98 protein-coding genes and 1 tRNA gene (2 of these 99 cut by a window edge) are annotated in these 115,343 nt (G+C 62.7%); 57 read left to right on the top strand and 42 right to left on the bottom strand.

The features are described 5' to 3' along the window. The 6 genes from GJ699_RS10935 to GJ699_RS10960 all read left to right on the top strand — a co-directional run. Positions 1 to 335, top strand: the end of a protein-coding gene (locus tag GJ699_RS10935; RefSeq protein WP_154376033.1) for an SMP-30/gluconolactonase/LRE family protein. It extends 541 nt beyond the left edge of the window; only the last 335 of its 876 coding nucleotides appear in the window; its start codon lies beyond the left edge, outside the window; it ends in the stop codon at positions 333 to 335. An 8-nt stretch (positions 336 to 343) separates the two neighbouring features. Continuing rightward, positions 344 to 2,119 carry an IlvD/Edd family dehydratase gene (locus GJ699_RS10940; RefSeq protein WP_154376036.1) on the top strand — a complete coding sequence of 592 codons (1,776 nt, stop codon included), beginning with the start codon at positions 344 to 346 and terminating at the stop codon, positions 2,117 to 2,119. Positions 2,120 to 2,275: 156 nt separating this feature from the next. Beyond that, positions 2,276 to 3,244, top strand: a complete 969-nt coding sequence (gene xylF / locus GJ699_RS10945; protein WP_371867546.1) for a D-xylose ABC transporter substrate-binding protein — start codon at positions 2,276 to 2,278, stop codon at positions 3,242 to 3,244. A 9-nt stretch (positions 3,245 to 3,253) separates the two neighbouring features. Further along, positions 3,254 to 4,780: a D-xylose ABC transporter ATP-binding protein gene (gene xylG / locus GJ699_RS10950; RefSeq protein WP_154376039.1), complete on the top strand. Its 1,527-nt coding sequence runs from the start codon at positions 3,254 to 3,256 to the stop codon at positions 4,778 to 4,780. A 14-nt stretch (positions 4,781 to 4,794) separates the two neighbouring features. Beyond that, complete coding sequence (locus GJ699_RS10955; protein WP_154376041.1) at positions 4,795 to 5,937, top strand: sugar ABC transporter permease; 1,143 nt, start codon at positions 4,795 to 4,797, stop codon at positions 5,935 to 5,937. 33 nt (positions 5,938 to 5,970) lie between these two features. Then, positions 5,971 to 8,349, top strand: a complete 2,379-nt coding sequence (locus GJ699_RS10960; RefSeq protein WP_154376043.1) for a glycoside hydrolase family 3 N-terminal domain-containing protein — start codon at positions 5,971 to 5,973, stop codon at positions 8,347 to 8,349. Positions 8,350 to 8,353: 4 nt separating this feature from the next. Here the strand turns inward: GJ699_RS10960 and GJ699_RS10965 are convergent, their stop codons facing one another. After that, on the bottom strand, positions 8,354 to 9,514 hold the full coding sequence (locus tag GJ699_RS10965; protein WP_154376045.1) for a GGDEF domain-containing protein: 1,161 nt from the start codon (positions 9,512 to 9,514) through the stop codon (positions 8,354 to 8,356). 73 nt (positions 9,515 to 9,587) lie between these two features. On the opposite strand from GJ699_RS10965, the gene GJ699_RS10970 reads away from it, so the two are divergent. Beyond that, positions 9,588 to 10,064, top strand: a complete 477-nt coding sequence (locus GJ699_RS10970) for a VOC family protein (RefSeq protein WP_154376047.1) — start codon at positions 9,588 to 9,590, stop codon at positions 10,062 to 10,064. Here GJ699_RS10970 and GJ699_RS10975 read toward each other — a convergent pair. Next, a complete protein-coding gene (locus GJ699_RS10975) occupies positions 10,061 to 10,657 on the bottom strand; it encodes a hypothetical protein (protein ID WP_154376049.1) in 597 nt (198 codons plus the stop codon). The two genes, GJ699_RS10970 and GJ699_RS10975, sit on opposite strands and share 4 nt — an antisense overlap. A gap of 124 nt (positions 10,658 to 10,781) precedes the next feature. Between GJ699_RS10975 and GJ699_RS10980 the strand changes: the two genes are divergently transcribed. After that, positions 10,782 to 11,219: a TetR/AcrR family transcriptional regulator gene (locus tag GJ699_RS10980; RefSeq protein ID WP_195763518.1), complete on the top strand. Its 438-nt coding sequence runs from the start codon at positions 10,782 to 10,784 to the stop codon at positions 11,217 to 11,219. Here GJ699_RS10980 and GJ699_RS10985 read toward each other — a convergent pair. Then, the gene (locus tag GJ699_RS10985) at positions 11,167 to 11,550 is read right to left on the bottom strand and encodes a VOC family protein (RefSeq protein ID WP_154376053.1); all 384 of its coding nucleotides are present in this window, start codon (positions 11,548 to 11,550) and stop codon (positions 11,167 to 11,169) included. The two genes, GJ699_RS10980 and GJ699_RS10985, sit on opposite strands and share 53 nt — an antisense overlap. Positions 11,551 to 11,667: 117 nt before the next feature. Between GJ699_RS10985 and GJ699_RS10990 the strand changes: the two genes are divergently transcribed. Further along, positions 11,668 to 12,036: a response regulator gene (locus tag GJ699_RS10990; protein ID WP_154376055.1), complete on the top strand. Its 369-nt coding sequence runs from the start codon at positions 11,668 to 11,670 to the stop codon at positions 12,034 to 12,036. Between the two features lie 3 nt (positions 12,037 to 12,039). Here GJ699_RS10990 and GJ699_RS10995 read toward each other — a convergent pair whose 3' ends face one another. The 3 genes from GJ699_RS10995 to GJ699_RS11005 form a co-directional block, all read right to left on the bottom strand. Next, the gene (locus GJ699_RS10995) at positions 12,040 to 13,695 is read right to left on the bottom strand and encodes an alkaline phosphatase family protein (RefSeq protein ID WP_229262062.1); all 1,656 of its coding nucleotides are present in this window, start codon (positions 13,693 to 13,695) and stop codon (positions 12,040 to 12,042) included. Between the two features lie 114 nt (positions 13,696 to 13,809). After that, positions 13,810 to 17,364 (bottom strand): pectinesterase family protein, encoded by a 3,555-nt coding sequence (locus tag GJ699_RS11000; RefSeq protein WP_154376059.1) that lies wholly within the window; start codon positions 17,362 to 17,364, stop codon positions 13,810 to 13,812. A 29-nt stretch (positions 17,365 to 17,393) separates the two neighbouring features. Next, positions 17,394 to 17,960 carry a PEP-CTERM sorting domain-containing protein gene (locus GJ699_RS11005; protein WP_154376061.1) on the bottom strand — a complete coding sequence of 189 codons (567 nt, stop codon included), beginning with the start codon at positions 17,958 to 17,960 and terminating at the stop codon, positions 17,394 to 17,396. Between the two features lie 393 nt (positions 17,961 to 18,353). Between GJ699_RS11005 and GJ699_RS11010 the strand changes: the two genes are divergently transcribed. The 6 genes from GJ699_RS11010 to GJ699_RS11035 all read left to right on the top strand — a co-directional run bounded on the left by GJ699_RS11010 (position 18,354) and on the right by GJ699_RS11035 (position 26,426). After that, complete coding sequence (locus GJ699_RS11010) at positions 18,354 to 19,013, top strand: hypothetical protein (protein ID WP_154376063.1); 660 nt, start codon at positions 18,354 to 18,356, stop codon at positions 19,011 to 19,013. A 162-nt stretch (positions 19,014 to 19,175) separates the two neighbouring features. Further along, positions 19,176 to 20,684: an efflux transporter outer membrane subunit gene (locus GJ699_RS11015; RefSeq protein WP_371867530.1), complete on the top strand. Its 1,509-nt coding sequence runs from the start codon at positions 19,176 to 19,178 to the stop codon at positions 20,682 to 20,684. 21 nt (positions 20,685 to 20,705) lie between these two features. After that, positions 20,706 to 21,869 carry an efflux RND transporter periplasmic adaptor subunit gene (locus tag GJ699_RS11020; RefSeq protein ID WP_154376067.1) on the top strand — a complete coding sequence of 388 codons (1,164 nt, stop codon included), beginning with the start codon at positions 20,706 to 20,708 and terminating at the stop codon, positions 21,867 to 21,869. A gap of 12 nt (positions 21,870 to 21,881) precedes the next feature. Beyond that, positions 21,882 to 24,956 carry an efflux RND transporter permease subunit gene (locus tag GJ699_RS11025; protein ID WP_154376069.1) on the top strand — a complete coding sequence of 1,025 codons (3,075 nt, stop codon included), beginning with the start codon at positions 21,882 to 21,884 and terminating at the stop codon, positions 24,954 to 24,956. A gap of 10 nt (positions 24,957 to 24,966) precedes the next feature. After that, positions 24,967 to 26,007, top strand: a complete 1,041-nt coding sequence (locus GJ699_RS11030; protein ID WP_154376072.1) for a GGDEF domain-containing protein — start codon at positions 24,967 to 24,969, stop codon at positions 26,005 to 26,007. Then, entirely contained in the window at positions 26,004 to 26,426 is a 423-nt protein-coding gene (locus GJ699_RS11035; RefSeq protein ID WP_154376074.1) for a hypothetical protein, read from the top strand. The genes GJ699_RS11030 and GJ699_RS11035 overlap by 4 nt, the downstream gene beginning before the upstream one ends. Here GJ699_RS11035 and GJ699_RS11040 read toward each other — a convergent pair. The 9 genes from GJ699_RS11040 to GJ699_RS11080 form a co-directional block, all read right to left on the bottom strand. After that, the gene (locus GJ699_RS11040) at positions 26,423 to 26,998 is read right to left on the bottom strand and encodes an NnrU family protein (protein WP_154376076.1); all 576 of its coding nucleotides are present in this window, start codon (positions 26,996 to 26,998) and stop codon (positions 26,423 to 26,425) included. The genes GJ699_RS11035 and GJ699_RS11040 overlap by 4 nt on opposite strands. 26 nt (positions 26,999 to 27,024) lie before the next feature. Beyond that, positions 27,025 to 27,909: a MaoC/PaaZ C-terminal domain-containing protein gene (locus GJ699_RS11045; RefSeq protein WP_154376078.1), complete on the bottom strand. Its 885-nt coding sequence runs from the start codon at positions 27,907 to 27,909 to the stop codon at positions 27,025 to 27,027. Beyond that, positions 27,906 to 29,291: a serine hydrolase domain-containing protein gene (locus GJ699_RS11050; protein WP_154376080.1), complete on the bottom strand. Its 1,386-nt coding sequence runs from the start codon at positions 29,289 to 29,291 to the stop codon at positions 27,906 to 27,908. Before GJ699_RS11050 ends, GJ699_RS11045 begins: the two co-directional genes overlap by 4 nt. Next, positions 29,292 to 31,685, bottom strand: coding sequence for a TonB-dependent receptor (locus tag GJ699_RS11055; RefSeq protein WP_154376082.1), 2,394 nt, complete (start codon positions 31,683 to 31,685; stop codon positions 29,292 to 29,294). An 86-nt stretch (positions 31,686 to 31,771) separates the two neighbouring features. Beyond that, positions 31,772 to 32,284, bottom strand: coding sequence for a rhombosortase (rrtA, locus tag GJ699_RS11060; protein ID WP_154376084.1), 513 nt, complete (start codon positions 32,282 to 32,284; stop codon positions 31,772 to 31,774). Further along, positions 32,262 to 33,092 carry a rhombotarget lipoprotein gene (rhlP, locus tag GJ699_RS11065; protein WP_154376086.1) on the bottom strand — a complete coding sequence of 277 codons (831 nt, stop codon included), beginning with the start codon at positions 33,090 to 33,092 and terminating at the stop codon, positions 32,262 to 32,264. The genes rrtA and rhlP overlap by 23 nt, the downstream gene beginning before the upstream one ends. 118 nt (positions 33,093 to 33,210) lie before the next feature. Further along, entirely contained in the window at positions 33,211 to 35,352 is a 2,142-nt protein-coding gene (locus GJ699_RS11070; protein WP_154376088.1) for a TonB-dependent receptor, read from the bottom strand. A 66-nt stretch (positions 35,353 to 35,418) separates the two neighbouring features. After that, complete coding sequence (locus tag GJ699_RS11075; RefSeq protein WP_229262063.1) at positions 35,419 to 35,754, bottom strand: hypothetical protein; 336 nt, start codon at positions 35,752 to 35,754, stop codon at positions 35,419 to 35,421. A gap of 27 nt (positions 35,755 to 35,781) precedes the next feature. After that, positions 35,782 to 36,435: a LuxR C-terminal-related transcriptional regulator gene (locus GJ699_RS11080; RefSeq protein ID WP_154376090.1), complete on the bottom strand. Its 654-nt coding sequence runs from the start codon at positions 36,433 to 36,435 to the stop codon at positions 35,782 to 35,784. Positions 36,436 to 36,611: 176 nt separating this feature from the next. Here GJ699_RS11080 and GJ699_RS11085 point away from each other — a divergent pair, with 176 nt between their 5' ends. Next, complete coding sequence (locus GJ699_RS11085; protein WP_154376092.1) at positions 36,612 to 37,250, top strand: response regulator; 639 nt, start codon at positions 36,612 to 36,614, stop codon at positions 37,248 to 37,250. On the opposite strand, the gene GJ699_RS11090 is transcribed toward GJ699_RS11085, so the two are convergent. After that, positions 37,251 to 40,247 carry a sensor histidine kinase gene (locus GJ699_RS11090; protein WP_154376094.1) on the bottom strand — a complete coding sequence of 999 codons (2,997 nt, stop codon included), beginning with the start codon at positions 40,245 to 40,247 and terminating at the stop codon, positions 37,251 to 37,253. 162 nt (positions 40,248 to 40,409) lie between these two features. Between GJ699_RS11090 and GJ699_RS11095 the strand changes: the two genes are divergently transcribed. From GJ699_RS11095 to GJ699_RS11110, 4 genes are read left to right on the top strand one after another with little or no spacing between them, the layout of a single operon-like run. Beyond that, entirely contained in the window at positions 40,410 to 40,676 is a 267-nt protein-coding gene (locus tag GJ699_RS11095) for a XapX domain-containing protein (protein WP_154376096.1), read from the top strand. Next, positions 40,676 to 42,595: an amidohydrolase gene (locus GJ699_RS11100; protein ID WP_154376098.1), complete on the top strand. Its 1,920-nt coding sequence runs from the start codon at positions 40,676 to 40,678 to the stop codon at positions 42,593 to 42,595. Before GJ699_RS11095 ends, GJ699_RS11100 begins: the two co-directional genes overlap by 1 nt. Continuing rightward, positions 42,595 to 43,020 (top strand): DoxX family protein, encoded by a 426-nt coding sequence (locus GJ699_RS11105; RefSeq protein ID WP_154376100.1) that lies wholly within the window; start codon positions 42,595 to 42,597, stop codon positions 43,018 to 43,020. Before GJ699_RS11100 ends, GJ699_RS11105 begins: the two co-directional genes overlap by 1 nt. After that, a complete protein-coding gene (locus GJ699_RS11110) occupies positions 43,007 to 43,663 on the top strand; it encodes a YoaK family protein (RefSeq protein ID WP_154376102.1) in 657 nt (218 codons plus the stop codon). The genes GJ699_RS11105 and GJ699_RS11110 overlap by 14 nt, the downstream gene beginning before the upstream one ends. On the opposite strand, the gene GJ699_RS11115 is transcribed toward GJ699_RS11110, so the two are convergent. Then, positions 43,660 to 44,292, bottom strand: a complete 633-nt coding sequence (locus tag GJ699_RS11115; protein WP_154376104.1) for a response regulator — start codon at positions 44,290 to 44,292, stop codon at positions 43,660 to 43,662. The two genes, GJ699_RS11110 and GJ699_RS11115, sit on opposite strands and share 4 nt — an antisense overlap. 13 nt (positions 44,293 to 44,305) lie before the next feature. Continuing rightward, entirely contained in the window at positions 44,306 to 45,256 is a 951-nt protein-coding gene (locus GJ699_RS11120) for an MBL fold metallo-hydrolase (protein WP_154376106.1), read from the bottom strand. Between the two features lie 123 nt (positions 45,257 to 45,379). Here GJ699_RS11120 and GJ699_RS11125 point away from each other — a divergent pair, with 123 nt between their 5' ends. Further along, positions 45,380 to 46,351, top strand: coding sequence for a LysR family transcriptional regulator (locus GJ699_RS11125; RefSeq protein WP_154376108.1), 972 nt, complete (start codon positions 45,380 to 45,382; stop codon positions 46,349 to 46,351). A 22-nt stretch (positions 46,352 to 46,373) separates the two neighbouring features. Here GJ699_RS11125 and GJ699_RS11130 read toward each other — a convergent pair whose 3' ends face one another. Both GJ699_RS11130 and GJ699_RS11135 read right to left on the bottom strand, forming a co-directional pair. Beyond that, positions 46,374 to 47,309, bottom strand: a complete 936-nt coding sequence (locus GJ699_RS11130) for a tetratricopeptide repeat protein (protein ID WP_154376110.1) — start codon at positions 47,307 to 47,309, stop codon at positions 46,374 to 46,376. A gap of 74 nt (positions 47,310 to 47,383) precedes the next feature. After that, a complete protein-coding gene (locus tag GJ699_RS11135) occupies positions 47,384 to 48,283 on the bottom strand; it encodes a PEP-CTERM sorting domain-containing protein (RefSeq protein WP_195763519.1) in 900 nt (299 codons plus the stop codon). Positions 48,284 to 48,423: 140 nt separating this feature from the next. Here GJ699_RS11135 and GJ699_RS11140 point away from each other — a divergent pair, with 140 nt between their 5' ends. Next, positions 48,424 to 49,344, top strand: a complete 921-nt coding sequence (locus GJ699_RS11140; RefSeq protein ID WP_154376114.1) for a PEP-CTERM sorting domain-containing protein — start codon at positions 48,424 to 48,426, stop codon at positions 49,342 to 49,344. On the opposite strand, the gene GJ699_RS11145 is transcribed toward GJ699_RS11140, so the two are convergent. The 3 genes from GJ699_RS11145 to GJ699_RS11155 form a co-directional block, all read right to left on the bottom strand. Beyond that, positions 49,341 to 50,600, bottom strand: coding sequence for a D-amino acid dehydrogenase (locus tag GJ699_RS11145; RefSeq protein ID WP_154376116.1), 1,260 nt, complete (start codon positions 50,598 to 50,600; stop codon positions 49,341 to 49,343). The genes GJ699_RS11140 and GJ699_RS11145 overlap by 4 nt on opposite strands. A 47-nt stretch (positions 50,601 to 50,647) precedes the next feature. Continuing rightward, positions 50,648 to 52,507, bottom strand: coding sequence for a DUF885 domain-containing protein (locus GJ699_RS11150; protein ID WP_154376118.1), 1,860 nt, complete (start codon positions 52,505 to 52,507; stop codon positions 50,648 to 50,650). Between the two features lie 73 nt (positions 52,508 to 52,580). Beyond that, on the bottom strand, positions 52,581 to 54,098 hold the full coding sequence (locus GJ699_RS11155; protein WP_154376120.1) for an FAD-dependent monooxygenase: 1,518 nt from the start codon (positions 54,096 to 54,098) through the stop codon (positions 52,581 to 52,583). Positions 54,099 to 54,218: 120 nt separating this feature from the next. Between GJ699_RS11155 and bla the strand changes: the two genes are divergently transcribed. Genes bla through GJ699_RS11185 form a run of 6 tightly spaced genes read left to right on the top strand, consistent with a single transcriptional unit; the run spans position 54,219 to position 57,168 of the window. Further along, positions 54,219 to 55,100 (top strand): class A beta-lactamase, encoded by an 882-nt coding sequence (gene bla / locus GJ699_RS11160; RefSeq protein WP_154376122.1) that lies wholly within the window; start codon positions 54,219 to 54,221, stop codon positions 55,098 to 55,100. Then, positions 55,097 to 55,315: a DUF7661 family protein gene (locus GJ699_RS11165; RefSeq protein WP_154376124.1), complete on the top strand. Its 219-nt coding sequence runs from the start codon at positions 55,097 to 55,099 to the stop codon at positions 55,313 to 55,315. The genes bla and GJ699_RS11165 overlap by 4 nt, the downstream gene beginning before the upstream one ends. Beyond that, a complete protein-coding gene (locus tag GJ699_RS11170) occupies positions 55,312 to 56,049 on the top strand; it encodes a hypothetical protein (protein ID WP_154376126.1) in 738 nt (245 codons plus the stop codon). Before GJ699_RS11165 ends, GJ699_RS11170 begins: the two co-directional genes overlap by 4 nt. Beyond that, the gene (locus GJ699_RS11175; RefSeq protein WP_154376128.1) at positions 56,046 to 56,534 is read left to right on the top strand and encodes a GNAT family N-acetyltransferase; all 489 of its coding nucleotides are present in this window, start codon (positions 56,046 to 56,048) and stop codon (positions 56,532 to 56,534) included. The genes GJ699_RS11170 and GJ699_RS11175 overlap by 4 nt, the downstream gene beginning before the upstream one ends. Before the next feature lie 41 nt (positions 56,535 to 56,575). Continuing rightward, complete coding sequence (locus GJ699_RS11180; RefSeq protein WP_154376130.1) at positions 56,576 to 56,827, top strand: AbrB/MazE/SpoVT family DNA-binding domain-containing protein; 252 nt, start codon at positions 56,576 to 56,578, stop codon at positions 56,825 to 56,827. Next, positions 56,821 to 57,168, top strand: coding sequence for a type II toxin-antitoxin system ChpB family toxin (locus tag GJ699_RS11185; protein ID WP_154376132.1), 348 nt, complete (start codon positions 56,821 to 56,823; stop codon positions 57,166 to 57,168). The genes GJ699_RS11180 and GJ699_RS11185 overlap by 7 nt, the downstream gene beginning before the upstream one ends. 5 nt (positions 57,169 to 57,173) lie before the next feature. On the opposite strand, the gene GJ699_RS11190 is transcribed toward GJ699_RS11185, so the two are convergent. The 4 genes from GJ699_RS11190 to GJ699_RS11205 form a co-directional block, all read right to left on the bottom strand. Further along, complete coding sequence (locus GJ699_RS11190) at positions 57,174 to 57,758, bottom strand: YdeI/OmpD-associated family protein (RefSeq protein ID WP_229262064.1); 585 nt, start codon at positions 57,756 to 57,758, stop codon at positions 57,174 to 57,176. Next, positions 57,755 to 58,480, bottom strand: coding sequence for a polysaccharide deacetylase family protein (locus GJ699_RS11195; protein ID WP_195763520.1), 726 nt, complete (start codon positions 58,478 to 58,480; stop codon positions 57,755 to 57,757). Before GJ699_RS11195 ends, GJ699_RS11190 begins: the two co-directional genes overlap by 4 nt. After that, entirely contained in the window at positions 58,477 to 58,986 is a 510-nt protein-coding gene (locus tag GJ699_RS11200) for a 4'-phosphopantetheinyl transferase family protein (protein ID WP_371867531.1), read from the bottom strand. Before GJ699_RS11200 ends, GJ699_RS11195 begins: the two co-directional genes overlap by 4 nt. Before the next feature lie 110 nt (positions 58,987 to 59,096). After that, complete coding sequence (locus GJ699_RS11205; protein ID WP_154376140.1) at positions 59,097 to 63,152, bottom strand: Pls/PosA family non-ribosomal peptide synthetase; 4,056 nt, start codon at positions 63,150 to 63,152, stop codon at positions 59,097 to 59,099. 126 nt (positions 63,153 to 63,278) lie between these two features. Here GJ699_RS11205 and GJ699_RS11210 point away from each other — a divergent pair, with 126 nt between their 5' ends. The 20 genes from GJ699_RS11210 (at position 63,279) to GJ699_RS11305 (ending at position 91,804) form a co-directional block, all read left to right on the top strand. Beyond that, positions 63,279 to 64,784: an AMP nucleosidase gene (locus GJ699_RS11210; protein ID WP_154376142.1), complete on the top strand. Its 1,506-nt coding sequence runs from the start codon at positions 63,279 to 63,281 to the stop codon at positions 64,782 to 64,784. Between the two features lie 193 nt (positions 64,785 to 64,977). Then, a complete protein-coding gene (locus tag GJ699_RS11215; protein ID WP_154376144.1) occupies positions 64,978 to 67,617 on the top strand; it encodes a TonB-dependent receptor in 2,640 nt (879 codons plus the stop codon). 70 nt (positions 67,618 to 67,687) lie between these two features. Next, complete coding sequence (locus GJ699_RS11220) at positions 67,688 to 69,040, top strand: MFS transporter (protein WP_154376146.1); 1,353 nt, start codon at positions 67,688 to 67,690, stop codon at positions 69,038 to 69,040. Between the two features lie 19 nt (positions 69,041 to 69,059). Then, positions 69,060 to 70,010 carry a glycoside hydrolase family 43 protein gene (locus tag GJ699_RS11225; RefSeq protein ID WP_154376148.1) on the top strand — a complete coding sequence of 317 codons (951 nt, stop codon included), beginning with the start codon at positions 69,060 to 69,062 and terminating at the stop codon, positions 70,008 to 70,010. Between the two features lie 71 nt (positions 70,011 to 70,081). Beyond that, complete coding sequence (locus GJ699_RS11230) at positions 70,082 to 71,140, top strand: aldose epimerase family protein (RefSeq protein ID WP_154376150.1); 1,059 nt, start codon at positions 70,082 to 70,084, stop codon at positions 71,138 to 71,140. A 131-nt stretch (positions 71,141 to 71,271) separates the two neighbouring features. Next, a complete protein-coding gene (locus tag GJ699_RS11235; protein WP_154376151.1) occupies positions 71,272 to 73,014 on the top strand; it encodes an IlvD/Edd family dehydratase in 1,743 nt (580 codons plus the stop codon). Positions 73,015 to 73,065: 51 nt separating this feature from the next. Continuing rightward, the gene (gene araD1, locus GJ699_RS11240; protein ID WP_154376153.1) at positions 73,066 to 74,058 is read left to right on the top strand and encodes an AraD1 family protein; all 993 of its coding nucleotides are present in this window, start codon (positions 73,066 to 73,068) and stop codon (positions 74,056 to 74,058) included. Beyond that, positions 74,055 to 75,623, top strand: a complete 1,569-nt coding sequence (locus tag GJ699_RS11245) for an aldehyde dehydrogenase (NADP(+)) (protein ID WP_154376156.1) — start codon at positions 74,055 to 74,057, stop codon at positions 75,621 to 75,623. Before araD1 ends, GJ699_RS11245 begins: the two co-directional genes overlap by 4 nt. A 75-nt stretch (positions 75,624 to 75,698) precedes the next feature. Then, positions 75,699 to 76,466 carry an SDR family NAD(P)-dependent oxidoreductase gene (locus GJ699_RS11250; protein ID WP_154376158.1) on the top strand — a complete coding sequence of 256 codons (768 nt, stop codon included), beginning with the start codon at positions 75,699 to 75,701 and terminating at the stop codon, positions 76,464 to 76,466. A gap of 85 nt (positions 76,467 to 76,551) precedes the next feature. Next, positions 76,552 to 78,471 (top strand): glycoside hydrolase family 97 protein, encoded by a 1,920-nt coding sequence (locus GJ699_RS11255; RefSeq protein ID WP_154376160.1) that lies wholly within the window; start codon positions 76,552 to 76,554, stop codon positions 78,469 to 78,471. A 15-nt stretch (positions 78,472 to 78,486) separates the two neighbouring features. After that, a complete protein-coding gene (locus GJ699_RS11260; protein ID WP_154376162.1) occupies positions 78,487 to 80,037 on the top strand; it encodes an alpha-N-arabinofuranosidase in 1,551 nt (516 codons plus the stop codon). Between the two features lie 3 nt (positions 80,038 to 80,040). Continuing rightward, a complete protein-coding gene (locus GJ699_RS11265; protein WP_154376164.1) occupies positions 80,041 to 81,597 on the top strand; it encodes a glycoside hydrolase family 43 protein in 1,557 nt (518 codons plus the stop codon). A gap of 15 nt (positions 81,598 to 81,612) precedes the next feature. Beyond that, positions 81,613 to 82,626, top strand: coding sequence for an arabinan endo-1,5-alpha-L-arabinosidase (locus GJ699_RS11270; protein ID WP_154376166.1), 1,014 nt, complete (start codon positions 81,613 to 81,615; stop codon positions 82,624 to 82,626). Further along, positions 82,626 to 85,109, top strand: a complete 2,484-nt coding sequence (locus GJ699_RS11275; protein WP_308495513.1) for a beta-L-arabinofuranosidase domain-containing protein — start codon at positions 82,626 to 82,628, stop codon at positions 85,107 to 85,109. Before GJ699_RS11270 ends, GJ699_RS11275 begins: the two co-directional genes overlap by 1 nt. A gap of 110 nt (positions 85,110 to 85,219) precedes the next feature. After that, the gene (locus GJ699_RS11280; protein WP_154376168.1) at positions 85,220 to 86,185 is read left to right on the top strand and encodes an ABC transporter substrate-binding protein; all 966 of its coding nucleotides are present in this window, start codon (positions 85,220 to 85,222) and stop codon (positions 86,183 to 86,185) included. Positions 86,186 to 86,193: 8 nt separating this feature from the next. Next, a complete protein-coding gene (locus GJ699_RS11285) occupies positions 86,194 to 87,753 on the top strand; it encodes a sugar ABC transporter ATP-binding protein (protein ID WP_154376660.1) in 1,560 nt (519 codons plus the stop codon). Further along, positions 87,746 to 88,822: an ABC transporter permease gene (locus GJ699_RS11290; RefSeq protein ID WP_154376170.1), complete on the top strand. Its 1,077-nt coding sequence runs from the start codon at positions 87,746 to 87,748 to the stop codon at positions 88,820 to 88,822. Before GJ699_RS11285 ends, GJ699_RS11290 begins: the two co-directional genes overlap by 8 nt. Before the next feature lie 5 nt (positions 88,823 to 88,827). Further along, positions 88,828 to 89,826, top strand: coding sequence for a galactofuranose ABC transporter, permease protein YjfF (yjfF, locus tag GJ699_RS11295; RefSeq protein ID WP_371867532.1), 999 nt, complete (start codon positions 88,828 to 88,830; stop codon positions 89,824 to 89,826). Between the two features lie 23 nt (positions 89,827 to 89,849). Continuing rightward, entirely contained in the window at positions 89,850 to 90,809 is a 960-nt protein-coding gene (locus GJ699_RS11300; protein ID WP_154376172.1) for a glycoside hydrolase family 43 protein, read from the top strand. A gap of 56 nt (positions 90,810 to 90,865) precedes the next feature. Continuing rightward, entirely contained in the window at positions 90,866 to 91,804 is a 939-nt protein-coding gene (locus GJ699_RS11305; protein ID WP_154376174.1) for a LysR family transcriptional regulator, read from the top strand. Between the two features lie 3 nt (positions 91,805 to 91,807). On the opposite strand, the gene GJ699_RS11310 is transcribed toward GJ699_RS11305, so the two are convergent. Both GJ699_RS11310 and GJ699_RS11315 read right to left on the bottom strand, forming a co-directional pair. After that, a complete protein-coding gene (locus tag GJ699_RS11310) occupies positions 91,808 to 92,227 on the bottom strand; it encodes a response regulator (RefSeq protein ID WP_154376176.1) in 420 nt (139 codons plus the stop codon). Next, on the bottom strand, positions 92,220 to 92,723 hold the full coding sequence (locus tag GJ699_RS11315) for a GAF domain-containing protein (protein WP_154376179.1): 504 nt from the start codon (positions 92,721 to 92,723) through the stop codon (positions 92,220 to 92,222). Before GJ699_RS11315 ends, GJ699_RS11310 begins: the two co-directional genes overlap by 8 nt. Positions 92,724 to 92,878: 155 nt before the next feature. Here GJ699_RS11315 and GJ699_RS11320 point away from each other — a divergent pair, with 155 nt between their 5' ends. Then, positions 92,879 to 93,817 carry a bifunctional helix-turn-helix transcriptional regulator/GNAT family N-acetyltransferase gene (locus GJ699_RS11320; protein ID WP_154376181.1) on the top strand — a complete coding sequence of 313 codons (939 nt, stop codon included), beginning with the start codon at positions 92,879 to 92,881 and terminating at the stop codon, positions 93,815 to 93,817. A 65-nt stretch (positions 93,818 to 93,882) separates the two neighbouring features. Then, positions 93,883 to 96,300: a penicillin acylase family protein gene (locus GJ699_RS11325; protein ID WP_195763521.1), complete on the top strand. Its 2,418-nt coding sequence runs from the start codon at positions 93,883 to 93,885 to the stop codon at positions 96,298 to 96,300. Here the strand turns inward: GJ699_RS11325 and GJ699_RS11330 are convergent. The 6 genes from GJ699_RS11330 to GJ699_RS11355 form a co-directional block, all read right to left on the bottom strand. After that, positions 96,236 to 97,435 (bottom strand): acyltransferase family protein, encoded by a 1,200-nt coding sequence (locus tag GJ699_RS11330; protein ID WP_154376184.1) that lies wholly within the window; start codon positions 97,433 to 97,435, stop codon positions 96,236 to 96,238. The genes GJ699_RS11325 and GJ699_RS11330 overlap by 65 nt on opposite strands. A gap of 97 nt (positions 97,436 to 97,532) precedes the next feature. Beyond that, complete coding sequence (locus GJ699_RS11335) at positions 97,533 to 98,315, bottom strand: 3-hydroxybutyrate dehydrogenase (RefSeq protein ID WP_154376186.1); 783 nt, start codon at positions 98,313 to 98,315, stop codon at positions 97,533 to 97,535. A gap of 24 nt (positions 98,316 to 98,339) precedes the next feature. Continuing rightward, positions 98,340 to 98,906, bottom strand: a complete 567-nt coding sequence (locus tag GJ699_RS11340) for a carboxymuconolactone decarboxylase family protein (RefSeq protein ID WP_154376188.1) — start codon at positions 98,904 to 98,906, stop codon at positions 98,340 to 98,342. Between the two features lie 314 nt (positions 98,907 to 99,220). After that, positions 99,221 to 99,928: a LytR/AlgR family response regulator transcription factor gene (locus GJ699_RS11345; protein ID WP_154376190.1), complete on the bottom strand. Its 708-nt coding sequence runs from the start codon at positions 99,926 to 99,928 to the stop codon at positions 99,221 to 99,223. Then, positions 99,916 to 100,986, bottom strand: a complete 1,071-nt coding sequence (locus GJ699_RS11350) for a sensor histidine kinase (RefSeq protein ID WP_154376192.1) — start codon at positions 100,984 to 100,986, stop codon at positions 99,916 to 99,918. Before GJ699_RS11350 ends, GJ699_RS11345 begins: the two co-directional genes overlap by 13 nt. A gap of 3 nt (positions 100,987 to 100,989) precedes the next feature. Then, complete coding sequence (locus GJ699_RS11355) at positions 100,990 to 102,624, bottom strand: Na+/H+ antiporter (RefSeq protein WP_154376194.1); 1,635 nt, start codon at positions 102,622 to 102,624, stop codon at positions 100,990 to 100,992. Between the two features lie 111 nt (positions 102,625 to 102,735). Between GJ699_RS11355 and GJ699_RS11360 the strand changes: the two genes are divergently transcribed. Together GJ699_RS11360 and GJ699_RS11365 are read left to right on the top strand one after the other, a co-directional pair. Then, positions 102,736 to 102,811 (top strand) — tRNA-Gly (locus GJ699_RS11360). Between the two features lie 147 nt (positions 102,812 to 102,958). Beyond that, positions 102,959 to 103,927: a chemotaxis protein gene (locus GJ699_RS11365; RefSeq protein WP_154376196.1), complete on the top strand. Its 969-nt coding sequence runs from the start codon at positions 102,959 to 102,961 to the stop codon at positions 103,925 to 103,927. 55 nt (positions 103,928 to 103,982) lie between these two features. Here the strand turns inward: GJ699_RS11365 and GJ699_RS11370 are convergent, their stop codons facing one another. Next, positions 103,983 to 105,014, bottom strand: coding sequence for a DUF4351 domain-containing protein (locus GJ699_RS11370; RefSeq protein WP_154376198.1), 1,032 nt, complete (start codon positions 105,012 to 105,014; stop codon positions 103,983 to 103,985). A gap of 69 nt (positions 105,015 to 105,083) precedes the next feature. On the opposite strand from GJ699_RS11370, the gene GJ699_RS11375 reads away from it, so the two are divergent. Then, a complete protein-coding gene (locus GJ699_RS11375; protein ID WP_371867533.1) occupies positions 105,084 to 105,665 on the top strand; it encodes a DJ-1/PfpI family protein in 582 nt (193 codons plus the stop codon). Here the strand turns inward: GJ699_RS11375 and fghA are convergent. Next, the gene (gene fghA / locus GJ699_RS11380; protein ID WP_154376200.1) at positions 105,655 to 106,497 is read right to left on the bottom strand and encodes an S-formylglutathione hydrolase; all 843 of its coding nucleotides are present in this window, start codon (positions 106,495 to 106,497) and stop codon (positions 105,655 to 105,657) included. The two genes, GJ699_RS11375 and fghA, sit on opposite strands and share 11 nt — an antisense overlap. 86 nt (positions 106,498 to 106,583) lie before the next feature. On the opposite strand from fghA, the gene GJ699_RS11385 reads away from it, so the two are divergent. From GJ699_RS11385 to GJ699_RS11395, 3 genes are all read left to right on the top strand, one after another. Continuing rightward, positions 106,584 to 107,768 carry a cation:proton antiporter gene (locus tag GJ699_RS11385; protein WP_154376202.1) on the top strand — a complete coding sequence of 395 codons (1,185 nt, stop codon included), beginning with the start codon at positions 106,584 to 106,586 and terminating at the stop codon, positions 107,766 to 107,768. Next, positions 107,768 to 108,886 (top strand): YbdK family carboxylate-amine ligase, encoded by a 1,119-nt coding sequence (locus GJ699_RS11390; RefSeq protein WP_154376204.1) that lies wholly within the window; start codon positions 107,768 to 107,770, stop codon positions 108,884 to 108,886. Before GJ699_RS11385 ends, GJ699_RS11390 begins: the two co-directional genes overlap by 1 nt. A 299-nt stretch (positions 108,887 to 109,185) precedes the next feature. Then, positions 109,186 to 109,716, top strand: coding sequence for a tetratricopeptide repeat protein (locus tag GJ699_RS11395; RefSeq protein WP_154376206.1), 531 nt, complete (start codon positions 109,186 to 109,188; stop codon positions 109,714 to 109,716). Here the strand turns inward: GJ699_RS11395 and GJ699_RS11400 are convergent. From GJ699_RS11400 to GJ699_RS11410, 3 genes are all read right to left on the bottom strand, one after another. After that, positions 109,709 to 110,437, bottom strand: coding sequence for a transporter substrate-binding domain-containing protein (locus GJ699_RS11400; RefSeq protein ID WP_154376208.1), 729 nt, complete (start codon positions 110,435 to 110,437; stop codon positions 109,709 to 109,711). The genes GJ699_RS11395 and GJ699_RS11400 overlap by 8 nt on opposite strands. Positions 110,438 to 110,525: 88 nt before the next feature. After that, positions 110,526 to 111,527, bottom strand: a complete 1,002-nt coding sequence (locus GJ699_RS11405) for a gamma-glutamyl-gamma-aminobutyrate hydrolase family protein (protein ID WP_154376210.1) — start codon at positions 111,525 to 111,527, stop codon at positions 110,526 to 110,528. An 87-nt stretch (positions 111,528 to 111,614) separates the two neighbouring features. Then, positions 111,615 to 112,505 (bottom strand): LysR family transcriptional regulator, encoded by an 891-nt coding sequence (locus GJ699_RS11410; protein ID WP_154376212.1) that lies wholly within the window; start codon positions 112,503 to 112,505, stop codon positions 111,615 to 111,617. Between the two features lie 279 nt (positions 112,506 to 112,784). Here GJ699_RS11410 and GJ699_RS11415 point away from each other — a divergent pair, with 279 nt between their 5' ends. Continuing rightward, positions 112,785 to 113,543 (top strand): substrate-binding periplasmic protein, encoded by a 759-nt coding sequence (locus tag GJ699_RS11415; RefSeq protein WP_154376214.1) that lies wholly within the window; start codon positions 112,785 to 112,787, stop codon positions 113,541 to 113,543. Here GJ699_RS11415 and GJ699_RS11420 read toward each other — a convergent pair. After that, positions 113,494 to 115,026: a class I adenylate-forming enzyme family protein gene (locus GJ699_RS11420; protein WP_154376216.1), complete on the bottom strand. Its 1,533-nt coding sequence runs from the start codon at positions 115,024 to 115,026 to the stop codon at positions 113,494 to 113,496. The genes GJ699_RS11415 and GJ699_RS11420 overlap by 50 nt on opposite strands. 34 nt (positions 115,027 to 115,060) lie before the next feature. Further along, positions 115,061 to 115,343, bottom strand: the 3' portion of a protein-coding gene (locus GJ699_RS11425; protein WP_154376218.1) for a flagellar basal body rod C-terminal domain-containing protein. The gene runs 44 nt beyond the window's last position; 283 of the gene's 327 nt are visible here — the last part of the coding sequence; its start codon lies beyond the right edge, outside the window; its stop codon occupies positions 115,061 to 115,063.

A 115,343-nucleotide genomic window follows, 5' to 3' on the forward strand; every position in this document is an offset into this window, starting at 1 on the left:
TGTCCAACAAACGCGTGTTCGTCAAGATCGAAGGCAGTGGCTACCCGGACGGCACGGCGGTCGACGCCGACGGCGCGCTGTGGGTTGGCCTGTTTGCCGGCGGCCGCATCGAGCGCTACGCCGCCTCGGGCCAACTGCTGGACACCGTCAACATGCCATGCTCAAACATCACCAAGGTGACGTTTGGCGGCGAAGACCTGCGCACCGTGTTCGTGACCACCGCCCGCAAGGGCTTGTCCGAAGAGGAATTGAGCCGGGAGCCGCTGGCGGGAGGCATCTTCAGCTTCCGCGTCGCCTCGCCGGGACAACTGCAACACCTGTACTTACCAGAATAGGCATCTCTATGAGCACCCAATCGCGTCGCTACCGTTCGCAGGACTGGTTCGATAATCCAGACCACATCGATATGACCGCGCTCTATCTTGAGCGCTTTATGAACTACGGCATTACGCCGGAAGAGCTGCGTTCCGGCCGCCCGATCATCGGCATCGCGCAGTCGGGCAGCGATATCAGCCCGTGCAACCGCATACACCTGGAGCTGGCCAAGCGCGTGCGCGACGGCATCCGCGACGCGGGCGGCATTGCGATGGAATTCCCGCTGCATCCGATTTTTGAAAACTGCCGCCGTCCCACCGCCGCCATCGACCGTAATCTGGCGTATATGGGCCTGGTCGAAATCCTGCACGGCTATCCTATCGACGCGGTGGTGCTGACCACCGGCTGCGACAAGACCACGCCGTCGCAGCTGATGGCTGCGGCCACGGTCGACATCCCGGCCATCGTGCTGTCCGGCGGTCCGATGCTGGACGGTTGGCTGGATGGTGAGCTGGTCGGCTCCGGATCGGCGATCTGGAAAGGCCGCAAGCAACTGGCCGCCGGCAAAATCGACAACGAAAAGTTCCTGGAAATCGCCGCCGCCTCGGCGCCATCTGCGGGCCACTGCAACACCATGGGTACCGCGTCGACCATGAACGCGATTGCCGAAGCGCTGGGCATGTCGCTGACCGGCTGCTCGGCGATTCCGGCGCCATATCGCGAGCGTGGCCAGATGGCTTACGAAACCGGCAAGCGCATCGTCGAAATGGCGAAGCAGGACATCCGTCCATCGCAGATCCTGAACCGCGAAGCCTTCCTGGACGCGATTGTGGTCAACGCCGCGATAGGCGGCTCCACCAACGCCCAGCAGCACATCGTCGCCATGGCGCGTCACGCCGGCGTCGATCTGCGCTCGTCCGACTGGATGGAGTATGGCCACAAGGTGCCGCTGCTGCTGAACATGCAGCCGTCCGGTAAATTCCTCGGTGAGCGCTTCCACCGCGCCGGCGGCGTGCCGGCCGTGATGTGGGAGCTGGAGCAGAAGGGCAAGCTGCGCTCCAACCGTCTCACCGTCACCGGCAAGACCATGGCCGACAATCTGCAGGGCCGCGAGACCAACGACCGCGAAGTGATCTACCCGTTCGACGCGCCGTTGAAAGAGGATGCGGGCTTCTTCGTCTTGAAGGGCAATCTGTTTGACTTCGCGATCATGAAGACCAGCGTGATCTCGCCGGAATTCCGCCAGCGTTATCTGAGCACGCCGGGCAAGGAAAACACCTTCGAATCGCGTGCCATCGTGTTTGATGGCTCAGGCGATTACCACGATCGCATCAACGATCCGGCATTGAACATCGACGAGAACTGCATGCTGGTGATTCGTGGCGCCGGTCCTATCGGCTGGCCAGGATCGGCGGAAGTCGTCAACATGCAACCGCCGGATGCGCTGATCAAACGTGGCGTCAACTGGCTGCCGACGCTGGGTGATGGTCGCCAGTCCGGCACCTCGGACAGCCCATCGATCCTGAACGCCTCGCCGGAAAGCGCGGTGGGTGGCGGCCTGGCCTACATCCGCACCGGCGACACCGTGCGTGTGGACCTGAACGAAGGCAGCTGCAATATGCTGATCAGCGACGAAGAACTGGCCAAGCGCAAAGCCGAAGGCATCCCGCCGGTACCGGCCAGCCAGACGCCGTGGCAGCAGATCTACCGCTCCACCACCGGCCAGATGGAAACCGGCGCCTGCATGGAACTCGCGCTTGAATACAAAGGAGTAGGCCACACCCTGGCGCGCCACAACCACTAGACCCGTCATTCCGGCGAAGGCCGGAATCCATAGAACGTGCGGTACGACGCACACTCAGCATGGATTCCGGCGTGCGCCGGAATGACGGCGGAGAAGAATCTAACATACGGAGACAAAATCATGAAGAAGACTGTAGTCAGCGCTATTATCGGCACCATGTTGGCACTCAGCGGCGGCGCGGCGATGGCCGATGCGAAGAATCCCAAGATCGGCTTTTCGATCGATGACTTGCGCCTGGAACGCTGGGCGCGCGATCGCGATTACTTCACCGCCGAGGCGGAGAAGCTGGGCGCCAAGGTCTACGTGCAATCGGCCGACGCCAGCGAGCAGCGCCAGATTTCGCAGATCGAGAATCTGATTTCGCGCGGCGTGGATGTACTGGTCATCGTTCCCTACAACGCCACGGTGCTGAATAACGCGGTGCGCGAGGCGAAGAAGGCCAAGATCAAGGTAGTGTCCTATGACCGCTTGATCCTCAACGCCGATATCGATGCCTACATCTCCTTCGATAACGCCAAGGTCGGTGAGCTGCAAGCCAGTACGCTGGTGGGCCTGAAACCGAAGGGTAATTACTACCTGCTCGGCGGCGCGCCGACCGACAACAACGCCAAGATCCTGCGCGAAGGTCAGTTGAAAGTGCTGCAACCGCTGATCGACAAGGGTGATATCAAGGTCGTCGGCAAGCAGTGGACCAAGGACTGGAGCGCGTCGGAAGCTCTGTCCATCGTCGAAAACGCGCTAACCGCCAATGGCAACAAGATCGATGCGGTGGTCGCTTCCAACGATGCCACCGCCGGCGGTGCGATTCAGGCGCTGGCTGCGCAAAAGCTGGCTGGCAAAGTGCCGGTGTCGGGGCAGGACGCCGACCTGGCCGCCGTCAAGCGCGTGATCGCTGGCACCCAGGCGATGACGGTTTACAAGCCGCTGAAGGTGATCGCCACCGAAGCGGCACGGCTGTCGGTCAAGCTGGTGCGCAATGAGGCGCCGCAGTATAACGCCAGCTACAACAACGGCATGAAGAATGTCAGCACGCTGCTGCTGGCGCCGATCGCGCTGACCAAGTCGAATGTCGATATTCTGGCCACCGACGGCTTCTACACCAAGGCCCAGCTGACGGCCAATTAAGGAAAGCGCATGTCCGAATATCTTCTGGAAATGCGCAACATCGTCAAGGATTTTGGCGGTGTGCGTGCCCTGAACGGCATCGACATCAAGCTCAAGGCCGGCGAGTGCGCCGGTCTGTGTGGCGAGAACGGCGCCGGCAAATCGACCTTGATGAAAGTGCTGTCCGCCGTCTACCCGCATGGCACCTGGGACGGTGAGATTGTGTGGGATGGCAAGCCGCTGCAGGCGCAGTCGATCCGCGAAACCGAGGCGGCCGGCATCGTCATCATTCACCAGGAGTTGATGCTGGTGCCTGAGTTGTCGGTGGCGGAGAATATCTTCCTCGGCAACGAGATCACGCTGCCGGGCGGCCGCATGGATTACGCGGCCATGAATCGTCGCGCCGAGCAGCTGCTGCGCGAGCTGAATATCAATGACGTCAACGTGGTGCTGCCGGTGAAGCAGTACGGTGGCGGCCACCAGCAGTTGATCGAGATCGCCAAGGCGCTGAACAAGAACGCGCGCCTGCTGATTCTGGACGAGCCTTCGTCGTCACTGACGGCGAACGAGATCAAGGTGCTGCTGGATATTATCCATTCACTGAAAGCCAAGGGCGTCACCTGCGTCTACATCTCGCACAAGCTGGACGAGGTGGCGGCGATTTGCGACACCATCGTCACCATTCGCGACGGCCAGCATATCGCCACCACGCCGATGTCGGAGATGAATATCGACCGCATCATCGCGCAGATGGTGGGCCGCGAGATGACGCAGCTGTATCCGCAGCGCGAGCACACGCCGGGCCAGGTGGTGTTCGAAGCCCGTAACGTCACCTGCTACGACGCCGATAATCCGGAGCGCAAGCGCGTCGACAATATCTCTTTCCAGCTGCGCCAGGGCGAGATCCTCGGCATCGCGGGGTTGGTGGGAGCGGGGCGCACCGAGCTGGTATCGGCCATCTTTGGCGCTTATCCGGGCGCCAGCGAGGCCGAGGTCTATCTCAACGGCCAGAAGCTGGATACCAGCACGCCGCTGAAGGCCATCCGCAATGGTCTGGCGATGGTGCCGGAAGACCGTAAGCATCACGGCATCGTGCCGGATCTCGGCGTTGGTCACAACATGACGTTGTCGGTGCTGAACGATTTTGTGCGCGCTACCCGCGTCGACCAGGACGCCGAGCTGGCGACCATTCGTCAGGAGATCAAGGCGGTCAAGCTGAAAACGTCCAGCCCCTTCCTGCCGATTACCGGTCTGTCGGGCGGCAACCAGCAGAAGGCGGTGCTGTCCAAGATGCTGCTGACGAAACCGAAGATCCTGATCCTCGACGAACCGACGCGCGGCGTTGACGTTGGCGCCAAATTCGAAATCTATCAGCTGATGTTCGATCTGGCCAAGCAGGGCATGTCCATCATCATGGTGTCGTCCGAGCTGGCGGAAGTACTGGGCATTTCGGACCGTGTGCTGGTGATCGGCGAGGGCAAGCTGCGCGGCGATTTCGTCAACCATAACCTCAGCCAGGAAACCGTGCTGGCGGCGGCGCTGGATCAGGCGCATTGAATTTAGGATGACTTATGAAGAGTAACAACATCAAACAACTGTTCACGCAGTACAAGATGCTGGCGCTGCTGATCGCGGTGGCCATCATCTGGGGCTTCTTCAGCTATCACACCGAGGGCGGCTTCGTCACGCCGCGTAACTTGTCCAATCTGATGCGCCAGATGGCGATCACCGGCATCGTCGCCTGCGGCATGTCGCTGGTGATTATCGCCGGCGAGATCGATCTGTCGGTTGGCTCGCTGCTTGGCCTGTTGGGCGGTATCGCGGCGGTGCTGGATGTGACGCATCACCTGCCGCTGTCGGCCACGCTGGCCATTGTGCTGGTGGTCGGCCTGGTGATTGGCCTGTTCAACGGCTTCCTGACCGCCTATCTGGGCATCCCGTCGTTCATCGTTGGCCTGGGCGGCATGCTGGCCTATCGCGGCATCGTGCTGGGCGTGACCGGCGGTACCACCATCGCGCCGGTGTCGGACGATATGGTCTACATCGGCCAGGCGTATCTGTCACCGACGCTGGGCATCGCACTGGGTGTGGTGCTGTTTGTGGTGGCGGTCTACCTGATCTTCCAGCAGCGCCGCAGCCGTGCCACCCACGCGCTGGACGTGGCGCCGGTGTGGCGCGACGCGCTGAAGCTGGCGATCCTCGGCGCTGTGCTGGCGGGCTTTGTGGTGACCTTCAATTCGTATGAGGGCATTCCGCTGCCGGTGCTGCTGCTTCTGGCGCTGCTGGGCATCTTCAGCTACGTCACCACGCAGACCGTGTTTGGCCGCCGCGTGTACTCGGTGGGCTCGAACATGGAGGCGACCCGGCTGTCCGGCATCAACGTCAAGTCGATCAAGCTGTGGATTTTCGGGATCATGGGTTTGATGTGCGCGCTGGCGGGGCTGGTGAACACGGCGCGTCTGGCGGCGGGTTCACCATCGGCCGGCACCTCGGGCGAGCTGGATGCGATTGCGGCCTGCTTCATCGGCGGCACCTCGATGCGCGGCGGCTCCGGCACCGTGCACGGCGCGTTGATCGGCGCGCTGGTAATGGCGTCGCTGGACAACGGCATGTCGATGCTGGACGTGGATACGTATTGGCAGATGATCGTCAAAGGCGCGATTCTGACGCTGGCGGTCTGGGTGGATGTCAGCACCCGCGCAGGTAAGCGGTAAGTAACACTCTCATAAAAATACAGGAGACAACGCATGACTAACAACCGTAGGCAGTTCCTCACTTCCATGACCGGCCTGGCCGGGCTCTCGGCCTTGCCGTCGGTGGCGCTGGCCGCCGCGTCGGCGCCGTACAAGGATGCCGCGCTGCCGGTGGAAAAGCGGGTGGACGATCTGCTCGGCCGCATGACGCTGGAAGAGAAGATCGCACAGATGCAGTGCACCTGGCAGGCCAAGACCGAAATCCAGGACGCCAAGGGCGAGTTCTCGGCGGCCAAGGCGCAGAAGGCGTATCCGCATGGTTTGGGCATGATCGCCCGTCCTTCGGACCGCCAACTGGGCCAGGCCGCCGGCGCCGGCGATACCGGCGGCGTCTCCAACCGCAATGCGCTGGAGACCGCTGTCTATACCAACGCGGTGCAGAAGTGGGCGGTGGAGCAAACCCGTTTGGGCATTCCGCTGTTTATGCACGAAGAGGCGCTGCACGGTTACGTGGCGCGCGATGCGACCAGCTTCCCGCAGGCGATCGGCATCGCTTCGTCCTTCGATACCGATCTGACCACGAAGATTTTCAGCGTGGCGGCGCGCGAGATGCGTGTGCGTGGTGCCAATCTGGCGTTGGCGCCGGTGGTGGACGTGGCGCGTGAGCCGCGCTGGGGCCGCATCGAGGAAACCTATGGTGAAGATCCATACGTCTGCGGCGAGATCGGCAAGGCGGCGATTCTCGGCTTTGCAGGTTCGGATCCCAAGCTGGCCAAGGACAAGGTGTTCGTCACGCTGAAGCACATGACCGGTCACGGCCAGCCGGAGAGCGGCACCAATATCGGCCCGGCGGAAGTCAGCGAGCGCACCTTGCGTGAAGAGTTCTTCCCGCCGTTCGAAAAGGCGATCAAGGAAGCCAACGTCGGCTGCGTCATGCCGTCGTATAACGAGATCGGCGGCGTGCCGTCGCACGCCAATCACTGGCTGCTGCATAAGGTGCTGCGCGAGGAGTGGGGCTTCAAGGGCATCACCGTGTCCGACTACTTCGGCATCAATGAGCTGATTACGCGCCACAAGCTGGTGGCCACACCTAAAGAGGCCGCACTGCGCGCCATCAAGGCCGGCGTGGATGTCGAAACGCCGGACGGCCTGGCCTACAAGGAGTTGGGCGCGCTGGTGAACGAAAAGCGCGTTTCGGAGGAAGAAATCAACGTCGTGGTGCGTCGCATCCTGACCATGAAATTTCAATCCGGCCTGTTCGAGCAGCCTTACGTCGACGCCAAGGTGGCCGACAGCCTGACCGCTACGCAGGACGCGGTGGCGCTGGCCCGCCTGGCCGCGACCCGCACGCCGGTGCTGCTGAAGAATGACAAGGGTGTGCTGCCGCTGGATGGCAAGAAGGTCGGCAAGCTGCTGCTGATCGGCACCCACGCCAAGGACACGCCGATCGGTGGTTACTCGGACATTCCGCGTCATGTGGTGTCCATTTACGATGGCTTGCAGGCGGAGGCCAAGGCACAGGGCTTCTCGCTGGCGTATTCGGAAGGCGTGCGTATCACCGAGCAGCGCATCTGGGGCGCGGACGAGATCAAGTTCACGTCGCCGGAAGTGAATGCGAAGTTGATCGCGGCGGCGGTGGAAGCCGCCAAGTCGGCCGATACCATCGTCCTGGTGCTGGGCGATAACGAGCAAACCAGCCGCGAGGCGTGGGCTGACAATCACCTGGGCGATCGCGAGTCGCTGGACCTGATGGGCCAGCAGAACGATCTGGCGCGCGCCATTTTCGCGCTGGGCAAACCGACTGTGGTGTTCCTGCTGAACGGCCGTCCGCTGTCGATCAACCTGCTGGCCGAGAAGGCCGACGCGATCATCGAGGGCTGGTACATGGGGCAGGAGACCGGCTATGCGGCGGCGGATCTGCTGTTCGGCCGCGCCAATCCAGGCGGCAAACTGCCGGTGTCGGTTGCGCGCAGCGTTGGCCAACTGCCGATCTTCTACAACCACAAGCCATCGGCCCGCCGTGGTTATATCGATGGTTCGACCAAGCCGTTGTATCCGTTCGGCTTTGGCTTGAGCTACACCACGTTTGCGATTTCCGAACCGCGCCTGGCCAAGGCGAATATCGCGGTGGGCGAGTCGACGCGAGTGGAGGTGGACGTGACCAACACCGGCAAGCGCGCTGGCGATGAGGTGGTGCAGATTTACATTCGCGACGATGTCAGCTCGGTCACGCGGCCGGTACTGGAACTGAAAGCGTTCAAGCGCGTCACGCTGCAGCCGGGCGAGAAGCGTACGCTGAGCTTTGACATCAAGCCGTCCGACCTGTGGTTCTACAACACCGAGATGCAGCGGGTGGTGGAACCGGGCAGCTTCACCATACACGCTGGGCCGAACAGCGTGGATCTGAAGTCGGTCAAGCTGATGGTCGGCTAAAGGCTTACATGGCTCGGATTACCGAGCCATTCCGGCCATTGTCCTTGGCCTGATAGAGTGCCGCATCGGCCAGTTGGAGGACGTTCTCGAACTTCTGGCCCTGATGCGGCATCAGCGTGACCATGCCCACGCTCAGGCTCACGATGCCGGCCGCTTCCGATTGCGCATGCGGTATCGCCAGCGCCTGGATGCCGGCATGGATCTCTTCTATGATCCGGGCTGCCGCTTCCGGCGCCAGGTCATGCCAGACGCCGATGAATTCCTCGCCGCCGTAGCGCGCCGCCAGGTCCATCGGGCGGCGCGTGTGCTGGCGGATCACGCTGGCGACGCTTTTCAGTACTTCATCGCCAGCGACATGGCCGTAGCTGTCGTTATAGCGCTTGAAGAAATCCACATCGATCATCGCGATGGCCAGCATTTGCTGGCTGCGGCAGGACTGTCGCCACAGGATCTCGACCTTGTCGCTGAAGGCACGGCGGTTCAACAGATTGGTCAGGAAGTCGCGGCTGGCCATTTCATGCAACTGATGGCTTAGCGCGTAGCTTTGGCGCGCCGCATATTCCATGAAGTAGGCGCCGGCGGTGCCAATGACGTTGGCGGTGGCCAGGAAAATCGTCCGCATCAACAGCACCTTGGGAGGCATGCCGGCCACCATCTCCGCCAGCGGATAGCAGATGCAGACGAACCAGCCACATGCCGCCGCCATATACATTCTCAAGGCGCCGGTGCAGTAGAAATAGAACACGGTCAGGATGATGCCCTCGTAGGAAAGCGGCGTGTTGTTGATACTGCCGACGAACAGTATGCCGATCACGCACAGGCCGTTGAGTGCCGCGACGAGGGTGGCTATCGTTTGCATGTACGGGCGCGCGGCACGGATGAAGGACACCGCAAGGCCGAGTGCCAGCGCGAGGATGATGGCCAGGCGCAGCAGCAGCACTTCGCGGCGAATCAGGTCCGGGATCATGAAATGATCCAGCACGGCGTAGGCCAGCATGACCATGATCGCCACGCCGAATGCCCAGCGGATGCGCGGCAGCAGGATGACCTCATAGTACTTCTTGAACTGGCTCTCCAATTGCGGCGCAAAACGTAGCGTCAGCCTTCGTATTCTATAGACGGCGCGCTCTTCATCGCTGAGGAGTTGTTTTTTTAGAAAACTCAATTGAATTCCTTGCCACTGCGTCGTGTTAGTGTGTGCGCTAATATACCTGTTCCTGAAATGGAGGAGACGAGTGATGGCCAACAAAAATACGATTTGTCTTTGGTACGACAAAGACGCGGAAGAGGCGGCGAATTTTTATGCCGGCGTGTTCCCGGATAGCGCGGTCACCGCGGTGCACAAAGCGCCCGGCGATTTCCCCGGCGGGACGGCGGGGCAGGTGCTGACCGTCGAGTTCACGGTGTGCGGCGTGCCGTGTCTGGGGCTGAACGGTGGTCCCACCTTCAAGCAAAGCGAGGCGTTTTCGTTCCAGATCGCCACCGACGACCAGGCCGAGACGGACCGCTACTGGAACGCCATCGTCGGCAACGGCGGCGCCGAAAGCGCCTGCGGCTGGTGCAAGGACAAGTGGGGATTGTCGTGGCAGATCACGCCACGGGTGCTGACCGACGCCATGGCGCAAGGCGGCGCCGTCGCCCAGCGCGCCTTCCAGGCCATGATGACGATGCGGAAGATCGACGTCGCTCAGATTGAAGCCGCCGCGCGGGGCTAGCGCCGCAAGAGTAACCATGCGGCTGAGAGATACCACACCGCCTGAATGGTGAAGATCGCCATCAGGCTGTGAGGTGTCAGCCGCAGGTCGCTGAACAATAGCGCTGCTGCTGGCAGGGATGACGCCAGCATGCCGACGCAGGCGAACCACGCCGCGCTGCGGCGGGACGCGTAGGCCCAGCCAAGCATCGCCGCACAATGCGCCAGCAAGCCGGCTTTGCTGAATACCTGTATCGCCAACCCCATTGCTTGCAGCATGGGCAGGCTGTCCGGAATGCCCGCCACATTTGGCACGATAAAACCATCGAATAGCATGGCGACGCCTAGCAGCACTGATCCGAGTGCGTGTGCGGCGAGGCCTGTGGCGCTTGCCGGCTGCAATGATCGCAACGCGCGGGTGAGCATGGCCAGCATGACGATCAGAACACCGTGTACCAGGCGATCCTTGTGCGCCAGTTGCGCGATCTGTGCCGGCAGCAGCGCAGCATCGCCCTGCGTGCCGGCGACCGGGTGGTGAAACAGTGCCACCAGCACGATCAGCGCCGTGGCGGCGATCGTGTATGCGGCGATGTGTTGATGGTTGGGGACTTGCATATCACTCCTTTACATGGTCTTGGGAGTGACATTAATATCAGTAGCTGGGTGGCGGTTGGCGGCCGTATGCGGCGGTCTGGCCGTTAGCAGACAATGGCTGAAAAATGTCCGGAAAGGTCGACGAATGGCGGTGGTGGAAGACAGAAGGCAAAAGCGAACCAAAGCTGCGCTGCAAGGCGCTTTTCGCGAACTGCTACTCGATCAGGGCTATGAGGCGCTGACCGTAGGCGCGGTGGCGGAACAGGCGAATATCGGCCGCTCGACGTTTTATGAGCATTATCGGACCAAGGAAGAGCTGCTGCGCGCCAGTATCAGCAGGCCATTCGGCGTGCTGGCCGGCCTGGTGGATGGTGCGAGCGGCGCCGACGTTCTGCTTTCGCTACTCCAGCATTTTCGTGAAAACCAGCAGGTAGCGCGACTGCTGCTGGGATGGCAGACCAGGACCGGCTTTGTCCGCCGGCAGTGCCGCGCTGGCGCAAATGCTCGCCGTCAGCCCGCGTTGAACGGGTTTATTGCGGTGGCGGCTCCCACAGCTCGACCTTGTTGCCTTCCGGGTCGATGACCCAGCCGAATTTACCGTACTCGGAATCGTCGGCGTTATCGAGCACGTTGCAGCCCTCGTCGCGCAGCGCTTGCAGCAGCGCCGCCAGGTCGTCCACGCGATAGTTGACCATGAAGGAAGCGCCCCCAGGCGCAAAGTGGCCACTGTCCGCCGCGCTGATGCACCACGCGGTAGTGCCGCCGACCGGTTTACCCTCGTCGTCAGCCCAATCGAAAGCCGCGCCACCCCAGGGCTGCACATCGATGCCCAGATGCCGCCGATACCATTCCCGCAGTGCCGCAGGATCTTTCGCATAAAAGAAAATACCGCCAACCCCGGTCACGCGTTTCATGTCGCCCTCCAGTCTGAGTGCGGATAACTCTATCACAACACCGTTCGATAGCGAACATACGATGCGCATGGCGCTTGTTACGATGACTCATCCGTTGATAACAACAAGAGGCTCATCATGGCAAGCGCTAAACAGGTTCTGGTGGTGGATGATAATGTGGAGATGGTGGAGTCGCTGTCGGCGCTGCTGCAGTGTCACGGCTACGAGACGGCGGCGGCGCATAATGGTTATGAAGCCTGCGACTGGGTGCGCGACGCGCTGCCGAAGGCGATCATCATGGACCTCGGCATGCCGTGGATGGATGGCTATGGCGCGGTGCGCGCGATCCGCCGCATGCCCGGCGCGCAGGAAGTGCCGATCATCGCGCTGACCGGCTCCGCCGACGGCGATTCGGCCAAAAAGGCCGTTGCCGCCGGCTTCAATCAGCACTTCTCCAAGCCGCTCAACTTCGAGTATCTGAATCAGTACCTGAGCAGCTTGTCCTGACGATTAACGCAGCGTTTCGGTCAGCACGCGGCCTTCGGCACCGGCTGGCGGACGCACGTGCAGCAGGTTGGCCAGCGTCGGCGCGATGTCGACCACTTCGGCGTACTGGCCGTAGTAGCCTGGCTTGACCCAGCGTTTGCCCATGATCAGCAGCGGCACGTTGGTGTCGTAGGCGTACGGCGAACCGTGCGAGGTGCCGCTGGTGCCGCTGCCGAAGTACCAGAACGGTTTGGTGATGGCCACCAGATCGCCCGAGTTGTCGCGATTCCAGGCGCGGCGCATCAGCGTGGCGATGTGCGTGCCTTGCACCGCGCCGCTTTCAAACTGGCTGCGGGTGAACACATCGGCAATGCCGTTCTGCGCCAGCAGGAAGCGCGCGGCGGCGGTTTCCACTTCTTCGCGTTTCAGCTTGTTCTGCTCGACCAGGCCGTAGTTCAGATGGATATTAGGCAGCGACCAGGTTTGTACCAGTTTGCCGATGCCGAACTTCTGCTCCAGATGCTGGTTCAGCGCGTCCATCAGTTTGTCGCCATCCAGGCGGGCGGCGTCCAGCTTCTGGGTCTTGGCGAATTCCGGCGTGTTGGGGAAGCCGTGATCGGCGGTCAGCACCACCAGCACGTTGTCCATGCCGACGCGCTTGTCCAGATAGTTGAAGAAGTCGGCGAACATGCGGTCCAGGCGTTGCAGGTGGTCGTGCGACAGTTTGCTTTCCGGGCCAAACGCATGGTTGATGTAGTCATGCGCCGACAGGCTGACACCCAGGATGTCCGGCACGCCGGCTGGATTGCGGCCCAGGTTTTCGCCTTCCACGGCGGCGCGCGCGAAGTCCAGCGTCAGCTGATCCAGATACGGGCCGACGCGCAGGCTGGCGTAGTAGCCGGCGTCGATCTCGCCGCTTTCGCTGTAGTAGGTGTAGGGCAGGCGGTTATGGCTGCCGGCTTTGGCCGGGCTCAGATCTTCGTCGGCATCGCCGTCGTAGGCGGCTGGCGGCAGCAGCGGAGCCCAGGTTTTGCCGTAGTAGCGGTCCTGAGGTTTGTTGGCCAGATATTTGGTGACCCATTCCGGGTGCTGCTTCATGTAGTAAGTGCTGCTGGCGAAGTCGCCGGTTTTGTCCATATACATATAGGCGGTGCCGGTTTTACCCGCCAACATGATCGCGCCGCGATCCTTGCCGGAGACGGTAATCACCTTGCTCTTGCTGCCGGTGGCGTAACGCAGTTCATCGCCCAGCGTGTCGACTTTCAGCTTGGCCGGCGAGGTGCCGTCACTAGGCTTGGTCTCTTCGCCGATGTAGGTGTAGTTGGTGTCTTCGCTGCAGTAGACCGATTTCTTGGTGATCGGATCGATCCAGTTATTGCCGATGATGCCGTGCACATAAGGATAGGCGCCGGTCAGGATGGCGGCGTGGCCAACCGCGGTCACGGTCACGCCATGCGCCTGGTGCGCATTGCTGAAGTACGCGCCCTGGTCCAGCATGCGGCGCAAGCCGCCCTGGCCGAACTGGTCGCGGTAGCGCTGCACCTGCTCGTTCGGCAGGCCATCCACCACCAGCACGACGACGAGCTTGGGCAGGGTGGAGGCGAGGGTAGGCGTGGCAGGCGCCGCAGCGTTAACGGTTTGCAGGGCCAGGCAGGAAGCCGTGGCCACGAGGGTGCGCAAGAACTGTCTTTTCTTCATAGGTCGTCGTTGGTTGAATGGGGTGGCATAGCGTACCACGGGCGTGCGGCATGCTACCCCATTCGTATGACCGGAGGATGACAGTCCGGCGACCCTTTACGGCTGTGGATTCCAGCCGGCGCCACCGCCATATGCGGCAAACACGGTGGCGCGGTCGGCAAAGCCGGCCTGCACGTCGCTGGCGCTCAACTGGAAGCCGCCGACGCGCGCCGCCAGGTTGATGGCGTCGCCGCTCAGCGTGGTGCTGCCGTATTCGCGCCAGCCGCTGGCCGCCGTGGCCAGCGCCGGATTCGGCGCCGGCTGGCTGTTGACGCCCGCGCTGGCCCAGCCCACGGTGGCGACATGGCTATCCATTTTGGTATTGATGAAGGCGATGTTATCCCAGTACGAGGTGCTGCCTGCGCTGCGCGCCAGATAGGTGGCGCCAGTCGGCACGTCGCCGTGCAGCGGGCCAGGACCGGCGCCGTGCGTCAGGCTGGAGTTCAGGAACACGTAGCCCTTGTCGGTGGCGTTGGCCACGCGCGCCTGCAGGATGTAGCCGCCGCTGGAGGCGTTGCTGGTATCGCCCACCGAACGGATCTCGCTTTCTTCAAACAGCGCGGCCTTGCTGCTGCCCCAGATGAAGTCCACATTGCCCGCCACCAGCGTGTGCCAGAACCACGAATAGCCCTTGAGGTTGAGCGTATCCTGTTCGCTGTAGAAGTTGGCGTTCTTGGCGATCAGGCGGCCGTTGTCGTTGTTGTAGTAGATGGTTTCAGCCTGCGCCGAGATGGCCGAAGAGCGCAGCGTGGTGTTCTTCAGCGTCAGCGTATCCAGCACCAGCAGGTCGGACGATTCCACCAGCATCACCGCGCGGCCGCCGGCGGCTGCGGCGTCGGTGCTGGTCTGGCTGGCGCCGGAGCCGGTGTTCAGCGTGTCGTAGTTGGTGTACTGGATGATGGCGCCATCGCGGCTTTCACCCACCAGCGTGACGTTGTCCTTGCCGCGCAGGTAGAGCAGCTCGTTGTAGACACCATTGCGTACCTGGATGGTGACCGGATCGGACGCGCCCAGCGTGTGCATGACGAAGTTCAGCGCGCCCTGCACGGTGGCGAAGTCGGTGTCGCTGGCGTCGCCCACGGTCAGACTGGTGCCGGCCACCGGTGCCGATGCGCGCGTGGTGAACGACCAGTCGCCGGCTTGGCCGATGCCGACGAACGGCACGCCGCCCAGCGAAGCGCCGGTGAACACGCCGTTGGCGATCGCCACGTAGTACTCGGTGCCGTAATCCAGCTTGTTGGCATGCGGCTTGATGGTGATGGTATTGCCGTTGATGGTGATCGGCGTGGTGTTCACCTTGCGTACATAGCTCTGGCCGGCGTAGCCGAGAATATCGGTCTCGCCGGTCAGGCGGATCACGTCCACCTGCGTGTTGTCGACTTTGCGGAAGATGCGGATGGTGCCGCCGCTGCCCAGCGTCGGCGCGCTGTCAAAGGTCAGCTTGAGCGAAGCGTCGATATTGACCAAGTCCGCGTGCGCGGCCGGCAGCGCGGAACCGGTTAGCGCGTAGGTCTGCGTCGGCTGCACGAATTGCGGGCTGATGGTGACGGCAATGGTGCGCGACAGCGTCGGATCGGAAGCGCTGGTGACGGTGATGGTGGCGGTACCCGCGCCAACCGGCGTTACGCTCAGGACCGTGCCATTGATGGACACCGCCGCCACCGCCGGGCTGCTGGATGAAGCGCTGTAGCTGTCCTGGGAGCCGTCCGGTTTCACCGCCGTGACAGAGACCGCAAGCGGCGTATCGCCCACCTCCGCCGACCAGGTCGACGAGGAGGGACTCAGCGTCAGCTGCGAAGGCTTCAGCGACGGATCGCCAATGCGCACATCATCGATCTGGAACGACTTGTTGGCGGTGTACAGCCCCACCAGGCCGCGCTCCGCAAACGAAGCATCGGTGACGGAACCCAGCGCCTCGCCGTCGAGGTAGACGGTCAGCGTGCTGCCGATCATTTCAAAGCGCACGGTGTAGAAGTTGGCATCCATCTGGATCGCCTTCTTCACCTGCTTGGGCCGGGTCAGCGTACCGGCCAGCATGCGCGCGATTTCGACTTGCGTGCTGGTGGTGGCGCTTTGCACATTCAGGCCGCCGCCATACCAGTTGGACGCATCCTTGTAGCGCGTGAGCAGATACAGCAGCTTGTTGCTGGTGGTGCTGTTGGTCATCGGCTTGATGCGCGCCTCGACGTAGTAGTCGCCCGAAGGTACGTTGGCCATGGCGGCCGGCGTCAGCGTGGCCAGCACACCGCCAGTGGTGGCGGCGGTGTATTGCATGACGATGTTGGACGAGCCCACGCTTTCTGCTTTGGCGCTGAAGCTGCCGTTAGGGCCGGACACCGGCAGCAGGTTCCAGTTGGCCAGGCTGCTGTTCTGGAAATCGTCGCAGAAGTACAGGCCGGAGGCGGGGCAGGTGAGGGTGACGGTGGCGTCCGGGGTCACATTGCCGCTGCCGCTGATGGTGGAGGTCAGCTTGCCGACGCCGGCCTGCGCGATGGCGTTGGCCTTGACCAGCGCAATCGGCCGCGCGGTGTACGCATAGGGCACGGTATAGGCCACGCTGCTCGGGGTCGAACAGCCGGTTAGCGCGGCGCCATTCAGCACCGAGCCGCTGTCCTTGAAGGCGCCCGGCACGGTGCCGCCGATCGGCTCAACCACCTGGTCGCAACGCGACACGCCACTGATCTCGAACACGTTGTTGTTGGACAGGATCTGCGCCTGTTGGCCCACGCCCACGCTGTACTCATACGGATAGGCCGGATGGGTGGTGCTGCCAACGTAGTAGTTGTTGAACAGGTGGACCTGGCCGAAGCGCACACGCGGCGCGCGGCTGACCACATCGCGGAACACGTTGTTGCTGAAGGTGATGTGCAGTTTGCCGCTGTCGGCGGTGGCGGTGTCGCTGGAGCCGATCAGGTTATTCTTGCGGTGCTGGCCGAATACGTTGTACGACACCGTCACGTAGTCGGAAGCGTTGGTGATATCCAGCGCGCCGTCGTGACATTGCTTGATCTGGCCATTCTCGATCGGCAGCAGGTCGTCGGTCATGGCGCCGTCGGTGAAGGTCACATGGTCGACCCAGATATGGTCCGAGCCGGAGACGCCGATGCCGTCATACGCAGAGTTCCAGTTGCCGAGCGAGCCGTCGGTCGGGTCCCAGATCGGGCCGACGTCGCAGGGATTGACGATCTTCAGATTACGAACGATCACCTGTGTCACGCTGGACAACACGATATGGCCGTTGATGATGCCAGCGTTAGCATCGGCGCCGATCAGCGTGGTGTTGGACGGCAGCCGTATCAATCCGCGTATCGCCTGGTCGCCGGTATTCACGTAGGGCACGCCCTCGGTCATGTCGATGGTGCCAACCAGCTTGATGATCTTTGGCGTGGTGCCGCCGCGCTGGATTGCCGCCAGCAATTGCGGACGAGTGGCGACAGTGTAGATCTGCGAACTGATGGCGGTCGAACCGCCAACTGTGCCGGCGCCGAAACCATCGGCCGGCGCCACCTGCAAGGCCGGATCGGTGGTGGCGGCCTGCGTCAGCGCTGCCATCGCCGTCATCGCCAGCAAAAGGGACAGCCGTAGCGCTGCCCTGAAACGGAAGAGTTTCATCTTGTGCTCCTTGAATTGTGAGGTTGGCGTTAGCGGGATCGGCGGCGCGCGCGAACTCCGATGCCGAGCAGGCCGGCCATCAGCATCCAGACGGTTTCCGGTTCGGGCACCGACTGCACCACGATATTGGTTTCAAGTGTGCTGAATTCACCATTCCATTCGACGCCGCTCAAGTCGATGCTGATGGTGTGGTCGTTGACGACAGTGAGCACCGGCGTGCCGGTGGTGAGGCCGGCGTCGCTGACAGTGAAGGTCTTGATGGCCGCGCCCAGCGAACTGCCAAAGTCGAAGCTGGCGATGTAGCTGCCGGTGGAGACGGTGTTGTTATTGAAGATGGTCAGATGGCCATCGGCCGCGAAATCGAAACCGAACAGCGCGTCGGCGGTGAGGAATTCCACGTAGAGGTTGTACGGATCCAGGCCGCTGACCTGGGTGGTGCCGCTGTAGTTGTCGCTGAGCGCGAGCACGCTGTCGGCGTTGTAGCTGGCGCTGATGACGGCATTGGCGAGGGAGTCACTGGCCTGTGCCGATGTGGCGGCAAACAGTAAATAGGCAGTGGAGGCCGCGGCTGCGGCTTTGCGTAGGGTGAGGTGCATATTGTCTCCAGATAGTTTGAGTTCAACAACGCCGTTCTTTGCCGGCGCCGATCGGCACACCTCGCGTATGCCGTGCCACCGCCAGGAGGGCCAGGGGATGGCCGAGCTTGCGGTTGGTCAAAAATCTGTGATGCGGTGAGATGAAACTGGTTGACCAATTCTACGGTGGTCTGACCAGTTTTTCAACGCATTTGTTGTACGGCAGATATGCTTTTGCATGTAAAACTATTAAAGTTTTCGCGTCATTGCTTTTTTTAATCAGACTAGTGTTGTAAAGAAAGATTTTTTCGGGAAAAGCGTACTTTTTTGCAGTAGATGCGTGCATGAAATGGTGACTGTTGCCAAAACACTGATAGAATGCATGGGTGAGGAATCTTCTTGCAGGAGTCGATTATGATTATGGTTAACAACATTGGTGGTGCCAGTCTGTCCGCAGCTCTGGTCGCTGAAAAAGCGATCGATCCGGGCAAGTCCGTTCACGCCACCACGGACAGCAGCAACAACGCGGATCTGAGCGCCTCGCTCGCCGTCTATCTGTCGCTGCCCGGCTTCAACGCAACCAGCCCCCTGCAGGCTGATACCAGCAGCACTACCGACAGCGGTGACCAGGCCAATGCGCTGGTCAAGGCCGTGTCGGAAGACGATACGCTGAAAACCGCCCTGCAGCAGTTTGACGAAGGGCTGAAAAAACTGGTCGAGCGTCCTGAAACGCAGATCTATCAGGCCAAGTTTGGTAGCGATGCCAGTGCCAGCGCCGATGCGACCACCACCACCGACGCCAATCTGCCTACGCCCGAGCCGCTGCCTGGCGTAGGGGAAGATGGTTTGCTGGGTGTGCCGCCACCGGATAGCGGTCTGGCTGCCGATACCAACCACGACGGCAAGGTCAGCGAAGAGGAACGCATCCGTTACGAAGCTCCTCTGACCTATCGCAGCATGGCGCACGACAATGCGGCCGATGTCGCCGATGCTGCCACCAACGGTCCTAACGCCTTCTCGCTGACCGAAGTGAATAGCGCTTACGGTGCCGGCGCCACGCCGCAACCGGCCTGATCCGCGTTCTTCCGATTCTGAAAACGGGCTTTGCCAGAAATGGCAAAGCCCGTTTTTTTGTCGCCGCACGGCAATAAAACTACACCTGAGCGTCAAAAAATGCGAATATGTTATTTAATGTATATCCATTCAAGAAAACAGTCACTGGTGCGGGGGACGGGAGTGAAGAAACGGATCGTAGTGGCGGCGCTGGTCGCCGTGGGTCTGGGCGGCTGTGCGCTTGGGCCGGAGTTTAAAACGCCGGCCGCGCCGGCCACAGCGGGAGACAGTTACACGTCGTCGCCGTTGTCACAGCAAACCGCTTCCGCGCCCGGACCGGGCGGCGCATCCCAGCAGTTCGCGCTGGGGCAGGAGATACCGGCGCAATGGTGGACGCTATTCAGTTCACCGGCGCTGGATCAGTTGATCCGCAGCGCGCTGGAAAACAATCCCAGCATGGCCGCTGCTGAAGCCACGCTGCGCCAGGCGCAGGAAAACTATAACGCGCAGGCCGGCAGTCTGGTCTATCCATCGGTCAGCGGCCAGTTGGGCGGCGGCCGCCAGAAGACCAGCGTGACCACCGCCGGCTCGGCGGCCGGGGTCTATAACGTCTACAACGCCTCGGTCAACGTCGCTTACACGCCGGACGTATTCGGCGCGACGCGGCGCACGCTGGAAGGCGCGCAGGCCGCCATCGATTACCAGCGCTTCCAGGTCGAGGCGACCTATCTGACGCTGAGCGCCAACGTGGTCACCACCGCGATCCAGGAAGCCTCGCTGCGCGCGCAATTGCGCGCTACGCGCGAGGTGCTGGACGCGCTGACCAAACAGCAGAACGTCATCGAGAAGCAGTTTGAATACGGCGCCATTCCGCGCACCACGCTGCTCAGCCAGCGCAATCAGGTGGCGCAGATTAACGCCACCATCGCGCCGCTGGAAAAATCGCTGGCGGCAGCGCGCCATCAATTGTCGGTCCTGGCCGGCAAGCTGCCGGGCGAGGGTGGCATGCCTGAATTTTCGCTGGAATCGCTAACCTTGCCGCAGCAGTTGCCGGTGTCGCTGCCGTCGGCGCTGGTGCGCCAGCGGCCCGACATCCGCGCCAGCGAAGAGCAGCTGCACCAGGCCAGCGCCAATATCGGCGTGGCGACGGCGGCCCAATATCCGCAGTTCTCGCTGACCGCCAGCTACGGCGCCAGCGCCGCCACCTTCGGCAAGCTGTTCGAGCCGGAGACCACGGCCTGGAGCCTGCTGGCTGGCGTGACTCAGCCCATCTTCAACGGCGGCGCGCTGAGCGCCAAGCGGCGCGCGGCCGAAGCGGCGTACGACGCGGCCGCCGCGCAATACCGTTCCACCGTGCTGACCGCGTTCCAGAATGTGGCCGACACCTTGCGTGCGCTGGAGGCGGATGCGGCCGCGCTGAAGTCGCAGGCCGAGGCCGAGGCGCTGGCCAAGGAAACGCTGGATCTGGCGCAGGAACAGTACAAGTTGGGCGGCATCAGTTATCTGTCGTTGCTGGATGCGCAGCGCAGCTATCAGCAAACCCACGTCAGCCTGGTGCAGGCGCAGGCGGCGCGCTATGCCGACACCGCCGCGCTGTTCCAGGCTCTTGGCGGCGGCTGGTGGAATCGCGCCAATGGCGCCCCCGCGGCGGCGACGGTATCGACCGCGCCCCAATACGGCAAAAACCAATAATCCAAAGCAGGAGAACGTTACATGGCCAAGCGATCGACGACCAAACGCATGCTGATCATGGTGGGAGCTGTCATCCTGCTGATCGCCGTACTCGCCTTCGGGAAGTTTTTACAGATTAAAAAGCTGATCGCCAGCGCGCCCAAGCCGGCGGCCCAGGTGGTCACCGCGATCAAGGTGCAGAGCGCCGAATGGCAGCCGCAACTCACTTCGGTCGGCACGCTGTCGCCGGTGCGCGGCGTCGACGTCACCACCGAGATCGCCGGCCTGGTACGCACGGTGCGCTTCAAGTCGGGCGACGAGGTCAAGGCCGGCCAGGTGCTGTTCGAGCTGAATGCGGATTCCGACGTGGCCCAGCTGCGCGCGCTGCAAGCCAACGCCGACCTGGCCACCACCACCCTCAAGCGCGACAAGCTGCAGTTGTCGGCGCAAGCTATCTCGCAGGCGCAGGTTGACAGCGACGAAGCGGACCTGAAATCCAAGCAGGCACTGGCCGCGCAACAGAAAGCGGTGGTGGACAAGAAAACCATCCGCGCGCCGTTCGCCGGCAAGCTGGGGATCACCGCCGTCAATCCTGGCCAGTACCTGAACCCCGGCGACAAGCTGGTGACGCTGCAAACCATCGATACTGTTTATGTCGATTTCTTCGTGCCGCAAAAGCAGCTGTCCAGCCTCTCTATCGGCCAGAAGCTGAACCTGAGCGCCGACGCCTGGCCTGGCGTGGCCTTCCCGGCCAAGGTGACTTCGATCAGCCCCAAGGTGGATACCGCCACCCGCAACGTGCAGGTGCAGGCCACGCTGCCGAACGCGAAGCGCCAGCTGTTGCCCGGCATGTTCGCCAACGTCAGCCTGGATCAGGGCGAGCTGAAAAAATACCTGACCTTGCCGCAGACCGCCATCACCTACAACCCGTATGGCTCCACCGTGTTCGTGCTGGCGCCGCCGGCGGGTGAAGCGGCCAAAAATCCTCTCAAGGATGACAAGGGCCAGCCGTATCTGGTGGCGCAGCAGGTATTCGTCACCACCGGCCCGACCCGTGGCGACCAGGTGGCCATTCTCACTGGCGTGAAGGAAGGCCAGACCGTGGTCACCAGCGGCCAGTTGAAACTGAAGAACGGTACGCCGGCCATCATCGATAACAAGGTGCAGCCGGCTAACAGCCCGAATCCGACGCCGCAGGAACACTGAGGATAGCGCGCCATGAACTTTACCGATATCTTCATCAAACGGCCGGTGCTGGCCAGCGTGATCAGTTTGCTGATCGTGGTGCTGGGTCTGCGCTCGCTGTTCAGCCTTCCGATCAACCAGTATCCGAAGACGCAGAACGCGGTGGTGACCATCTCCACCACCTACTACGGCGCGGATGCGGCCACGGTGGCGGGCTTTATCACCCAGCCGCTGGAGTCGGCCATCGCGCAGGCGCAGGGTATTGATTACCTGTCGTCGTCGTCGAACAGCGGCGTGTCGACGATTACCGCCACGCTGCGCCTGAACTATGATTCCAACCGCGCGCTGACCGAAATCACCACCCAGGTCAACTCGGTGAAGAACCAGTTGCCGGCGCAGGCGCAGGAGCCGGTGCTGTCGGTGGCCACCGGCCAGACCACCGACGCCATGTACATGGGCTTCTACAGCGACACGCTGCCGACCAATAACGTGACCGACTTCCTGTCGCGCGTGGTCAAGCCCAAGCTGGATTCGATCCAGGGCGTGCAGACCGCCGAGCTGCTTGGCGCGCGCCTGTTCGCGCTGCGCGCCTGGCTGGACGCCGGCAAGATGGCGGCGCATGGCGTCACGGCGGCCGAAGTCAGTTCGGCGCTGGCGTCGAATAACTATCTGGCCGGCCTGGGTTCGACCAAGGGCCAGATGGTGACCGTGCCGCTGACCGCCGGCACCGATCTGCACTCGGTGGAGGAGTTCAAGGCGCTGTCGATCAAGCAGTCCGGCGGCGCCATCGTGCGGCTGGAGGATATCGCCACCGTCACGCTGGGATCGGAGAGCTATGACTTCAATGTCGCCTTCAGCGGCGTGCGCTCGGTGTTCATCGGTATCAAAGTGGCGCCGGACGCCAACATTCTGGATGTGGCCAAGCGCGTGCGCGAAGCCTTCCCCGGCATCAGATCGCAGCTGCCGACCGGCCTGACCGGCGAAATCGTCTACGACTCCACGGAGTTCATCAACACCTCGATCGAGGAGGTGGTGAAAACGCTGGTGGAAGCGCTGGTGATCGTGACGGTGGTGATCTATCTGTTCCTGGGCAGCTTCCGCGCGGTGATCGTGCCGGTGGTGGCGATGCCGCTGTCGCTGATCGGCACCTTCTTCGTGATGCTGATGCTGGGCTATTCGATCAACCTGCTGACGCTATTGGCGATCGTGCTGGCGATCGGGCTGGTGGTGGACGACGCCATCATCGTGGTGGAAAATGTCGACCGCCACATGAAGGCCGGCATGACGCCGTTCGACGCCGCCATCGTCGCGGCGCGCGAGCTGGGGAGTCCGATTCTGGCGATGACGGTGGTGCTGATCGCGGTGTACGTGCCGATCGGCTTCCAGGGTGGCCTGACCGGTGCGCTGTTCACCGAGTTCGCGTTCACGCTGGCCGGCGCGGTGGCGGTATCCGGCATCGTCGCGCTGACCTTGTCGCCGATGATGTGCGGGCATTTCTTCGACCACTCGCAGGATGAGGGCAAGTTCGTCAAAGCCATCGACCGCGTGTTCGAGAAGGTCCACAACGGCTATCTGCGGGTGCTGCATAGTTTGCTGGACACCTGGGTGGTGCTGATCGTGTTTGGCGTGATTGTGTTCCTGCTGCTGATCGTGCAGTTCAAAATGTCGCAGTCGGAGCTGGCGCCGGAAGAGGATCAGGGCATCGTGCTGTCGCAGGTGGTAGGCGCGCCCACCGCCACCTCGGACCAGATGCAGCTGTACGCCAAGCAGATTTTCGAGGTGTCCAAGGAACTGCCCGAGTACGCGCAGATGTTCCAGATCACCGGCGTGCCGACCACCAATGCCGGTATCGGCGGTGTGCTGTTCAAATCCTGGGACCAACGTAGCCGCTCGGCGCACGAAATCCAGCAGGAGCTGCAAGCCAAGTGGAACAAGATCGCGGGTGGCCGCGTGGCGGCGTTCCAGTTCCCGGCGCTGCCGGGCAGCTCGGGCTTGCCGGTGCAGTTTGTGATCACCACCACCGAGCCGTTCGAGAATCTGAATACGGTGGCGCAGGCGGTGCTGGCCAAGGCGCAGAAGGACAACAAGTTCTATTTCGTCGACGTCGACCTGAAGATCGATACGCCGCAAGCGAAGGTGGAGGTGGACCGCGACAAGCTGGCCACGCTGGGCCTGACGCAGCAGGACTTCGGCAACGCCATGGCGGCGGCGCTGGGCGGCGGCTACGTCAATTACTTCTCGATTTCCGGCCGTTCGTACAAGGTGATCCCGCAGGTGCAGCAGGTGGACCGTCTGAACCCGAACGATGTGCTGGACTTCTACATCAAGACCCCGGCCGGCGACATGATCCCGGCCAGCACAGTGGCCAGCATCAAGTACAGCGTGCAGCCGGAATCGATCACCCGCTTCCAGCAGCTGAACTCCGCCACCATCTCCGGCGTGACCGGCTCGTCCCAGGGCGAGATCCAGCAGTATCTGCGTGACGCGTTGAAGGAAGTGGCGCCGTCGGGCTATACCGCCGACTTCTCGGGCGAATCGCGCCAGTACGCGGCGGAATCGGGCGGCTTCCTGGTGACCATGCTGTTCGCGATCATCATCGTGTTCCTGGCGCTGGCGGCGCAGTTTGAGAGCTTCCGCGATCCGATCGTGATTCTGTTCTCGGTGCCGATGGCGCTGTTTGGTGCGATGAGTTTTATCTTCCTCGGCTTCGCCTCGGTGAATATCTACACCCAGGTCGGGCTGGTGACGCTGATGGGCCTCATTTCCAAGCACGGTATTCTGATCGTGGAGGTGGCCAATCATCTGCGCGAGGCCGGCAAATCCAAGCGTGAGGCTATCGAGGAAGCGGCGGCCACCCGCCTGCGTCCGATCCTGATGACCACCGCCGCCATGGTGTTCGGCGTGATCCCGCTGGTGATCGCGTCGGGCGCCGGTGCCGCCGGCCGTCATGCCATGGGGCTGGTGATTTTCACCGGGCTGTCGATCGGTACCTTGTTCACGCTGTTCGTGGTGCCGGCCATGTATATGCTGCTGGCCGGTGAGCACAAGGCTGAAACCCAGCCTGCCGATCAGCCGCCACATGAGCCGTCCGCTCAGGGCGCACACTGAGCGCGCGACCATGAGCGCGAGCGAACCGGCCAGCAAACGGCGCCGCTGGCGCTGGCTGGCTGGCGCTGGTGGTCGTCAGCGTCGTCAGGAAGAAGTGATCCTGATGATGCTGTGCGCGCTCAGCATCCCCAGCATTCTGCCGTTCGGGATCTACCGGCTGCTGCAGGGCAGCTGGATCTCGGCGGCGGTGGACATGGCGCTGGTGATCGCGATGTCGGCGGTGATCGTCGACGTCTGGCGCACCGGCCGTTACCAGACGGCCAGCCTGTGGGTGACCATTTTCTACTCGGCCGGCATGCTGGTCACCGTGTATCTGCGCGGGGTGTCGCTGGTGTATTGGGTGTATCCGACCATGATCGCGGCGTACTTCGTGCTGCGGCCGTCGGTGGCGCTGACCATCAACAGTGTCAGCCTGGCGGTGATGGTGGTGGTCCTGGTGGCCAAGCTGGAGGTGGTGAATCTGGCCACCATCGTGGTGACCATCGCGCTGATTAATTTGTTTGCTTATATTTTCGCCTACCGCACCGGCTTGCAGAACAAGGAGCTGCATACGGCGGTGGAGCTGGACTTCCTCACCGCAGTCGGCAACCGCCGTGCGCTGGACCGGCGTCTATCTGAATACGCGCAGGAGCGCCGCCCGCAGCTGGAATCCAGCTTGCTGCTGCTGGATCTGGATCACTTCAAGCTGATTAACGACCAGTATGGCCACGCGGCCGGCGACAAGGCGCTGGTGCGCTTGGCGGAGCTGATGCGGCGCCATACCCGTTCATCGGACCGCATCTTCCGCTACGGTGGCGAGGAATTCGCCATCATTGCCACCGGCGCTGGCTTGAACGCGGCGGCGAGCCTGGCCGAGGGCTTGCGCGCGGCGGTGGCGGCGGCCACGCTGATGGAAGGGCATCCTATCACGATTTCAATCGGTGTCGCCTACATGGACAAGGACCGTGAACCGGCTGATTGGCTGGCGCAGGCCGACAAGATGCTGTACGCGGCCAAGCAGGCTGGCCGAAACGCGGTAAGAGTGGCAGAATCATCGTATGGAGGTGCATGATGCAGACTATGATCGCTGCTTTACTGTTGGCCTATACGCTGGCGAATCCGGACGCCGGCGCCGCACCGCCAGCGCAGTCCTCGCCCGCGCTGCAAGTCCAGCCGACCGTCGACCTGTCGCAACCGGCGCCCGCTGCCACGCCCGGCGTGACCGATGAAGTCATCAAAAAGGCGGTGCGCGAAACTGTGGCCGAAAATCCATCCCCGACTTCGGTGGTCAACCCGAATGCCGGTGCGCTGCTCGCCAGCGATGCCATTAGCACCCGCATGAGCGCCGCCTTCAATGAAGCCAAGGTGCCGGACTGCCTGCACGACGATGCGCTCCGGCTGCAGCCTGCGCGCATCGGCCCGATCCCGGTGGTGGGGTTGTACTCGTTGCCCTGGCTGGTCACTGCCGCGCTACGCGGCAAATGCAATTAGAAAGGACGCACGCCGATCAATGGCGCATGCAGCCACAGGGCGAACATCGCGGCGCCGGCCACGCCGGCCGCCACGGTGAACGCGGTGGCGGCGCTGCTGCCCGGCGGGTAGGTGACGCCGTTGGCACGGTCGCGCTGGCGTGAAGCGCGGAACAGCAGCACGGACCAGATCAGGAAGCCACCGAACAGCAGAATGTCGTGCAGCGTGCCGTTGGCGATCAGGTGCGCCAGCGCCCAGGTCTTGATCCCCAGCGTCATCGGGTGATGCAGGCGGGCTTTGATGCTGTTGCGCGGGATGTAGGCGGCGGCGATGAACACGAAGGCGATTACCGCCAGCAGCGCCGCCAGATGGCGGGTGAACGGCGGCGGCACCCAAATCACCACCGGCGCCTGGCGCGCCAGGCTGTAGCCCCAGACGATCAGCACGAAGCCGGTGATCGAGATCACCGAATACAAGCCCTTCCAGGCGTTGGCGCCGATGCGCGCGCGGGTGGCATTGCGCCAGTCCTCGGCTACGATGCGGATCGAGTGCAGGCCGAGGAAGATGATCAAACCCAGTATCAGTATCGTCATTACGTGTCCCTATGTTGGTATGGTGATCAGCGCAGGCGGCCGGCCAAGTGTACGGTGTCGCCGCTACCGGCCAGGCGCAGCTGGCGCCAGCCATCGTCCTGCGTCGGCGCGATTTGTACCGACAGCGCGGAGCAGGGCAGTGGCACCGGCTTGACGAAGCGGACGTCGATTTCGCTGAAGCGCACGCCGTGCTGCACCAGCACTTCGTAGCTGCGCACGAAGCTGCCGAAGCCGTGCAGCACCAGGCCACGGAACACCGAACCGCGCGCCAGCGGGCCGCACCAGTGGATCGGATTGAAATCGCCGGTCAGCAGGGCGAAACGCAGGCCGTCGTTGCGGTCGGCGTGCCATAGACCGGCGGTGTTCCAGGACGGTTCCGCGGCGTGTTCTTTCGGCGCGCGCGGCGGGCGCGGGCCGGGTTGCAGGAAGCTCATATGCAACTGGGCTTGCACCAATTGCGGTTGCTGTTCGGTGCCGGTGTCCACCACCACCACCACCTTGATGCGGCCGGGCGTGTGCTCGATGCGGTCCAGCGTGGCCGCGATCCTCAGCGGCGTATCGCGCGGCAGCGGGCCGTTGATGCGCAGGCCGACGCCCTGGTTGATCACGCTGGTGAGCTTGTAGGGAAGGCGCAGCAGCAGTTCGCCGACCAGCGGCAGGCTCCATTGCGACACCATGTGCGGCGGCAGTTCGCCCTCATAGCAACGCGCCGCGCCGGCCCAGGCCAGATATTGCTCGATCAGCTCCCGCGTCGGCGCCGCGATGGTGCGCACTACCGGCGCAACGGTTGGCGCGACCGGACGCGGTGCCGGCTTGAGGGCGTGCAGCAGCGTGTGGCCAACCACGCGCGCGCCGGTCAGCAGCATCGGCCATTGGTGGCGCAGCAGGCCGTAGGGGACCGCGCCGCTCATGGTTGCACCGCCTTGACCACCGCCGCCAGCAGCGCCTGCGGCTGATACAGCAAGCGATGCGGCGTCAAACCAAGCCGCACCACCACCAGCTGCAGCGACGGCACAATCGCGATGCTCTGCCCATCATGCCCCTCCATCCAGTAGGTGTCGGCCGGCAGCTGGAAGCGCGTGTCCGGATTCTGCCCCTCCGGCGTATCGCCGGACGGCCCCCAGCGCCACACTTGTCCCTGACCATACTGCCCGCCCGACGCCGCCACCGGCTGCCGCATGCCGTCGACAAAACCCTCCGGTAAAATCCGCTTGCCCTGCCAGATCCCATCCTGCAGCAGGAACTGGCCGAAGCGCGCCCAATCCTGCGTCGTCGCGTACATATAGCTGGAGCCGACCATGCTGCCGCGCGCATCCGCCTCCATCACCGCGCTGCTCATGCCCAGCGGCGCAAACAGCCGGTCGTGCGGCAGCGACAGCGCGGCCGCCGCCGCACCCGCCGCCTCCGGGCCGCCGGCCGCGCGCTGCCAGATGCGCGACAACAGCACCGTGGTGCCGCTTGAATAATTCCACTTGGTGCCCGGCGCCGCCTCCAGCGGTTGCGTCGCCGTGAACGCCGCCATGTCCGGCTCCAGATACAGCATGCGCGTCACGTCCGACACATCGCCATAGCCCTCGTTCCAGCGCAAGCCGCTGCTCATCGCCATCAGCTGCGCCAGCGTCACCTTGCCGGCGTCGCCGGGCAGGAAGCCACTCTGCGTCAAGGCCAGCTTGCCGTCCGCGACCTGCATCCCCACCAACGCCGCGCTGACCGTCTTGGTCATCGACCAGCCCAGCAAGGGCGAGGCCGAAGTAAAGCCTGCGCCATAGCGTTGCGCCACCAGCCGTCCGCGATAGATCACCGCCATGCCGCGCATGCCGGGACCTGCCAGCGCATCCTGGTCCAGCAAGGCCTGCACAGCGGCATCGGTATCGGCCAGCGAGCCGGTAGGCCAGGGCACATTGGGCGAGGGCGCCCAGATTTTGATCGGATTGAATTGATATTGGGCCGCACGCTCCACATCGCCATCCGGCACCACCGCGCAGCCGGTGCCAGGCCGGTACACCGCCAGGCCATCACCGACAAAGCCGAGAAACTGCGTGCGCACGGTCTTGCGCTGCGCATCCACGCTCACCTTCAGGTACTTGAGAATTGGATGGCCCGGCGCCTGCACATCGTCCGCCAACACCGCCTGACCATCGCGTCCGGCGATGAACACATTTGAGCACACGATTTTGGCGCCGTAATTGGCGCCCACCCGCAGCAACGCCGGCGGCTTCACCGCCAGCGTCGCCACACCGCCCGCCGCCAACACCAGCACTGCCGCAGCAGTCAGTCCGATTTTTGATGCCATCTACATGCTAGCCCTGAATTCCACGCCGATTGCGCGCGGCGGGGTAATGTTCGCATACGGCGCGCCGTATTGTTCGGTTTGTCCCGCCAGCGATTGTACATAACGTTGATCGAATACGTTATTGATAATCAGCGCCACGCCGTAGCGCGCGCTCGGACTGTCCCAGCCCACGCGCAGATCGAACTTGCTTTGCGCGGTGCCGGTTTTCAGCGTGGCGGTGCGCAGGCAGCTCAGGGCCGCCGTATCGCTGTTGCAGCGCTGCGCCGTCGCATGCGTGCCCTGGAAGTTGACGCTGGCGCGGCCGGACGCGGTTTCCCAATTCAGGTTGATGCCCGCCATGGCGGTCAGGCGCGGCGTGCCAACCGGCTGGCCGCCCAGATCCAGCGTGACGTTGCCGTCGGCGTCCAGGCGCTGGTAGCGGGTGTAGGTCTGGTCGATGTACTCGAAGCCGCCGAACAGCGTGATACGCGGCGAAACGCGGATGCGGCCATCCACATCCAGTCCGTGCGCCTTCTGGTCGCTGGACACCACGTTATAGGTCGGTACCGTGCCCACGCTGTACAGCTGGATATCCTGCAGGTTTTTGAACTTGTAGGCGAACAGCGAGGCGTTGACGGTGGCGCGGATATCCGGCAAGGCCAGTTTCACGCCAGCCTCGAAGTTGGTCATCTTTTCCGGCTCAAAGCTGGGGTCCTGGCCGGTGCGGGTGGTCGATGACGGATTTGGCGGCGTGAAGATATTGAAGCCGCCGGCCTGGTAACCGCGCGACACCGACGCGAACAGCAGCGTGTCCTTGTTCAGCTTATGGTCCAGCACCAGGCGTGGGCTCCAGTCGCTCCACTCCTTTTCGCGCGTGACCGGTGACGACGCCAGTTGCGCGGCGGTGGCAAAGATCACGTTGGAGGGGAAGCTGGACGCATCAAGGCCGGCCAGCGCGCCGAAGCGGCTGAGGAAATCATCCAGCTGCGGCGACACGCGGCCCGGCACGTACCACGTCATGCGCTTTTTGTCGCGCGTGTAGCGCAGGCCGAAGGTGGCATTGGTTTGCGGCGTCAGGTGCCAGATGGTGTCGCCGTAGACCGAGGCCGACTTGGTGCGCACATCGCTGTAGTGCGTTTCATCCCACGAGAACACCGAGTCGGCGGCGATGCCCGGTATGCCGGCCGCCGCCAGGCCGCCGAACAGCGTGGCGAAGTTGGCGTCACCGCCGGCGAACACGCTCAGCGTATCCAGCGTGCCGGTGGTGACGTAGGCGCCGGCGTCCTGATGTTCGTTATTGTGATAGAAGCTCAGACCCGCGATCCAGTCCAGCTGATCGTTTTTGCCGGACAGTTTGAACTCCTGCTGGAAGCTGTGCGCGCGTTTGGCATCCAGCGTGCTCAGATACAGATCGTTGCGCGCACCGCCGTCGTTGTCGGTGAAGTTGTGGGTCTTGAAGCGGCGATAGGCGGTGGTCGAGCTGAAGGTCATGCCGGCCAGCGGCGTTTCGAAACGCAGCGTGGCACCGTCGAACAAACGGCCTTCGCTGCCTTGCTGGTCGTTGGCCAGAGGCGCATCCAGCGGATTGACGAAGTTGGCGGTGTAGGCGGCGTCGTAGACGCCCTGGTAGCCGCCCAGTGGCAGCGCCGGATTCTTGATCACGCCGAAGGCGGGGCGGCCGTACTGCTCCATGTTCTCGTGCTCCCACGCGAACACCAGCTTGGCGTCACCCAGGTCCTTGCGCAGCGAGACGCGGGTGGCCCAGTCCTTGTCGCCGCCGGACTTCTTGCCGGTGGCGGTATTGTCGGCCCAGCCCTCGCTGCCGGCGCGCACCGCCACGAAGCGCGCCGCAAAGGTATCGCTGATGGGGAAGTTCATCATCACGTCCGCATTGGCGCGATTGAAGCGCCCCAGCTTGACGTGAGCGGCGGCGTCCAGCTCCTTGCCTGGCTCATTGGTGGTGATGGCGATGGCGCCTGCCGCGCTGTTACGGCCGAACAGCGTGCCTTGCGGCCCCTTGATGACTTCAATGCGCTGCACGTCGATGAAGTTCATCAGCGCGCCGCCGGTCTTGCCGGTGTAGACGCCGTCGACGTAGATGCCGACCGGCGAATCGGTGGCGATGCCGAAGTCGCCGGCCTGCACGCCCCGGATGCCGAAGGCGGGCTGCGTCGGTTCGATCGCATCCACCGTCAGGCCGGGGATATAGCCATTGAGGTCCGCCAGATCCTTGGCACCCACGGCTTCGATGTCCTTGGTGGAGAGTACCTGCATCGTCATTGGTACATCCTGCACCAGCTGCTTGCGCGACTGGGCGGTCACCACCACCGACTGTAGCTCATCGGCCGCGTAGGCGCTGGGCGTGAGGAAGGCAGTGGCCAGACTTGCAGCGATTACAGTGCGATGCGCATTCATTGTCACCCTTCACACAATCGTTTTAAGTGCCAACGATTATGCCTTTAACAATGATAAATACTCAAGAAATACGCGGCCGGATGAGGCTAATCTAATACAGTCGGTTTAATAGCGGCGATGCAGCCTGCCATGGCGCCCAGCAGGTGCGCGGGCCAGGCGACGCGCACATCGGCCGGCAGATCGGACCAGCCGGCCGTGAGTCCACCGGCTTCGGCGCCGATCTTGGCCAACAGCGCGAGGGCCAGCAGCGCCAGCGGCGCGCGGCCATAGGTGCCGCTACGTCGCCACAGCGCGGCGATGGCCAGCACCGTCAGCATGACAGCGATGCCGGATGCGCCCCGGTAGTACAGGCATTCCGGTGCAAGCAGCAGCAAACCGATGGCGATTAGCGGCGCCGCCAGCAGAAGCGCAACCATCAGGCGTCGCCATCCCAGCAACTGGCCGGCGATGGCAGCCGCCGCCAGCGCGGTGGCGTAATCGATCAGCGCATGCTGCATCGAATAGTGCACCAGATGGCAGCTCCACAGTCGCCACAGTTCTCCCGTCAGGATGGCGTGACGGTTGAACTCCAGCAGCTCAGCGACGGCGGCCGACTGCATAGGCCACGCTGCCGAGTATCGCCACCATCGCAAGGCTGAACCAGCCCATGCCGCCACCGCCTTTGTAGCCGGCCTTGTTTTCGATCTGGTAGCCGGTGTTGTTCTTCACCCGTTCGCGGAAGCCGTCCAACTGCGCCTGCAACTGCGGCACCAACTGGTCGACCGCCTGCTCGTAGCCTTCGGTGCCGGCGGCGCGGGTTTTTTCGCCGATGCCGGACAGGCTGGCGCTGCCCTTGACGCGGCTGGTGCCCGGTGCGCGGAACAGCAGTTGGTGGCTGTTGATGTCGAACACCGAGGCATCCAGCATGGTCTGGACGTCGTATTGATCGCCATGCACGACGTAGGCGCCGACGATGGTCCAGTACAGCACCGACAGCGCATTGCTATCGTTGAACTGCACCTGGTCGTAGGAGAGCAGGGCGACCACTTCGACGTCGAACATGCGTCCCACCTGTTCCAGATTGGCGAAGCCGCCTTTCGGGCGCAGGTACTGGGTGGGGATGATTTCGATTTTGCCGATGTATTCGTGGCGCGAGAAGGAGTCGCGCACGCGCTCCAGCAGCTTCATTTTAGCCGCTTCCGGCAGACCGTTGTTCCAGTTGGAGCCGGGCACGAAGGCGATGCCGACTTTGACTGGCGGCCGCAGTTTCACCACGGTCGGCGTCAGCTCCGGCGCCGCTTTCGCGTCCGGATACAGATAATCGACGATGCTGCCGTTTTGCTTGATGCCGTTGGGTGCGCGCCACCAGGCGCAGCTGCTGAGCGCCATCGCGGCGATCAGGATCGCCAGTGCTTTTATCAGTTTCATGTTGTTCTCCCACCCTGTGTTTATAGTGCAGGCGAGTATAAGGACACAACAATCGGACAGAAAGCACCGGCGCGTGAAGTATCAGGCGGCGATACGCGCGGTATCGCCGGGAAGCTGATTAGAAGCTGGTTGAGATGCCGGCGTACAGCGAACGGCGCTCGCCATACTGTGGCGCGCCGACGCCGATGCCGGAACCGTCGCGCAGCAGGTAGACCTTGTCGAAGGCATTGATCAGCGCCAGGCGACCCTCGATGGTGCCAACCGGCGTCGCCTTCCACGTATGCGTCAGCGCGAAGTTGACGGTGGTGTAGTGCGGCAGATGGCCGGAGTTCGGCGCGCCGCCGTCCGGCGTCATGCGCAGGCCGCTGCCATACAGGACGTCGCTGCTGATCTGCGAATCGCCCCAGTGGTAGTGGGCACCACCGGACACCGATACGGTCTGGTCGTGGTCGACGTGTACGTAGTGGTTGGCGATGTATGCCAGTTCGTCGGCGCCGAACAGCGACTGACCGGAGACGATGTCGCTGGCTTCGGCCTTCTGCGTGGTCACGTTGAGGAAACCGCCCCAGTTCTTCTGGTTGTAGACCGCCGACAGCTCCAGACCTTTGGCAAAGCCATGGTCGTAGTTGAACGGCGACAGTATCAGCGCCTGGCCGAACTGTCCTTCATCCAGCATGTTGTGGATCTTTTTGTAGTAGGCGTCCGCCGTCACCGTCAGCTGTTCGCTGAACTGGTGGCTCAGGCCAATGTCGTAGTAGTTGGTGCGCTCGGACTTGACGTTGTCCGAGGTGGCCACTTCCGGCGCGTTGGTGGTGCCGGCGTATTTGTCGATGCTCGACTGCGCCGCCAGTTCTTGCGGTGGCGGCGTGAAGTAGCGCGAGTAACCGGCGTGCAGCGCCGTGCCCTTGGCCAGCTGGTAGGACACGTTGATGCGCGGGCTCCACTGCTGTTCGTCGACATAGGCTTGTACTTTATCGAAGCGCACGCCGTAGTTGATGGTCAGCGGCGCGCCGATATGCCATTCATCCTGCAGATAGACGCTGGACTGCTTGCCGACCATGCTGGTGTTATCGACGATGGTGCGTGGCACAGTGCTGGCCTGGGTGCCGTCGTCGTTCAGATCGAACACGCCCACGCTGTTGTCGCTGTGGGTGGTCTGGCGCGTGTAGGCCAGGCCGGTGCGGATGGTATGGGTGTCATTCAGCTTGTAGCTGGCGTCGAACTGCAGGCCGTTGGAGGTGTTCGAGCGCAGCGTGTTGGAGGCCACGCCGTTGTAGGCGAGGTCGCCGATCGGGTCAGGCGTGTAGTGCAGCTCGGAGTACTGGTGGAAGGTCGACACCTGGTAATTCAGGTCGCCCAGGCTTTTTTGCAGCGACAGCACCACGAAGCGATTCACCTCGCGCTGGTTTTCGTTCAGCTGCGACGAATCCGGCACGGTGGCGCCGCTGACCGCGAACGATGCGTCCTGACCCGGATTGTTCGGGATCTGGAAGCGGCCGTTATAGGTGCCGAACATCAGGCCCAGGCGGGTGTTATCGTCGACGAAGTAGGACAGCGTGCCGAAGGATTTGGTCTGCTTGGTGCGGTCGTGCAGCGCGCTGGTGGTCGGCAGCGGGTTCTCGATACCGAGACCGTTCGACAGATAGCTGCCGGACAGGTAGTAATTGAAGGCGCCCTGGGTGCCGAAGAACTCCGCGCTTGGCTGCACATAATCATGGCTGCCGACCAGAACGCCGACGCGGCCGCCGGAAGTCGGTTGGCCTTCCTTGGTCTGGATATCGATGATGCCGGCGGTGCGCAAGCCGAATTGGGCTGGCAGCGCGCCGGTGATGAAGTCGGTCGATTCAACGAAGCGGGTATCGATCGACTGGCCAAAGCCGCTGATCGATTCCGGCAGTTGCACGCCGTTGACGCGGTACTGCACGTTGCCGTGGTCATCGCGCACGTGGATCGATCCGGAGCCCTTGGAGTCCTGGCTCACGCCAGGAAGGCGCAGCAGCACTTCATTGAATGGCGTGTTGTCGCCCTGGCCCAGCTGATCGACCATGTGTTTGTCGATGCTGTAGATGGTGGTGCCGACGTTAGGCGACAGGTCGATGCGCGCGCTCTTCAGGTGCGCGGCGGTGACTTCCACCGATGGCATCACGGTGGCGCTATCGGTAGCGGTAGTGGTAGCCGCATCCTCCGCGTAAGCGTGGTGGGAATAGAAAGCGGCGGCGAGCAGCAGTGGCAGGGTGCGGAGTTGTGGCTTGTGTTGCATGTTAAATCCTTGAATGTACAGACGTGGCGAAGCGACAGCCCGCAATGGGTGCGCAACGATTTAAATTCAGATGGAGGTAACAGCAACGCCGGGCGGCGCGTGTGAAGGCGGAGTCAGATAGCCGGTTTGTGCGGCGCGCACCACGGTCGGCGGCGCCAGTACCGGCAGGCTGGTTTGCAGTGTGGTCGGCGCCACCGCGATGACGGTCGGCGGCGGTGCGCCGGTCGGCATGTCGGCCACAAAGCAGGCCGCGCAATCCGGTGCGTTTTCGGTGTAAGCGTGGTTGTGTGATACCGCGCCAAACAGCTGCAGCGCCAGGAACATCAGCGCGAACAGCATCAACACGCGCTGGTAGCGCGTCTTGCGTTGTGCTGTGCTGCTGATGATGTCCGGGGCGTACATCCCACGATTTTACATGGTTTAACGCGATCAGTGTTGCTGATTCAGATACGAGTCGCCCACCAGGCCGCGCCGTGTGGCCAGTACGACCGCATGGGTGCGTGCCGTGGCGCCAAGCTTGTCAAAAAGACCTTTGACATGGGTTTTGACGGTGCCGACGCCGATGCCCAGCTCGCGCGCGATCGACTTGTTGCACTGGCCTTGCGCCAGCAATTGCAGCACGTCGGTTTCGCGGCTGGTGAGGCCGATGCGGGTGAAGCTGTCAGCCACGCAGCGGCTCAGCTCAGGGCTCAGGTAGCGCATGCCGCGGCTCAGCGTGCGCACGGCGGTCAGCAGCTGTTCGGGGTCCGAATTCTGCAGCAGGTAGCCGTGCACGCCGGCCATCATGGCGGTGCGTACTTCCCATTCGCGTTCCAGTTGAGTGACGATCAGCACCCGTGGCTGGGCGTCGCCATGGTGAGCGGCAGCGGCGCGGCGCATGTGTTCCAGGCCGCCGCGATGGTCGACGATGATGACGTCGGCGCTGCTGTGGGCGACCGATTCGGCCTCGCCGATGGCGATCTGTATATCGCCGTGCGCGCCGAGCAGCGCTGCCAGGCCGGCGCTGATGATGGCGTCCGCATGCGCGATCCGCACATGTACCTTGTCGCCCTGCTCGGTGATGACGTGGGTATCCACTCGCATGACACTCTCCTCAAATAGAAAAATCCAATATCCAATGAGTAGAAGATTAAGCTTTCCAATGCGATTTGCCACGCCCCGATCCGGGAGGGGTGACATACCTATATGGAGGTATATGAAAACCATGACATTTATGTCATTCTTGTGTCAGACGTCAGAACTTTATCCGCGAGTAGCTCATGAAGCCCATCACCATTCTTAGTGTGGACGACCATCCCATGTTCCGCGAGGGCATAGCCAGCGTCATCGCCGACGAGGCGGACATGCGGCTGGTGGAAGAAGCCACCAACGGCGTGCAAGCGGTGGAAGCATGGCGCCGGCTGCGGCCCGACATCACGCTGATGGACATCCAGATGCCGGAGATGAACGGCATCGATGCCACCATCGCCATCCGCAAGGAATTCCCCCAGGCCCGCATTGTGGTGCTGACCACCTACGAAGGCGACGTGCTGGCGCAGCGCGCGATTTCCGCCGGCGCTGCCGGCTATCTGCTCAAGAGCATGCTGCGCCGGGAACTGCTGGCCACCATCCGCTGCGTGCACGAGGGCCGGCGCAGCATCCCGGCCGCCGTCGCCAGCGGCATCGCCGAGCACTGGCACGAGGGCGCTTTGAGCAAGCGCGAAGTCGAAGTGCTGCAGTTGGTGGCCGGAGGCCAGAGCAATAAGCGCATCGGCATGCACCTGGTGATTTCGGAGGAAACCGTCAAGGTCCACATGAAGAGCATCCTGGCCAAGCTGAATGCCAGCGACCGCACCCATGCCGTCACCCTTGCCATCGAACGTGGCATCCTCGATTTGCACGCCTGCGGCGTACAGTAATTAAGCCGCTTCGCGCAGCAGCCAGCGGCGCAGCGTGCCCGGTCTGCGCTGGTAGACCATGGTCGCCGGCGCATGCACCCGTACCACCGTGCCTTTGCCTTCAGGGCAGCTCAGATTCAGCGCGGCGCCGAGTTTCGCGGCGCGCTCGCGCATGCCGATCAGTCCCCAATGGCCGGGCCGCTCGCCGGCCGCCAGCACCTCCGCGTCGATGCCGCGGCCGTTGTCGCGTACTTCCAGCGAGATGTGGTCGAGCGCATAGTTCAGTTCCAGCTCGATGCGGCTGGCACCGGCGTGGCGGAAGGCGTTCAGCAGCGCTTCGCGGCCGATGTGGTGCAGGTGCTCGCGCGCGGTTTCGGTCAGCAGGTGCTGGTGGCCGGTGACGATCAGTGCGAAGTAGGTGGCATATTCGTCGCGCAGCTGCTCCACCAGTGCGCCGTAGAGATGGGGCAGCTCGTCCACATCCGATGACTGGTTGCGCAGGCCGCGTACCTGTTGCCGTCCTTCGGCCAGCACCTGGTCGGCCTGGTTCAAGATCCGTTCCACCAGCTGATAGGCTTCACCGTCCGGCGGCAGGCGCTTGAGCAGCGTTTGCACCCGCAGCATCAAGCCCTGCACGCTTTGCAGGAAGGTGTCGTGCAAGGTGCGGGCGATGCGTTCACGTTCATCCGCGCGGTCTTCGAGCCGGGTGCGCAGCCGGCTGGTGATCTGGCGCAGCCGCAGCTGGTAGGCCAGCGCAAGCAGGAACACCGCGCCAAATACGCACAGCACCTTGAACCATGCGCTTTCCACGAAGGTGGGCGGGATCGTGAAGGTCAGCTGCGCCTCTTGCGGATTCCACATGCCGTCCTCGTTGGCGGCCATGACGCGGAAGCGGTAGTTGCCGGGATCGAGATTGGTGTAGAACGCCTGCCGGCGCGCGCCGGGATCCTGCCAGTCGCTGTCGACGCCATCCAGCCGGTAGCGGAAGCGCACCCGCTCCGGCACGCTCAGACTCAGCGCCGTGTAGTCGATGCGCAGGTTGTTGGTCGATTCCGGCAGCACCAGGCCAGGCAGCGGCGTGTAGCGCTGCTCACCGATGCTGAGCCCCTGCACCAGCACCGGCGGCGGCACCGGATTGCGCGCGATGGTGGTCGGATTGATCCAGTTGATGCGGTTGGCGGTGGCCATCCACAACAGGCCGTCGTCGCCCAGTACCAGCGAGGGCATGGGCCGTAGCTGCGAGGCCGCGCCCAGCAGGCCGTCGTGGGCATCGAAGCGTTCGTACTCCACCTCGTGGCCGGGCGTGTCCAGCGCCAGTTTCAGTTGGGCGGCGCTGATGCGGCTCAGCCCTTCGGTGCCGAACAGCCACAGGTCGCCGCCGGCGGTGCGCGCGATGCCGGACACGCCGCGAAAGATCTCGCCCTTGCGGCCATGCAGCGACACGAAGCGCTGGCCGTCGAACCAGGCCACGCCACGTTCACCGCCGGCCCACAGCCGTGTGCCTTCACGGTACAGCGTCAGCACGTTGCCCAGTTCAACTCCCTGGTCCACGCCGTAGATAGTGGTCTGGCCGTCGGCCATCCGTGCGATGTGGTTGCGGATGTAGGCCGCCCACAATTCGCCACCGGCGCCTTCGGCCAGCGCGGTCGGGAACTGATCTGCCAGGTCGGGCGCGGCCAGCGGCAGCGCGGCCTGGCGCTTCCATTGGCCGTCCTTCAGCAGGAACAGGCCTTCGCGCACGATCGACACCCACAGCCCGCCGCCGGCCGTGCGGCTCATCGCCTGCACCTCGTAGCTGAGCGCTTGCGGCGGCAGCGGATAGCGCTCGACATGGCTGCCGCTCACGCTCCACACTTCTTCATCGTTGCCGGCCCAGAGCACGCCGTCCGGCGCGCGGTACAGCGCCGAGACGCGGGCCGACAGCAGATTGCGCCGCTCGCCCTCCGGTCCCAGCGCGTGCAGCGGGCCGCCACGGTCGCCGGCCCAGATGCCGCCGCCGACAGCCGGTGCGATCGCCGGATGGTTGAACAGCGTTTGCAGCGGCAGCGTTAATAGCCGATTGCGGCGGAAGCGGTGCAAGCCCGCCGAACTGCCGATCCACACATTGCCTTCGCGATCCTGGAACAAGCTTTGCGGCAGGGCGCCGCCCAGATCCTGCTGCTGCGGCAATTCGGTGCTGGCGGCGCCGCGCCGTTCCAGGCCGCCGGCATGGAACAGCCACTGATTGCCATCGCGGTCGAAATACAGATTGGATGCGGCCAGCAGCGGCCGCGCCGCCACGCCGGCGGCCGGCGCCTCCGGCTGCATGCGGTAATAGCTGCCGGCGTCGGATGCCCACAGCGTGCCGTCGGGCGCCAGCACCATGGCATTCAGGTCGCCGCGCGGCCAGGCCGGGCGGAATGGCTCGCGGCTGTTGGCGCGGCTGTAGATCCCGCCCTGCATCGCCACCCATTGCCGCCCATCGCGGTCGAACAGCACATGGCGCGCGCGCCGTTGCGGCAGTCCGTCGGTGACGGTGACGAAATGGTCGCGCTCCAGCCGCGCCAGGCCATCGCGCGCGGCCACCCACAGCATGCCGTCCGGTGCGCGGGTGATGCTGGTGATGGCGCCGGCCGGCAGACCCTCGCCGGCGACGTAGTGGCGCACCTGGCCGTTGCGGAAGTAGCTGATGCCACCGCCCATGCGGTAGCCGACCCACAGTCCGCCCTCCGGTGGCGCGTACAATGTGCGCACGTTGGAGGACAGCAGGGCGTGTCCCTCGACGCTGTCCATGCGTTCGTAACGCTTGCCGTCGAAGCGATACAGGCCGCTGCCGGCGGCGATCCACAGCCAGCCGTCGCTGGTCTGTGCCAGGTCGAGAATATCGACCGGCGCGCTATCGAGCGCGCCCCAGGCGGTGTGGGTGTATTGTTCCTGCAGGCGCGGCGAGGGTTGCTGCGCGCCGGCACCGCACCACAGCAGCGCGCAGAATGCAGCGGTGGCGGCATGCAGGAGCAGGGAAGCGCGCGCAGTCGTCATGGTCCGGGCGATAGGGGAAGACTGGTTATTTTAGCATCGATGCTGGCTTGAACCGATCCCCCTCAAAAGGGGTAGCGACAGGCGATCAATACCGGTGATGTCAGAGTGAGCGAGCTCTCTTACACTGAGGGTACGATTTAACTACTGGAGCCATGCTAAATCATGAAAATGTATATCGTATCGCTGGCGGTCGGCCTGTTGGTCGGCCTGATCTACGGCTTCCTCAACGTTCGCTCGCCGGCGCCGCCGGTGATCGCGCTGGTCGGCCTGCTGGGCATACTGGTGGGTGAGCAGCTGCCGCCGCTGCTGCGCCAGATCTGGCAGCCTTCTCCAGATCAGAAAGTGTCGTGGATCGAAGACCACGTCAAGCCACATTGTTTCGGCCAACTGCCATCCGCGCAGAAGACCGATGAAACCCGGAGCACCTGATGACCCAAACCCCCGATCTGATCCTGCATCGCGGTCTGTTCACCACGCTGGACCGCAGCAATCCCCATGCGGAAGCCGTCGCCATCAAGGATGGCCGCTTCCTGCGCGTGGGCCGTGCCGACGACATCATGCCGCTGGCCGGCCCGAACACCAAGATCATCGACCTTAAAGGCAAGCGCGTGCTGCCTGGCCTGATCGATAATCACTGCCACATCATCCGTGGCGGCCTGAATTTCAACCTGGAGCTGCGCTGGGACGGCGTGCGCTCGCTGGCCGACGCGATGGCCATGCTGAAGGCGCAGGTGGCGATCACCCCGGCGCCGCAGTGGGTGCGCGTGGTGGGCGGTTTCACCGAACACCAATTCGCGGAGAAGCGCCTGCCGACCATCGAGGAACTGAACGCGGTGGCGCCGGATACGCCGGTGTTCATTCTGCACTTGTACGACCGCGCGCTGCTGAACGGCGCTGCGCTGCGCGCCGTTGGCTACACCAAGGACACGCCGGAGCCGCCGGGCGGCGAAATCCTGCGCGATGCCAACGGCAATCCGAACGGCCTGCTGCTGGCCAAGCCGAATGCGTCAATCCTGTACGCCACGCTGGCTAAAGGCCCGAAACTGCCGCTGGAATACCAGGTCAACTCGACCCGTCACTTCATGCGTGAGCTGAACCGCCTGGGCGTGACCGGCGTGATCGACGCCGGCGGCGGCTTCCAGAACTATCCGGAAGACTATCAGGTGATCCAGCAGCTGTCCGACGCCAAGGAACTGACGGTACGCCTGGCCTACAATCTGTTCACGCAAAAGCCCAAGCAGGAAAAGGAAGACTTCCTGAACTGGACGCAGAGCGTCACCTACCAGCAGGGCGACGACTACTTCCGCCACAACGGCGCCGGCGAAATGCTGACCTTCTCGGCCGCCGACTTCGAAGACTTCCGCCAGCCGCGCCCCGACATGCCGGCCAATATGGAAGATGATCTGGAAGGCGTAGTGCGCGTATTGGCGCAGAACCGCTGGCCATGGCGTATGCACGCCACCTACGACGAAACCATCAGCCGCGCGCTGGACGTGTTCGAACGCGTCAACCAGGATATCCCGCTGACGGGCCTGAACTGGTTCTTCGATCACGCCGAAACCATTTCCGACCAGTCGATCGACCGTATCGCCGCGCTGGGCGGCGGCATCGCCGTGCAGCACCGCATGGCCTATCAGGGCGAATACTTCATCGAGCGTTATGGTCACGGCGCCGCCGAAGCCACGCCGCCGATCAAGAAGATCATCGATGCGGGCGTCAAAACCTCGGCCGGCACCGACGCCACCCGCGTCGCCTCGTACAACCCGTGGGTGTCGCTGGCCTGGATGATCACCGGTAAAACCGTCAGCGGCGCCCAACTCTACCCGCGCGCCAATTGCCTGGACCGCGAACAAGCGCTGCGCATGTGGACCGAGAACACCACCTGGTTCTCCAACGAGGAAGGCAAGAAGGGCCGCATCCAGCAAGGCCAGTTGGCCGACCTGATCGTGCCGGACAAGGACTTCTTCGCCTGCGCCGAAAGCGAAATCTGGGATCTGAGCTCGGACCTGACCGTGGTGGGCGGCAAAGTGGTGTACGCCGCCGGCCAGTTTGCCGACCACGATACGCCACCGCCACCGGCCATGCCGGATTGGTCCCCGGTGCGCCGTTACGGCGGTTACGCCGGCTGGGGCGAGAAGCAGGGTACCAGCCGCGCCGCGCTGAAAGAACTGGAAAAGCGCCAGCTGCAGCAGAAGCGTGAACGCGAACAGCAGGCCGCCGCCTGCGGCTGCGCCAACAACTGCAATGTGCACGGCCACCAGCACGCCAACTCGTGGGGCAGCAAGGCGCCAGTGTCGGACCTGAAGAGCTTCTGGGGCGCGCTGGGCTGCGCCTGCTGGGCAGTGTAATGCGCTCACCCGGCATAGCAACCACCGCGGCGCGGCACGCGCCGTGGATACGCTGGGTGTGTCTGCTGCTGTTGTGTGCCGCCTATCTGCAGGGCGGCATCAACAAGCTGACCGACTTCAGCTCGGCCATCGGCGAGATGCATCACTTCGGCCTGGCGCCGGCGGCGCCGCTGGCCGCGCTGGTGATTGCGCTCGAACTGGGGGCATCGGTCGCCATCCTGACCGGTTACTGGCGCTGGCTGGGCGCCGGTTTCCTCGGCGTGTTCACGCTGATGGCCACCTTCGTCGCCAATCGTTTCTGGGAGATGGGTGGCCAGGAACGCTTTATGGCGGCCAACAGCTTCTTTGAGCACCTCGGCCTCACCGGCGCTTTCCTGCTGGTGGCCTGGCTCGATCTTCAGAAAGGTAGTAATGGAACGCGGTGATGTAAAACAGGGCACGGCCTTGGGCTTTTTGGCCGGCTATGTGGACACGCTGGGCTTTGTCGGGCTATTCGGCCTGTTCACGGCCCACGTGACGGGGAACTTTGTGCTGATCGGCCGCGCGCTGATCGAGCCATCGCAAACCATCTTTATCAAGTTGCTGGTGTTCCCGGTGTTTATCCTGTTCGTTGCGTTGGCGCGGCTGGCGATACTGCACTGGGAACGTGGCGGCGCCAAGGTGCTGCGCAATAGCTTCCTGTTCCAGCTCTTCATGATGCTGGCGACGGTGATTTGTGCGTGGCAGGCGGCGCCGGTGGTGGAAGCTTCGGCGCCACTGACGCTGCTGACCGGCTCATTGTGCGCGGCCGCGATGGCGGTGCAGAACGCCTACGGCAAGCTGCTGCTCGGGAAAACCGCCGCCACCACGGTCATGACCGGTAACGTGACGGGGTTGGTGATCGAGATGGTGGACTCGCTGCGCGGCGACCCGGAAGCGATCGGCCGTTGCAAGAAGCTGACCTGGCCGGTGCTGGGCTTTGGCGCCGGCTGCATGAGCGGCGGCGTGGCGTTTGTGTACTTCGGCTTCCACGGCCTGCTGCTGCCGTGTGTGATGCTGGTGTGGCTGGCGGCGGTGGCGCGCGATTAAATTGTAATGATGCCGCGCTTGAGGGCGATCGTCACCGCGTGGGTGCGGTCGTTCGCGGCCAGCTTGGCCAGCACGTTCTTCATGTGAGCCTTGACGGTTTCTTCGGAAATCGCCAGGCGCTCCGCGATGCGGCGATTGGAATGTCCACTCGCCGCATGATTCAACACTTCCATTTCGCGCGAGCTTAACGGCCCCTGGCCCATGTGCTGCGCCAGTTCCATCGCGATCTCCGGCGGAATGCGGCGCTGGCCCATGTGCACGCCGCGCACCGTGTCCAGCAAGTCCTTGCGCAGGGTACTCTTCAACAAAAAGCCGGCGGCGCCGCCCTGGACCGCGCGCAGAATCTGCGCATCGCCCTTGTAGGTGGTCAGCATGATGACGCGCGCATGGTTATGCTCGCGCCGGATCTCGTGCAGCGCCGCCACGCCGTCCAACTCGGGCATGGCGATATCCATGATGGTGACATCCGGCCGCAGATGCTCGTAGGCGTCCACCGCCTCGCGGCCGTTGCAGGCTTCGCCCACCACGCACATGTCGGACTGGCTGGTGATCGCCTCGCCCAGACCCGCGCGCAGCAGGGGGTGGTCGTCGACGACCAGTACGGAGATGGGGCGTGCTGTGATGCTCATGGCGATAACCGTCTCAACGCAGCTGGCTGTAGGCGACCGGCACCCACTGGTAGCTCTTGCCGGCGGCGCGGATGTGGCCCAGGCCAGGGAAGGACAGGTGGCTGGCGCCGATCAGCGTGCCGTCTTTGGCCACCGCCTGGAATACCTTGGTGCGCGAGGCATAGGCGTTCTTGCTGTCGCTGTCGAAGCCGATGGTCACTTCCGGATGGTCGAACTGCACGGCGGCGACGTGGATCAGGTCACCGATCAGTACCAGCTTCTTGCCTTTGCTTTCCACCGTGTAGATGGTGTGGCCCGGCGTGTGGCCGTAGCTGGAAGTGGCGCGCACGCCCGGAGCCAGTTCGGTGTCGCCACTAAACGGTTTCAGATGCTGGACCGCCGCGTAGGGCGACAACGAGGCGATTGCGCCCTGGAAGAAGCCTTTGTTGTCGGCCGGCGCCTTATCGAGATTGGCCTGGCTGAGCCAGAAATCGGTATCGCGCTGGTCGGCGCGCACCACCGCGTTGGGGAATACGATGGCGCTGTTGGCCGCCAGGCCGCCCACGTGGTCCGGGTGCAAATGGGTCAGGTAGATTTCATCGACCTGCTCCGGCTGGTAGCCGGACGCCTTCAGATTGGCCACCAGCTTGCCGAGGGTAGGGCCGAACAGGCTGCCGGCGCCGGTGTCGACCAGAATCAGCTTGCCGCCTGTATTGATCAGGAAGCCGTTGACCGAAGCTTCGGTCGGCACCGATTGGAAGTTGCGCGCCAGCGCTTTTTTGGTGGTGTCGGCCGGCTCGTGCAGCAGCTTGTCGAATGGCAGATCAACGGTGCCGTCGCTCAGCGCCGTCACTTCGAAATCGCCCAGCATGATGCGCTGGAAGCCAGGGGCATTGGTGCCGGCCAGCGGCGCGGCGGCAAAGGCGGGCGCTGTGGATGCGGCAGCGGCAAATACCAGTGCGGTCAACAATGGCGTCAATTTCATTCTTTACATCCTTTAACAATTAGCACGTAGGACGCAGTATGCATCTTTGCAAAAAATGGCACAATACGGAATAAAGCAAATGATCTTTGCTGAAAGCGCAAAGAAGTAATCTGTGGAGAAAAGATGATTGATTCTTTGAAATGCTTCGTTACGGTAGTGGAACTAAGTAGCCTGTCGAAGGCGGCGGTACAGCTGGAAATGGCGGTGTCGTCGGTGTCGCGCAAGATCGACGCGCTGGAGCAGGAACTGGGCGCCCGGCTGTTGTTCCGCAGCTCGCGCCAGGTGGTGGTGACCGACGCCGGCGAGCGCTTCCTGCCGCGCGCGCGCAACATCCTGGCCGAGCTGGCGGATGGCAAGAACGCGGTGCAGGAGCTGGACAGCGAGCCGCGCGGCCTGCTGACGGTGACCGCGCCGGCCGCCTTCGGCCGCCTGCACGTGGCGCCGGCGATCGCCGCCTTCCTGCAGCGGCATCCGCTGATCGAAGTCGACCTGCATGTCAGCGACGAGGTGGTCGATCTGTCGGCGCGGCGGGTGGACGTGGCGGTGCGCGCCGGCGTGCTGCCGGCCAGCGAATTGGTGGCGACGCGGCTGGCGGGCTTGAACCGCGTGGTCAGCGCCAGTCCGGCCTATCTGGAGCGGCACGGCTGGCCGCAATCGCCGGAGGATCTGCTGCGTCATCAATGCCTGACGGTGAGCGGCCGGGTGGCGCCGCGCGGCTGGTGGCGTTTCGAGGGCGTCAACGGCAATCAGCCGCTGGCGGTGAAAGGGAAGCTGCGCTGCGACGATACCGACTCGCTGCTGCATGCCGCCATCAGCGGTGCCGGCATCGTCCACCTGGCCAACTGGCTGGTGAGCGACGCCATCGTCGCCGGGCAGCTGGTGCCGATATTTCCGATGGACCCGGTGGAGCGCAGCGAGATTCCGCCGCGCCGCGATCCGGGCGAAGCGGCGATCCATGCGGTGCACATGCCGGGCCGCTCCAACCAGGCCAAGGCACAGCTGCTGATACGTCATTTGCGGGAGTTTTTCGGCAGTCCGCCGTATTGGGATGTTGCGATGGAAGCTGCCGGGGCGGGCGAGCGCCGCGCCCCGTGAGGTGTTCAGTTAGCGGACTGGATCAATCCCAGTCGCCGCCACCGGAATCGCCGCCGCCTCCGCCGCCGTCATCCCAGCCGCCGCTAGTGCCGAAGTCATTGCCACCCATGTCATCACGGCGCAGCAGATCTTCGCGCGCCGATGGATCGTCGTAGACGATATCGTTGCGCTGCTGGTCGACATTGGCCGCATTGGCTTCATGGCCACCGGTGAACTGACGCGCCAGCGCCTCACCGGCCACGATACCCGCGCCGACCGCCGCGCCGGTCGCCAGGCCGCCCATGATGCGCGAGCCCATGCCCGGTTGCTGCGGTTGCGGGTACCCGCCTTGCGGACCCCAGCCAGCCTGGCCGTAGCCCGGACCTGGCTGCTGCGGATAACCGCCGCCGGGCGCATAGCCGGGCTGCTGGCCGCCAGGATTGTAATAGCCGTCATTGACCACTTGCTGTTGCTGACGGCGCTGCATGAAACGGACCGCCAGCCAGATAAAGCCGGCCAGGCCGAGACCAATAATCAGAATGCCAGTCATGGAAATACCTCCGGAACTTTGCGGCGCGTTGGCATAGCCACCGCTGCCATAGTTACTGCCACCGCTATTGTGGGCGGGGCGTTGCGCGTAAGTCTTCTGGCCATCGGCCAGCAGCGTGCGCAGCTTGGTCACGGCTTCCGGGCTGACGCCTTTCAGCTCAGGGGACAGCTGCTGCGCCTTCGCCAGCGACTGCTGGGCGGCGGCGAACTTGCCCTGTTTGGCCAGCAGCTCGGCTTCCACGAAGTGGGCCTTGGCGCTGTTGGGGTGCGCTTGCAGCACCTGATCCATCATGGCCTGGGCTTCGGTATATTTGCCCGCTTCGGCAGCCACATACACCTCGTGAATAGTGGGTTCGGCGGCAAATACAGGCGCCGCGAACGCCAAAGCGCCCGCCAGCAAAGTGATACGTGCGATAGATTTAGCCGTCATGTCATACCTCCTAGTGAAGACAGGCTTGAGATGAGGGCAGTTTACGCCAATTTCAAGTCGGCGAAGGTTAGTTTTTACACCATGCTGCGATGACTGATGACAGGGCGATAGGCCAGAATTAGCAAACCTGCCAAGAGTAGCCACAGCGTTTCCGGCTCCGGCACGCTGAGGACCGGGGGAATCAAGGACTTTGTATAGTCTGTGCCGCTGCCGGAAACCAGTTCGTAAGAGGTGATCTGATTGCCCTCCGCGTCAACAATATCCGATATTCCTCCCCAGTAACTGGAATGTCCGGCGTCCGCTGTGCATCCGCCATACAGCGAAGACGAATACCAGCCCACCACGCAGCTGGCCTGTAACATGCCGCCTATCCGGAGCTCTTCGCCCCACGTGAAGTCAACCACCAGTTCCAGCGTCGTGGCTTTGCCTGGAATGTTTTCAACGTAGCCTCGACTGTCGGTTCGGGAAAGGTAGCGATTCTGGGTAAAATCGGTCCCGTAATTAAATAGCGTATCGATATAGGTAGCGCTGTTAGCGCCGATAAATACATTGCTGGAAACGGAAGATTGAACTTGCCAGCCTCCGGGATAGGTGACTGTATCGAGCATATACGTCAGGGCAAACGTGAATGTCGCGGTCGCGCGTTGGCCTGTCAGCGCGGCGTTTTCCATGCGCAAAGTATCTTCCCAGCTTGAGGATGCCCATGATGTTCCGCCTCCCTGAGCATTGGCAGTCCCCAAGGTGGCGCTACTTTTCAGTACACCGAAACCGGCCAGCCCTCCGGAAGCGATCGCTGAATTGCCACTGGCCTCTCGTTGCAGCAGCACAGTTTCCCCAGTAAGAGCCTGTTTGTTCGTTTCCCGGTCATCGTAATAGTGGATGCCGTCCGACCCGCCTGCCGTCACCGTCAAGATTCCTGCCTGTGCTGTGAGCGCACTGCCAAGCAGCAGCGCCGCAACCATCAATCGTTTCATTTTCACTGGCTCCATTGTAGAAATGAATATTGAGACTGACATCTGTTGCGGTAGACGTCATCCTCAATCTTGATGATGTGTTCTTTTTATAAGCAAATTAGTCTTGCTGAATACCGGACATTTCCTTCGTGGAGGATTGGATGAAGAAGCTGCTACGCATTGGCCGAATGATGCTCGTCGCCTTCAGTTTTTTGTCTTGCTACTCTGCACAAGCAGCGCTCTATACAATGGCGGATGCCACCTCTGTTAAAGACTATAAAGATTGGCAAGACGGCGCCGCTACGCTGCACTCAAAAGCGACCAGTGCTGGCATCAACTCGATCACCGTGCAGGAATCGATCGCGAGTTATGGTGTGCTGAAAACCTACTCATCGGCCCAATCGGGCGAGCTGTATGGAATTGGCGGTTGGGCCTCGGCCGGCTGGTCTGATCGAATTACCATGAATAACGAGGCGTTGACGGGCAAGCACGGAGTATTGGTGCTCAATTTCAGCTATACCGATCAAGTGGCGGCCTACTCGGAGCCTAACGGAAAATATGTCTCTGGCTTCTACAATAACCAGGTCGATGTACTATCTTCCAACAAGTCATATCACGCCGAGATTCAGCACACCATTAGCAGCGCCAATGGCAACAGCAACTTTCCGTTCAGAGGCAGCGTGTCAGACTTTGCGGGCCAGCGCACGCTGCAACCCAACTTGATTTCGATGGTCATTGATTTCGTGTGGGGAGAATCATTCCTGCTGGCCCAAACCGCGTCCACCGATTGCAACGTTGGTTATACGCTGTCTGAGCCCTTCGCATCGTGTGCGGCTGATTCGTTTCATTCATCCTATTGGGCAGGAATCAGCGACGTCAGTACTGACGGACTGGCAGTTTCGAGTTTTACCATCAGCGCTGCCTCGGGCACAGATTATTCCCGCTCGTTTGTGCCTTTGCCGGTGCCGGAACCGGGTTCGTTGTACTTGATGCTGGCCGGCATGGCCTTCACTGTCTTAAGGCTGACGCTAAAGCGGGCCCGTCACACAAGCCAGTTTTATTTCATTCGATTGGGATCTTAGGCGAGCTTTAACGGCAGAGCCGCCTGCGTCCGGGACGAATCGCGGGCGGCGCTGATGGCGTTGGCGATGGTGTCGGCGGTGGTGGCGCTCAGGGTCCAGCCGAGGTGGCCGTGGCCGGTGTTGTAGAACACGCCCGGCGCCTTGCCGGGGCCGACGCGCGGCAGCAGGTCCGGCATCATCGGCCGCAGTCCGGCCCACGGCGTGATGGCGCGCGTGCTGACTTCGGGGAAGTTGTGCTGCACCCATTCGGTCAGCGGCGCGATGCGGTCGGCGCGGATGTCGCGGTTGTAGCCGTGGAATTCGGCGGTGCCGGCCACGCGCAGGCGGTCCTCGCCCAGCCGGCTGCACACCAGCTTGACGGTGTCGTCCACCAGGCTGACCTGCGGCGCGGCGGCGCGACTGGCCTCATCGTCGAGATGCACGGTGACAGAGTAGCCCTTCACCGGATAGACGTTGACGTCGTCGCCCAGCTGCGCCGCGAAGTCGCGGCTGCCGGCGCCGGCGCAGACCACCACCGCGTCATAGCGGCTGGTGTCGGCGCTGTCGTCCTGCAGCACGGTGACGTCGATACCGCCACCAACGGCATTCAGCTGCACTACCTGCTGATTGCAGCGCAGTTGCGCGCCCAGGCGCTGCGCGGCCTGCGCCAGTCCGGTGACGAATTTGTGGATGTCGCCGCTGCTGTCGCTGTCGGTGTAGTGGCCGCCGTAGTATTGGCCGCGCAGCGTTGGTTCGATGGCCAGCATCTCGTCCGGCGTCACGGCGCGGCGCGGCACGCCGGCCCGCGCCAGCAGCTTGGTGACCGCCGCCGCGTGTTCGAATTCGGCACGGTCGCGATGCAGGTGCAGTATGCCCTGGCGGCGCAGATCAAACGCGATACCTTCGTCCTCGGCCCAGCGGAACAGGTGCTCGCGCGCCGCCACCGCCATGCGCGCCAGCGCGATGGTGTTGTCGTGATATTGCGGCATGGCGCCGATGAATTCAGCGAACCAGGACAGCTTGTGCCAGGTAGGATGCAGATGCACCAGCAGCGGCGCGTCGCTGCGCAGCAGCCATTGCAGCGCCTTGGCGACGGTGGCGCGATGGTTCCATACTTCGGCATTGGAGGCCGACAGCTGGCCGCCGTTGGCATACGAGGTTTCCATCGCCGTGTAGCGATGGCGTTCCAGCAGGGTGACGGCGAAGCCGCGCTTCGCGAGGGCATAGGCGGTCGTCACCCCGGTGACGCCGCCGCCGATGATGGCGATGTTTTTCATGATAAGCCTAATAATGTTACAAGAAAACCATCGCCCTTCAAACCACTTTATGCTTTCTGTTGTTTTGCAATGTAGCGGTCGATCACGGTCGGCAGTACCGTTAGCGGCACGCCGCAGCTTTGCACCAGCGCGTCGTTGAAGCCGGCCAGGTCGAATTTGCCGCCCAGCGCCTTCTTGGCGCGTTCGCGCTGGCGCAGCATTTCGTTGTGGCCCATCTTGTAGCCGCAGGCCTGGCCCGGCGACACTGTGTAGCGGTCGATTTCGCTGGTCATGGCTTGCTGGCCGCGACCGGTGTTCTCGACCAGATAGCGGATCGCCTGTTCGCGCGTCCACTTCATGGCGTGCATGCCGGTATCCACCACCAGGCGGCAGGCGCGGAATTGCTGCGCTTGCAGGTAGCCGATCTGGCTGAACGGATCGTTGACGTACAGGCCGAATTCATCGACCAGCTGTTCCGAATACAGCGCCCAGCCCTCGACGAAAGCGTTAAAGCCGATCAGCGACGAAATCAGCGGCAGCTCGTCGTGGTGCTCGGCCAGATAAGCGCCTTGCCAGGCGTGCCCTGGAATGCCTTCGTGCGCGGTCAGGGTGGCGATTTCCGCCTTCGGCCACAGCGTTGTCGATTTGAGGTTGACGTAGTAGATGGCGGGACGCGAGCCATCCAGCGACGCAAAATTCATATAGCCCAGCGGCGCACCGGCTTCGATATCGACCGGCACGCGTTTGATCTGCAGCGGTACTTTCAGGTCCAGGTGCGAGATCTGCGGCATCAGCTTGCGCACCGCGTTCACGCGCTCGTTGCAGTAGGCGATCAGCTGTTCGCGTCCTTGGTCGTTGTCAGCGAAGAAGCGTTGCGGATCTTTGGACAGAGCCAGCAGACGCTCGCCCACGCTGCCATTGCTGATGCCCTGTTTTTTCAGGATGGCGTCAATGCGCGACTGCAGCTGCTTGTTCTGTTCCAGGCCGATGGCGTGGATCTCTTTGGCGCTGTAATTGGTCGAAGTACCGAGACGCAGCGCCCATTCATAATATGCCTCGCCGTTTGGCAGACGGTGCACACCGGCCACGCTGGTAGCTTTGGCGGCGGCCTGGCTGAAGGTATCGATCTGACGCGCCAGCGCCGGGTAGACCGAACCTTCCACCAGTTTCAGGGCGCGCTCATGCCAGTCACCGGCGATATTCTGTTTTTGCGTGCGCTCGCTGATCGAAGTGACCAGTTTTTGCGATGCGGCAGGGGTTTTCAGGAACGCCTGCAACTGGCCCAGCGCGGTGCGACAGATGAAGTCCGGCGGCATCACGCCCTGGCGTGCCTGGTCCGCGATGCGCGCGGTTTCCTGATCCAGCATGACGGCCATGCCGGCCAGGCGGCGCAGATAGGCTTCGGCATCGTCGGCGTTGGCGATGGTGTGCTGCACGTCGAGAAATTCGGGGATGCGGGTCAGCGCGCCATCCTGTTGGGTGACGGGGAACGGCGCGGTGCCACCGTAAAAGCCGCTGGCGGCGCCGCCGAACGGGAAGCGCAGGCCCAGCGCGCCGGATTCGGCGGCGTAGGCGATGGTGTCGTAGCGGATTTGGGCGGCGGCGCTGAGCGAGGCGCGGTCCAGCGCGCGCAGGCGGCGTTGAATCGATTGCACTTCGTCGGCCCAGGCGGCGTCGCCGGCCGGGGATGCGTCTTCCAGTCGCGATTTCAAGCCGGCGCGCTGGCCCTTGTCCATCCCCAACCCGGTGGCGCTGGTGGGCGACAAGTTCAAGACTTCGTCGGCGATATCGTCCAGCAGTTTGGCGAAGGCGGCATCGGCGGGCGTGGTGGCGGCAGCGGCCAGCGACAGGCCGGGCACCGCGCTGACCGCGGTAGCGGAGAGGGCGGCCAGCAACAGATCGCGGCGGGAAGGGTTTTGAAGGCTCATGGCATCCTTGCTTGGGGTGGGGTAAACAGTCGCCGCGACCTTAGCGTGTCCCTCGACGCCATGTCAATGGCATTTAGCTATCCTTGCCAAACCGTAGGGAAAAGCGGGTGACCAATTGCTGCAGCGCGTCGACCTCCTGACGCGGCAACGCCAGCGCCACGTGCATGTCGGGCCGCACCAGATAGGCCGCGTCCTGCAGCAGGCCGGCGTCGGCGGCGGCCTCGCTCCATGGATAAGCGTGTAGCGGCAGGCGCAGTGCCTGAGCGGCGGCCGCCAGCAGCGGGTCGGTGCGACCGTAGACGTGCAGCTGCCAGTCCAGCGTTTGCAGCGCGGCGTAGTTGTCGTGGCCATTGTCCAGCGGTAGCCAGGGCAGTCGGTCGCCGCCGATGATGTCGCCGGCGCGGCCGCCGCTCAGCGGGCTGTCCGGATAATGAATCATCACCTGCGACAGTGTCTTGAACAGCGTGCGGCGCGCGGCCGCGATGTGGCTCAGCGCCGGGAATACATGCGGCAGCAGCCAGCTGCGCAACAGCTGACCGCCGGCGCCCTGCGACACCATCAGCTGGAAGGCGCGGTCGGTGGTGATCACCAGCTTGCGGGCGAAGACGATGCGTTCGGCCTCGTAGCTGTCCAGCAGCGCGGCATCGGCGCGGCCCTGCAGCACGTGGCCCAGCTTCCAGGCCAGGTTGATGGCGTCGCCGATGCCGGTGTTCATGCCCTGGCCACCAGCAGGGCTGTGAATGTGACCGGCGTCGCCGGCCAGGAAGCAGCGGTCGACGCGGAAGTGCGCGGCTACGCGGTGGTGCACGCGGTAGGTGGAGAACCAGTTGACCTGATCGACCTGGATGCCCAGCAGCGGCTCCAGCATCGGCCGCACCGCTTCGAAGTCGGGCTGCGGTGGGGCGTCGTCGGGCAGGATGCCGATCAGGCGCTGCATGCCGCGCGAGCGCACCGGCAGCATCAGCGCCAGCGTGTTGGCGCCGAGGTGAACGCGCAGATCCTGATTGGCCGGGCCGGTGGTGTGGACGTCCGCCACGTAGTACCGATGGTTGTAGGTGCCGCCGACGAAGTCCAGCTTGAGCGATTCGCGCACGCGGCTGCGGGCGCCGTCGCAGCCGCACAGGTAGGCGCTGCTGCTGGTGATGCGTTCGCCGTCGCGCTGCAGCGTGGCGCGCACGCCCCATTCGTCCTGGGTGAAGGATTCCAGCTCCGTGTTCCATTCCACTTCCACGCCTTCGGCCTGGAGCTGGGCCACCAGCAGTCGTTCGTGGTCGTCCTGCGGGTAGGCCAGCACGAAGGGGTAGGGACTGAGGCCGGTGCCGATGTCGTTCAGATCGAGTTGGGCGATGTCGTCGCCATGTTCGCGCAAATGCAGGGTATCGATCTTGATGCCCTGGTTGACCACCACTTCGGCAAAGCCCAACTGGTGATAGAACTCCAGCGTGCGCGCATGGACCGCCATGGCGCGCGAGGCCTGTCCGGGCCCGCTGTTTTGGTCGATGATGCGGACAGTGACGCCCCGTCTCGCCAGCGCGATGGCGAGCACTAAACCGGTGGGGCCGGCGCCGACGATGAGCACTTGGGTGGACATGAAATCAGTCTACAACCAAGGCGGAATGGGGTGCGCGCAATTGGTGGCCCTTTTGGGCGACTTTTGGTCCGGTCGCTGTTAAAATATATTTATTTTTACTTAACTCTTATACTTGGGCCGATGAGCGATTTCACAACCCGCCGCACGCTGATGCTGGCGCTGGCATGCACGCCGTTCGCGCGGGCCGCGGATCTGCTGGACCAGGCGCCATCGACCGCGCCGATAACGCCGGTGGCACAACTGGCGCGGCTGGAACAGGAATCCGGCGGCCGGCTGGGCGTGGCCGCGCTGAACACCGCCGACGGCCGTCAGGTGCTGCATCGGGGCGATGATCGTTTCCCGTTCTGCAGCACATTCAAGATGATGCTGGCGGCGGCGGTGCTGGCGCGCGAGCCGTCACTGCTGAAGCGGCGCATCCAGTATGAGAAGAGCGATCTGGTGCCGCATTCGCCGGTGACCGGCAAGCATGTGGCGGATGGCATGACGGTGGCCGAATTGTGCGAGGCGACGCTGCAATACAGCGACAACGCCGCCGCCAATCTGTTGATGAAGCAGATCGGCGGTCCAGCGGCGGTGACGGCTTTTGCGCGTTCGATCGGTGACAACGAGTTTCGTCAGGAGCGCTGGGAGACCGAGCTCAATTCCGCGCTGCCGGGCGATACGCGCGACACCACCACGCCGCTGGCGATGGCACGTTCGCTGCAAAAGCTGGTACTGGGCGAGGCGCTGCCGCAGGCGTCGCGCCGTCAGTTGAAGGATTGGATGGTGGGGAACACCACCGGCAATGCGCGCATCCGCGCGGGCGTGCCGGCGGGATGTCTGGTGGCCGACAAAACCGGCGCTGGCGATTACGGCACCGTCAACGACATCGCCGTCATTTGGCCGCCGGGCCGGGCGCCGATTGTGCTGGCGGTGTATCTGACGCAGCCGGGCAAGGACGACAAGGGGCGTGGCGATATCCATGCCGAAGTGGCCAAAGTGGTGATCGAGGCATTCCGATGAAAGAACTGAAGTTCAAGATATTCGGCAAGCACATCGCCGTCACCGGCCAAGCCGGCGCGTGGCGCGCGTTTTACTATGGCGCCGAAGGCAAACGCCGCGCGGCGGACTTCATCATTCCCGCCGATGTGACGGAAGCGGAGCTGTGCGAATATCTGGCTGACCTGTTCCACGAAAACGCCACACCGCGCAACAACAGCGCGTTGCAGCTGTCATGATGTCCGAGTTTGCACCCGTGATGGCCGCGTGCGAGGCCGGCCGCCACGACGATGCGTTGCAGCTGCTGCTTGCATTGTTTGAGCGCGCCGACCACAGCCCGCACGACGACTCGCTGTTTTTCATCACCATGTTCCAGTGGGGGATGATGCTGAAAGAGTATCCACCGGCGCGCGTAGCCATGCGACGCGTGCGTGACGAACAAGCCGCGCGCTTGTTGGCGGGAGAAATCGTCTTCGGCGCGACCGAGAAACGTTGGCCGCGTTCGCGCTTTCAGGTCATCGCCGGCATGGACGGCAAGCTAGGCGCCAGTCGAGCCACCTATGAACTGTTTTTGCAACTGCGGGTGGCGTGGCCGCAGGCAGCGCAGCGCGACGCCTTTCTCGCCTTGGAAGCGATGGTGGAAGCTGGTGATTACGCGTTGGCGGAAACCTATCTCGGTGATCCGCTGGCGGGGCTGGACCGGTTGAACGAATGCGCTCTCACGCACGTGCTGATCCCGCCGTCGCGGCAGCCGCCACGGCTGGCGGCGGAGCTGACTAATTTCAGCAAGGATGTACGTCTGCTGTGCGTGGTGCATCGTGGCCTGGGCCGTGCCGATGCGGCCGACACGCTGCGCACGGCGGCGCTGGCTGGCATCGTCTCCGACGACTTGCGTGCCTGGGCGGTACGCGAACTGGATGAACCGGGCGCGTTGTTCCGCGAACTCTCCGCGCGGGATGAGGAGTCGCTATGATGATCCGCTACACGACCGAAGCGGATTGGCGTGAACTCAAGCGCGTGCGGCTCGCCGCCTTGCAGGACGCGCCCACCGCTTTCGGCATCACCCACGCCTCGGCCGCCGCCTACACCGACGCCGCTTGGCAAGACCGCGCCGCCGGCCGTGGCCCCGCGCGCTACCTGCTCGCCTTTGAAGGCGACACCGCCATCGGCATCGTCGCCCATGTACCGAGCGGCGAACATGACCTCGGCCTGATCGCCATGTGGGTCGCCCCATCGCATCGCGGCAGCACCGCCGCCACGCAGCTGGTCCAAGCGGTGCAGCGCCACGCAGCGGAAAACGGCCACCATCGCGTCGTGCTGGACGTCTCCCCCGACAACCACCGCGCCGCCGCCTTCTACCAGAAACTCGGCTTCACCTTCCTGCCAGAGTGGGAGCCACTGGAAAGCCATCCCCACATCCAGGTCCAGAAAATGGCTTGGCCGGTCTTGATATCATAAATTCCCGTATCTACTATGTAGAAACATTCAAGGAGATTACGATGGAGCTCTCGGTGCAAAAGTGGGGAAACAGTGCAGCGGTTCGATTGCCTACCGAGTTGTTGGCGCTGCTGAAGGTCAAACTTGGTGACAAGCTGAGCGTGAATGTGCAGCCAGATGGCGTGTTGCTGAAGCCTGCTCGTCCCAGTTATTCACTGGATGACTTGCTGTCACAATGCGATCCGGCAGCGCCGGAGCCGGCTGATTTAGCCGACTGGAACAACATGAAGCCGGTGGGGCGAGAAACATGGTAGGGCGCAGCAAGTTTGGCCGTGGCGATATCGTCCTGGTTAATCTTGATCCCACTCAGGGGCACGAGCAGAAGGGGATGCGGCCTGCGCTGGTTCTATCTACTTCCGCGTATAACGCATTTGGTGTGGCCTTGGTCGCCCCGATTACGCAAGGCGGTGACTTTGCTCGTCACGCAGGCTTTGCTACTTCACTAAGCGGTGCGGGGACCAAAACGCAGAGAGTTGTTTTGGTCAATCAGATTCGCATGCTTGACCTCCAGGCCAGGAAGGCCAAGCGTATCGAAACGGTGCCGGAGTACGTGATTGAAGACGCGCTGGCGCGTCTCCGCGCAATCACGGATTAAAAGCGTTAGTCATCCAGCCCTTTGCCTGCCAGGATGCGGTCGACGCATTTGTCGATGCGCGATTCGCGGGTTTTGGCTTGTTTGGCTGAGGAGAAGTGCAGCAGGTAGGCACGCTGGCGGCCGGGCGTCAGTTGCTCGAAGGCGGTGCGCAACGCTGGCAGGTCGTCCATTTTGCGTTCCAGCTCTTCGGGGAAGTCGAATTCGGCGGTCTTTTTCAGTTCGACTTTGGCGCCGGATTTTTCCAGGGCGATGGCATCTTTCAGGTAGGACTTCAGCACCTTTTCCTGCCGCGTGATGTCGGCTACGCCGGTGAAGCGGATCTGGCGCGCTGCCTGGACGTTTTCAGTTTGCTGGATCAGGATATTTTTCGGATCTTTCATCAGCGCGCCTTTGAAGAACAGCAGCGCGCAGTATTCTTTGAAGCCGTGCATCAGCACGACGTTGTGGCCGTCCAGCGTGTAGCAGGGCTGGCCCCATTTGAGGTTTTCGGTCAGCTCGCCGGCGCTGTTGATGATGGCGCGCAGGGCGATGAATTCTTCTTGCCAGTTCTTGGCGCGCTCCAGAAAGGCGTCTACTTTGTCGCTGCTCATGGTGCTGGCTCCCATTCCAGGTGGACTACTTTGTAGCCTTTGTCTTTCAGGACTTTGAGTAGCGTGGGCAGCGCTTTGGCGGTCGGGCCGTTCGCGTCGTGCATCAGGATGATGCCGCGGCCGGCCTTGTCCAGGCTTGCGTTCAGGCGTTGGGCGAGGATGTCGGTGGTGTCTTCGGGGATCCAGTCGTTGATGCCCAGGTCGATCGAAGCGACGGTGATGTTGGCTTGCTTGAGCGCGTCCAGCATGGTCGGTGTCTCTTCCAGGAAGGGGAAGCGGTAGGCTGGGGTTTCAACGCCGAACACGGTTTTGTAGGCGGCACGGGCACGCGCAAGGTCGTCCAGTTGCTGCTCTGGGCTGAGCTGCGTCAGGTGCGGGTGGGTGTCGCTGTGGATGCCTACGCTGTGGCCTTCGCTGATTTCGCGGCGGGCCAGGTCGGGTGAGGTCCGCAGGTGCTGACCTTCAAGGAAGAAGGTGGCTTTGGCGCATTGATCGGCCAAGGCTTTGAGGACCAGCGGCGTGTTTTCAGGCGATGGGCCGTCGTCGAAGGTGAGTACGACTTCGCCTGGTTGCAGCGGCAGCGCGGCGTGCTGGTTGGTGCCGTAGGCGGCGCCTTCGCGTTTGAGGGTGATGGTGCGTTCGGTGTTCAGTTGGTCCGGGCCGCAGGCGGCGGCGCTGGCGGTTCCCGCAAATGCGGCCAGCAGCAAGGCGATCAATCTCATGCGTTTTTGTCTCCTGTATGTAGGTGTCCTGCCAGGCCGGGGACTGGCAGCGCCAGGGCGATGGTCTGGCCTGGGATGTCGGCGCGCCATTCGCTTAATTGTTGGCCCATGCATTTTAGCGCGGCTTCGCGTTGTGTCCACATGCGCGTGAAGGCTGTTGGTCGTTCGGTGGCGGGTGTGGCCTGCAGTGCGGCGCTGGCGACTGGGCCCAGGTAATCGCGGGCGACGGCTTGCCAGTCGGGGATGTCCTGCACGTGCATGATGTCGGCGCCGATGGGGCCTTGCAGGTTGATGGCCACCAGCGAGTGGTCGCCATCGTGCGAGAAAGAGCAGCCGATGGCGCTGGGACGGTCGGCCAGCAGCACGCGCGGTGGCTCGCCGGGGCTGGAGACGATGCTGATGTCGTCCGGCCTCACGCCCAGCACTGCGGCCAATGCCTCGCGCGCCGCCTGCCGCACGGCGTGCCGCGCCGCTTCGCGCTGTCGGCCGGCCTCCAGCGCGCCCACGAGCGAAAAGGCAGCGGGAGGCGAGAGGGCGGCGGGATCGAGGAGAAGGGCGAACAGGCCGTCCTGCGGCGTCGGCGTGGGGCCGGGCCAGCGCTGGACGGCCAGGGTGTTCATTGGCGCGACGGGGCGGCCGGGCAGCCGGCCCAGTTGCTGTTGGCGGGAATGTGTTCGCCCTTCATCACCAGCGTCAGCGCGCCGAGGCGGGCGTTGTCGCCGATGGCGGCACTGTACAGCACCGCCGCGCGCGGTCCCATGTAGACCCGCTCTCCGATCACCACATGGTCGATCTTCATCACGCGGTCTTCGAACAAATGGGTCTGCGGACAGGTCAACGCATTCAGCTCGCTGTTATCGCCGATCTGCACGCAATCGAATTCGGTGATATCGGTGGTGTCCATGTAGACGCCCTTGCCAATCCGGCAGCCCAGCAGGTTGAACGCCAGCGGCAGCCACGGCGTGCCGCGCAGATAGCGCATGAAGTTCGGCACCGCGATGCCTTCATACAGATTGGTCACGCCCTCCGACAGCCACACAAACGGCGTCCACATCGGCTCCGATTGTTTGCGATAACGGCCAATCAGCAGCCATTTCAGCAGCACCACGAACACGTAATTGCCGATACCGTACACCAGCCCGGCCAGCGTCAGATCCCAGATCACCTCCCCCCAGCGCCCCGCACCGGCGGCCGGCATCACCGCCAGCACCAGCGTGTAGCCGACCGCGATCACCAGCGCATGCGGCGCGACGATGCGAAACGCTTCGATTAACCCGCGCCCCAAACGGCGCAGCGGCGACGGATGGAAGGTCAAATGCTCCGGATAACCGCTGGTCTGCTCGCGCGCCGGCAGGTTGATCGGCGGAGAGCCCAGCCAGGTATCGCCATGCTTCATATGCTGATTGTCCGGCGCGCGCGAGTGCACACCGATCAGCACATGCTCCGGCAGCACCGTGCCGTCCGGGATGTAAGCGCCGTTGCCGACAAAACTGCGATGCGAAATCACGGTCGGCCGCATTTCCATCCAGCCGCCGTCGATTTCCTCGTCACCCAGCATCACCGCATCAGCGATGAAGGTTTCGTCGCCCAGCGTCAGCATGTCCGGCACCACGCCCAGCGCGGTCGAGATTTCGGCATCCTTGCCAACCTTGGCGCCGAGCAGGCGATACCACCACGGCGCGAACACGGTCGCGTAAATCCCGTGCAGCACATTCAGGCTGGATTCCTGGATCTGGCTGACCAGCCACTTGGCGCAATAGGTGTTGCTGTGCACCGCGAAGCGGCCTGGCTTGAGGCGCGGCAGCGCGCTCCAGCGGATCGCCGCCGACAGCAGCGCGGTCAGGATGATCAGCACCGCGCTGGCCGGGAAGGCCAGCAGGAAGTAGCGCAGCAGCTGGATGCGCATGTCGTCGCCTTGAATCCACGGCAGCCAGCCGTTTTCGTCGAACCAGTCGATCAGCACAAAGCTCGGGAACACCGGCATGAAGAACAGCGTGACCACGCCGAGGATGCCGAGGATGAAGAACAGCGCTTCGGCGGAACGGCGGCCGGCGCTGACGGCGGGGCGCGGCGGTAGTCTGGTGGTGTCGAAGGCGCCCATGTCGCGCGCCGGCGAACCAGCCCACACGCGGCCTGCCGGCACCACGCCGCCATCGGCCAGTGCCGACTGGCCTTCGAGGTGGCCCAGCGCTTCGACGCGGGTATTCCCTTCCATGATGGCGTAGGAGCTGACGCAGGCGTCGCGCTCCAGCGTGATCTGGCCCAGATGCAGTTGGCCGCGTTCGACGCGGGCGTTTTCAAAGTTGACGGCGTTGCCGATGCTGACCTGGTCGTCGATCTGCAGCAGGTCGGGCGCGCGCAGCGTCATCGAGCCGATGGTGACTTCCTTGCCGATTTTGGCGCCGAGCGCGCGCAGCCACCAGGCGTTGAGCGAGGAACCGCTCAGCAGATAGGCGGGAGCGGCTTCCACCAGCCGGTCGGCCAGCCACCAGCGGTAGTAGGTCAGTCCCCACAGCGGATAGACGCCGGGCTTGAGGCGGCCGGCGATCAGCCATTTGCCGATGATGGCGATGCCGAATTCACCGATGGTCGCCAGCAGGAACACCAGCACCGATGCGGTGATGGCGCGCGCCACCGAGTCGCCCGGGTCGCCGGTGTAGAAGTGGTAGGTGAAGAAGGGCGCCAGCCATTGCGCCATGCGCAGCGTGACCAGCGGCGGCATGGCGAGCGCTTGCGCTACGCCGCAGGTCCAGCGTTTGAGGCGTGACGGTGGCGTCCAGTCCTGTTCTTGTGCGGCGTTGTCGGGGGCGTCGGCCAGGACCAGGGCGATTTTGCCGATCTGGCGCTGCTGGTAGATGTCGCGCACGGTGATATGGGCGTAGCGCGGATCGGCGCGTAGCGACGAGGCCAGGCGCGCTGCGAAGAAGGAGTGGCCGCCAAGGTCGGTGAAGAAGTCAGCGTTGCGCAGGATCGGCTGGCCGGGGAAAAGCGCGGCCAGGGCGGCGAACAGCGCTGCTTCGGCCGGCGTTTCGGGTAGGTCGGAGTCCTCGGCGTTGCCGGCTGCAGCTACGCTCAGTGGGCTGGCTTTCAGCGTTTTGCGGTCGATTTTGCCGGAGGTCAGGCGCGGCATGGCGTCCAGGAATTCGTAGCGGCTGGGGACCATGTAGGGCGGAAGTTTGGCGGCCAGCGCGGTGCGCAGTTCGCGTGGATCGAGCGTGGCGGCGCCTTCGGGGACGAGGTAGGCGACCAGTTGGTCGATGCCGTCATCCTTGCGCAACAGGACGGCGACGGTGCCGACGCCTGGCTGCTGCGCCAGCAGCGCTTCGATTTCGCCCAGTTCGACGCGGAAGCCGCGGATTTTTACCTGGTCGTCGGCGCGGCCCAGGCAGGTCACCTCGCCATCGTCGCCGATGCGTGCCAGGTCGCCGGTGCGGTACAGGCGGGCGTCATGTGGGCCGGTCGACCAGGGGTTCAGCAGGAACTTCTCGGCGGTCAGGTCGGGGCGGCCAAGATAGCCGGCGGCCAGGCCCGGACCAGTGATGCACAGCTCACCGACCTCGCCGCGCGCCAGCAGACGCAGCACCGGCGCGGTCGAGCCGTCGGCGGCGGCTTCGGTATTGGTGTCGATCACCAGCAGGCCATAGTTGGGCAGCGGGCGGCCGATGGTGACCGGATAGCCGGGCCGTAGCCGCGCCAGACTGGCGGAGACGGTGGCCTCGGTCGGGCCGTAGGTATTGAACATCTGCCGGCCATCGCGCGACCAGCGCTGCACCAGCGATTCCGGGCAGGCTTCACCGCCCAGATTAATCAGGCGCAGGCTGGGCACCTCCTGATTGAACAGCGCGAGCAGCGTTGGCACCGCGTGCAGCACGGTCACATGGTTCTGCTCCAGCATGCGCGGCAGCGTCTCCGGGTCGCCGCTGATTTCCTTGGGGCCGATCCACAGCGTGGCGCCGACCAGATACGCAATCCAGATCTCTTCGAACGACATGTCAAAGGCAACCGAGAAGCCCTGATACACCTTGTCCGACGCCTGCACGCCCAGCACCTCGTTCTCGCTGCGCAGGAAATGGCAGATGCTACGCTGGGTAATCAGGATGCCTTTCGGCTTGCCGGTCGAGCCGGAGGTGTAAATCACATAGGCCGGCACGTCAGGCGAAACGTTGCCACGCCGGGCCAAGGTTTCGCCAGCGGCGGGGGCGGCCAGCAACGCTTCGGCGGTCCACACCGGACGGCCGGACGCCGCAAACTCGGGCAGGGCGGCCAGGCGCGGCGCCAATGCGGCGCTGGTCAGCACCCCGGCGCCATCCGCATCATCCAGACACACTTGCAAACGCTCGACCGGCGTATCCTCATCGACCGGCAGCCAGGCTGCGCCAGCCTTGGCGATACCGGCCTGCAGCACCAGCAGCTCGATCCCGCGCGGTAGCCACAGTCCGACGATCTGGCCAGGCTGCACGCCGGCCGCGATTAGGCGCGCCGCCACCAGGTCGGCCTGCACGTTCAATTCCGCATACGTCAGCGACCGCTCGCCAAACATCAGCGCAGTCTGGTCCGGACTGCGCGCGGCGGTGGCTTCCAGCAGATCGGCCAGGATTTCCTCACGCAGCAAACTATCTTGCTGCGGGCCGAACAAAACATCTGGAATAAGCGGTGTTACAGGTTGATTCATGCGTTAGCTTTTATAGGTGTCAGGGCGCCATTGTACGGTACGCCAGATGGTTCCCCTAGAGGGAGAATGCAAGTTCTGCTTACAGCCTTTACAATAGGAAATACGAGCCGAAAACGAAGGAGTCGCATGTCTACGAATACCCGCCCATTCATCGCCCCCATGCAGTTTGACGACCCACAAGCGGCTTACGATCAGGTGCTGGCCATCTACGACGCCAACATCGCTTACCTGCGCGACGCCATGAAGCGCTTCGTCGCCGGCGAAGACATCGGTGAGCACGTGCGGGCTTGCTATCCGTTCGTGCGGGTTCATACCGATACTGTGGCGCGCGCCGATTCGCGGCTGGCGTTCGGTTTTGTCGCCGGCCCCGGCACCTATGAAACCACGCTGACCCGCCCCGATCTGTTCGCTCGCTACTATTCGCAGCAATTCAAGCTGCTGTTGAAAAACCATGGCAGCCATCACGTCAAGATCGAGGTGGGCGTCAGCGCGCAGCCGATTCCGATCCATTTCTCGTTTGCAGAGCATGAACACATCGAAGGCAGCATGACCGCCGAACGCCGCTTGCTGATGCGCGACGTGTTCGATCTGCCCAACCTGGCCGCCATGGACGACGGCATCGCCAACGGCACCCACGAACCGTCGCCTGGCGAGGCGCAGCCGCTGTCGTTGTTCACCGCGCCGCGCGTCGACTACTCGCTGCAACGGCTGCGCCACTACACCGGCACCTCGTGCGAACACTTCCAGAAGTTCGTTTTGTTCACCAACTACCAGTTCTACATCGACGAATTCATCAAGCTTGGGCATGAGCTGATGGCGTCGCCGGCCAGCTCGCCGGACGACGATTACATCGCCTTCGTCGAACCGGGCAACCTGGTGATGCGCCGCGTCGGCCAGGCGGTGGCGCCGGGCGACGCCCACGGTGCGCCGCTGCCACGGCTGCCGCAGATGCCGGGCTACCACCTGATGCGCAAGGACGGCACCGGTATTTCCATGGTCAACATCGGCGTCGGCCCGGCCAATGCCAAGACCATCACCGACCACATCGCCGTGCTGCGTCCTCATGCCTGGCTGATGCTGGGCCACTGCGCTGGCCTGCGCAATACCCAGGAGTTAGGGGACTACGTGCTGGCGCACGGTTATGTGCGCGAAGACCACGTGCTGGACGAAGATCTGCCGCTGTGGGTGCCGATTCCGCCGCTGGCCGAGGTGCAGGTGGCGATTGAGGCCGCCGTGGCCGAGGTCACGCAGCTGACCGGGCACGATCTCAAGCGCGTGATGCGCACCGGCACCGTGGCCAGCACCGACAACCGCAACTGGGAACTGATGCCGCAACGCACGCCGGAGCGCCGTTTCAGCCAGAGCAGGGCGATTGCTCTCGATATGGAGAGCGCAACCATTGCCGCCAACGGCTTCCGCTTCCGCGTCCCCTATGGCACTTTGTTGTGCGTGAGCGACAAACCCATGCACGGCGAGATCAAATTGCCGGGCATGGCCAACCAGTTTTACCGCGACCGGGTGGACCAGCATTTACGCATCGGCATCCGCGCCATGGAGCTGTTACGGGCGTTAGGTGTGGATAAACTACACTCTCGCAAGCTACGCAGCTTCACAGAAGTAGCATTCCAGTAGATTCATTCACCTCCCCGCCAGCCCGCATTTCTGCGGGCTTTTTACTGAGCGCTCGTTCGGTTTGATACTTTTTTCGGTATCGAAAACCCCAAAAAATTGATTGGTTAGTTTTTGGACCAGCACCTAAGATTTGTTCCAGACGGGCTGCTACCTATTCGGCAGCTATTAGAAAAACAGATAATTCTGGAGACTTATGAAGCACATAATATCCGGGACTTCCCAGTCCCAGGCCACCCATCGTCTCGTTCTGAAATCCGGTGTGGCCGTGCTGGCAGCTGCGGGGCTGCTGAGCGCTTTCCCAGTCATGGCGCAAGAAACCACGCCGGCCACCGGCTCCGAAGTCCAGCCTGAAGCCACCGTGACCGTGACCGGCGTGCGCCGCGCGGCACAAAGTGCACAAAAAATCAAAAAAGATGCCGAAAACGTTATCGATTCCATCGTCGCTGACGATATCGGTAAGTTCCCAGACACCAACGTCGCAGAAACCCTGGCCCGCGTCACCGGTATCCAGGTGCGTCGTGATGGCGGCGAAGCCAACACCGTGCTGATCCGTGGCTTGCCCGGCATCGCCACCCTGGTGAATGGCCGCGAAATGTTCACCACCACCGGCCGCTTCATTCAGTTGGCCGACATCCCATCGACCATGCTGCAGCGCGTGGACGTGTACAAATCGCAGAGCGCGGACCTGGTTGAAGGCGGTATCGCCGGCGTGATCGACGTCCGCACCAACCGTCCGTTCGACTTCAAGGGCTTTACCGCCGTGGTCAATGGCGGCGCCACCAACAACTCGCTGGCCGAGCGCACCGACCCTAACGTCAGCGGCATGATCTCGAACCGCTGGAAGACCGACTTCGGTGAAATCGGCGCGCTGTTCGGCGTGTCCTATGTGCGTAACCACTACGGCGAGGAGCGGGTATTCGTCACCAAGCCGATCGACAAGAGCTGGCTGCTGCCTAACCTGACCGGTCCCGATCTGGCTGGCCTGCAAAACATCGGCGGCGACCGCCGCCGCACCGCCTTCAACTACGCGCTGCAGTGGAAGCCGAACAAAGATCTGGAAGTGTATGCGGAAGGTCTGAGCAGCCACTATCTGAACAACTTCGAAACCGATTACCTGGTGGCGTTGCCATGGTGGGGTGACGGCGCGCTGATGAGCGGGACCAAGATCCCTGGTTCGGATCAGCTGCAAACCATTACCTCGCATAACGTCAACACGCTGATGTCGACACAAGCCAACCGCGCCAGCAACGTCACCCAGCAGCACGCGGTGGGCGCCAAGTGGAACGCCGCGCCTGGCCTGCGTCTGAGCACCGAATTGGCGCGCACGCTGTCGGACTACCAATGGCAGAATCCTATCCTGGATACGCTGACCAACGTCGCCAACGCCAGTGTGACCACCAACAACGGCGGCACCGCCAACGTGACCTACGGCGGCACCGACCTGACCAACGCCAGCAACTACTCGCTGTACCAGTTCTTCGACCGCTATGGTCACGACACCGGCTCGTCGACCGACTGGCGTGCCGACGGCACCTACACCCTGGACAGCGATGGTCTGCTGAAGGATGTCGGCTTCGGTGTGCGCGCCGTCAAGCGCCGCGCCGCATCGATCAAATCGTATGAGGGTTCGGTATCGGCCGCCAGCGGCGCCAGTGTGACCACGCTGCCAGGCATGACCTGCACGGCGACCATGCAGAACAACTGGGGTACCACCGCCTGGTACACCCCATGCGCCAGCTACCTGATCAGCGATACCGCCGCCGTCCGCGCCGCCGTTACCGGCACCGGCGCCGCCAAGGCACTGGACCCTGGATCGTACTTCGCTGACGAAGAGAAGAACTACGCGCTGTACGGCAAAGCGCACATCGGCTGGGATATGGGCAGTGTGCCGATCGACGGCGTTCTGGGCATGCGCGTGACCAAGACCGACGCTGACCTGCTGGGCAATTCGCTGAACGGCAGCGTGTATGTGCCGACTTCGAAAACGTCGAGCGACACCGCCTGGCTGCCGAGCGCCAACTTCAAGGCCACGCTGCGTGATGACGTGATCGCCCGTCTGTCGGTCACCAAGACCATGACCCGTCCGAACTTCGCGGATCTGAACCCAGGCACCGCCTACGTGTACTCGAACGGCACCACCGTGCAGGCGACTGCGTCGGGCGGCAATCCGGATCTGAAGCCGTTCACCGCGCGTAACTACGACGGCTCGCTGGAGTGGTACTTCTCGTCGACCGGCATGGCCAGCCTGGCGCTGTTCCGCCACGAGTTCAAAGGCTATATCATGACCAAGGTCGTGAAAGAGACTTTCAACGGCGTCACCTTTGATACCACCCGTCCGTACAACACTGACGACGGCTATCTGCAAGGTGCGGAAATTGCGTACCGCAGCTTCTTCGACAAACTGCCTGGCTGGCTGGGTGGTTTCGGCATCGAGACCAACGCCACCTATACCGAAGGCCAGACCACTTCGTCGTCGGTGTCTGGCAGCGCATCGAACGGAAAATCGTTCGCCGGCATGTCGAAATGGTCGTACAACGTGGTGGGCTTGTATGAGAAGTATGGCATCTCGGGCCGCCTGGCTTACAACTGGCGTTCGAAGTTCGTCCAGGTCTACAATGACACCGGCGACGGCAAGGACCTGATCGCATCGCCGATGTCTTCGCTGGATGGTTCGCTGGGCTACAAGATCAACGAGAGCACCACGGTCACGCTGACCGGCACCAATCTGTTGAACTTCAAGTACACCGACTACTGGAGCACCAAGGCACTGTATCCACGCGATACCCGTCGCTATGACCGTTCGGTTGGCCTGTTCGTGAACTGGAAGATCTAAATAAGTCGTAGCTATCTGGCCGCGTCCCCGCTTGAGCGAGGGCGCGGCCTCGCACTTTGAGGTAATCAAGATGTCGAATCAAAAAATGCCTGTAATCGAGAAGATTGGCTTTGGCGCCGGCGATATGGCGCTGAATGTGGTGATCTCGTCGATGATGTTGATGATCACCTTCTTCTATACCGACGTCTATGGCCTGGCCACCACCGACCTGGCCTTGCTGTTCGTGCTGGTGAAATTCATCGGTGCCTGCAGCGACCTGGTAATGGGCCAGATTACCGATGCCGTGATGACGCGCTGGGGCCGATATCGCCCATGGCTGCTGTTCCTCGCCGTTCCCTATGGTTTGAGCGTCTTCTTCGTATTCTCCACCCCCGACTGGGGCTATAGCGCCAAACTGGTATGGGCTTATTCGACCTATATCATCATGACGCTGATGACCTCCGGCGTGGGCGTCTCTTATATATCCCTGCCCAGCGTACTGTCGAATGACCCGCAGCAGGTGTTGTCCGCCAACGGCTACCGCCTGTTCCTGGCCAAGGTCGGCGCCTTCATGGTGACCGTGGTGGTGCCGGTGCTGTCCGAACGCTGGGGCGGTGGCAACGCGGCGGTCGGCTATCAGGCCGCGATGGCGCTGATGGCGGCCATGGGCGTGGTGCTGTTCCTGTTCTGCTTCTTCACCACCAAAGAGCGCGTGGTGCACAAGGTGGCGCGTCAGCCGCTGGGTGAGCAGGTCAAGGTGCTGATGAAAAATGACCAGTGGCTGATTCTGTGCGCTGTGTGCGTGGTCGGCACCATCGGCTACGTGGTGCGCGGCTCGGTCGCCATCTATTACGCAAAATACTACCTGGGCGCCAATACCGAAACCGTGTCGGCCTTCCTGTCGACCGGCGTGGTGGCCGCCATTCTGTCCATGGTCGCCTCGACCTGGATCACCAAGTTCTATTGCAAGGTCAAGCTGTTCCGCTGGACCCAGATCGCCGTTGGCGTCATCAGCGCCGTGATGTACTTCACCGTCAAGCCGGGCGACACCGCGCTGGCTTTCGTGCTGTACTTCCTGCTGTCGTTCGTGGTGGACCTGCATGCGCCGGTATTCTGGTCGGCCATCGCCGAGACCATCGACTACGGCACGCTGAAGACTGGCAAGCGCGTGTCCGGCTTCGCCTTCGGCGGCATCTCCGTGTGCCAGAAGGCCGGCATGGGCATCGCCGGCGCGCTGGTTGGCGTGCTGCTGACTTATTTCCAATATCAACCTAATCATGAGCAGACCGCCTTCGCGATGCATGGCATCGTGCTGATGTTGACGCTGATTCCGGGTTTTTTCCACACCGTCATGGGCCTGCTGATGTTTAAGTACCGTTTGAATAATGCGTACTACATCGAGGTCAAGGCGAAAATGGGAGCCCAAACTTATGTGGCAGTCTAATTTTTTGGAAATCGAAGCAATGGAAAACACTGTACTGAAACCGCTGATCGAGCAGCGCGCCGATCCACATATCTATCGTCACACCGACGGCTATTACTACTTCACCGCATCGGTGCCGCAGTACGACCGTATTGAGCTGCGTCGCGCCCAAACCATCGCCGGCCTGGTGGATGCCGAGAAGGTCGATGTCTGGCACAAGCCGGACACCGGCGCTTACAGCGAACTGATTTGGGCGCCGGAGCTGCACTTCAACGACGGCGCCTGGTACGTCTACTTCGCCGCCGCGCCGTCGCGCGAGATCAAGTACAAGCTGTTCCAGCACCGCATGTACGCGATCCGTAACACCAACGCCAATCCGCTGGAAGGCGAGTGGGAGTTCATGGGCCAGATCGACACCGGCATCGACACCTTCTGCCTGGACGCCACCACCTTCACCCACAAGGGCCAGCTGTACTATGTATGGGCGCAGAAGGACAACGCCATCGAAGGCAATTCCAACATCTACATCGCGCCGATGAAAACCCCGTGGCAGCTGGGCGGCGCGCCGGTGATGCTGACCAAGCCGGAATTCGACTGGGAGATTCGCGGTTTCTGGGTCAACGAAGGTCCATCGATCCTGAAAAAGAACGGCAAGATCTTCCTCAGCTATTCGGCCAGCGCCACCGACGAAAACTACGCCATGGGCCTGCTGTGGGCGGACGAAAACGCCGACGTGCTGGACCCGGCCGCGTGGACCAAATCGAAGGAGCCGGTGCTGCAAACCGACTTCGAACACAAAATCTATGGCCCCGGCCATAACAGTTTCACCATCGCGGATGATGGCGAAACTGTCATGTTGGTTTATCATGCACGCACCTACACCGAGATTATCGGCGACCCGCTGTGGAATCCGGACCGTCACACTTTCGTCAAACCGCTGAAGTGGGATGAGCAGGGTATGCCCGTATTCGGAAAGCCGTCGCTCGCGTAACCAGCGAACGCACCATCTTCCGGCGGCCGAGCAGGGTAACCTCTCGGCCGTCTTGTCATTAGAGAGTCAACATGCAAGCAACCATTACTGAATCCCCATTCGGCACGCTGCCGGACGGCCGCCAGGCCACCCTGTACACCCTGACCAACGCCAACGGCATGATCGCCAAGATCAGCAATCTGGGCGGCGTGATCGCCGAACTGCACGTGCCGGACCGCGACGGCGTGCTGGCCGATGTCTGCCACGGATTCGATAACGTCACGTCCTACATGGGCAAGTCCGAATACTTCGGCGCGCTGATCGGCCGCTATGGCAACCGCATCGCCAACGGCCGCTTTACGCTGGACGGCGTGGACTATCAGCTGGACGTCAATAACGGCGGCAACCACCTGCACGGTGGCAGCGACGGTTTTCACCGCCGCCTGTGGGCAGCCGAAACCTTCAACACGCCTAAATCGGTGGGCCTGATCCTGAGCTATGTGAGCCCGGACGGCGAGCAGGGTTATCCCGGCACCGCCGAAGTCACCGCTATCTACGAACTGCGCAACGATAATGAGCTGCGCATCGCCTTCCACGCCATCGCCGACAAAGCGACGCCGATTAACCTGACCAACCACGCTTACTTCAACCTGGCCGGCAAGGGTGATATCCTGGGCCACCAGCTGACCATCCCGGCCGACCGTTACACGCCGGTTAATGCAGGCCTGATTCCGGAAGGCGGCCCGGCGCCGGTAGAGGGCACGCCGTTCGATTTCCGCGCGCCGCAGGCCATCGGACATCGCATTGATCAGAAAGATGAGCAATTGGGCTATGGCGCCGGTTATGACCACAATTACGTGTTGAATAAAAAAGAGCAGGGCGGCTTCGAATTGTCGGCGCGGGTGGTGGAGCCGGTGTCCGGCCGGGTGCTGGAAGTGTGGTCGCAGGAGCCGGGTATCCAGTTCTACAGCGGTAATTTCCTCAATGACGAGACACAGGGAAAAGGGCGTATCTACGGCTATCGCAGCGGCTTCTGCCTCGAACCGCAGCACTTCCCGGATTCGCCTAATCGCCCCGATTTCCCGTCGACGGTGCTGCGTCCGAACCAGGAATACTCGACCGTGATGGCTTATCGTTTCCATACCGTGTAGCTATATCGATTTTGGTATCGAAGTCGTTAAACAATTTATTGGAAAGTTATCTCGGCAAGTCTTAGTATGCCTTATCGATGCGGGGGCATGATATTCAGGTCCCCGCACAGGAAAATACTGAGGAGAAATGCATGTCTGAGAATGACAAAAAGGTGAAGCTGCGCTCCGCCGAGTGGTTTGGTACCCAAGACAAGAACGGTTTCATGTATCGCAGCTGGATGAAGAACCAAGGCATCCCTGATCACGAATTCGAAGGTAAGCCGATTATCGGCATCTGCAACACCTGGTCCGAGCTGACCCCTTGCAACGCGCATTTCCGCAAGCTGGCGGAACACGTCAAGCGCGGTATTCTGGAAGCCGGCGGCTTCCCGGTTGAATTCCCGGTATTCTCCAACGGCGAATCCAATCTGCGTCCTACCGCCATGCTGACCCGTAACCTGGCCTCGATGGACGTGGAAGAATCGATCCGCGGCAATCCGATGGACGGTGTGGTGCTGCTGGTCGGCTGCGACAAAACCACCCCGGCGCTGCTGATGGGCGCCGCTTCGGTCGATATCCCGACCATCGTGGTGACCGGCGGCCCTATGCTGAACGGTAAACTGAACGGCAAGAACATCGGCTCCGGCACTGCCGTGTGGCAGCTGCACGAGGAAGTCAAGGCCGGCAAAATGTCGATGCACGACTTTATCGGCGCGGAAGCGGGTCACTCGCGTTCGGCCGGTACCTGCAACACCATGGGTACCGCGTCGACCATGGCCTGTATGGCTGAATCGCTGGGCACTTCACTGCCGCACAACGCCGCGATTCCTGCGGTGGACGCGCGCCGCTATGTGCTGGCTCACATGTCCGGCATCCGCATCGTCGATATGGTGCGTGAAGATCTGAAGCTGTCGAAGATCCTGACCAAAGAGAATTTCGAAAACGCGATCCGCGTCAACGCCGCCATCGGCGGTTCGACCAACGCCGTGATCCACCTGAAAGCCATCGCTGGCCGTATCGGTGTCGATCTGGAGCTGGAAGACTGGACCCGCGTTGGCCGTGGCACTCCGACCATCGTCGACTTGCTGCCATCGGGCCGCTTCCTGATGGAAGAGTTCTACTACGCTGGCGGCCTGCCAGGCGTGATCCGCCGCATGGGCGACGGTAACATCCTGCCGCATCCGAACGCGCTGACCGTCAACGGCAAGACCATCTGGGAAAACTGCAACGACGCGCCGATCTACGATGAAGAAGTGATCCGCACGCTGGATAACCCGATCCGCAAGGACGGCGGCATCTGCATCCTGCGCGGTAACCTGGCGCCACGCGGCGCAGTGCTGAAGCCATCGGCGGCGACGCCGGAACTGATGCAGCATCGCGGCAAGGCGGTGGTGTTTGAAGACTTCGAACACTACAAAGCCCGCATTATGGATCCGGATCTGGAAGTCGATAAAGACTCGGTGCTGGTGATGAAGAACTGCGGTCCTAAAGGCTATCCAGGCATGGCGGAAGTGGGCAATATGGGCCTGCCGCCTAAGCTGCTGGCGGCCGGCGTCAAGGACATGGTGCGTATTTCGGATGCGCGCATGTCGGGTACCGCTTACGGCACCGTGGTGCTGCACGTGGCGCCTGAAGCCATGGCCGGCGGCCCGCTGGGCATCGTCAAGGATGGCGACTGGATCACGCTGGATTGCGCTGGCGGCCGTCTGGATCTGGAGATCTCGGACGAAGAAATGGCGGCACGCCAGGCGGTTCGTGTGGCCGGTAGTGCGCCAGGTCCGAAGACTGGTTACCAGCAGCTGTATATCGAGCATGTGCTGCAAGCCGACGAAGGCTGCGACTTCGATTTCCTGGTTGGTAATCGCGGCTCCGCCGTACCACGCCACTCGCACTAATCATCATCTCGTTGCGCCCTCCACGGAGGGCGCGATACCAAGGGGACCCCCATGTTACTCGTACAATTCAAAAATGAACAAGGCGCGCGCCAGGTTGGCGTGCTGGAACAGAACACCATCCGCATCATCGACGGCTACAGCACCACCTACGCGCTGGGCCAGGATGCGATCCGCAAATCGGTCGGCCTGAAAGCGCTGGCTGAAAAATCGGTCGGCGCACAAACCGCGTCGTTCGACGCCGTTGCAGCAGCAGGCCGCCTGCTGTCGCCACTGGACCACAGCGACGACGCCCACACCTTCGTCACCGGCACCGGCCTGACCCACCTGGGTTCCGCCGACACCCGCGACGCCATGCACAAGAAAATCGGCGGCGACGTCGAATCGCTGAGCGACTCCATGAAGATGTTCCGCATGGGCGTTGAAGGCGGCAAGCCAGCCGCTGGCCAGGCCGGCGTGCAGCCGGAATGGTTCTACAAGGGCGACGGCTCGATCGTAGCCGCCAGCGGCCAGGATCTGGCCATGCCGGACTTCGCGCTGGACGGTGGCGAAGAGCCTGAAGTGGCCGGTCTGTACATCATCGGCGACGACGGCCAGCCATATCGTCTGGGCTACGCCATCGGCAACGAGTTCTCGGACCACGTGACCGAGCGTCAGAACTACCTGTACCTGGCCCACTCCAAGCTGCGCGTCTGCGGCCTGGGCCCGGCGCTGCTGGTGGGCGAAGCGCCGGCCAGCATCGAAGGCACCTCGCGTATTCTGGACAAGGAAGGCAAGGTACGTTGGGAGAAGCCATTCTTCAGCGGCGAGCAGAATATGTCGCACACCATCGCCAACCTGGAGCACCACCACTTCAAGTACCCGCTGTTCAAGCGCCCAGGCGACGTGCACGTGCACTTCTTCGGCACTGCCACTCTGAGCGTGGCCGACAACATCTCGGTGCAGCCTGGCGAAACCTTTGAAATCGACGCGCCGCAATTCGGCCCGGCGCTGCGCAACAAGCTGGCCGTGTTCAAAACCGAAGTCGCGAAAGTGAAAGCATTATGATCATTACCGGTGATGCACTGATCGGCGGCAAAGCCGTCACGGGCACCGGCGCGGGCGTCCGCGCCTGGAATCCAGCGGCCGGCCAGGCCATCGATCCAGAGTTCCGCACTGTGGACTCGGCGCAGATCGACCAGGCTTGCCGCCTGGCCGACGAAGCGTTCGATACCTTCCGCGCGCTGAGCGACGACAAGCGCGCCGCCTTCCTCGACACCATCGCCGACCAGATCATGGAACTGGGCGATGTGCTGGTGGAGCGCGTGATGGCCGAAACCGCACTGCCGCGCGCCCGCGTGGAAGGTGAGCGTGGCCGCACCGTCGGTCAGCTGAAACTGTTCGCCAATCTGCTGCGCGAAGGTTCGTGGAACGACGTCCGTCTCGACAAGGCGCTGCCTGAGCGTACGCCGCCGCGTCCCGATCTGCGCATGCGCATGATCGGCTTGGGTCCGGTGGCTGTTTTCGCCGCCAGTAACTTCCCGCTGGCGTTCTCGGTCGCCGGTGGCGACACCGCGTCGGCGCTGGCCGCCGGCTGCCCGGTGGTATTGAAGGGACACTTCGCACACCCAGGCACTTCGGAGCTGGTGGGGCGCGCCATCGTCAAGGCGGTTGAGATCTGCGGCCTGCCGGCCGGCGTGTTCTCGCTGCTGACCGGTGTGGGTAACGACATGGGCATTCAGCTGGTGTCGCATCCGGCTATCAAGGCAGTCGGCTTCACCGGCTCGCGTGGTGGTGGCCTGGCGCTGATGGCGGCGGCCGCCGCGCGTCCGGTGCCGATTCCGGTGTATGCCGAAATGAGCTCGATCAATCCAGTGTTCCTGCTGCCGGAGGCACTGAAGAACCGCGCCGAAGACATCGCCGCCGGTTTCGCCGGTTCGCTGACGCTGGGCGTGGGCCAGATGTGCACCAATCCTGGCCTGGTGCTGGCGATTGCCGGTCCGGATCTGGACCGCTTCACCGCCGCCGCCTCGTCGGCGCTGGTTGGTGGCGCTGCCTGCTCGATGCTGACGCCGGGTATCGCCGGTAACTTCGCGCGTGGCGTGAATCAGTTAGCCGAACATGCGGATGTGAAGACGCTGGCGTTGGCGCCACAGGCGGAAGGCAAGGGTGCTCCGGCGCTGTTCGTGGCTTCGGCATCGTCGTTCCTGTCGCAGCACGCGCTGCAGGAAGAGATCTTTGGCCCGGCATCGCTGGTGGTGGCCTGCAAGGACGTGGCGGAACTGCGCCAGGTCGCGGAGAAGCTGGAAGGTCAGCTGACCGCCACGCTGTTGATGGACGAAGGCGATCTGGAAGCCGCGCAAGCGCTGCTGCCGGTACTGGAACGCAAAGTCGGCCGCATCCTGGCCAATGGCTATCCAACCGGCGTGGAAGTGTGCAGCTCGATGGTGCACGGTGGTCCGTTCCCGTCGACTTCCGATGGCCGCACCACCTCGGTCGGCACCGGCGCGATCTCGCGTTTCCTGCGCCCGGTGTGCTACCAGAATCTGTCGCAGGCCTTGCTGCCTGAGGTTCTGCGCGATAACGGCTCGGCCACCTGGCTGCGCCGCGAAGGCGAACTGACTCGCAATTAAGCGTAGTACCGCGCCGCCACAGAGGCGGCGCGTTTCCCCCTCAGGGTGGGGGCATTAATAATAAACGGAGATTACATGACACAACTGGCCAAGTTTGGCAGCCTGCGCGGGAAGCGCGTATTTATCACCGGCGGCGGCACCGGCATCGGCGAAGCGATGGTGATCTCGTTCGCCGAGCAGGGCGCGCAAGTCGCCTTCGTCGACATCGCGCGTGACGCCAGCCTGGCCCTGATCCGTCGCGTCAAGGAAGCCGGTTATCCCGAGCCGCTGTTCCGCCAGTGCGACATCACCGACATTCCGGCACTGCGGGCCACCATCGCAGAACTGGCCGGCCTGGTGGGCGACTTCGACATCCTCGTCAACAACGCCGCCAACGACCAGCGTCACGAAACCGCCGAAGTCACGCCAGAATTCTGGGACAAATGCATCGCCGTCAACCAGCGTCCGATGTTCTTCACCTGCCAGGCCGTCCTGGAAGGCATGAAGAAAAAAGGCGCCGGCTCCATCATCAACGTCGGTTCGATCTCCTGGCACGTCAAGAACGCCGGCTACCCGGCCTACGCCACCACCAAAGCCGCCACGCATGGCCTGACCCGTGGCCTGGCGCGCGAATTCGGCGCCCATGGCATCCGCGTCAACACCGTCACGCCGGGTTGGGTAATGACCCAGCGCCAGATCGACCTGTGGCTGGACGACGCCGGCGAGGACGACATCAAGCGTAACCAGTGCCTGCAAAACAAACTGATGCCGCAGCACGTGGCATCCATGGTGCTGTTCCTGGCCGCCGATGACGGCGCCATGTGCACCGCCCAGGAATTCATCGTCGACGCGGGCTGGGTATAAGCCGTCCGCAGTAGCACCGTTTCGCCCCCGGAGACACCGCACCAGAAGCGGCGGGGTAGATCAACCATCGATAAATGGTAGGAACATGGTGAAGACACTCATCGTCACGGCGGCCGCCTGCGCCGCCGCATCTGCCGTTGCGGCCCCCGCAGCGGCGCTGTATAGCCCCGACAAGCATATCGCCGTCACCGTGCGCGAAGCCGACGGCAAACTGACCTACGCCATCGCGCGTGACGGCAAACCGGTGCTGCTGGCATCTGACCTCGGCTTGCAGTTGGCCGGCGCCGACCTGACTAACGAACTCTCGGTCGTGGCCACCACGCCATCGCACGCGGTCGAAGACCACTACCAGATGGCGGTCGGTAAACGCAAGGACATCACCTACCGCGCCAACGAGCAAAGCTGGACGCTGCAGAACACCAAACAGCAAAAGATGGACATCGTGTTCCGCGTGTCGAACGACGGCGTGGCGTTCCGCTATGTGGTCGCTGAACCGTCGCTGCCGCTGAAAAAGCTGGTACAGGAACACACCACCTTTGCCTTCGCTGCTAGCGCCAAGGCTTGGCTGCAGCCGATGTCGGTGGCGCAAACCGGCTGGAGCAACAGCAATCCATCGTACGAAGAGCACTACCAGAAAGAGATCGCGGTCGGCACCAAATCGCCGACCGAAGCCGGCTGGGTATTCCCTGCACTGTTCCGCAGCGGCGCCAACTGGGTCGCCATCTCGGAAGCCAATATGGACGGCAGCTGGCAGGCATCGCGCCTGGCGCAGGACAGCAGCGGCGGCAAATACAGCATCGGCAATCCGATGGCGGCCGAGGTGTTTACCAACCAGGGCTTAATGGCGGAAGTGGAGGGCACACTGACGTCGCCGTGGCGCGTGCTGGCACTGGGCTCGCTGGCCACCGTCACCAATTCCACGCTGGGCACCGACCTGGCCGCGCCGGCCATCGCCTTCGACCCGTCGCTGGTCAAGCCGGGCCACGCCTCATGGAGCTGGGCTATCCTGAAAGACGACTCCATCGTCTACGACGTGCAAAAGCGCTTCGTCGACTACGCGGCCGACATGCACTGGGATTACACGCTGATTGATGTGAACTGGGACCGCAACATCGGCTACGACAAGATCAAGCAGCTGGCCGACTATGCCGCAAGCAAGAACGTGGGCCTGATCCTGTGGTACAACTCGTCCGGCGCCTGGAACAAAACCGAGTACACGCCAAAAAGCCAGCTGCTGACGCATGAGCAGCGCGTGCAGGAATTCAAACGGCTGCGCGAAATCGGCATCAAGGGGCTGAAGATCGACTTCTTCGGCGGCGATGGCCAATCCATGATCGCCTACTACACCGACATCCTGCGTGACGCCGCCGATGCCGGCCTGCTGATCAACTTCCACGGCTCCACGCTGCCGCGCGGCTGGACACGCACCTGGCCCAACCTGATGACGATGGAAGCCATCAGGGGCTTCGAGTACACCACCTTCGAACAGAAGGACCAGGACGCGATGCCGTCGCACGCCGCCATGCTGCCGTTCACCCGCAACCTGTTCGACCCGATGGACTTCACGCCGATGGTGTTTGGCGACATCCCGAACATCAAACGCGCCAGCACCAACGGTTTTGAACTGGCCACTTCAGTACTGTACCTGTCCGGCATCCAGCACTTCGCTGAAACGCCGGATGGCATGGCCACGGTGCCGGACTACGTCAAAGGCTTCCTGCGTGAACTGCCGCGCAGCTGGGATGACAGCCGCTTCATCGATGGCTATCCCGGCAAGTATGCCGTGATCGCGCGTCGCGCCGGCAATACCTGGTACATCGCCGGCATCAACGGCACCGATGCAGAAAAAACGCTGACGCTGGACCTGTCCTTCGTCAACGGCAAGCAGGGCGTCATCTTCACCGATGGCGCGCAGGCCCGCAGTTTCAGCCAGCGCGCCATTGCCGCCGGCAAGAAAGTAGCAGTAACCGTCAAGCCGCATGGCGGCTTTGTCATCCAACTATAAAACAGGAGACTGAGAATGAACCCAATCAAACGCGGCGTATTGGCGCTGTGCCTGATGGCTTCCGGCGGCGTGTTCGCTGCCGAAGCGGTCAACCTCACCATTGACGCGGCCAAGCCTGGCCCGGTCATCAACAAGGACGTGTACGGCCAGTTTGCCGAACACCTGGGCACCGGTATCTATGAAGGTATCTGGGTCGGTCCGAAATCGAAGATCCCTAACACCAAGGGCTGGCGCAACGACGTGGTCGGCGCGCTGAAAGCCATCCACGTGCCGCTGGTACGCTGGCCGGGCGGCTGCTTCGCTGATGAATACCACTGGCGCGATGGTATCGGCCCGCGTGAGAAGCGTCCGGTCAAGGTCAACACCAACTGGGGCGGCGTGGATGAATCGAACGCTGTCGGTACGCACGAGTTCTTCGACCTGGTGGAAATTCTGGGTGCCGATGCTTACGTCAACGGTAATCTGGGCACCGGCAGCGCGCAAGAGATGTCGGAGTGGATCGAGTACATGACCTCCGACAGCAAATCGACGCTGGCCAATATGCGCCGCAAAAACGGTCACGAAAAGCCATTCAAGGTGGCTTACTTCGCGGTCGGTAATGAAGCCTGGGGCTGCGGCGGCAATATGAGCCCGCAGTACTACTCGGATCTGTACAAGCAGGTTGAGACCTTCCTGCGCGCGCCTAAGCAGTATCGTCCGAAGATGATCGCCAGCGGCGGCAACGACAACGACACCACCTGGTCCGACACCCTGAGCAAGCAGCTGAAGAAGCAGACTGACGGCATCAGCTTCCACTACTACACCATCCCGACCGGCAAGTGGGAAGGCAAGGGCGCGTCCACCGGCTTCCAGGAAAACGAATGGATCTCGACCCTGGCCAACACGCTGCACATGGAAGACCACATCAAGCGTAACAGCGAGATCCTGGACAAGAACGATCCAGAGAAGAAGCTGGGCTTCTACGTGGACGAATGGGGCACCTGGTACGACGTCGAGAAGGGCACCAATCCGGGCTTCCTGTTTCAGCAGAATACCCTGCGAGATGCGGTTGTTGCTGCGCTTAACTTCAACATCTTCCATGCCCACGCGGACCGCGTGCGCATGACGAATATCGCGCAGATGGTGAACGTGCTGCAGGCGATGATCATCACCGACAAGGACAAGATGATCGTCACGCCGACTTACTACGCTTACCAGATGTACGTGCCGTTCCAGAATGCGACCTCGCTGCCGGTAACGCTGCAGAACAATCCGGACTACAGCGTGGGTGCGGTCAAGGTACCTGAGATCAGCGCATCGGCCGCGCGCGGCACCGATGGCAAGCTGTATCTGGCGCTGGTGAACACCAATCCGAACAAGGAAGCGGATGTGGCGCTGAACGTGCCTGGCCAGACCATCAAGTCGGTGAAAGGCAATGTGCTGACCGCAGCCGCGACGGATGCGCATAACACCTTCCAGGCGCCTAACGCGATCAAGCCAGCGCCATTCAGTGCCGCTGCTGGCGCGGATGGCAAGTTGACTGTCAAGATCCCGGCCAAGGCCGTGATCGTGGTGGCGGTGGAGTAAAGCATGGATGAAATTCTGATCTCGCGCCGCAAGGCGATTGCCGGTGGTGTGGCGCTGCTGCTCGCAGGTTGCGGTGGTGGCGGCGGTGGTAGTACGTCGGCCACGCCGACGCCAACCCCGACTCCTACGCCAACGCCGACCCCAACGCCGACGCCGACGCCTACTCCAACTCCGACGCCGACCACGATTTCGTTCACCAACGCTTCGGTGCACGATCCATCGGTCATCAAGGTCAATGGCACGTACTACGTGTTCGGCTCGCACCTGGCCGCCGCCAAGTCGACGGACCTGATGAACTGGACCAAGATCGCGGACGGCGTTACCGCTACCAATCCGCTGTTCAACAACGTCGTCACCGCGCTGGCCGACACCTTCACCTGGGCGCAGGTCACCGACCTGTGGGCGCCGGATGTGGTCAAGCTGGCCGACGGTAAGTTCTACCACTACTACTGCGCCTGCAAGGGCGATTCCCCGCGCTCGGCGCTGGGCGTGGCGGTGGCGGACAGCGTGGAAGGCCCGTACGTCAACAAGCAAATCCTGCTGAAGTCCGGTAACTGGGGCGGCGTGGGCGAGGATGGCGTCACCATCTACGACGCACTGACCATGCCGAACGTAGTTGACCCGAATACCTTCTTCGACCAGGCCGGCAAGCTGTGGATGATTTACGGCTCGTACTCGGGCGGTATCTTCATTCTGGAGATGGACCCGGCCACCGGCCTGCAGAAGGCTGGCCAGGGCTACGGCAAGCATCTGATCGGCGGCAACCACGCGCGGATCGAAGGCTCGTATGTGATCTACAGCCCCGAGTCGAAGTACTACTACATGTTCGTCTCGTTCGGCGGGCTGGATTCGACCGGTGGCTACAACGTCCGCGTATCGCGCTCGCTGAATCCGGACGGTCCTTATCTGGACGCGAAGGGCAACGACATGGCCAACGTCAAGGCGAATCCGGCGCTGCCGCTGTTCGACGACGCCACGGTCACGCCGTATGCGCAAAAGCTGATGGGGAACTACCAGTGGCAACTGGCGACCGGCGAGACCGGCACCGCGGTGGGTTACGTTTCGCCGGGCCACAACTCGGCAATCTACGAGGCCGCCACCGGCAAGTACTTCATCATCTTCCATACTCGCTTCCCGAGCCAGGGCGAGTACCATGAGATTCGCGTGCACGAGTTCTTCATCAATGCCGATGGCTGGCCGGTGATCGCGCCGTTCCGTTACGCGCCATTGAGCCTGAATTCGACCACGTTGTCGGCGGATGTTACGGCTGCCGATGCGGTGGGTACCTACAAGATGATCAACCATGGCAAGGACATCTCTGCCACCATCAAGACGTCTTCGAATGTGGTGCTGGCGTCTGATGGTACGGTGACCGGTGCCGCAACCGGTACCTGGACCCATAATGGCAGCAACAAGATCACGCTGACGCTGGGAACCACCGGGACGTTCGTGGGTGTGCTGTCGCGCCAGTGGAATACCAACGCCAGCGCGTTCGTGGTGACCTGGACGGCGCAGTCGGTGGACGGCATTTCGATCTGGGGCGCCCGCACCGGCAGTTAATTGACGAGGTAAGTTATGAAGTATGTTTTATCGACGGTGGCGTTAGCGCTGGTGATGGCGGGTTGTGCGGCCAAGCAGGTGGATGTGCACGACCCGGTAATGGCCAAGGAAGGCGATACCTACTACGTGTACAGCACGGGGCCGGGTATCACTTTCTACAGCTCGAAGGATATGATCAACTGGACGCCGGAAGGCCGCGTGTTCAAGGGCCAGCCGGTGTGGGCGAAGCAGGCAGCGCCCACGTTCAACGATCATATCTGGGCGCCGGATGTGCAGTTCCATAACGGGAAATACTATCTGTATTACTCCGTTTCGGGATTCGGAAAAAATACGTCCGGCATCGGCGTCACCGTCAATAAAACCCTGAACCCGCGTTCTCCCGATTACAAATGGGAGGACCAGGGCATGGTGCTGCAGTCGGTGCCGGTGCGCGACGACTGGAATGCCATTGATCCGAATGTGATTGAAGACGGCAAAGGCAATGCCTGGATGTCGTTCGGTTCCTTCTGGAGCGGCTTGAAGCTGGTGAAGCTGAACCAGGACTGGACTGGTCTGGCCGAGCCGCAGGAGTGGCATGCGATCGCCAGCCGCACCAGCGGCGAGGCGGCTGCCACCACGAAGGCGGGGCCGGGCGAGATCGAGGCGCCGTTTATTTTCAAGAAGGGCGATTACTACTATCTGTTCGTGTCGTTCGGCTTGTGCTGCAAGAAGGCTGACAGCACCTACCATGTGATGGTCGGCCGCTCGAAAGAGGTGACCGGGCCGTATCTGGACAAGAACGGCGTCGACATGGTGAAGGGCGGCGGTTCGCTGCTGATCGCTGGCGACAAGGACTGGAAAGGCTTGGGCCATAACAGTGCCTACACTTTCGATGGTAAAGACTATCTGGTCCTGCACGCCTACGAAACCGCCGACAACTACCTGCAAAAGCTGAAGATCATGGAAATGAAGTTCGACGCCGCCGGCTGGCCGAGTGTCGATCAGGCGGACCTGAACAAATACCGCAGCAATCTGCTGCCAGCGAAATAATGGCCGTCCAGCGCAACCCCGGCGCGCGCTCGGGTACCGCTGCCGATAGCGACCTCGCCGCGCGGCCCCGCCACCCGGCGCGTCGCCGCGCAATGAAGCTGGCGACCGGCGCCGCAGCGAGCGTTGCCTCGGTCAGCAGCCTCGCGGCGATGGCCGCCGCCGCTGGCGGCCCGTCGACCGCTGCGGAAGATGCGCGGGTCGCGCTGTTCCCGCTCAGCACCGTGCGCCTTGGCCCCAGCCCCTTCCTGGCGGCCCAGCAGACCGATCTGCGTTACATCCTGTCGCTGGACGCAGACCGTCTGCTGGCGCCATTCCTGCGCGAAGCCGGCTTGCCGCTCAAGCAGCCCAGCTACGGCAACTGGGAATCCACCGGACTTGATGGCCACATGGGCGGCCACTATCTGTCCGCACTGGCACTGATGTACGCCGCCACCGGCGACAACGAAGTCCTCAAACGCCTGAACTACTACGTGGCGGAGCTGAAGCGCTGCCAGCAAGCCAACGGCAACGGTTACATCGGCGGCATCCCCGGCGGCGTCAGCGCGTGGCAGGACATCGCCCAAGGCAAGCTACAAGCCGATAACTTCTCCGTCAACGGCAAATGGGTGCCCTGGTATAACCTGCACAAAACCTACGCCGGCCTGCGCGACGCCTACTTCTACGCAGGCAGCGAAGACGCCCGCGCCATGCTGATCGCCCTGTGCGACTGGACGCTGGAACTGACCTCGCACCTCAGCGAAGAACAGATGCAATCCATGCTGCGCTCCGAACACGGCGGCATGAACGAAGTTCTGGCCGACGTCGCCCACATGACCGGCCAGCAGAAATACATGGACCTGGCGATCCGCTTCTCACACCAGGCCATCCTGCGCCCGCTGGAAGAAAACAAGGACCAGCTCACCGGCCTGCACGCCAACACGCAGATCCCAAAAGTCATCGGCTTCAAGCGCATCGGCGACATCACCAGCCGCAAGGATTGGCAAAGGGCGGCGGAATTCTTCTGGCAGACCGTGCACGATCACCGCACCGTCGCCATCGGCGGCAATAGCGTCAAGGAGCACTTCCACGACAGCGCCGACTTCTCGCCGATGATCGAGGAAGTCGAAGGCCCGGAAACCTGCAACACCTATAATATGCTCAAGCTCACCGAGCTGCTGTTCCTCGGTGACGCCAAAGCCAGCTACGCCGACTACTACGAGCGCGCGCTGTACAACCACATCCTGTCCTCGCAGCACCCGGACAGCGGTGGCTTCGTCTACTTCACGCCGATGCGGCCGAATCATTACCGCGTCTACTCGCAGCCGCAGAAAGCGATGTGGTGCTGCGTGGGTTCTGGCCTCGAAAGCCACGCCAAGTACGGAGAATTCATCTACGCCCACAAGGGCGATCAGCTGTACGTCAACCTGTTCATCCCGTCCACGCTGGACTGGCGCGAGCAGGGAGTGCAAATCCGCCAGTCTAACCGCTTCCCGGATGAAGACCGCAGCACCATCACCATCAAGGGCAACAAGACCTTCACGCTGAAGATCCGCTATCCGGAATGGGTGGAGCAAGGTGCGTTGCGCATCGCCGTCAACGGCAAACAGGTGGCCGCCGCCATCGGCGCCGACCGCTATGTCAACGTGCGCCGCGCATGGCGCGATGGCGACAAGGTCGAAATCCAGCTGCCGATGAAAACCCGGCTGGAGCAGATGCCCGACAAATCCAGCTACTACGCGGTACTGCACGGCCCTGTGGTGCTGGCGGCGAAAACCAATCCCTTCCCCGGCGAGCAGCTGAACTACCTGGCCGACGACAGCCGCATGGGTCACATCGCCAGCGGCCCGGTGGTGCCATTGGAGCAGGCACCGGTGCTGGTCAGCGACAGCACGGCCTTCGCCAACCGCTTCCGTCCAGTGCCCGGTCGCCCGCTGACCTTCACCGCCCCCGGGCTGGTGCAGGCGACGCAAAGCGGTCCGACCACCTTCGTGCCATTCTTCCGCGTCCACGACACGCGCTACATGATCTACTGGCCGTACTCGACACCTGCGGATCTGAACCAGCGCCGCGAGCAGGCCGCGCGCGACGAGAAGGAGCGCCTGGCGCTGGATGCGCAGACCATCGACCAGGTGGCGCCCGGCGAACAACAGCCCGAGTCCGACCACTTCTTCAAGGCCGAGGGCGCGGACGCCGGCATCAACAAGGGCAAGCACTGGCGCCATGCCACCAGCTGGTTCAGCTACGACCTGACCGATAAAAAAGGCGAAGCGCGCATCCTGCGTCTGACATATTCAAAACTGGATGCGGGCCGTCGTTTCGATATCCTGATCAATGACAAGCTGCTGGCAGAAGTGCGCCTGGACGCCAGCGCGCCCCAGGAGCTGTATACCCGCGATTACCCGATACCCGCTGGCGCCGCAGTGGCTGGCAAGTTGGTAGTCAAGTTCGTTGCGCGCGACGGTTCGGTGGCTGGAGGGCTGTACGGCCTGCGGCTGCTGCGCTGACATACTAAAAATGATATTGAAGACTGTAAAAATATCATTGGATAGATATTTGTTTTCCTCATAGTATGGACCCGGAAAACAATATAAAAAACCTTATCAGGAGACATGCCATGACATGCAATCGCCGTACCGTATTGTCCGCCGGCCTGGCCGCCGCCTTCGCCCTGAGCGTCCCATCCGCCTTCGCCGCCAAGCCGCTGGTGATCGGCTTCTCGCAAGTGGGTGCCGAATCCGAATGGCGCACCGCGAATACCGTATCGATCAAGGACGCCGCCAAGAAAGAGGGCATCACTCTCAAGTTCGCGGACGCCCAGCAAAAGCAGGAAAACCAGGTCAAGGCCATCCGCTCCTTCATCGCTCAACGCGTTGACGTGATCGCGTTCTCGCCGGTGGTGGAATCGGGCTGGGACACCGTGCTGCGCGAAGCAAAACGCGCCAACATTCCAGTGATTCTGACCGACCGCGCTGTCAACGTCAGCGATCCTTCACTGTACGTCAGCTTCCTCGGTTCGGACTTTGTGGAAGAAGGCCGCCGCGCCGGCCGCTGGCTGATAGAGCGTCAAAAGAAAACGCCTGATGCCGTTTTGAATATCGTTGAACTGCAAGGCACCGTCGGTTCCGCGCCAGCGCTGGACCGCAAGAAGGGCTTCGAAGAAGTCATCGCCGGCAATGCCAAGTTGAAGGTGATCCGCTCGCAGACCGGTGACTTCACCCGCGCCAAGGGCAAGGAAGTGATGGAAGCCTTCCTGAAAGCCGAAGGCAAGAAGATCAACGTGCTGTATGCGCACAATGACGATATGGCGATCGGCGCCATTCAGGCGATCGAAGAAGCCGGCCTCAAACCGGGCAAGGACATCATCGTGATTTCGATCGACGGCGTAAAGGGCGCGTTTGAAGCCATGATCGCCGGTAAGCTGAACGTGACGGTGGAATGCAATCCGCTGCTCGGTCCTCAGCTGATGCAGATCGCGAAGGATGTCGCCGCCGGCAAGCCTGTACCTAAGCGCGTTGTGACCCAGGAAGGCGTATTCCCGGCCGAAACCGCGGCCAAGGAATTCCCAAACCGTAAATACTGATACCGATGATGACTCTCTCTTCCGCACCCCAGAACCCGGTGCTGGAGCTGCGCGGCATCAGCAAAGCCTTCACCGGTGTGCAGGCTTTGAATGGCGTGTCGCTCAATCTCTATCCCGGTGAAGTGCATACGCTGATGGGCCAGAACGGCGCCGGCAAGTCCACGCTGATCAAGGTGCTCACCGGTGTGTATGCGCCGGACCATGGCCAGATTGTGCTGGCCGGCCAGGCGATTCAGCCGCAGTCCACGCTGGATGCGCAGAACCATGGCATCAGCACGGTGTATCAGGAGGTGAATCTTTGCCCGAATCTGTCGGTGGCGGAGAACATCTTCATAGGCCGCTATCCGCGCAAGTTTGGCCGCATCGATTGGGCCGACATGACGAAGCAGGCCACCGAGCTGCTGGAGCGGATGCAGATTCGTATCGACGTCACGCTGCCGCTGGCCAGCTATCCGCTGGCGATCCAGCAGATGGTGGCGATTTCGCGCTCGCTGCTGGTGTCGGCCAAGGTGCTGATTCTGGACGAGCCGACTTCCTCGCTGGATGAGAAGGAAGTCGATCTGCTGTTTAGCGTTCTGCGTGGCCTGCGCGAGCAGGGCATGGCGATCCTGTTCGTGACTCACTTCCTCGATCAGACCTATGCGATTTCGGATCGCATCACCGTCATGCGCAACGGCGAGCGGGAAGGGGAGTACCTTGCCGCAGACCTGTCGCGCGTTGATCTGGTCAACAAGATGGTCGGCGCGGTGGTCGCGACCGAGGCGGCCGGCACGGCGACGCGCGCGGATGCCGCCGCAGCGGCGGGCCAGGCGAAGGCGGACGGCTCGCGCTTCCAGTCCTTCCTGCGCGCGGTCGGTTTGAGCCGCAAGGGCGCGCTGCAGCCGATGGATCTGGAGATCCGCCAGGGCGAGCTGCTGGGTCTTGCCGGCCTGCTGGGTTCCGGCCGTACCGAAGCGGCGCGCCTGCTGTTCGGCGCCGACAAGGCGGATAGTGGCACCATCACCATCGAAGGCAAGGAACGCAGCCTGTCGACGCCGCGCGATGCGATCGCCGCCGGCATCGGCTTCTGCTCGGAAGACCGCAAGCATGAAGGCGCCATACTCGAACTGTCGGTGCGCGAAAACCTGATCCTGGCGCTGCAAGCCCGCATGGGCATCATGCGCGCCATTCCGCTGAAACGTCAGCAGCAGCTGGCGGAAGAATATGTGAAAGCGCTGGGCATCAAGACCGCCAGCATCGAAACGCCTATCGGCTCGCTCTCCGGCGGCAACCAGCAGAAGGTGCTGCTGGCGCGCTGGCTGGTGACCGATCCCAAACTGCTGATCCTGGACGAACCGACGCGTGGCATCGACGTGCGCGCCAAGCAGGAAATCATGGATTACGTCTCGGCGCTGTGCAAGAAGGGCATGTCGATTCTGTTCATCTCGTCCGAACTGCCGGAAGTGCTGCGCGTCAGCGACCGCATCGTCGTCATGCGCGACCGCAAAACCGGCGGCGAATACCCGCGCGGCGCGCTGGACGAAACCACCGTGCTGCACGTGATCGCGGCGGGAGACCAGCATGCATAGCCCAGTCGCGCGCGCCGCCGCCCCAACCAAAGCCAGTATGCCTATGTTCGTGCAACATCCATTATTCCGCCCCTTGGCCGCACTGGCGATCCTGCTGTTGATCGACCTGTTCATGGTACCGGGCTTCTTCCATCTGGAGATCAAGGACGGCCACCTGTACGGCGCCCTGATCGACATCGCCAACCGCGCCGCGCCGCTGATTCTTGCGGCGATCGGCATGACGCTGGTGATCGCCACGCGCGGCATCGACATCTCGGTCGGCGCCACCGTCGCCATCAGCGGCACCGTCGCCGCCATGCTGATCGGCGGCACCATGGTCATGAACAACGGCACCCCGGAATACGTGGCCAACACGCCGATGTGGCTCTCACTGGCCGCCGCCATGGGCGTGGCACTGCTGTGCGGCGCCTGGAATGGCGCGCTGGTCGCCGGCCTGGGCCTGCAACCCATCGTCGCCACGCTGATCCTGATGGTGGCCGGCCGTGGCCTGGCGCAGCTGCTGACCGATGGCCAGATCATCACCGTCTACTATCAGCCATTTTTCTTCCTCGGTAGCGGCTATCTGTTTGGCCTGCCATTCTCGCTCTACATGGTGGCGGCGGTGTTCATCGTCACCGCGCTGCTGCTGCGTAAGACGGCGCTCGGCCTGTTCATCCAGTCGGTCGGCATCAACCCGGTGGCCGCGCGCCTGGCCGGTTTGAAGACCGCAGTGCTGATCTTCTTCGTCTACGTGTTCTGCGCCGCCTGCGCCGGCGTGGCGGGGCTGATGATCACCTCCAACATCAAGAGCGCGGACGCCAACAACGCCGGCCTGTTGCTGGAGCTGGACGCCATCCTGGCCGTCACGCTGGGCGGCACCTCGCTGGCCGGCGGCAAATTCAGCCTGGCCGGCAGCGTGATCGGCGCGCTGATCATCCAGACCCTGACCTACACCATCTATTCGCTAGGCTTGCCGCCGGAAGTCAATATGGTGGTCAAATCGGTGGTCGTGTTCCTGGTCTGCGTATCGCAATCGCCTGAATTCAAAACCATGTGGCGCCGCGCCTTCCCGGCCCGCGCGAAGGGTTAAGCATCATGAGCACTATGATTACCGCCGCCGGCCTGCCGGCCCGTTCGATCACCTCGTCGCCGTACTTTACCTCGCTGATCACCGTGTTCCTGCTGGTGATTCTGCTGGCGGTGGGCGGCGCGGCCTATCCCGGCTTCCTGTCGCTGCAGGTGATGTTCAACCTGCTGATCGATAACGCCTTCCTGCTGGTGATCGCGATCGGCATGAGCTTCGTCATTCTGTCCGGCGGCATCGACCTGTCGGTCGGTTCGGTGCTGGCGCTGACCACCATGATCTGCGCCTACATGCTGCAAACCTGGCACTGGAATCCGCTGGTGGTGATCGCGATCGCACTCGCCATTGGCACGCTGTTCGGCGCCGCCATGGGGGCGCTGATCCACTACTTCAAGCTGCAGCCCTTCATCGTCACCCTGGCCGGCATGTTCCTGGCGCGCGGCCTGTGCTACCTGATCAGCATTAACTCGATCACCATCGAAGACCCGTTCTTCGTCGCGCTGTCGCAAACCCAGCTGCCGATCGGTGATTGCTTCATCTCGCCGGGCGCCGTGATCGCGCTGGTGACGCTGGCCGCCGCCATCTACGTCGCGCACTGCACGCCGTTCGGCCGCGCCATCTACGCGGTCGGTGGCAACGAGCAATCGGCGCTGATGATGGGCCTGCGCGTGGCGCGCACCAAGGTGTTGATCTATGCCTTCAGCGGCTTTTGCGCCGCGCTGGCGGGCATCCTGTTCTCGTTCTACATGCTGTCCGGTTACGGTCTGCATGCGCAGGGCACCGAGCTGGATGCGATTGCGGCCGTGGTCATCGGCGGCACGCTGCTGAGCGGCGGTTATGGTTATGTGGCCGGCGCGCTGACGGGCGTGCTGGTGCTGGGTTCCATCCAGACGCTGATCGCCTTCGACGGCACCCTCAGCTCGTGGTGGACCAAGATTGTGATCGGCGGCCTGCTGTTCATCTTCTGCGTGGTACAGCGCCTGATGTCGCTGCGTACGAATAAAAAATAAATCGATAAACATTGGAGAGCATTTTGAAAAAGAGTCTGATTTTCGCCGCTGCGGCGAGTTTGCTGGCCGGCGCCGTACAAGCGGCCAACCCGCTGTTCCCGAAACTGTTCACCGCCGATCCCGCCGCGCTGGTGGACAACGGCACCGTCTATCTGTACGTCGGTCACGACCAGGCCACGGCCACCGACAAAGACTACGTGATGAAGGAATGGCGCGTCTACAGCAGCTGCGACATGAAGAACTGGACCGACCGTGGTTCGCCGCTGGCGCCGTCAGCCTTCAAATGGGCGATCGGTAAAGTCGACGCCTGGGCCGCCGACATCACCAAGCGCGATGGCAAGTACTACTTCTACGCCACTGTCGATCACGCCAGCATTCCAGGCCGCGCCATCGGCGTCGCCGTGTCGGACAAGCCGGAAGGCCCGTTCGTCGACGCACGCGGCTCGGCGCTGATCACCAATGACATGACGCTGGAATCGAACATCGCCTGGGACGATATCGATCCCGCCATCTTCCAGGACGACGATGGTCAGGTTTATCTCTACTGGGGCAACTCGGTGCTGAAGTGGGCCAAGCTGAAACCGAACATGACCGAGCTGGATGGGCCTATCCACACCGTGGGCGTGGAGCGCTTCACCGAAGCCTCGTATCTGCACAAGCATAACGGCACCTACTACCTGTCGTACTCGCGCGAATTCCCCGAGGAGACCGCGTACATGACCGGTCCAACCGCCACCGGCCCATGGAAGTACCAGGGTGTGATCATGTCCAAGAACCAGAAGGTGAAGACCATCCACCAGGCCATCATCGCCTTCAACGGCAAGAACTACATCTTCTACCACAACGCCAAACTGCCGGGTGGCGGCGAGTATCGTCGTTCGGTGGCGGTGGAGGAGTTCAGCTACAACGCCGACGGCACCATTCCGTTCATCAAGCAGACCAAGGAAGGCCCGGCGGCCAATCCTAGTGCTGCGTGCAAGTGATATCGATTCCAACGATATTGTTCAGTCTTCAATATCGATCGTGATATCATAAAAATATGGACACTAATCCGAACTGGTTCCTGCGCGCGCGCCTGAAAACGCGCCAGCTGCTGCTGCTGATCGCGCTGGACGAACAACGCAACATCCACCGTGCTTCCGAAGAGCTGCACATGACGCAACCCGCCGCGTCCAAGCAGCTCAAGGATCTGGAGGAGATGTTGGGCGTGCAGCTGTTTGAGCGTCTGCCGCGCGGCATGGAGCCGACCATTTACGGCGAGACCATGATCCGCCACGCCCGCATGGCGCTCACCAGCCTGTCGCTGGCGCACGAGGACATCGTCGCCATCAAGGCTGGCCTGAGTGGCCAGGTCGACATCGGCACCATCATGACGCCGGGGATCGCGCTGCTGCCGCAAGCGATCACCCGCACCAAGCAGCAGGCGCCCAAGCTGCGCGTGGGCGTGGAGATGGAACAGTCCAACGTGCTGCTGGAGCAGTTGCAGCGCGGCCGGCTGGACTTCATGATCGGCCGGATTCCGGAGCGCGAAAGCGCGGCGGGGCTGAGCTACGAAGAGCTGGGCGACGAGCCGGCTTGCGCGGTGGTGCGGGTCGGCCATCCGCTGATGAAGTCGAAGAATCTGCAGTTGCGCGACATCTCCAACCAGCCGTGGATCCTGCCGCCGCAAGGCTCGATTCTGCGCGCACGCTGTGAACTGATGTTCCGCCGCGCCGGCCTGGAAGTGCCAGTCAACGTGGTCGACACCACGGCGGTGCTGCTTATTAAGCCGCTGCTGCAGCAGACCGACGCGCTGAATGTGATGCCGATCGCGGTGGCCAAGTATTACGAATCGCAGGGTGTGCTGAACATCCTGCCAATCGAGCTGCCGTGCCGGATGGACGCTTTCGGCATCATCACGGTGGATGGCCATATCCTGTCGCCCGGCGCCGAGCTGCTGCTCAAGTCCGTGCGCGAGGTGGCGCAGGCGATCTACTGACGCCTATCCCGGCGCGGGCTTGGCGCCGAACGCCTCAAACGCTTCCAGCAGCACCTTGGCGCGGAAGGGTTTGAGGATGACGCGGTTGATCTGACGCTCGCGCAGTTCCCGCATCAGGTCCGCCGTGGCCTGATCCACCATCACGGCAATCGGCATGTGAGCGTCGCTGGCGGACAAGCCGTTGCGTACCTTATCCAGCAAGGCCAGATTGTATTTGTGCTCAGGGTTGGCGCCGCAATCGATTGAGATCACCGCGCCATGGTAGGCGCGTTCGCGCAGCATGCGGTCGGCCTGCTGGAGGTTGGCCGCTTCGTGCACGATGCCCATGCCCAGCGAGCGCGCGGTCAACGCGACCGTCTTGCGCAGCAGGTTTTGTTCTTCCACCAGCAGCATGTTCAATGCTTTGTTCGCGCTTTCAGGCATGCGGGGCCTCCGTGGAAGCGGTCAGTTCCTCCACCAGCAGGTCGCGCAGCGACGAGATGATGGCGAGTTCGGTGGCATCCAGTGTGCGTGGACGTTGGCTAATCAAGCATAGCGTGCCGATTACGTACCCGTTGGGCATCGCCAGCGGCGCGCCGGCGTAAAACACCACATTGGGCGGGCCCGCCACCAGCGGGTTGTCGGCAAAACGCGGATCGATGCGCGCATCGGGCACCACGAAGATATCGCTCTGCAGAATGGCGTGGCCGCAGATGGAGACGTCGCGATCGGTCTGGCACACGTCGACGCCGACGCGGGCCTTGAACCACTGGCGGTTCTCGTCCACCAGTGAAATCAGCGCAACCGGCACGTCAAACTCGTGCGCGGCAAATTGCACGATTTTGTCGTAGCGTTCTTCAGGCGGTGTATCGAGGATCAGCATCTCGCGCAGGGCGGCGAGACGGTCGCTGTCGTTGTCGGGAATCGGCGCAGCTAACATGGCGAGGGACGGCGCGATGGCCGCATAGTCGACGTTGTGCTTACTTTAACATTCCTGGCCGCGAAAGGCGCATCGGTGTGCGCAGGTGCGACACTTTGTTGACTCAGTCAGCAATGTACCGCAAAATGCGCTGGTTGCCGTTCCATGGAGTCCGCATGCCCGCCCCAGTTATCAGTGACCGCGTTGCCGCGGTCCGTTCCTTCAATCGCTTCTTCACGCGCCAGATCGGCGTACTGCGCGAAGGGCTGCTGCACAGCGAATTCACGCTGACCGAAATGCGCGTGCTGTACGAGCTGGCCCACCATGGCGACCAGCCATCCGCCACGCTGTGCCGCGACCTGGGACTGGATCGCGGTTACCTGAGCCGCATCGTCGCCAAGTTCGAAAGCGCCGGGCTGGTGGCCAAGGTGCCATCGGCCACCGATGGCCGCGCCAAGCTGCTGCACATGACCGAGCAGGGACGTGCAGTCTATGAACCGCTGGACCGTCGCTCGCGCGAGGAAGTGGGCGATATGCTGTCGCGTTTCGATGAACCGGATCAGCTGCGCATGCTGGACGCGATGCACACCATCCGCGAACTGCTGGACCGCCAGAGCGGCATGAAGTACGCGCAGCCGTTCGTGCTGCGCGCGCATCGCGCCGGCGACATGGCCTGGATCACGCGCCGTCACGGCGAGCTGTATGAACAGCAGCAGGGCTGGGATCGCAGCTTCGAAACGCTGGTCGGCCAGATCTGCGCCGACTTCGAGCGCAACTTCAATCCGGCGCGCGAGCATTGCTGGATCGCCGAGATGGCGGGCCATCCGGTTGGCTGTGTCGCGCTGGCGGACAGCGGTGAAGAGGGCGTGGCCAAACTGCGGCTGCTGCTGGTGGAAGAGCAGGCGCGCGGCTATGGCCTGGGCTCGCGGCTGGTGGACGAGTGCCACAAGTTCGCCCGCGCCGCCGGCTACCGCAAAATGCGGCTGTGGACCACGGACCAGCAAAAGGAAGCGCGCCACATCTATCAGAGCAAGGGCTATCAACTGGTGGCCGAAGAGCCGGTGCATGCCTTCGGCCATGATATGGTCAACGAGACCTGGGAGTTGTTCCTCTAATCTGCCGATTGCCGCTGCCGCCTCTCTCTGGCACTATTGCCAGCTTGTCGCTAATAACAATGAGGATGGCAATGCAAAAAAACCGGCTGCTGGTGTGGTCCAGACGTGTGCTGTTGATCGTGGTTGGCCTGGTGTTGCTGGCGGTCGCCGGCGGCTGGCTGTATTTACGCGGTAGTCTGGCGCAGCTGGATGGCTTGCGGCACGCGGTCGGCATGCAAACCACGGCCAGCGTGGCGCGCGATGCGCATGGCATTCCGCTCATCAGCGGCGGCACCCGTGGCGACGTCGCCTATGCCACCGGTTACGTCCACGCGCAGGAGCGCTTCTTCCAGATGGATCTGCTGCGCCGCGTGGCCGCCGGTGAGTTGGCCGAGCTGTTTGGCGAACGCGCGCTGCCGGTCGATAAAGCGCATCGTTTCCACCGCTTCCGCGCCCGTGCCCAGCTGGCGGTGCAAGCCATGCCAGCCGCCGATCGCGCGCTGCTGGATCGCTACGTGGCCGGCGTCAACGATGGGCTGCATGGGCTCAGGTTCAGTCCATTTGAATACGCGCTGGTCGGCATGTCGCCGCGCGACTGGGAGCCGGCCGACACCATGCTGGTGATCTGGGCCATGTACTTCGACCTGCAAGGCAACCAGGAAGCGCGCGAACTGGCGCGCGGCTGGTTCCGTGACCACGCCAGCGAAGAGCAGCGCGCCTTCCTGGCGCCGACCTCCACGCCATGGGATGCGCCGCTCGACGCGCAGAACATCGCCGCCGCCGAGATGGCGATACCTGCCGCGCCGCCGGCATGGTGGGGCAAGCCGAAAGCCGCCGACGCGCCGGTTGTGGCCAAGGTGGCGCAGGCTGAATTCCTCAACACCATCGGCAGTAACAACTGGGCCGTGTCGGGCGCGCGCAGCGACACCGGCGCCGCCATCGTCGCGGACGATATGCACCTTGGTATCCAGCTGCCGGCGATCTGGTATCGCGCCGCGCTGCAGTTCCCGGACGGGCAGGGCGGCCAGCGCCGCATGGTCGGCGTAACGCTGCCTGGTGCACCGTTCATTGTGGTCGGCAGCAACGGCCATGTGGCATGGGGCTTCACCAACAGCTATGGCGATTACGTCGACCTGATTGCGCTGGACAGCGATCCATCCAAACCGGGCCAGGTGCGCACCCAGGCCGGCTGGGAGACGCCGGCTGTCAATGAAGAGACCATCCTGGTTAAAGGCGCGCCGGCGGTCAAGCTGGCGGTGCGCGAAACCTCGCTGGGACCGATCCGTGAATCGCAGGGCCACAGCTACGCGGTGCATTGGACCGCGCATCTGCCGGGCGCCGTCAATTTCAACCTTGGCAAGCTGGAGTCGGCCGACACGCTGGAGCAGGCGTTGGCGATCGCGCCCACCATGGGCGTCCCGGCACAGAACTTTGTCGGCGGCGATGATAAGGGCAACATCGGCTGGACCATCGCCGGCCCGCTGCCGCGCCGCGCTGTTACTGGCGGCGTGGCCGCCACCTATCCGCTCAGCGCCGATGATGCGGCCGGCGTGTGGCAAGGCTGGCTGGCGCCGGCCGACTATCCGAAAGTGGTCAATCCCGGCACCGGCCACGTTGCCACCGCTAACAGCCGCCAACTGGCCGGAGATGGGGCGCAGATAATCGGTGACGGCGGCTTTGACCTCGGCGCGCGCACGCATCAGGTGCGTGACGACCTGGCGGCGCTGGGCGCGAAAACCGATGTGAAAAAAGTCTACGCCATCGGCCTCGATAACCGCGCGCTGTTCTTGAGCGCCTGGCGCGAGCGCGCGCTGGCCGCGCTGGATGCCAAGGCCGTCGCCGGCAACGCGCAGCGCGCCGAAGCGCTGGCGCTACTGAAGGATAGCTGGGATGGCAAGGCCAGCGTCGACTCGGTCGGCTACCGCATCACGCGTGGCTTCATGTACGCGGTGTACGACATCGTCTACGAAAACGCCAATGCTGAACTGGCGAAGATCGATCCGAAATCGACCATGGCCTCGGTCAGCGCGCGCTGGCCGGTGGTGCTGGCGCAGCTGCTGGACCAGCAGCCGGCCGGCTGGCTGCCGCCGCAATACGCCGACTGGCAAGCCTTACAGCTGGCGGCGCTGGACCGCGTGGTCGCGGACCTGACCAAGGACGGCCAACCGCTCAAGGCCGCAACCTGGGGGCAGCGCAACACCGCCACCAGCGCGCATCCGATGGCGGCCTCGATTCCGCTGCTGGGCAAATACCTGCGCGTGCCGGCTGACCAGCTGCCGGGCGATCAGCACATGCCGCGTGTCGCCGGTCCGAACTTCGGCCAGTCCGAGCGCTTGAGCGTGTCGCCGGGCCATGAAGAGCAGGGCATCCTTAACCTGCCCGGTGGCCAGAGCGCCCATCCGCTGTCGCCGTGGTTCCTGGATGGCCGCATCGATTGGCTCACCGGGCGGGAGTCGCCGCTGCTGCCTGGGCCTGCGGCGTATACGCTGACTTTTGTGAAGTAAGACCGAATAGTGGGCGCAGCATGGCGATGCGGCGCACCACTTCGAACGTGCCGAAGCTGATGGCGAAGGTCAGCACGATCAATATCGCGCCCTCAACGCCGGGCGCCAGCTTGACCGGCTTGAGCGCATGCGCCATCACCACGATCAGCGTCTGGTGCAGGATGTAGACCGGGAACACGGCTTCGGTCAGATAGCGTCGCTTGGCACTGTCGAAGTTCAGGTGGCGGTGGCCGAAGCCGCACACGGTCAGGATTGGCGTCCACTGGCACAGTGCGTACACCACCCGCATCACTGGCCGCCATTGCTGGACTTCCGGCGTGTTGGCCAGTGCCTCCGGTATTGACCAGTAGCAGATCAGCAGCGCCCAGCTGGCGAGCCACAGGCCCAGCGCGGTCCAGCGCAGCGTTTCGACACGCGCCCAGAAGCCGGTCTGCGTCGCCAGCAGCACGCCCAGCGCAAACAGAAAGCCATACTGTGCGTGGTTGTACCAGTCACCTCCCAGCGCGTGGGTGCTGGGGTAGTGATCGGCCAGCGTCATGCGCGCCACGGCCATCACCGCCACCGGCAGTGCGACGATGGCCCAGCCGCCAAGCAGGCGGCCCACTGCATCACTGACGCGCCCCAGGCGTGCGCCCAGCAGCCAGGCGGCAAGGCCGGCGACCATGGTGTAGACCCACAGGTAGGCCACGAACCACAGGTGATTCCAGGTCGGCATGATGAGACAATCGTCGCTGCGGCAGAACCCGTGGTAGCGGGCGACATACAGGCGCATGAACTCCGCATAGCTGCCCTGGTAGGCGACTTTTTCCACCACTTCCAGGTAAGCCTGCGGCGGCACAATGACGAACATGCCGAACACCAGCGGCACCAGCAGCCGCCAGCTGCGCTGCCGCAGCAGCGCACCAATCCGCACCTTTTGCAGCATGAAGGCGGTGGCGACGCCGGAGATCATGAACAGCAATCCAAGCCGCCATGGCGAGGACAGTATCATCAGCGGTTCGATGGCATCGCTGGCGTAGGGGCTCTTGACGTGCCAGTCCCAGCTCACGTAGTACATGCCGGTGTGGTAGAAGATCAGCAGGCAGAAGGCGAAGATGCGGATCCAGTCGAGGAAGTACAGGCGTTGATGATTCATGGGCGGCTCCTTGTCGATATAGCCAGACTAAGGAGCGGCGCGGCGGCCGTCGAGCGCTGTGGGGCGAAACGGGCGCCGCGTGGGGCGAGTCGGATGTTTACTGCATGAACCAGCCGTGGCTGACAACAATTGACTGGCCGGTCAGCGCGTTGGTCGGGAAGGCGGCCAGGAACAGCGCGGTCTGCGCGACGTCGTCGACGGTGGTGAATTCGCCGTCCACGGTCTCCTTCAGCATGACGTTTTTGATGACCTGTTCCTCGCTGATGCCCAATTCCTTGGCCTGTTCCGGAATCTGCTTTTCGACCAGCGGCGTGCGCACGAAGCCGGGGCAGATCACGTTGGCGCGCACGCCGTGCTTGGCGCCTTCCTTGGCCACGGTTTTGCTCAGGCCAATCAGGCCGTGTTTGGCCGTCACATACGGCGCTTTCAGCACCGAGGCTTCCTTCGAGTGCACCGATCCCATGTAGATGATGCTGCCGCCGCGCTTTTGCTCATACATGCGCTTCAGGCAGGCGCGCGTGGTGAGGAAGGCGCCGTCCAGGTGAATGGCCAGCAGTTTCTTCCAGTCGGCGTAGGCAAACGATTCGATCGGGGCGACGATCTGGATGCCGGCATTGGAGATCAGCACGTCGATGCCGCCCAGTTTGTCGGCGGCGGCGGCGATGCCGGCTTCCACCTGTTCTTCATTGGTGACGTCCATCGCCACCGCAATCGCGCGTTCGCCGGAGGGATCGAGTTCGGAGGCGGTGGCCTGGGCCGATTGCAGATTCAAGTCGGCGATGACGACCTTGGCGCCGTTCTGGAAAAACACGGTGGCGATTTCCTTGCCGATGCCGCTGGCGGCGCCAGTGACTACAGCTACTTTGTCCTTGATGCTCATGATGTTCTCTTTCTAAAGGTGGAGTTATTCGCGTTCCGGCACTGGCACATTAAAGCCGTTCAGCGTGGTCGACACCAGCGCGTACAGGCCGACCAGGTAAATCAGCTCATTGGTGCCGTGCTGGCCGAAGGTGGCGATGGCCAGCCGGTACAGCGGTTCGGGCAGCGTGCCGCCGCGACTGAGCTTGTAGGCAAAGTCGAAGGCGACGTTTTCTTCCTTCGACAGGTCGACCGGCTTGAGGTTCGCCACCAGCGCCGCCAGCCGCTCGGCCGACATGCCGGCCCGCTCGGCCACGGCGACGTGGGCGTACAGTTCGTAGGCGGCATCGTAGCTGGCGCCGACCACCAGGATGGCGATCTGGCGCACGTTGTCGGGCAGGGTGGCGTTGGCGGTCATCGCTAACGTCAGATCCCAGATCGCTTTGCCGATCTGCGGTTCGTGCAACCACGGGTTCCATGGCCCCATCAGGGCGCCATCTTCGCGTTCGACCTTGAACGCGTTGAAGTTGCTGGCGATGCCTTTACGCATGTCGTCGTACAGCGGTTTTTGCTCGGGAGTGAGTTCGCTTGGGGGGATAAGTGGGAGTCGCAATCTGTCCTCGCATGAGAGTTGATCGGAATGGGCGAGGCAAGCGAGATCGCGCAGGGCTGACACCTTGCCTCAGCCGCGATTCTGGCAGTTTCAAGATGAGTCTGGCGTTCGATTGACACCAGTAAATAACGGCCGCTTGCCTGCTAAATATTGTGGCTTGGACGGCAGCGCGCCACAACCCCACTTTAGGCAGGGTTAACGTGGAACCGGGACCCAGGCTGCGCCGGCGCCGTCCTTGCCGATCATGCTGATGGCGGGCCAGCCGTGTTGTGTAACGATTTGTTTCAGGTGCTTCTGGTTCAATCCTCGGATTGTCACAGTGCGAGGCGGGTGGCGACGTCGGGGCGGTATTGGCGGCTCAAGGGGACGCGGGCGCCGCCGCGCAGCAGTAGTTCGCCGTCGCCTTTGTCGAGGTTGACGATGCTGGTCACCCAGTCCAGCTGCACGGCGGCGCGGCGGTGGCAGCGGATGAAGCGTGGACCGAGTTTGTCGAGCAGGCTGGCCAGGGTTTGGCGGATTAGCGGTTCACCGTCGGCGGTGTGCAGGATGACGTAGTTATCGGCGGTTTCTATCCACTGGATCTGGTCGACCTTGACGATGCGGGTGCCGTTGCGTTCCGGGACTAGCAACTGGGTGACCGCCGGCAGGACGGTGGCTGCATGCTGTTGGCCGAGGCGTTCGCGGGCGCGCTGCAGGGCGCGTTGCAGGCGAATCTGGTCGTAGGGCTTGAGCAGGTAGTCGATGGCGTTGGCGTCGAAGGCGCGGATGGCGTATTCGTCGTAGGCGGTGACGAACACCACCAGCGGCGCCGGCGAGGGCAGGGAGGCGGCGACGTCGAGCCCTGTCACTTCCGGCATCTGGATGTCGAGCAGCAGCAGGTCGGGCGCGAAAGAGGCCAGACGTTCCAGTGCTTCGACGCCATCACGCGCTTCTTCTATGTCGCTGATGCCTGGCTCCAGCGACAGCAGGTGCCGCAGCTTGTCACGCGCCGGACGCTCGTCGTCGACAATCAGGATGCGCATGGCAGCCTCAGTTCCGCCCGCACCCCGGCCGGCGACAATGAAGTCAGCGCGAACGATGCGCGCTCGCCGTACAGCGCTGCCAGACGCTCGCGCAAATTGCGCACGCCGATGCCGCCCGCGCCAGCCTCGCGAGTCGCGGCATCGGGCAGGTGGCCGCTGTCGTCATCGAGCCGTAGTACCAGCGTATCGCCGTCGCGCTGGACGGAGATGGTGATGGCGGTCGGCTGGCGGCGCTTTTCCACCGTATGCTTGAAGACATTCTCCAACAAAGGCTGCATGCTCATCACCGGCACCGCGCAGGCCAGCAGCGCATCGTCGATCTGCCAGGCGATGCTCACGCGATCCGAAAACCGCTCGCTCATCAAGGCCGCGTAGCCGCGCAGCAGGCGCAACTCGGTCTCCAGCGGCACCAGATGACGCTCGCCTACGTCCAGCGTGGCGCGCAGCACGTCCGACAGCTGGATCAGCATCGCATCGGCGCGCGCCACATCGCTATACATCAGCGACGATATCGTGTTCAGCGCGTTGAACAGGAAATGCGGCTGCATTTGCTGGCTAAGACGCAGCAACTGCGCCTCGCGCAAGGAGGCATTGGCGCGCTCCACCCGCAGCTGTTCTTCCTGCATGGCGCGGAACGACAGCAGGCCGAAGGCGATGGTGGCGAAGATGAAGAAGTACACCGTCATCTTGATGTCTTCATACAGGTAGACCTGCAGCCAGCCCTCGTGCGGGTACTCCTGCCCAGCCAGCGCATACACGGCGTGCCGGATGCCAAACGCGATTGGCACGAAAGCCGTCCAGAACACCAGCAACCATGGCAACTGGCGCAGGAACCAGCGGCCGGGCGTGGCGATCAGCGCGTCGTACTTGCGTGTAAAGCGCCGCTGCGCGAGCAGCAGCAGGGTGCCGGTCAGCGCCGACGAGGATTCCCACAGCACCGGCTTCCACAAATCGTGATGATGGTCGCGCAAATACTCCTGCACCGCAGTGGAAATCATCAGCAGCCAGAATAGAATCCAGGCGGTGGCGATAACGGTCTGGGTGCGTGGTCGCTGCATGGCTTAACGGTAGCGTGCTTCCATCAGATCGATTTCGCGCACCAGCTTGCGCGAAATCTCATCCGAGATGTGATCATGCCGCGCCAGATCGAACACCGTGCGGCGCTCGGCCGACAGCGCGGCCAGCCGCAATTCCCGCTCGGCGGAGTCGGTCTTGCGCCACGCCTGCTCGCTCTCCGGATCAACCTCCTTCAGCTTGTGCTCATAGAACGCGATCACCCGCGCCGCCGCCTGCGGATACACTTCCGGATCGATGCAGGCATCCGACTCCATCAACTCCACCTGGGTTTTCTCGATCGCGCTGATGGCCGCATTGGCGGCCGCGCGGCGTGCCAAGTCTTCTTCCTGCTGCTCCTCCGGCTCGGCCGGGAAAGTCATGCCGGCCAGTAGCCGGGGCAGGGCGATGCTGGCCACCAGCAGCGAAATCAGAATCACCGAGCAGGCCAGGAAAATGGTCAGCGCGCGCGCCGGGAATGGACGGCCGTCCGGCAGCATCATCGGCAGCGTCAGCACGCCGGCCAGCGTGATGGTGCCGCGTGCGCCGGCCAGCGTGGTGGCCAGCAGCAGGCGCGGATCGATCTTGTGACGCGGCTGATGGCGGAACTTCTGTTTGAAAATAGTCAGGCGCAGCGAAGCCCATACCCACGCCATGCGCAGCACCAGCAGGCCGAAGGTGATCGCAAACGCATACGCCACCAGCCACCAGCGGTTGACATGGCCGCTTTCCTCCAGCGAGGTGCCGGCCAGGCGGAAGATGTCCGGCAGCTGTTCGCCCAGCAGCACGAACATCACGCCGTTCAGCGAGAATTGCACCATGTCCCATACCGCCGAACGCTGGATGCGGGTGGCGGCGTGGGCGTGGCCGCTCAGCTCCACGTAGCTCATGGAGACGCCAGCCGCCACTGCGGCCAGAATGCCGGATGCGTGCAGGCGTTCGGCCACCAGATAGGCACCGAAAGGTATCAGCAGGTTGACCAGAATCGGTGAGCCGGGTGGCTCGCCAAAGTGGCGCGTCAGCCAGCGCTGCACCCAGGTGATGATCAAGGTGACGCCGACGCCGGCCGCGATGCCGGCCACCACCAGCCAGACGAAGGTGAGGGTGGCGGTTTGCAGCGAGAAGGCGCCAGTCATGGCCGCCGCCACCGCGAAACGGAAGCACACCAGGCCGGAGGCATCGTTCAGCAGCGACTCGCCTTCGAGGATGTGCATCAGCCGCTTCGGAATCGGCGTGGTCGAGGTGATGGCGCTGACCGCGATCGGGTCGGTCGGCGAAACGATGGCCGCCAGCGCGAACGCCACCGGCAGCGGCATGGCCGGAATCAGCCAGTGAATCAGCAGGCCGGCACCCACCACGGTGAATACCACCAGGCCAAACGCCAGTTCGAGGATGGTGCCCTTGTCGCGCAGCAGGCCGCTCTTGGGGATGCGCCAGCCGTCAAGAAATAGCAGCGGCGGCAGGAACACCAGGAAGAACAGCTCCGGCTCCAGGTCCACGCCATGCGATGATTTGGCGGCAATCAGCGCGCCCAGGCCGATCTGCACCAATGGCAGCGGGACGGCGCGCGGCAGCACCCGTCCGATGTAGGCGCTGGCCACCACGGCCAGCAACATGATCAGCACAATTTCAATTGAATCCATTCAGTCCCTTCTGGTTTACAGCAGTCAAATCAGGCTAAGCTTACACTATTGGAAGTTTGGTAAAAAGTGCACTAGCGTAAGCGCAATGTTTCTGGCATAATGTTGCCTTCTGCGGGAGTAGCTCAGTTGGTAGAGCGCAACCTTGCCAAGGTTGAGGTCGAGAGTTCGAGACTCTTCTCCCGCTCCAGAATTCAGTAGCAAAACAAAAGGAAGCCCACGGGCTTCCTTTTTTGTTGTTTATCGTTCTCTAAAACAACAATCCTGTATGTCAAATGTGACGCGGGTAATTGCAAACGTTATACTGGCCCGAGGACCACCGAGGGAGACGAAATCCATGAAATCTGTTCAACAGGAAGTTGATGAGCGCAGTAACTTAACCAACTCCAACAAATTCGAACTCCTCCTGTTCCGCCTCGGCGGCGATGCCAACGGCGAACACTCCGAGTTGTTCGGTATTAACGTCTTCAAAATCCGCGAGATTGTCGCGATGCCCGAAGTGACTGCTGTGGCCGGATCCCCGCCACATATGTTGGGTGTTGTGAACCTGCGCGGACAAATCATCACGGTGCTGGATTTGCCAGGCATTGTCGGTGTGACCCCAAAAACCGGTCTGAATATTATGTTGGTCACTGAATTCGCGCGCACCACGCAAGCGTTCGCGGTCGAGTCGGTGGATGAAATCGTGCGTCTGGACTGGAGCCAGGTGTTGACGGCTGAAGGCACTGCCGGTGGCAAGGTCACCAGTATTGCCCGCGTTGACGGCGACACCCAGAATACGCGCCTGGCGCAGGTGCTGGACGTGGAAACCATCCTGCGTGAACTGGTGCCGCCGGAGCGCGCGGACATCGATCCGGAAACCATCGGACCGAAAGTGCTGCTCAAGCCGGGCTCGGTGGTGTTGGCCGCCGACGATTCGGTGGTGGCGCGCAACCTGATCGAAAAAGGTCTGGAAGCGATGGGCGTGCACTTCATCATGACCAAGTCGGGCAAGGAAGCCTGGGACCGTCTGCAGGCGATTGCCGAAGGCGCCAAGGCCGAGGGCTTGCCGATCACCGATCGCGTGGCGATGGTGCTGACCGATCTGGAGATGCCGGAGATGGATGGCTTTACGCTGACTCGTCTGATCAAGCAGGATCCGCGCTTTGGCAAGATTCCGGTGGTGATTCACTCTTCGCTGTCGGGCAAGACCAATGAAGACCACGTCAAGGGCGTGGGCGCGGATGCGTATGTGGCCAAGTTCTCGGCTGAGGATCTGGCTGGCACCATCCGCAGTGTGTTGGGCAAGGCTGCTACCGCCGCTTGATTGATTGCTGGTGCTGATCGAAAACCGCAATGGTGACATTGCGGTTTTTTTTCGTCTATCGGAATACCTGCCTCAGCGATTGCGCTTCCAGCAGCGTCTCGCTCCATGCCGCCAGCTGATCCATGTCGGCTTTGGTCAGCTTGTTGCGGGTGGTCTTGGGCAGCGGGCCGAAGCGGTGTTCAAGCTGTCGTTCCAGCAGCGTCGCCGCACCTTCCCGACGGCCAAGTTCGGTGCCTTCCTCAAATCCTTCTTTACGTCCTTCCTCACGTCCTTTTTCAAGTCCTTTTTCAAGTCCTTCCTTCCGCCCCCAGTCCATGAACATCTCTTCCAAAGGCGTGACCCATTCGATGACCGGTTTCGATTTCATTTGCTGCTCCTTTCCAAACTGAATAACAGCTTGCCAGTAGCGCGTCTGGTACTGCTCGGGTAGCGCCATCATCCAGTTGATTACTTTGAACATCGTGAGTATGCGCTCTTTACTCCAGCGATGTTGATACAGTAGCTCGGTCAACCGCAGCTTGGCGGCGTACAGCAGATCGGCATCGTGATGGGCCTGTTGCGTATGCAAGTGAGCCAGGGTAAGCAAGGCAAACGGGTTGTCGGACGCCAGCAGTGCGTGTTCATTAGATGCGTGATCCAGCAGCTTGGCGATCGAGTACGAGATGCCCATTACAGTCTCATACAACTGGTGATGAAACGCCCGTGGTCGCCAGTTCGGATCGTCATCGGCCAGCAACACCAGGCTGGCAACAGGGCGCGCGTATGCCGTGGCGATGCGGTAGTTGTAATCGAGCACGCGTTTGGGCAGCGACGTGGCGCGCTGCGCCTGCACTTCGATGTGGATGAGCATCCAAGTAGCGCCCGCGTCACGCAAGCAGACTTCGAGCAACTGGTCGGCGACCATGCCGTGCGGATCGCTGCCGAAGCCGATGCTGGCGAGTTCCTTGTCGTGGAAGCGTGGCCGTTTGTGCCAGTCGATCTGATTCGCCAGCGCGGGGAAAAAGAAACGCAGGAAGGCGCGCGGCGCGTGCGCGATGGCGGCTTTCCATGGCAGATCGTAACGGGCGGAAGGGGCGACGTTTTGCATCAGCCGAGTCTACGGCCGCAAAAACGCGGTAGTATTGTGGCACGTTTAACTTTTTCGAAAGGACTGACCGTGGCAGCTAAAAAGATACTGTTTTTGACGGGTGACTTTGCGGAAGATTACGAGACCATGGTGCCGTTCCAGGCGCTGCTGGCGGTCGGTCACATTGTGCATGCCGTGTGTCCCGACAAGCAGGCCGGCGACACCATCAAGACCGCCATCCACGATTTCGAGGGCGATCAAACCTACACCGAAAAGCCCGGCCACCGCTTCACCCTCAACGCCAATTTTGCCGACGCCGATGTCGGCAACTACGACGCGCTGGCCATCGCTGGCGGCCGCGCGCCGGAATACCTGCGGCTCAACCCGCGCGTGATTGAACTTGTGCAGCAGTTCGCCGCCGCCAACAAGCCGATCGCCGCGATCTGCCACGGCGCGCAACTGCTGGCCGCAGCCGATGTCATACGCGGCAAGACCATCTCCGCCTACCCAGCCTGCTCACCGGAAGTCAAACTGGCCGGCGCGCAATACGCCGACATCCCGGTAGACCAGGCGGTCACCGACGGCATCTTCGTCACCGCGCCAGCGTGGCCAGCGCATCCGGCGTGGATCGCCCAGTTCCTGCAAAAACTGGGCACCGAAATCAAGCTGTGAGATTGCGCGCGTGGAAGCGCAGATGGTCTTCCACAAAGGTCTGGATGAAGTAGTAACCGTGATCGTAGCGCTCATGCCGCCGCAAGGTCAGCGGCTGCGCCGCGGTCGCGCACGCGGCCTCGAACGCCTCCGGATACAACTGCTCGGCCAGGAACTTGTCACCCAAGCCCTGGTCGATCAGGATGCCGGCCGGGAACGGTGTTTTCAGTTGCGCCATCAGCAGCGAGGCGTCATACTGCGCCCACGCGGCAGGCTCGCCGCCCAGATAGCCATGGAAGGCTTTCTGACCCCACGGGCATTGCGACGGTGCGGCAATCGGCGCAAATGCGGACACTGAACGAAACACATCCGGCCGCTTGAGCGCCATCGTCAACGCGCCATGGCCGCCCATCGAGTGGCCGAAAATGCCGATCCGCTGCGCATCGACCGGCAGCTGTTGCACCACCAGTTCACGCAGCTCATGCAGGTAGCTGTACATGCGGTAGTGCTTGCTCCATTCAGGTTCGGTCGCATCGAGATAGAAGCCGGCGCCGACGCCGAAATCCCAGCTCTCGCTTTCGCCTTCCACATTGGCACCGCGCGGACTGGTGTCGGGCGCGATCAGCATCAAGCCCAGTTCGGCCGCCACGCGCTGCGCGCCGGCCTTGATCATGAAGGTCTCTTCGGTGCAGGTCAGGCCGGCGAGATAGAACAACGCCGGCACCTTGCCGTGCGCCGCCTGCGGAGGGATGAAGACCGAGAAGCGCATCGGCAAACCGATCTCGCGCGCATCGTGACGATAAAAACGTTGAACGCCGCCGTAGCAAGCATGTTCGCTGATGATTTCAAGCATTTGTGTTTCCTTATGTCCCCCAGCGCACAGTGAGTGCGCCCGTAATACTGCAGAATTGTACAAGTATTGTTAAAAAGGAGAAGTACATGCCGGATATTCAGGTCATTTTGGCCGATCTGGGCTGGCCACTGGCGGTTGCGGTGGCGTGGCTGTCGGGGGAATTCGTGCATCGCTGGACGCGCCTGCCGCGCATCAGCGTGTATGGTTTGATCGGGTTTGTGCTGGCGCAGGTATTTCCGGACGCGCTCAGCAGCGGCGCCTCCAGCAACGTCACCGTGCTGGCCAATCTGGCCTTCGGCCTGATCCTGTTTGAATTCGGTTATCGCATCAATCTGCACTGGCTGCGCATCAATCCGTGGATCGCGGTCAGCGGCCTGGCCGAATCGGCCGCCACCTTTGGCGTGGTCTATCTGATCTCGCACCTGACCGGCATGCCGCCGCTGACCTCATTGCTGTTGGCCTCGCTGGCGATGTCGACCTCGCCGGCTGGCGTGCTGCGCGTGATTAACGAAGAAGACAGCTCCGGCCAGGTCACCGAACGCGTACTGCACCTGGTGGCCATCAACAGCGTGGTCGCGGTGTTCGTATTCAAGGTGGTGGTGGGCTTCTGGGTGTTCCAGACCTCCGGCAGCCTGACCCAGGCGATTTCGCACAGCGGCATCGAACTGCTGGTATCGGCCGCGATGGGCGCGCTGATGGGCTTTCTCGTGCCGGCCGTGCTGCGCCGCCTGGGCGCGCTGGCGCAGGACGGCACCATCGCTTTCGCGCTGGGCGTGATTCTGCTGGTGGCGATGGCGCGCGCGTTTGACGTGTCGCCGGTGCTGGCGACGCTGACCTTTGGTCTGGCGGCGCGTCACAAGCGGGTGGCGTTCAGCCGCACCGAGCGCAACTTCGGCGGCATCGGCGAACTGCTGACCGTGCTGCTGTTCGTGTTTGCCGTCACCACGCTGGAATGGGATCGCGTGGTCGATGGCGCCGGCCTTGGCCTGGCGCTGGTGCTGGCGCGCTTTGTGGTCAAGGCGTTGAGCGTGGGCGTGTTCGCGCACGTCAGCGGCATCTCGTGGCGCAAGGGGCTGTTGACCGGCATCGCGCTGTCGCCGATGTCGGTGTTTGTCACCTTGCTGCTGGAGCAAACCAAATACATGGGGATCGTGCTGGTGGATGAACTGGCCGCGCTGGCGGCGATGACGCTGCTGCTGGAAGTGATCGGTCCCGTCATCACCCAGCGTGCCCTGAAGTGGGCGAAGGAAACCCACGAGGAGGAGAAATAATGGCATTGGAAGAATTCAAATCATCGCAGCCGCTGACCATGGGCGTGGAGCTGGAGTTGCAACTGGTGAGTCTGTCCGACTTCGACCTGACCGCGTCCAGCCCCGACTTGCTGCACCTGTTGAGCCGCAAGCCTTTCCCCGGCAACGTGACGCCGGAAATCACCGAGAGCATGATCGAAATTAATAGCGATGTGCACACCAACTACGCTGAACTGGTGGCGCAGCTTCAGGTGATCCGCGATACGCTGGTACAGGCCGGCGAGAAGCTCAACGTCGGCATCTGCGGCGGTGGCACGCATCCGTTCCAGAAATGGTCGGACCGGCGGATTTTTTCCAAGCCGCGTTTCAAGGAAGTGTCGGAGCTGTATGGGTATCTGGCCAAGCAGTTCACCATCTTTGGTCAGCACGTGCACATCGGCTGCGAGTCGGGTGACGATGCACTGTTCCTGCTGCACTCGTTGAGCCGTTACGTGCCGCATTTCATCGCGCTGTCGTCGTCGTCACCGTATGTGCAGGGTAATGACACGCTGTTCAACTCGGCGCGCTTGAACTCGGTGTTTGCGTTCCCGATGAGTGGGCGAGCGCCGTTCACGCAAAGCTGGCACACCTTCGAGCACGAGTATTTCGCCAAGATGGAGCACACCGGCGTGATCAAGAGCATGAAGGACTTTTACTGGGACATCCGGCCCAAGCCGGAATTCGGCACCATCGAACTGCGCGTGTGCGACACGCCGCTGACGGTGGAGCGGGCGGCGGCGCTGGCGGTGTATCTGCAGGCGCTGTGTGCGTATCTGCTGGAGCGGCGCGAGGCCGCTCCAGAGGAGGATGACTACCTGGTCTACAACTACAACCGCTTCCAGGCCTGCCGCTTCGGGCTGGACGGCACGGTGGTGCATCCCAAGACTTACGAAAGCCTGTCGCTGCGCGAAGACATCCTGACCACGTTGCGCAAAATGGAGCCCTACGGCGCCAGGCTGGGTGGCACGGCCGGCCTGCAGCATCTGATGCAGGTCACGCACGAAGGCAGCGACGCCCACTATCTGCGCCAGCAGTTCGACAGCAGCGGCAGCGTCGAAGGCGTAGTCGACGCCGCCATCCGCCGCTTCCGTGGCGGCTGATTTTACCCATCCGGCACGGTAGCTGAGCCTCTGGCGCTTGCCAGAAATCAAAGTCGTTTTTACTGCGCGCCTCAAGCTTGCTAAAGGAGGTGCGCCATGCACGATTGCGAAAAAGAGTGGGCGGCGGCGCGGGTGCGCTGCCGTGTTTTAATATACGAACAAATGCGGCAGGACGCGCGCAGGCTTCGGAAAAGATCGGTGACTGGCGTGACTGGCGGCTTTAGGGACATAGATCAATGCGCTCGCGGGCTCGTGAGTGAACGGTGTGGTGGAAATAGAGTCGAACGAAAGAGGTCACTATGAATAACGAGATCAATTTCGAACGTCCTCAGTCCGAGGAAGCGCTGGCGGCGATTCTGCGGACTGCATACGAGCTTGCGCTGAAGGAGCAGGGCGTGCGCGCGCTTGCTTTGTGCGATTGGCTGATTGAAGAACAGACGACGACAATTGCAGGCTATCGTCAAAGAGCCGCTGTGCGCGAGTATCTTGGCGATATCGATGGGGCAATAAGCGATCTGGAGCTAATCATTGCTCAAGAAAGCAAGGAGCCGGCGGATTTTCACGCGGTGGGCATCCTGTACTTTAAAGTTGGTCAAATGAGTAAAGCGGAAGCTGCCTTCAGTGATGCACTTGAACAGGGATGCAAAGCACGCAATGCATATTACAGAAATTCGTCTCATCTCTTCCGGGCGGAACTGCGATTGATGCGAATGGACCGCGCAGGTGCCCATGACGATGCCTCACAACTGCCGGATAGATATTCGACCTATATTCCCGGCGCGGGGATGCGTTCCAAAGAACAAATTCTAGCGCGGGTGGCGGCTATTTGAAGGCGATGGCTTTGTTGAGGCGGTTGATGACCTCGTCCGGCACCGCCTTGCTGCACATGATGTACCGCTCTTCGCCGTGTGGCAGGTCTTTGAATTGCAGCAGGCGCAGGTTGTTGGCTTGGCCGTTGTGGTGCTGCATGATGTAAACACCTTCCTCCTCGGACACGAACATCAGATCCACCGCGCCCTTGCTGACCGATTGCACCATCTTCAGCGTGGTCGCGGTCGACACCGCCATCACCGGTTGCCATTGCTTGATGTAGGGATTCAGCCCGCCGTATGAGTAGTTATCCTTGAGCAGCACCCGCGCGTCGCGCACCTGCGTCAATTCTTCCAGCGAACCGATGCCGCGCGCGGCAAACGCGGCATTGGTGACGATGACCCAGTTGCGATCTCGGTAAATGGGCTTGGTGAATTTGGCATATTCCAGGCGCTCGGTGCTCGCAAACCAGCCGACCGCGCAAATCTGCCGGTGCGCATCCTTGACCATGAACAGCTGACGATTGGTCGGCACCTGCTGCCACTGCACCGCGATGCCGGCCGCCTTGAAGGCTGCGGCGGCCGGTGCTCCGGTCAGGCCGGCGGGGGAGCCATCCGGCAGCGCGGTGACGTAGGGCGGACGCTCGCCATAGACGACGTGAATCACCTCCTGCGCCGAACAAATCGGCGCGGCCAGCAGCAGGCTGGCGGCTATCACGGCGGCGCTAGGCAGGCATCTCATGGAGGCGGAATCCGGTTTAAGAAGTCAGCTAGTCTACCCCGGCGTTGGTTTTAAATCAAAACACATTTATTAACAGCATCATCTTTGATCAGAAACGGGTTTCGCGCGCCACGCGCAGGAAGTTGTCGAGGATGCCGGTGCAATCCAGCAGCTCGACGCCGCCGGCGCGGTGGAATTCGGGGTGCCATTGCAGCCCCATCACGAACGGCGCCTTGCGGTAGCGGATCGCTTCGATCATATTGTCCGGCACCGACAGCGCCTCCACCGACATGTCCCGCCCCAGCGACTTCACCGCCTGGTGGTGGATCGAGTTGACCAGCCCGGTGGTCTTGCCCTTGAACATGCGCGCCAGCGAGGAGCCGGCCGGGAAGCTGATTTCGTGCCGGTTGCGATCGTAGTCGTCGTTGACGTGGGCCAGCGAGTCCGGCACGTCGGTGGCGATGTCCTGGTACAGCGTGCCGCCGAAGGCGACGTTAATCAACTGGCAGCCGCGACAAATCCCCAGCACCGGCTTGCCGGCTTCGACAAATTCATGCAGCAGCTCCAGCTCGTACATATCGCGCGCGCGGTCGCCGCTCCATTCGGGCCGGGTCGGCACTTCGGAATAGCTTTGCGGCGAGACGTCGGCGCCGCCCTGCAGCACCAGTCCGTCCAGATGCTTGGCATAGTCGCGCAGGCGGATGTTGGACGGGTGCAGCAGGCCTTCGGTATTGACGGTCGGGATCATGAACACCAGCACATCACGCGACATCACCCACTGCGCGATCGACTCTTCCAGATACTGCAGGTTCTTGCTGCGCAGGCCGGTCGCGCCCGGCTCGGGGTGGAAGATGCGCGCCGACACGCCAATGTGCAGCGGCCGCTGGATGATGTGGCGCGTGGCCGCCGCCGCGATCCGCCGGTAGCGCGCCATGATGACCCGGCCCCACAAGCTGAAAATGGTGTCGCCGGGATCGAGGTAGCGCGGCGTGCCTTGATCTTGATAGCGACGCTGGTCTTGCTGGCGGCGCTCGCCGTGGTCGCCGGCGCGGCGTTGTGGCGTCGCTGGTTCGGAGGGCGGCGTATCGTGGTCGTCTGATCCTGCGCTCATGCTGGTTCCCATCTGTTTCGCATAGACATAGTTTGCCACACGTCAGCGTCTTTGGTCGCCCGCTACAGTGCGGCACCAGCCCCGGACTTAAGCGAGTTTAGCGGCCAGCGCCTCGGCAAACGCGGCCACCAGCGGATCGGCATCGCGCCGCGTGGCCAGGCCGACCGCGCTGAGCAGGCTGCCGCGCGCCAGCGGCACAAAGCGCACCCCGGCCGGCGCCGTCAGCTGCATGCATTCGGGGACGATGGCGATGCCCAGTCCCGCTTCGATCAGGTTCAGCTGCGAGGACTTGCGCGACAGCGCCCGCGCCGGCTTGGGGAAGTAGCCCTGTTCCAGGCACAGATTAGCCACCAGGTAGCTGAGGCCGCCACGGTCCTTGTGCGGGATCGAGATAAAGGCTTCCTCGCTCAGCTCGGCCAGTTCCAGATTGTCGCGCGCCGCCAGCGGCGAGTGCGGCGGCACCGCCACCATCAGGCGCTCGCTGCCGATTTCGCGCACCTGAATGTGCGGATGGCGGCGCAAGGTCGGCAGCCGCAGCAGGCCAAGGTCGGCGCGGCCTTCCTCGATTTCCAGCGTCTGGTTTTCCGATGGCAGCATGGAGACATCGAGCGTCACGCCCGGATGCTCATCCAGCGTCCGCGCCAGCGCGTTGCTGATGCGCGGCGTCAGGATCACCGAGCTGGAGTGCTGCAAGCGGATCACGCCCTGCGCACCCTTGCCGACCTGGCGCGCTTGCAGCAGCGTGTCGTCGATGTCTTCCAGGATGCGCTTGCCGCGCTCGAAGAATAGCTGGCCAGCCGGCGTCAGTTCGAACTGGCGCGCATCGCGCGTCAGCAGCGCGGTTTGCAGCTCGTCTTCCAGCTCCTTGATTTGCCGGCTCAGCGCCGACTGGGCGATGTACAGTTTTTCAGCGGCGCGCGAATAGCTGCCGGCTTCCACAATCTCTATGAAGTATTTGAACTGTTTAAGCGAAATCATTATGCCGTTTCGAGATAGATGGCCGCCGTTTTTGATATTGGAACAAAGCCGGCGGCACCGTTAAAGTGAAGTGTCTCTTCTTCATCTATGGAACCGGCCATGTGGGCATTAATAGGCGTTATCGGCGTGGTGCTGAGTATTGCAGTAAAACTGATCTGCGTCCAGATCGGCTGTGCCGGCGGCAGCGGCGACCGCGAGGATTAGTTATCGGCGCCACCGGCAGTGACTGACATTTGATGCGATCTCGGGTATAACTGTATCCACTCTCCGGGAGGATACATGCGGCATTGGATCGCGCTCTGGCTGGCCTGGTGGTGTTGCGCGGCGTCCGCGCTGGAGCTGGTGGTGGCCACGGACGAATATCCGCCTTATGTCAGCGCCGCGTCTGAGCAGAGTTTTATTACCGAGCTGTACGCCCACATCGGCAAGGAAATGGGGGTGACGTTCACCTTCCGCTTCATGCCATGGAAGCGCTGTGTGGCCGAGCTGGACGCCCACCAGGTATGGGCGGTGGTGCCATTTGTGCCGACCCCGGAGCGGCTGCAGCGCTATCTGCTGTCGACCACGTTGTATGCGCGCAAGGCCAAGTTTTTTTACCATGACAGCGGCCGCCGTAGTTGGCTATCGGGCTACAAGGATCTGGCCGAGCTGCGCCAGTTCCGCATCGGCGGCGTGGCCGGCTACTGGTACGAGGCCATGTTCCGCGACGCCGGCATTCCGCTCGACACCGCAGTCAATGACCTCAGCAATTTCCGCAAGCTGCAAGCCGCGCGCTTCGATCTGGCCATCGTCGACGAAAACGTCGGCAATTACCTGATCCGCACCCACTTTCTGCAACAGAGCGCGCGCTTCCATAGCCTGGACAGTCCGTCCTATCTGTCGGAAAACGTGATGATGGTGAACCGTAGCGCCGACAACGCCGAATTGCTAGCCCGCTTCAACCGCGCGCTGGACAGCGTGCGCCGCAGCGGTGTCTACGACGAGATCGTCAGTCGCCGCAAACTGGCGCTGCAGCGATCCGCCGCAGCTGGCTCTTGAGGATCTTGCCGCTGGGCGCGGCCGGCAGGGCGGCCATGGCGATGATCTGCGACGGGCATTTGTAGGGCGCCAGCTGCGCGGCCAGGTAAGCGTGCAGCGCTTCCATGCTGATGGTCTGCTGCGGGTCCAGTTCGACGAAGGCCACCACTTCCTCGTTGCCATCCGCCGCCGGGCGGCCGACCACGGCCGATTGCGTCACCGCCGGATGCGCATTCAACACCGTCTCCACCTCCAGCGGATAGACGTTGAAGCCGGAGCGGATAATCAGTTCCTTGCTGCGGCCGACGATGAACAGCGCGCCGTCCGCATCCTGGCGCACCATGTCGCCGGTGTTGAGCCAGCCATCGGCATCCAGCACGGCGGCGGTCAGCGCCAGCTCCTGGTAATAGCCGAGCATGACGTTGGGACCGCGCACCCACAATTCGCCGATATCGCCATCGCGCGCGGCCAAGCGCACTTCGACGCCCGGTATCGGCTGGCCGACCGAGGCATCGTTGCGTGGCTGGTCCAGCCGGGTCTGGCTGACGGTGGGTGCGGTTTCGGTCAGACCGTAGCCATTGTGCAGCGGCACGCCCAGCAGCGCTTCCACTTGTAATTTCAGCGATGGCGGCAGCGGCGAGCCGCCGGCATAGGCAAAGCGCAGCTGGTGGTCCAGCCGCGCCGGCGCGCTGCCCAGCTGTTCCAGCAGCCGCGCATACATGGCCGGCACGCCCTGCACGATGGTCAAGCGGTGCCCGCGCAGCGCATGCAGCAGCGCGTCCGGCGTGTAGCGCGGACACAGGTACAGGCAGGCACCCGCATACAGCGTGCCCAGCATCACCGAGGTCAGGCCGTAGACGTGGGTGATCGGCAGCACGCCCCAGGCGCGGTCGGCCGGCGTCAGCCCGCGTAGCGCGCTGGAGACGGCGGCGATGAACAGCAGATTACGATGACTCAGCATCACGCCCTTGGGCGCGCCGGTGGTGCCGGTGGTGTAGATCAGCGCCGCCACCTGCCGCTCGCTGGCGGCGTGCACCGGTTCCGGCGCGCAGTGCGGATTGAGCGCGCCGACCATCCATGGCCCAAGCGGCGTGGTGGCGGCTTCGGCCTCGTTGCGCGCCGCGTGCGCGGCGGTTTCCGGCGAGGCCGCCGTGGTCAGGTAAATCGCCAGCCGCGCGCCGCTGTGACGCAGCACCACGTCCACCTCGCGCGGCGACAGCCGGCCGTTGATGTGGACGATCCACGCATCCAGCTCGGCGGCGGCAAAGCTCAGCACCACCTGCGCCACGCAATTTTCGCCGATCACGGCCAACCGGTCGCCCGGCCGCAACTGCCAGCGGCGCAGGCGCTCGGCGGTATCGGCCACGGCGGCCATCAGCTCGGCGTAGGTCCACAGGCGTTCGCCGTCGTGCAGGGCAGGGGCGTGCGGCGTGGCGTGCGCCCAGCGGCGCGGGATGTCGGAAATGCGGGATGGCAGCGCGGCCAAAAGTTCAACAGTATTCATTAGCGCGCATTGTGGCCGATATGGCCGGGTGCGATCAAGCCTGAATGTCGATCAGCGTGCCGAGATTCTGGTCGGCCGCCTGCACCACCTTGGCGGACAGGTCGAATTGCGCCTTGTACACCAGCGAGTTGGTGGTTTCGGTGGCCAGGTTGGTGGCGCTGGGCGCGTCCACCTGCAGCAATTGCTGGCCGCGCATGGAAATCGAGACGCCGGTGCCGGCCGGCGCATTTTCGGTGAAGTTGGTTTGCGATGGCTGGAAACCCTGGGTGCCGATGTTGGCGATCGCGTGCGCGCTATTGCCCAACGCGCGCTCAGCG

Source organism: Duganella guangzhouensis, from assembly GCF_009674535.1.
Taxonomy (GTDB): Bacteria; Pseudomonadota; Gammaproteobacteria; order Burkholderiales; family Burkholderiaceae_D; genus Rugamonas; species Rugamonas guangzhouensis.

Coding starts and splice junctions, on each gene's coding strand:
- GJ699_RS10940 (WP_154376036.1), top strand. CDS start 344: ATGAGCACCCAATCGCGTCGCTACCGTTCGCAGGACTGGTTCGATAAT.
- xylF (WP_371867546.1), top strand. CDS start 2,276: ATGTTGGCACTCAGCGGCGGCGCGGCGATGGCCGATGCGAAGAATCCC.
- xylG (WP_154376039.1), top strand. CDS start 3,254: ATGTCCGAATATCTTCTGGAAATGCGCAACATCGTCAAGGATTTTGGC.
- GJ699_RS10955 (WP_154376041.1), top strand. CDS start 4,795: ATGAAGAGTAACAACATCAAACAACTGTTCACGCAGTACAAGATGCTG.
- GJ699_RS10960 (WP_154376043.1), top strand. CDS start 5,971: ATGACTAACAACCGTAGGCAGTTCCTCACTTCCATGACCGGCCTGGCC.
- GJ699_RS10970 (WP_154376047.1), top strand. CDS start 9,588: ATGGCCAACAAAAATACGATTTGTCTTTGGTACGACAAAGACGCGGAA.
- GJ699_RS10975 (WP_154376049.1), bottom strand. CDS start 10,657: ATGCAAGTCCCCAACCATCAACACATCGCCGCATACACGATCGCCGCC.
- GJ699_RS10980 (WP_195763518.1), top strand. CDS start 10,782: ATGGCGGTGGTGGAAGACAGAAGGCAAAAGCGAACCAAAGCTGCGCTG.
- GJ699_RS10985 (WP_154376053.1), bottom strand. CDS start 11,550: ATGAAACGCGTGACCGGGGTTGGCGGTATTTTCTTTTATGCGAAAGAT.
- GJ699_RS10990 (WP_154376055.1), top strand. CDS start 11,668: ATGGCAAGCGCTAAACAGGTTCTGGTGGTGGATGATAATGTGGAGATG.
- GJ699_RS11000 (WP_154376059.1), bottom strand. CDS start 17,364: ATGAAACTCTTCCGTTTCAGGGCAGCGCTACGGCTGTCCCTTTTGCTG.
- GJ699_RS11005 (WP_154376061.1), bottom strand. CDS start 17,960: ATGCACCTCACCCTACGCAAAGCCGCAGCCGCGGCCTCCACTGCCTAT.
- GJ699_RS11010 (WP_154376063.1), top strand. CDS start 18,354: ATGATTATGGTTAACAACATTGGTGGTGCCAGTCTGTCCGCAGCTCTG.
- GJ699_RS11020 (WP_154376067.1), top strand. CDS start 20,706: ATGGCCAAGCGATCGACGACCAAACGCATGCTGATCATGGTGGGAGCT.
- GJ699_RS11025 (WP_154376069.1), top strand. CDS start 21,882: ATGAACTTTACCGATATCTTCATCAAACGGCCGGTGCTGGCCAGCGTG.
- GJ699_RS11030 (WP_154376072.1), top strand. CDS start 24,967: ATGAGCGCGAGCGAACCGGCCAGCAAACGGCGCCGCTGGCGCTGGCTG.
- GJ699_RS11035 (WP_154376074.1), top strand. CDS start 26,004: ATGATGCAGACTATGATCGCTGCTTTACTGTTGGCCTATACGCTGGCG.
- GJ699_RS11040 (WP_154376076.1), bottom strand. CDS start 26,998: ATGACGATACTGATACTGGGTTTGATCATCTTCCTCGGCCTGCACTCG.
- GJ699_RS11045 (WP_154376078.1), bottom strand. CDS start 27,909: ATGAGCGGCGCGGTCCCCTACGGCCTGCTGCGCCACCAATGGCCGATG.
- GJ699_RS11050 (WP_154376080.1), bottom strand. CDS start 29,291: ATGGCATCAAAAATCGGACTGACTGCTGCGGCAGTGCTGGTGTTGGCG.
- GJ699_RS11055 (WP_154376082.1), bottom strand. CDS start 31,685: ATGAATGCGCATCGCACTGTAATCGCTGCAAGTCTGGCCACTGCCTTC.
- rrtA (WP_154376084.1), bottom strand. CDS start 32,284: ATGCAGTCGGCCGCCGTCGCTGAGCTGCTGGAGTTCAACCGTCACGCC.
- rhlP (WP_154376086.1), bottom strand. CDS start 33,092: ATGAAACTGATAAAAGCACTGGCGATCCTGATCGCCGCGATGGCGCTC.
- GJ699_RS11070 (WP_154376088.1), bottom strand. CDS start 35,352: ATGCAACACAAGCCACAACTCCGCACCCTGCCACTGCTGCTCGCCGCC.
- GJ699_RS11075 (WP_229262063.1), bottom strand. CDS start 35,754: ATGTACGCCCCGGACATCATCAGCAGCACAGCACAACGCAAGACGCGC.
- GJ699_RS11080 (WP_154376090.1), bottom strand. CDS start 36,435: ATGCGAGTGGATACCCACGTCATCACCGAGCAGGGCGACAAGGTACAT.
- GJ699_RS11085 (WP_154376092.1), top strand. CDS start 36,612: ATGAAGCCCATCACCATTCTTAGTGTGGACGACCATCCCATGTTCCGC.
- GJ699_RS11090 (WP_154376094.1), bottom strand. CDS start 40,247: ATGACGACTGCGCGCGCTTCCCTGCTCCTGCATGCCGCCACCGCTGCA.
- GJ699_RS11095 (WP_154376096.1), top strand. CDS start 40,410: ATGAAAATGTATATCGTATCGCTGGCGGTCGGCCTGTTGGTCGGCCTG.
- GJ699_RS11100 (WP_154376098.1), top strand. CDS start 40,676: ATGACCCAAACCCCCGATCTGATCCTGCATCGCGGTCTGTTCACCACG.
- GJ699_RS11105 (WP_154376100.1), top strand. CDS start 42,595: ATGCGCTCACCCGGCATAGCAACCACCGCGGCGCGGCACGCGCCGTGG.
- GJ699_RS11110 (WP_154376102.1), top strand. CDS start 43,007: ATGGAACGCGGTGATGTAAAACAGGGCACGGCCTTGGGCTTTTTGGCC.
- GJ699_RS11115 (WP_154376104.1), bottom strand. CDS start 44,292: ATGAGCATCACAGCACGCCCCATCTCCGTACTGGTCGTCGACGACCAC.
- GJ699_RS11120 (WP_154376106.1), bottom strand. CDS start 45,256: ATGAAATTGACGCCATTGTTGACCGCACTGGTATTTGCCGCTGCCGCA.
- GJ699_RS11125 (WP_154376108.1), top strand. CDS start 45,380: ATGATTGATTCTTTGAAATGCTTCGTTACGGTAGTGGAACTAAGTAGC.
- GJ699_RS11130 (WP_154376110.1), bottom strand. CDS start 47,309: ATGACGGCTAAATCTATCGCACGTATCACTTTGCTGGCGGGCGCTTTG.
- GJ699_RS11135 (WP_195763519.1), bottom strand. CDS start 48,283: ATGAAACGATTGATGGTTGCGGCGCTGCTGCTTGGCAGTGCGCTCACA.
- GJ699_RS11140 (WP_154376114.1), top strand. CDS start 48,424: ATGAAGAAGCTGCTACGCATTGGCCGAATGATGCTCGTCGCCTTCAGT.
- GJ699_RS11145 (WP_154376116.1), bottom strand. CDS start 50,600: ATGAAAAACATCGCCATCATCGGCGGCGGCGTCACCGGGGTGACGACC.
- GJ699_RS11150 (WP_154376118.1), bottom strand. CDS start 52,507: ATGAGCCTTCAAAACCCTTCCCGCCGCGATCTGTTGCTGGCCGCCCTC.
- GJ699_RS11155 (WP_154376120.1), bottom strand. CDS start 54,098: ATGTCCACCCAAGTGCTCATCGTCGGCGCCGGCCCCACCGGTTTAGTG.
- bla (WP_154376122.1), top strand. CDS start 54,219: ATGAGCGATTTCACAACCCGCCGCACGCTGATGCTGGCGCTGGCATGC.
- GJ699_RS11165 (WP_154376124.1), top strand. CDS start 55,097: ATGAAAGAACTGAAGTTCAAGATATTCGGCAAGCACATCGCCGTCACC.
- GJ699_RS11170 (WP_154376126.1), top strand. CDS start 55,312: ATGATGTCCGAGTTTGCACCCGTGATGGCCGCGTGCGAGGCCGGCCGC.
- GJ699_RS11175 (WP_154376128.1), top strand. CDS start 56,046: ATGATGATCCGCTACACGACCGAAGCGGATTGGCGTGAACTCAAGCGC.
- GJ699_RS11180 (WP_154376130.1), top strand. CDS start 56,576: ATGGAGCTCTCGGTGCAAAAGTGGGGAAACAGTGCAGCGGTTCGATTG.
- GJ699_RS11185 (WP_154376132.1), top strand. CDS start 56,821: ATGGTAGGGCGCAGCAAGTTTGGCCGTGGCGATATCGTCCTGGTTAAT.
- GJ699_RS11190 (WP_229262064.1), bottom strand. CDS start 57,758: ATGAGCAGCGACAAAGTAGACGCCTTTCTGGAGCGCGCCAAGAACTGG.
- GJ699_RS11195 (WP_195763520.1), bottom strand. CDS start 58,480: ATGAGATTGATCGCCTTGCTGCTGGCCGCATTTGCGGGAACCGCCAGC.
- GJ699_RS11205 (WP_154376140.1), bottom strand. CDS start 63,152: ATGAATCAACCTGTAACACCGCTTATTCCAGATGTTTTGTTCGGCCCG.
- GJ699_RS11210 (WP_154376142.1), top strand. CDS start 63,279: ATGTCTACGAATACCCGCCCATTCATCGCCCCCATGCAGTTTGACGAC.
- GJ699_RS11215 (WP_154376144.1), top strand. CDS start 64,978: ATGAAGCACATAATATCCGGGACTTCCCAGTCCCAGGCCACCCATCGT.
- GJ699_RS11220 (WP_154376146.1), top strand. CDS start 67,688: ATGTCGAATCAAAAAATGCCTGTAATCGAGAAGATTGGCTTTGGCGCC.
- GJ699_RS11225 (WP_154376148.1), top strand. CDS start 69,060: ATGGAAAACACTGTACTGAAACCGCTGATCGAGCAGCGCGCCGATCCA.
- GJ699_RS11230 (WP_154376150.1), top strand. CDS start 70,082: ATGCAAGCAACCATTACTGAATCCCCATTCGGCACGCTGCCGGACGGC.
- GJ699_RS11235 (WP_154376151.1), top strand. CDS start 71,272: ATGTCTGAGAATGACAAAAAGGTGAAGCTGCGCTCCGCCGAGTGGTTT.
- araD1 (WP_154376153.1), top strand. CDS start 73,066: ATGTTACTCGTACAATTCAAAAATGAACAAGGCGCGCGCCAGGTTGGC.
- GJ699_RS11245 (WP_154376156.1), top strand. CDS start 74,055: ATGATCATTACCGGTGATGCACTGATCGGCGGCAAAGCCGTCACGGGC.
- GJ699_RS11250 (WP_154376158.1), top strand. CDS start 75,699: ATGACACAACTGGCCAAGTTTGGCAGCCTGCGCGGGAAGCGCGTATTT.
- GJ699_RS11255 (WP_154376160.1), top strand. CDS start 76,552: ATGGTGAAGACACTCATCGTCACGGCGGCCGCCTGCGCCGCCGCATCT.
- GJ699_RS11260 (WP_154376162.1), top strand. CDS start 78,487: ATGAACCCAATCAAACGCGGCGTATTGGCGCTGTGCCTGATGGCTTCC.
- GJ699_RS11265 (WP_154376164.1), top strand. CDS start 80,041: ATGGATGAAATTCTGATCTCGCGCCGCAAGGCGATTGCCGGTGGTGTG.
- GJ699_RS11270 (WP_154376166.1), top strand. CDS start 81,613: ATGAAGTATGTTTTATCGACGGTGGCGTTAGCGCTGGTGATGGCGGGT.
- GJ699_RS11275 (WP_308495513.1), top strand. CDS start 82,626: ATGGCCGTCCAGCGCAACCCCGGCGCGCGCTCGGGTACCGCTGCCGAT.
- GJ699_RS11280 (WP_154376168.1), top strand. CDS start 85,220: ATGACATGCAATCGCCGTACCGTATTGTCCGCCGGCCTGGCCGCCGCC.
- GJ699_RS11285 (WP_154376660.1), top strand. CDS start 86,194: ATGACTCTCTCTTCCGCACCCCAGAACCCGGTGCTGGAGCTGCGCGGC.
- GJ699_RS11290 (WP_154376170.1), top strand. CDS start 87,746: ATGCATAGCCCAGTCGCGCGCGCCGCCGCCCCAACCAAAGCCAGTATG.
- yjfF (WP_371867532.1), top strand. CDS start 88,828: ATGAGCACTATGATTACCGCCGCCGGCCTGCCGGCCCGTTCGATCACC.
- GJ699_RS11305 (WP_154376174.1), top strand. CDS start 90,866: ATGGACACTAATCCGAACTGGTTCCTGCGCGCGCGCCTGAAAACGCGC.
- GJ699_RS11310 (WP_154376176.1), bottom strand. CDS start 92,227: ATGCCTGAAAGCGCGAACAAAGCATTGAACATGCTGCTGGTGGAAGAA.
- GJ699_RS11315 (WP_154376179.1), bottom strand. CDS start 92,723: ATGTTAGCTGCGCCGATTCCCGACAACGACAGCGACCGTCTCGCCGCC.
- GJ699_RS11320 (WP_154376181.1), top strand. CDS start 92,879: ATGCCCGCCCCAGTTATCAGTGACCGCGTTGCCGCGGTCCGTTCCTTC.
- GJ699_RS11325 (WP_195763521.1), top strand. CDS start 93,883: ATGGCAATGCAAAAAAACCGGCTGCTGGTGTGGTCCAGACGTGTGCTG.
- GJ699_RS11330 (WP_154376184.1), bottom strand. CDS start 97,435: ATGAATCATCAACGCCTGTACTTCCTCGACTGGATCCGCATCTTCGCC.
- GJ699_RS11335 (WP_154376186.1), bottom strand. CDS start 98,315: ATGAGCATCAAGGACAAAGTAGCTGTAGTCACTGGCGCCGCCAGCGGC.
- GJ699_RS11345 (WP_154376190.1), bottom strand. CDS start 99,928: ATGCGCATCCTGATTGTCGACGACGAGCGTCCGGCGCGTGACAAGCTG.
- GJ699_RS11350 (WP_154376192.1), bottom strand. CDS start 100,986: ATGCAGCGACCACGCACCCAGACCGTTATCGCCACCGCCTGGATTCTA.
- GJ699_RS11355 (WP_154376194.1), bottom strand. CDS start 102,624: ATGGATTCAATTGAAATTGTGCTGATCATGTTGCTGGCCGTGGTGGCC.
- GJ699_RS11365 (WP_154376196.1), top strand. CDS start 102,959: ATGAAATCTGTTCAACAGGAAGTTGATGAGCGCAGTAACTTAACCAAC.
- GJ699_RS11370 (WP_154376198.1), bottom strand. CDS start 105,014: ATGCAAAACGTCGCCCCTTCCGCCCGTTACGATCTGCCATGGAAAGCC.
- fghA (WP_154376200.1), bottom strand. CDS start 106,497: ATGCTTGAAATCATCAGCGAACATGCTTGCTACGGCGGCGTTCAACGT.
- GJ699_RS11385 (WP_154376202.1), top strand. CDS start 106,584: ATGCCGGATATTCAGGTCATTTTGGCCGATCTGGGCTGGCCACTGGCG.
- GJ699_RS11390 (WP_154376204.1), top strand. CDS start 107,768: ATGGCATTGGAAGAATTCAAATCATCGCAGCCGCTGACCATGGGCGTG.
- GJ699_RS11395 (WP_154376206.1), top strand. CDS start 109,186: ATGAATAACGAGATCAATTTCGAACGTCCTCAGTCCGAGGAAGCGCTG.
- GJ699_RS11400 (WP_154376208.1), bottom strand. CDS start 110,437: ATGAGATGCCTGCCTAGCGCCGCCGTGATAGCCGCCAGCCTGCTGCTG.
- GJ699_RS11405 (WP_154376210.1), bottom strand. CDS start 111,527: ATGAGCGCAGGATCAGACGACCACGATACGCCGCCCTCCGAACCAGCG.
- GJ699_RS11410 (WP_154376212.1), bottom strand. CDS start 112,505: ATGATTTCGCTTAAACAGTTCAAATACTTCATAGAGATTGTGGAAGCC.
- GJ699_RS11415 (WP_154376214.1), top strand. CDS start 112,785: ATGCGGCATTGGATCGCGCTCTGGCTGGCCTGGTGGTGTTGCGCGGCG.
- GJ699_RS11420 (WP_154376216.1), bottom strand. CDS start 115,026: ATGAATACTGTTGAACTTTTGGCCGCGCTGCCATCCCGCATTTCCGAC.